This window comes from Geodermatophilus sp. URMC 61, assembly GCF_052931555.1.
Genome location: NZ_JBRFHZ010000002.1, coordinates 2,115,195 through 2,228,526, shown reverse-complemented (window position 1 = coordinate 2,228,526; position 113,332 = coordinate 2,115,195). Strand labels below are relative to the sequence as shown.

The following is a 113,332-nucleotide window of genomic DNA, read 5'->3' as shown; positions in this document are numbered from 1 at the left end:
TCCTCGGGACCAACGGCCCCGGCTCGATGATCGGCTTCGACTTCGCCCGCACCTGGAACCCCGCCGAGCGGCAGGGCAGCGCCAGCGGCGTGGTCAACGTCGGCGGGTTCGTCGCCTCGCTGCTCACCGTCCTGGCCGTGGGCGCGGTGCTCGACCTGCTCACCCCGGGCGGCTCGACCGACTACTCGCTCGACGCCTTCCGTGCCGCGTTCGCCGTCCAGTACGTGTTCTGGGCCATCGGCCTCGTCGGCGTGGTCCGGCACCGGCGGCAGCTGCGCGCGCGGCTGGCCCGCGACGGCGTCGTCCTGGCGCCGCTGGTCGTCGCCGTCGGCGCCCGGCTGCGGGGGCGCTCGGCCTACCGCTGAGAGAGACCCCGGCCCCGTGCAGGGTCCTGCCACGGTGGGCCGAGGGAGCCCTCTCTCACGCGCCGTGGCGGACCCGGCACGCAGGCGGCGGACACCACCGGCGCGCCCCGCCACGCCGGGCGCGCCGTCGACACCCGGTCCCCGCGTTCTGGCACGGTCCGGCCCTCGGCAGGATCGGGGACGCAGGGAGGCGCGGTGTTCCGACGCAACGAGGTCCTGGTCTCCCGGTCCGGTGCGCTGCCGTCTCCCAGGCCCGGTCCCGGACCCACGGAGGAGCTCGACGCCCTGGTCGAGCCACGGCCGGTGTTCCGCGCCGCCCTGCGCGGCTACGACCGGCTGCAGGTCGACACCTACGTCGCCTGGGCGGGGACCGAGCTGCTTGCCGTGCGGCGGGCCAACGACGACCTGCTGACGCGCTACGGCGCCTGCTCGGCGGAGCTGGAGATCTCCCGCCGGCTGCTGGCCTGCTCCCCGGCCGGCCGGGAGCAGGTGCGGACCTCCGAGCGGGTCGGGGAGATCCTGCGGTTGGCCGCGGACGAGGCCGCCCGGCTGACCGAGGCCGGCGCGGTGGACGCCGACCGGATACGCGCGGTGGCGCGGGCCGAGGCCGACGCGCTGCTGCGGCGGGCCCGCGAGGTCAGGGACGACGCCGTGGCCGACTGCGAGCGCATGCGGGCCGAGGCCGAGGACGCCCGGGCGGCGGCGGAGGAGCAGCTGGCGAGGGCGCACGCCGAGGTCCGCCGGCTGACCGCACGGCTCGACGCGGTGCTGCAGGCCCTGGTCGGGGAGGAGCGACCCGACCGCGCGCCGCTGGCCGGGTGAGCCGCTAGCGTCGGGCCCGGCCGCAGGACCCCACCGGGAGGTGCGCGTGGACGTCGTCGTCGGGCTCGACTCGGGGACGACGGCGACGAAGGCGGTGACCGCCGGTGTCGACGCCCGCGTCCGCGACCTGGCGAGCGTCGGCTACCCGTTGCTGGTGCCGGGCCCCGGTCGCGCCGAGCTGCACTCCGGCCGGCTGACGCAGGCCGCGATCGAGGCGCTCACGGCCATCGCCGGGCGCGCCCGGCAGCGCGGCGACCGGGTCGTCGGGATCACGCTGTCGGCCGCCATGCACGGACTGGTGCCGATGGACGACGACGGCGCGCCGCTGGGGCCGGTGGTCACCTGGGCCGACGCCCGGGCCGCCGGGTGGGCGCGGGCGTTGCACGCCGACGGGCGCGCGCCCGCGCTGCACGCCCGGACGGGCACGCCGGTGCACGCGATGTCGCCGCTGGTGAAGCTGTCGTGGGAGCGGGCGCAGGACGGCGGCCGGGTGGGCGCGACACCACGCTGGGGCGGGGTCAAGGAGCTCGTCGTCGCGGCGCTGTGCGGCGGCCCGCAGGTGGTCGACCGCTCGTGCGCCTCGACGACCGGGATGTACGACATCCGCGCCGGCCGATGGGACGACGAGGCCCTGGACATCGCCGGCGTGCGGGTCGACCAGCTCGGCGAGGTGCTGCCCACGACCGCCGTGCTGCCGGCCCTGCGCGCCGACGTGGCCGCCGCGACCGGCCTGCCGGCGGACACCCCGGTCGTCGTGGGGGCCTCGGACGGGGTGCTGGCCAACCTCGGCGTCGGCGCGGTGCGCCCCGAGGTCGCCGCGGTCTCGTTGGGCACCAGCGGCGCGATGCGGGTCGTCGTCCCCACGCCTCGGGTGGACCCCGGCCGCCGGTTGTTCTGCTACGCGCTCACCGACGAGCACTGGGTGGTCGGGGGAGCGGTGAACAACGGCGGGTCGGTGGTGCGCTGGGCCTCCCTCGCGCTGGCCGTCGAGCCGGGTGAGCCCGAGCCGCAGGGTGAGGCCGCCGACGAGCTCGACGCCCGGCTGCTCGAGGAGGCCGCGTCGGTGCCGCCGGGCAGCGCCGGGCTGCTGTGCCTGCCCTACCTGCTCGGGGAGCGGGCCCCGTGGTGGCGCTCGGGCCTGCGGGGGGCCTACCTCGGGCTGCGCCGGGAGCACCGCCGGCCGCACCTGGTCCGGGCCGCGGTGGAGGGGGTGTGCCAGCAGCTCGCGCTGGTGCGCGACGCCTTCTCCGCGACCGACGTCCCGGTGCGGGAGGTGCGCGCCACCGGGGGTGCGGTGGCCTCGTCGCTGTGGGTGCGCACGCTCGCCGCCGCCCTCGACCTGCCGGTGCGGGTGGCCGACTCGCCGGAGGGCACCGGCCTGGGCGCCTGCCTGCTCGGGCTGCACGCGCTCGGCGCGCTGCCCGACCTCGACGCCGCGACCGCGCTGGTGACCGTGCACGACCCGGTCGAGCCGGACCCGGCCGAGGTCACCGTCTACCGCGAGCTGCGGCCGCTGGTGGAGCGCTCCACCGACGCGCTCACCGACGTCCTCACCGCGCTGGACGACACCCCGCCGGGCCCCGGCTGACCCGCCGCCCGTCCACGAGGAGGGAGCCTCCTGGTGGACCGGGCGCGGTCTCCGCGGTCCTCTCCCCCTGCCCCGCAACACCCCGGCGCAGCGCCGGGGGAACCGGGCGGGATGGTCGTCGCCGACGCCCGCGGCGGCGGACCCACCGTGACCGGACCGGGGGTGGCATCGTGGCGGGATGGGTCGCACTCTCCGCCTCGCCGGTGCCGGACTGTCCGCCCTGGCCGCTGTCGCCGCCCGCGACCTGCTGCAGCGCGAGCACACGCTGCTGCGCAACTTCCCGGTGATCGGTCACGCGCGCTACCTGCTGGAGTCGATCGGCCCGGAACTGCGCCAGTACCTCGTGGCCGGCAACAACGAGGAGCGCCCCTTCACGCGCGACCAGCGGCGCTGGGTCTACGCATCGGCGAAGCGGGACAACAACTACTTCGGCTTCGGCACCGACAACGACCTGGAGTTCACCGCCGGCTACCCGGTCATCAACCACCGCACGTTCGGCCGGGCCGTGCCGCCCACCTCCGTCCACACGGGCCACGACGTGACGCTGCCCAGCGCCAAGGTGCTCGGCGGTCCGCGCGGCCGGGCGCGGGCGTTCCGGCCGGCCTCGGTCGTCAACGTCTCGGCGATGAGCTTCGGATCCCTGTCCGGCGCCGCGATCGAGGCACTCAACCGCGGGGCGGCGCTGGCCGGCTGCCTGCAGAACACCGGCGAGGGCGGCCTCTCGGTGCATCACCGGCACGGTGGTGAGCTGGTCTTCCAGATCGGCACGGCCTACTTCGGCTGCCGGGACGAGCAGGGCCGTTTCGACCTGCAGCGGCTCAAGGACCTCGTCGCCTCCGCGCCGGTGCGGGCGCTGGAGGTCAAGCTCAGCCAGGGCGCCAAACCCAGCCTGGGCGGCGTCCTCCCCGGCGCCAAGGTGTCGGCCGAGATCGCGGCGGCACGCGGCGTACCGGAGGGCGTGGACTGCATCAGCCCGTCCCGGCACGCGGAGTTCTCGGACACCGACAGCATGCTCGACTGGGTGGAGCTGCTCGCCGCCGAGACCGGGCTCCCCGTCGGCATCAAGTCCGCCGTCGGCGACATGGCCTTCTGGCACGAGCTCACCGACCTGATGGCGACCACCGGCCGCGGCGTGGACTTCGTGACGGTGGACGGCGGCGAGGGCGGCACCGGCGCGGCGCCGCTGATCTTCACCGACTCGGTGTCCCTGCCGTTCCAGCTCGGCTTCGCGCGGGTCCACTCGGTCTTCGCCCGCGCGGGGCTGCACGAGCAGGTGACCTTCGTCGGCGCGGGCAAGCTCGGCCTGCCCGACAACGCGATCGTGGCGTTCGCGCTCGGCTGCGACATGGTCAACGTCGGCCGTGAGGCGATGCTCGCGATCGGCTGCATCCAGGCGCAGAAGTGCCACACCGACACCTGTCCGACCGGTGTCGCGACGCAGAACCCCTGGCTGGCGCACGGCCTGGACCCGCGGCTGAAGTCGGTCCGGGCGGCCAACTACATCGGGACGCTGCGCCGCGACCTGCTCAAGGTCGCCGAGGCCTGCGGCGTCGAGCACCCCGGGCTCATCGACGCCTCGTCCGTCGAGGTGCTCACCGGTCGCACGGCGTCCACGCCGCTGGGGGAGGTCTACGGCTACGAGCCCGGGTGGGGACTGCCCTCGGCCGCCGACCGCGCCGAGATCGCCCGGATCATGACGGCCGAGGCCCCGCAGGGCGGGTCGGCCGTCCCCTCGGAGGACGCCGTCCGCTGAGCGGGAGCCGGGCCGGGGCCCCGGACGGGGCCGGGCGTCAGGCGCCGGTGCCGCGGAGCAGCTCCTCGAAGGACGGGACGTCGGCGAACGGGTCGGCCGGGCGCCGCTGGGCAGGGCGACCGGCGACCAGGTCGGCCAGCTCGCCGGCCGCACGGTCGATCCGGCGGGCCAGCTCGGCGTCCACCCCGCCGGCACCGGCCCAGTCCTCCGACGCGGCGAAGACGCCGGTGGGTGCGGGGACGGCGCGCAGGTAGGCGAACAGCGGGCGCATCGCGTGCTCGATGACCAGCGAGTGCCGGGCGGTGCCCGCGGTGGCGCCGAGCAGCACCGGCGTCCCGGTGAGGGAGTCCTTGTCCAGGACGTCGAAGAACGTCTTGAACAGCCCGCTGTAGGAGGCCGAGAAGACCGGCGTCACCGCGATGAGCCCGTCGGCCCCGACGACCGTGTCGATCGCCGCGCGCAGCGACTCGTTGGCGAACCCGGTGACCAGGTCGTCCGCGAGGTCGCGGGCGTGCGTGCGCAGCTCGACGACCTCCACGGTCGCGTCGTCGCCCCGCTCGCGCAGGGCAGCGACGGTCGCGGCGGTGAGCCGGTCGGCCAGCAACCGGGTCGACGACGGGGTCGACAGTCCGGCGCTGACGACGGCCAGGGTGCGGGTGGTCATGCCGAGACCTCCTCCGGGGTGGTCTGGCGCGCGGCGACCAGCGAGGCGTGGGTGGGGGCGTCGGGCACGTGCGCGGGCTTGAGCGCGGCGAACTCGCGGCGCAGCACCGGCACGACCTCCTCGCCGAGCACGTCCAGCTGCTCGAGCACGGTCTTCAGCGGCAGGCCGGCGTGGTCGATGAGGAACAGCTGCCGCTGGTAGTCCCCGACGTACTCACGGAAGCCCAGGGTCCGCTCGATGACCTGCTGCGGGGAGCCGACGGTCAGCGGCGTCTCGCGGGAGAAGTCCTCCAGCGACGGGCCGTGGCCGTAGACCGGCGCGTTGTCGAAGTACGGCCGGAACTCGGCGATCGCGTCCTGGCTGTTCTTCCGCATGAACACCTGCCCGCCCAGGCCGACGATCGCCTGGTCGGCGGCGCCGTGGCCGTGGTGCTCGAAGCGGCGGCGGTAGAACTCCACCATCCGGGCGGTGTGCTCGGCCGGCCAGAAGATGTGGTTGGAGAAGAAGCCGTCGCCGTAGTAGGCGGCCTGCTCGGCGATCTGCGGGGAGCGGATCGAGCCGTGCCACACGAACGGCGCCACCCCGTCCAGCGGCCGCGGGGTCGAGGTGAAGCCCTGCAGCGGCGTGCGGAACTGCCCGGACCAGTCGACGACGTCGGTGTCCCACAGCCGGCGCAGCAGCGCGTAGTTCTCCACCGCGAGCGGCAGGCCGTTGCGGATGTCCTGCCCGAACCACGGGTAGACCGGGCCGGTGTTGCCGCGGCCCATCATCAGGTCGACCCGGCCGCCGGCCAGGTGCTGCAGCATCGCGTAGTCCTCGGCGATCTTCACCGGGTCGTTGGTCGTGATCAGCGTGGTCGCCGTGGACAGCTGCAGCCGCGACGTCTGCGCGGCGATGTAGGCCAGCGTGGTGGTCGGCGAGGAGGAGAAGAACGGCGGGTTGTGGTGCTCGCCCAGGGCGAAGACGTCGAGCCCGACCTCTTCGGCCTTCTTCGCGATGGTGACGATCGCCTGGATCCGCTCGGCCTCGGTGGGCGTGCGGCCGGTGGTGGGATCGGTCGTGATGTCGCTGACCGAGAAGACGCCGAACTGCATGTCGGTCTCCATTGGTTGAGAGTGCAACTACCGGCCGGTGCAACGCATCCGGTCGGTCGGTATTCCCCTCGCCCGCCTCCCTCGGAGGGAGGCGGGCACCGGACTGCGACGTGACTCACGTTCCCGATGTGATCGACGCGATTGTCACGGGACGGTAACGGCCCCTACGGTGGCTCACGTCCGGTCGGTCGTCTCGTCCCCGTTCGGGGAGCCTGGTCGGACGCCGCCGAGTCGTGTCCGCCGCCAGCGGACGCGAGCCGGGGACCCACCGCAGTACTGGGGTGAATCCCGCCCGCGAGCACGAGACGCGGGCCGGTAGGGCTGCTTCCCGCCCGAACCCGTCAGCTAACTCGGTAGGCGGCTCACGGAAGAACGGAGCTCGTCGCATGCCCCGCCCACGGGCCCTCGCGGCTCGCCGGCTCACCCGGCCGCGCGCACCTCGCGCCTCCTCCCCGGCCTGCTGACCCGGCACTCGACCGCGCCCGCCGGCACTCCGCGATCCGCCGACGCCCCCGTAGACCGCGCCGCCCCGGGCTGTCCTCTGCACGGAGGACCGAGCCCGCGCGCCCTCTCGCCACGGAGCCCCCCACCTGATGGACACCAAGCAGTTCCCGGCCGTCCCGGCCACCGACGCCCCCACCGACCGGACCACCCGCCGTCGCCTGCGGCTGCCCGCCCGCGGCCGCCGTCCGGCGATCCTGCTGGCCACCGCCGCCGCCGGCGCGGTCGTCGTCAGCACCGTCATCGGGGCCCAGCCGGCCGCCGAGGCCGAGACCGAGACGGTCCCGGCCTCGATGAGCGTGGCCGAGCAGCTCGGCATCACCGAGGAGTCGGCCCAGCAGCCGCTCGCCGCCCCGGCCGCCACCGAGCTGGCCCCGCTGCAGGACCTCGCCGCCTCCCGCAGCGAGCGCCAGGCCGCCGAGGTACAGGCCGCGCAGGCGCAGGCCGCCGCGGAGCAGGCCGAGCTGGACCGCCAGGCCGCCGAGAAGGCCGCCGCCGAGCAGGCCGCCCGCGAGGCCGCCGAGAAGGCCGCGGCCGAGGCCGCCGCCCGTGAGGCCGCGGAGCGCGAGGCCGCCGAGAAGGCCGCCGCATCGGCTGCGGCCCCCGCCGCGTCGTCCGCCGCGCCGCGGGGCTCCTTCAAGGACTACGCGATGAGCAAGGTCGGCAGCGCCCAGCAGTTCAGCTGCCTGGAGAACCTGTGGGGCAAGGAGAGCGGCTGGAACCCCGACGCGCAGAACCCCAGCAGCACCGCCTACGGCATCCCGCAGTTCCTGAACTCGACCTGGGCCAGCACCGGCATCGCCAAGACGTCGGACGGCTACCGCCAGATCGACGCCGGCCTCATCTACATCGACAGCCGCTACGGCAGCCCGTGCGGCGCCTGGGCGCACTCGCAGTCCACCGGCTGGTACTGAGAGAGGACCCCGTCCTCCCCACCCCTCGCAGGCTCAGGGCGGGACCCGGGACGGGGCCGACGGCCTGCCGGGGCGCGCCGCGCCCGTCCGACGCTACGACCGAGGGGCCGTCCGCACGGGCGGTCCCTCGGTCGTTCTCAGTGGTGGTGCCCGCTCCGTCGGGGGAACCGGCGCCCGGCCGGAGGGCCGGTGACCACCGGTTCACCGCTGCGCGCCCGCTCGACGCGCGCGCGGTCGGCCTTCCCGGCGTCGCGCAGCGGCCCTCTCCATGGCCTGCCGCCTGAGACGGCGTAGACCCGCCGGGCCGGTTGGTCGCAGGAGGGACAGACGGCGGCGTCAGCGACGTCCTGCATGTCCCGTCGCAGGTCGAACGGGCCGCACTGCGGACAGCGGAACTCGTAGAGGGGCACGGGGGCGTCTCCTGCCGGTGCTGAGGGTCCGGGGCGGGGCCGCCGCCCCGGACCGGGATCGGTCAGTCCGCGACCAGCTCGCGACCTCCGCCGGCACCCTCCGGCAGGAGACTCCGGTCGAAGATCGACAACGGGATGCTGAGCGAGACCGCGCTGTTGGGGATGTCCACCACGCCGCCGATCCGGCCGTCGATGGGCGCCGCCCCGAGGAACAGGTACGCCTGCTCGAAGGTCCAGTCCATCGCCGGCATCAGGTAGTTGATGGCGTTGAGGCAGGCTCGGCGGTAGGCGACCGTGGCGTTCATGTAGTAGTTCCGGCCGTCCTCCACGCTGATGCCCTCGAAGGTCAGGTACTCCGAGTAGTTCGGGCCGACCCGGCCGGGCTTGAAGAACGGCATGTCTGTCTTGTACCGCTCCATCCCGCCCTTGATGACGTCGAAGTGCAGGTCGATGAAGCCGGGCATCTCGATGGCGCCGCAGAAGGTGATCTCCCCGTCGCCCTGCGCAAAGTGGAGGTCTCCGATGGAGAACAGCCCACCGGGTACGAAGACCGGCATGTAGACCCGACTCCCGACGCCCAGGTCCTTGATGTCCACGTTCCCCCCGTGCTCCCGGGGCGGGATCGTGCGGCAGGCCTCGGCGGCGGCCCGTTCGAGGTCCGAGCCGCTCAGCCGGCCGAGGAGCGCGTCCTTCGGCTGCGGCGGGAGGGCCAGCGCCGGCACCTGAGGCGCGCCGGGTGTCTCGCCGCCGTGTGCGGGGATGTCCCCGGTCACCCGGTCGGGATTCAGGTCGATGAGGGCCTGCTCGCGGCGGTTCCACTCGGCGAGCAGCTCGGCGGAGGGAGCGCAGCCGAACAACCCGGGGTGGGAGTTGCCGATGAAGCGCACACCCGGGACGTGCCGGCTGGTGGTCCAGATGCCGTCGAGGTCCCAGATCGCCTTGGACGCTCCCGGGGAGTAGTCGGTGAGGAAGCCGCCCCCGTTCTCCTTGGCGAAGATACCGGTGTAGCCCCATGGCTGGACGTCGAACGGCCCGATGTCGACGATGTCGACCACCAGCATGTCTCCCGGCTCCAGCCCCTCGATCGCGAAGGGGCCGCTGAGGACGTGACAGGGGTCGAGGTTCATGGTGCGGATGTCTTCGGCGTCGTCGCTGTTGCGGACCTGGTCGTCCGTCCAGTCCTTGCACTCGATCCGGTAGGTGGCGCCCAAGCGGACCGTGTTGGCCGGCGGGATGTCCGGGTGCCAGCGGTTGTGTCCGGGTACCGCCTGCTGTGCCATCGGCACGCTCAGGTCGCGGTTGATCTCGAAGATGACCTCGGGCACGGGAACTCCTCGGGTGCGGTGCGGAAAGGGGAGCGCGGCGACGGGCGCGCCCGTGCGCCGGTTGGTGCGGGGATGGTCGGGCCGACTTCCGGAGGACCACCCCGGTGCCGGGGCACCACGAGGCGCCCCGGCACCGCGGTCCGTCAGTAGGTGGAATGGGGAACGCCCATCCCGGGGTCGATCCGGGTCGGCCCCGACGCCGAGGGAGTGACGTCGAAGTCGAAGATCGCCGTCGGGATGTAGACGGTGGAGCAGGAGTTGGGGATGTCGACCACCCCGGACAGCCGGCCCTCGATCGGCGCGGCCCCGAGGATCATGTAGGCCTGCTCGGGCGTGTAGCCGAACGTGGTCAGGTAGTCGATGGCGTGCAGGCAGGCGCGCTGATACGACAGGTGCGAGTCCAGGTAGCGCTGCTCGTCGTCCAGGGTCACCGAGGTGCCGGAGAAGGCCAGCCACCGCTCGTACCGCGGGTCGACGTTGCCCGGCATGAAGATGGCGTTCTCGCCTACGCCGTAGGTCGCCATGCCGCCCTTGATGAGGTCGACGTGGAGGTCGATAAAGCCGCCCATCTCGATGGCGCCGCAGAAGGTGATCTCCCCGTCGCCCTGGGAGAAGTGCAGGTCACCCATCGACAGCTTCGCGTCCGGCACGAAGACCGGGTAGAAGACCCGGGTCCCTCTCGTGAAGTTCTTGATGTCCTGGTTGCCGCCGTTCTCGCGCGGTGGCGCGGTGCGGGCGGCCTCCGCGGCGACCCGGTCGAACTCCTCGCCCTCCAGTCGGCCGAGGATCGCCTCGTCCGGCAGCGGGGGGAGTGCCAGCGGCGGCACCCGGTCGGGATCGGTGGCGATCAGCGCGCGCTCCCGCCGATTCCACCGGGTCAGCAGGTCCGCCGAGGGCGCCGTCCCCATCAGGCCAGGGTGGGTGATGCCGGTGAAGGACACTCCGGGGATGTGCCGGGACGTCGCCCGCTGCCCGGAGAAGTCCCAGATGACCTTGTACGCGTCGGGGAACTGGTCGGTGAGGAAACCGCCGCCGTTCTGCCTGGCGAAGATGCCGGTGTAGCCCCAGCCCTGGCCGGCCAGTGGGCCGGAGTCCTCCTGGGGGATGGGACCGAGGTCGAGGATGTCGACGATCAGGAGGTCCCCCGGCTCAGCTCCCTCGACCGCGATGGGCCCGCTGAGCCGGTGCACCGTCGGCAGCGGTGCGTCGCGGACGTCGTCGGCCGAGTCGTCGTTGTGGATGGCCCCGTCGAACCACTCACGGCAGTGCACCCGGAAGGTCTGCCCAGGGCGGACGCTGACCTCGGCCGGGATGTCGGGGTGCCACCTGTTGTGGCCCGTGTACTTCTGCTCGGTGAACGGTTTCGTGGAGTCGAGCGGGAACACGACGTCCGGCATGGCTGACCTCCAGGTCTGAGTGGTCCGAGCGGCGACGGCGGAGTCGAAGGGCGCCGGCATCACCGCCTGCGGTCTGTCGGGACGTCGGTCGTTCCTCGCGCGGTCTGCTCCTCGGTCGCGGCGACGTTGCCGTACACCCGCGTGGACGGCGTCGCGGCCCCGGCAGCGGCGACCTGTTGGGGGGACTCGCCCTCCCGCAGTTCCGGTGCGGGAGCCGTCGCCGGTGTCGCTCGCGGTTGCCGCAGCGGACCGTAGAGGCCCAGCGACAGCACGCAGAGGGCGGCGAGCACGATTGCCGCCGTCCTCGTGTTGGGTGCCCACACGCCGACGAGCAGCATGAACGCGGGAACGGCGCAGGTGATGACGCCGGCGATGACGGCGACGGCCCCGGTGAACCGGGTCAGCTCCTCTCGCTTCAGCCCCAGCACCAGGAAGAACAGCCCCCACAGCACCGCCCAGTACAGCCAGATGACCCCGAAGGCGGGGTCGCCGAAGCGGCCGAAGTTGAGGCTGGCGTACACGATGGCGCACGCCGCGACGAACGCGGAGAACCACCCGAGCCCGGTGCCGTCCAGGCCGCCCAGGAGGTTGAACCCCACGTACAGGTACGTGAAGCCGAAGAGGTAGAGGCCGGAGGCGGCGAGGATCGTGTCGGCGTCCCCGCCGGACGTAAAGATCAGGTACGTCGGCGTGATGACCTGCAGCCCGCCGACGAAGAAGTTCAGCGGTGCGGCCGCTCGGGCGTCGACCCGCCCCAGCAGCATCAGACCGTTGACGACCAGGACCGCTCCGACGTACAGCAACCCGACGCTGCCCATGTCGCTCCCCTCCTCGTGGAGTCGCTCAGGCGTCCTCTCGGTGTCTGGGGTGGCCCGTCCGGAACGGCTGTCGTCAGGGACGTGGCAGTCGTCGCAGGGCCGGGTTCCGCGCCACTGCCGCCGCTCCCGGCCCGCCGGGCCGGGGTGGCGGAGCGGACACGACGTCCGGTTCGTCGCGCGTCCGTTCGGTGCGGTCGATGACCTCCCGCCGGGCCGGGGACCCGAGCGAGAGCCGGGGTACGGTGAAGACCCGTGTCGCCTGCAGGTCGCATGCCGGGCACGGCACCGCCGCGTCGGCCGTGCCCATGGCGCGGGTGACCTCGGTGAGGCCGTGTTCGGTGCAGCGGTAGACGTAGACGGCCACCTCGGCACCTCCAGGCCGCTCCTGACCCGAGCACTCCCGGGGGAGCCCGGGAGGACGGGCACGCTTCACCGGGTGCATCCGGGGGTCAAGCCCCTGCCGAGCCCCCGCCCACATCCCCCACCCGGCACGCGCACTCCCCGGCGCGCCGTGACCCCGTGGGGAGACGGGCAGGCGCCCCGTGTCGGGGAGGCCGGGCGGCCGTGGGTGGCCTGCTCGGAGCCCGGGAGGCGACGGAGGCTCGCGTTGCGTGATGAGCGAGGTCGCCAAGCGATCGACGCTGGCCTCATCCGCATCGAAAACCGATACGGCAGCCCGTGCAGCGCCGGCTCGCACTCGCAGTGAACCGGCTGCTACTCAGCCGGCCCGCCGACCGGCAGGGTGGCTGAGTAGCACGCACAGGCGGCCGCCCCACTCCAGGAAGCAGCTCTCGGTCGTCAGGTCAGGCCCAGCTGGCGGAGGCGCTCGGTGGTGCCCTCCAGACCCCACATCTCGACGATGCGGCCCCCGTGGAGGTGGAAGAGGTAGACCTCGTCGATGGCGTCGAAGCGGCGACCGGTCGGCGGGTGGCCGAGCCATGCGCCGGTGTGGGTCCCCGAGCAGCGGACCGTCCGGCGACCTGGTGGTCCTCCGCGACGAGGGTGAACACCTCCGTCTGTACGTCGGGAAACGAGGCGCGGAACGGCGCGACCCACTCCCGGGCGGACGCCGCGAGGGCGGGGGAGAAGACCTCGTCGGCCACGTCGAGGTCGCCGGTGTTGACCATCTCCGCCACGAAGCGGCGGACGACGTCCTTGTCGGCTCGTGACACGGTGCGCTCCTCGGGTGCGGGTCAGGCAGTGCGGGGGGAGTACATGATCACGGCGACCCCGCCGAGGCAGATCAGCGCCCCGAGGACGTCGAAGCGGTCCGGCCGGTAGCCGTCCAGCGCCATGCCCCAGGCCAGGCTCCCGGCGACGAAGACGCCGCCGTAGGCGGCCAGGATCCGGCCGAAGTGGGCGTCCGGCTGCAGCGTGGCGACGAAGCCGTATGCGCCCAGGGCCACCACCCCGAGGCCGATCCAGAGCCAGCCGCGGTGCTCGCGCACACCCTGCCAGACCAGCCAGGCGCCGCCGATCTCGAGCACGGCAGCGGCGAGGAACAGGGCGATCGACCGGGCGACGAGCACGGGCGGATGCTCCCAGGCGGGGCGGTGCCGGGTGCGGGGGCGTGGTGGAGTCGGGGGCGTGGTGGACTCGGGGGCGTGGTGGACTCGGGGGCGTGACCGTCCACGCCGTCCCGTCCGCCTTCGTCCGCGCGCACACCCAGGTGCGGCGGCCCTCCTCGGTGCCGGAGGTCCGGCTGCACGTCGCCGACGACGTCGTCGCGCTGTGGGAGGCGATGGAGGCCGCGGACGGCGGGGCGGGGGAGACCCCACCGTTCTGGGCCGCCGCCTGGCCCGGTGGACAGGCGCTGGCCCGCTTCGTGCTCGACACCCCGTCGGTGGTGGCCGGGCGGGCCGTCCTGGACCTCGGCTCCGGCAGCGGGCTGGTGGCGCTGGCCGCGCGTCTGGCGGGCGCCCGGTCGGTGCTGGCCAGCGACGTCGACCCGTTCAGCCGGACGGCGGTCGGCGTCAACGCCGGCCTCAACGGCGTCGACGGGATCAGCGTCACCGGCGACGTCCTCGGCCGGGACCCGGTCGGCATCGACGTCGTCCTGGCCGGTGACGTCTGCTACGACCGGGAGATGACCGAGCGGGTGCTGCCCTTCCTCGACCGGGCCCGCGCGTGCGGCTGCGCGGTCTACGTCGGCGACCCCGGCCGGCCCTACCTGCCGCACGACCGGCTGGAGGCGGTCGCGGTCCACGACATCCCGGAGACCGAGGGGCCGGGGCTGCGGCGGACGACGGTCTGGCGGCTGCCCTGAGCGGCACGGTGCACGTCGGGACGTCGGGCTGGAGCTACGACCACTGGGACGGCGTGCTCTACCCGCCGGGCACGCCGCCGCGGGACCGGCTGGCGCACTACGTGCGGCGCTTCGGCACCGTCGAGCTCAACGCGAGCTTCTACCGGTGGCCGCGGACGGCGACCTTCGCCTCCTGGCGCCGCCGGCTGCCCCCCGGCTTCCAGCTCTCGGTCAAGGCCCCGCGCGGGCTGACCCACGCCAAACGGCTGTACGCCCCCGAGACGTGGGTCGGCCGGCTCACCGCGTGCTGGCACGAGTTGGGGGACAGGCGCGCCGTCCTGCTGGTGCAGCTGCCGCCCACCCAGGCCCGGGACGACGCCCGGCTCGACTTCTTCCTCGGCCTGCTGCCGGACTGGATGCGGGTCGCGGTGGAGTTCCGCCACCCCAGCTGGCACGACGAGGGGGTGTACGCCCTGCTCGAACGGCACGGCGCGGCCTACTGCGTGATGAGCGGCGCCGGCCTGCCGTGCGTTCTGCGGGCGACCGCGCCGTTCGTCTACGTGCGTCTGCACGGCCCGGACGACGCCCACCTCTACGCCGGCTCCTACCCCGACACCGACCTGCGCTGGTGGGCCGACCGGATCGGTGAGTGGACGCGCGACGGCCGTGACGTCTACGCCTACTTCAACAACGACGGGTACGGGCACGCGGTCCGGAACGCGGAGACCCTGCGGGCGCTCATCCCGTCCTGAGTCGTGCGAGGTGCGGAGCAACCGTCGCCCGGGCGACTGCGGGGACGTCTCCTCGTGGCTCCACGGCTGTGACCATGCCGCATGGGTGCCGTCGCGCCGACCTCGTGCAGCCACTGCTCGGAGTCGCTGGGGGAGCGCGGAGAAGCCGCCCGGCGTCGAGGCGGACCACCGTCAGGTGCGATCCCCCAGCTCCGAGGACATGGGTCCTCTCCCTGGGGTGGCGCTGCGTCTCCACCGGAACGCGATCCAGGTCGGCTCTGCCAGCGGTGCACGTGACCTCGCACCGCCTGGCCGGGATCAGATGTCGAGGTCCTCGACGTGGGGGCTGCCGCCCTCCCCGGTGAGGGTGTCGTAGAAGTCGGCCGGCATCTTGTGGCGCAACTCCTCGAGAGTGTCGGCGACGTCGAGGGTCTCCTCGGTCGCGCCCCACCACCAACCGCGGGAGGCCTCGCGCCGGAGTGTCTCCCTGAGTCCCTGCGTGAAGTCGCGCCAGTTCTCGGCCGGGTTCCCGCCGGGCTCGCGGTCCCAACGGTGCCAGTCCCAGTGCCAGCCGCCGCGCCAGGTCTCCGGGTCGGACCACGCCGCCCAGTCGGGCATCCGGCTCGTGTGCAGGGCGAACCTCCCCTTCGGTGTCCGGTAGACGCGGAAGCGCTCGATGCGCCGCTCGGTCGTGGGGTGTCGCCACTCGCCGAGCAGGACTCCCGAGAACCGCTGCTCGCGGCGGTCGTGACCGCTGCCCACCCGTACCGTCACCTGCTCGTAGCCGCCCTGGCGGGCCTCCTCGGCGTCGACGAACCGGCGCAGGGCGCGGGACACGGCCGCGGACAGGTTCCCGCCGGCCAGGGCCTGGGCCCGCTCGTACAGCGCGAGGTCGTCGTCGGACACGTAGATCGTCTTGTTGGGCACCAGGTCTCCATCGCTCGACCGCCACGAGGCCGGTATACGTATACGGCTATTGGATCCGCGTCGGACGTGGAGGTCAAGAGGTGGGGCTGGACAGGCACGACCGGCCGGCGGGCGCCGCGGGGTGCCGCGCGAGGACGCAGCCGCCCGCAGACCCCTCATTCGGTGGGTCTGCACCCGCACGTCGCGTCGTCGATCCCGTGGCCGGACAGTCGCCCTCGTGCGCCGCCGGCCCGCGCGGCCAGCAGCCCGTAGCCGAGCACGTTGGGCACCAGCGCGACGGTGTAGATGCCGGCCTGGACGGCGGGGCTGGCGACGTCGAGCCCGAACGGTGCGAGGGCGTAGTGGCCGAGGAACCCGCCGGTGTACGGCTCACCGCCGGCCCACTCGCGCAGGGCGAGCTCCAGGTCGGTGAGCGGGCAGGGTGCGCCGGCCAGGTTGACCGCGAGGATCGCCGCGGCCACCGGCGCGTGGACGATCAGCAGTCGTGGGTGGCGCAGCGCGACCAGCGCGCCGGTCACCATGAGGACGACGGCGAGCGCGTGCACCACCGCGACCAGGTGCGCCCACAGCACGCACCCAGCCTGGCACGCCGGGAGCGCGCCGGGGACCTCCCGGCGGGAGGATGGGGTCATGAGCGAGAGCGACGCGGGCGGCCGCGAGAGCGGGTCGGGCAACCGGGTGAGCCGGTCGGTCGAGGAGTTCGTCGGCCAACTGCGCAGCTTCACCGACCGGGCCCGCGGCGTGGTGCCCTTCTCGCTGCCGCGGCTGCCCTCGCCGCCCGGCGCGCTGTCGGCCGCCCAGCTGCGCGCCATCGACCGGGCGGTGCGCAGCCAGCGGCAGCAGATCGCGGCGATGACGGCCCAGCTGCAGGCCTTCGACGAGCAGCTGGCCGTCTTCGAGCGGATCCTCGACCCGCTGGTGGAGTGGAGCGCGACCTGGGCGCGGCTGGAGGAGTCGGTGGCCGACCTGGTCCGCCGGCCCGGCGACCCGGCCGACCCCGACGACGGGACGGCGGGGACGACGCCGCGCGCCTGAGCTACCGCAGGTCGCGCCGCAGCGGGTGGTCGGGCGGCACCTCCACCAGCACGATCCGCACGCCCTCGGGGTCGGCGACCCACGCCTCGACCAGGCCCCACGGCTCGGTCCGCGGGTCGCGCAGCACCGTCGTCCCGGCGGCCCGCAGCCGCTCGACCTCCGCGGCGACGTCGCGCACCTGCACCCACAGCGCCAGGCCGCGCGGTGGCTCGTCGCCGGACCCGGAGACCTCGAGCAGACCGTTGCCGAGGAAGAACACCACCCCGGGCTGGTCGGGCGGGCCGAACTCGCGGTACACCGCCAGGCCCAGGACGTCGCGGTAGAAGGCCTGCGACCGCGTCGGGTCGACCGGCCGGAGGAGGACCCGGCTGCTCAGCACGTCCACCGGGGCATCATCGCGGCAGGGCACGACCGAGACGAGGAGGACGCCGTGGCGCAGCGCTTCGAGTACCGGGTGGTGGAGATCCGGGAGGGGCTCCTCGGCGGGAAGATGTCGGGTGACAAGCTGGAGAAGGTGCTCAACCAGCACGCTCGCGAGGGCTGGCAGCTCAAGGCGATCACCTCGGTCGAGGTCAAGGGCCGGATCGGCCCGGGCGGCGTCGAGGGTGTGCTGGTGACGCTGGAACGCCCGACGACCTGACCCCAGGAGCTCCCGTGCCCGACGCCGTCGCGGCCCGCGCCCGGCTGCGGGCCGACTGCACCCGCTGCGCCGGGCTGTGCTGCGTCGCCCCGGCGTTCGCAGCCTCGGCCGACTTCGCGATCGACAAGCCGGCCGGGCACGCCTGCCCGAACCTGCGCGACGACGACCGCTGCGCCATCCACGCGCAGCTGCGCGAGCGCGGCTTCCCCGGCTGCACGGTCTTCGACTGCTTCGGCGCCGGGCAGCAGACGGTGCAGGTGACCTTCGCCGGCGCTCCGCACTGGCGCGACTCCCCGGCGCAGGCGGCGTCGGTGTTCGCGGCCTTCGGCGTCCAGCGGCTGCTGCACGAGCTGCTGTGGTACCTGACCGAGGCGCTCGCCCTCGACGCCGCGGCGCCGCTGCACCGGGACCTGGCCGCCGTGCACGAGCGCACCGCCCGCCTCACCACTGCCGGGCCCGACGAGCTCGCCGCCGTCGACGCCGATGCCATCCAGGCGGAGGCCGGCGCGCTGCTGCTGTCGGTCAGCGAGCTGGCGCGGGCCGGCGTCCGGCCGCGGGCAGGGGGCCGGCGCCGGGCCGACCGGCGCAACGCCGACCTCGCCGGTGCCGACCTGCGGCGCGTGGACCTGCGCGGCGTCAGCCTGCGCGGAGCCCTCCTGATCGGGGCCGACCTGCGCGGCGCCGACCTGCACCTGACCGACCTGCTCGGCACCGACCTGCGCGGCGCGGACGTGCGCGGCACCGACCTCTCCGGCGCGCTGTTCCTCACCCGGCGCCAGGTGGCCGGCGCCCGCGGCGACGCCACGACCCTGCTGCCGGCCGGCCTCGAGCACCCGGCGCCCTGGGGCGCGGCGTGAGCGAGCTCGCGAGCTCACCGATGGGCACAGCAGCGCCGCGAACGCGGCCGACGAGCGCCGGCGAGGAGGACTCGTGAGCGAGCTCGCGAGCTCACCGATGGGCACAGCAGCGCCGCGAACGCGGCCGACGAGCGCCGGCGAGGAGGACTCGTGAGCGACGACGCCCGCCGTTGGGTCGAGCGGCACCGCGGCGGGGCGGCGCCGGCCGACCTCCTCGCCTTCGCCGACCGGCTGCCCGGGGTCGAGGTGGAGGAGATGAGCGGCCGCTGGCGGGGCGCCGAGCTGCCCACGGGCTCACCGCTCGACGGCCTCCTCACCGCGCACCGCTGGTGGGGCAAGGAGGTGCGCGACGCCGACACGGTGCACCCGCTGCTCTTCCCCGACCGGGCGGGCCGGCCGGCGCCGATCGAGCCCGCGCCCGCACCGCTCGCCCTGCTGCGCCGCGCACCCGGCCTGGCCCGCAGCGCCCCGGCCCGGCTGGCGTTCACCGCCGTCCGGCCGCTGCTGACCACCCGCCGTCCCGCCGCCCGGCTGCGCACGGTGGTGCACCGCGGGGTGCCCACCGCGGCGCTGGTCTACGACCGGCTGCCGGTGGTCGACGTCTTCCGCCGGGTCTCGCCGGACCTGCTGCTCGGGCTCATGGACATGCGCGGCCTGCACGACCCGTTCGCCTTCCTGCTCGAACGGCCCTAGAGGTCGTCGTCCTCCGGCCGGACGCGGCGGCGCAGGAAGCCGGTGACCGAGCCGACCCGGTCGGTGGCCTGCCGCAGCCCGTGCACCAGCGGCAGCAGGTCGTCGGCGACGGTGCGCAGGGTGTTGGGCACGGTCTCGATGGCCGGGTCGTCGAGCACCCGGCCGACCCGCTCGAGCCCGGGGCGCAGCGCCCGCACCGGCTCCTCGAGCTCCTCGACCAGGCCCTCGAGCCGTTCGGCGGTCCGCTGCGCGGACGCGATGGTCTCGGTGGCCACGCGCGTGGCGGAGATGAGTTCGCGGACGGCGGCGTTGAGGTCCGCGATCGTCCGCGGCAGCTGCGCGAGCGCCTCGGTCTGCTTCTGCAGGACGTCGACCAGCTCGGACAGCCCCGGGATGCGCGGGAGGCCGAGACCGCGGAAGGGATCCACGTCCCCACCGTCGGGGACCCGGGCCGCCCCCGCAAACCGTCAGAGCGCCTTGAGGATGTCCTCCACCCGCTCGCGGGCGTCGCCGAAGAGCATCCGGGTGTTCTCCCGGAAGAAGAGCGGGTTCTGCACGCCGGCGTAGCCGGTGCTCATCGACCGCTTGAAGACGACGACGTGCTCGGCCTCCCACACCTGCAGCACCGGCATGCCGGCGATCGGGCTGCCCGGGTCCTCGAGCGCGGCAGGGTTGACCGTGTCGTTCGCGCCGATGACCAGGACGACGTCCGTCTTGGCGAGGTCGTCGTTGATCTCGTCCATCTCCAGGACGATGTCGTAGGGCACCTTGGCCTCGGCGAGCAGCACGTTCATGTGCCCGGGCAGCCGGCCGGCGACCGGGTGGATGCCGAAGCGCACCTGCACGCCCTTCTCGGTGAGCGTGCGGGTGAGCTCGGCGACCGGGTACTGCGCGTGGGCCACCGCCATGCCGTAGCCGGGCGTGATGACCACCGACTCGGCGTCGCGCAGGAGCTCGGCCACCTCCTCGGCGGTGGTCTCGGTGTGCTCGCCGTCCGCGGTGCCGGAGGCGGTGCTGCCCTCGTTGCCGAAGCCGCCGGCGATGACCGACAGGAAGGAGCGGTTCATCGCCTTGCACATGATGTAGCTGAGGTAGGCACCCGAGGAGCCGACCAGCGCGCCGGTGATGATGAGCAGGTCGTTGTCGAGCAGGAAGCCCGAGGCCGCGGCCGCCCAGCCCGAGTAGCTGTTGAGCATCGAGACGACGACCGGCATGTCGCCGCCGCCGATCGAGGCGACCAGGTGCCAGCCCAGCGCCAGCGCGAGCACCGTGACCGCGGCCAGCACCCCGAGGGACGGTGAGACGACGAAGACGACGGTCAGCACGGCGAAGGCGACCAGCGCGCCGAGGTTGAGCCCGTTGCGGCCCGGCAGCATGAGCGGGTTGCTCTTGATCCGCGCCGAGAGCTTGAGGAAGGCCACGATCGAGCCGGTGAGGGTGACCGCGCCGATGAAGACGCCGATCACCACCTCCGCGGAGTGGATGCCGAGCAGGTCGGCCGGCACCTCGGTCTGCTCCCCGGCGTTCGCCTCGACGGAGAGGTAGCCGTTCCACCCGACCAGGACGGCCGCCAGGCCGACGAAGCTGTGCAGCAGCGCGATCAGCTCGGGCATGCCGGTCATCTCGACCCGGCGGGCCCGCCACAGGCCGATCGCCGCGCCACCGGCCATGGCGGCGACGATCAGCCCGACCGCGGCGGCCTCGATGTTGCGGGCGGCCAGCCCGATGGTGGCAGCCAGGGCGATGGCCATGCCGGCGATGCCGAAGGCGTTGCCCGACTTGGCGGTCTCGTGCCGGGACAGGCCGGCGAGGCTGAGGACGAACAGCAGTCCGGCGACGACGTAGGCGCCGGCAGCGGCCGAAGTGAGAGTCATCGTCAGCTCCTCGTGAACATGCCGAGCATGCGGCGGGTCACGGCGAAGCCGCCGAAGACGTTGATGCTGGCCACGAGCACGGCGACCGTGGCCAGCACGGTGACCAGGACGCTGGTGTGGCCGAGCTGCAGCAGGGCGCCGACCACGATGATCCCGGAGATGGCGTTGGTGACGCTCATCAGCGGCGTGTGCAGCGCGTGGTGCACGTTGCCGATGACGTAGAACCCCACGACGACCGCCAGCGCGAACACCGTCAGGTTGCCGATCAGCTGGCTCGGCGAGAACGCCGCGGCCAGGAACAGCAGCAGTGCCGCGACGCCGACGACGGCCGCGGTCCGGGCGGGGGAGCGCGGCGCTCTCGGGGCGGGTGGGGGCGGGGCCGGGCGAGGGGCCGGTGTCTGGGCCGGCGCCGCGGACACCTGCACCGGTGGTGGGGGCCAGAGCAGCTCGCCGTCCCGCACCACCGTCATCGACCGCTGGACGACGTCGTCGAGGTCGACCACCAGCCGCCCGTCCTTGCCGGGGGTCAACAGCTTGACCAGGTTGACCAGGTTCGTGCCGAACAGCTGCGAGGCCTGGCCGGGCAGCCGGCCGGGCAGGTCGGTGTAGCCGATGATCGTGACGCCGTTCGGGGTGACGACGACCTCGTCGGGCACGGACCCGGCCACGTTCCCGCCCTGCGCGGCGGCCATGTCCACGATGACGCTGCCCGGCCGCATGCTGGCGACCATCTCCTCGGTGATCAGCCGGGGCGCGGGGCGGCCGGGGATCAGCGCGGTGGTGATGACGATGTCGACCTCGCGGACCTGCTCGGCGTACATCTGCGCGGCCCGCCGGTCGTAGTCCTCGCTGGTCACGGTCGCGTAGCCGGTGCCGCCGCCCTGCTGCTCCGTGTCGTCGGAGGGCGAGGCCGGCACCCCGACGTACTCCCCGCCCATCGAGGCGATCTGCTCGGCCACCTCGGGGCGCACGTCGGTGGCCCGCACGACCGCGCCCAGGCTGCTGGCCGCGCCGATCGCGGCCAGCCCGGCGACGCCCGCGCCGACGACGAGCACCGTCGCGGGAGGCACCTTGCCGGCCGCGGTGACCTGGCCGGTGAAGGAGCGGCCGAAGGCGTGCGCGGCCTCGATCACCGCCCGGTAGCCGGCGATGTTGGCCATCGAGCTGAGCACGTCCAGCGACTGCGCGCGGCTGATCCGCGGAACGGCGTCCATCGCCAGTGCGGTGATCGGCCGGGCCGCCAGGTCGCTGAGCAGGTCGGGGTCGAGCGCGGGTGCCAGGGTGCTGACCAGCACCGCACCCTTGCGCAGCCGCCGGACCTCCTCGGGCGTCGGCTTGGCCACGTGCAGGACGACGTCGGCGCTCCAGGCATCGTGCGCCGTCCCCACCCGGGCGCCGGCCTCGCGGTAGCCGTCGTCGGGGAAGCTGGCCGCCGACCCCGCTCCGGTCTCGACGACGACGTCGTAGCCCAGCACGGTCAGCTGGCGCACGGTGGTCGGCGTCGCCGCCACGCGTGTCTCGCCGGGGCGGGTCTCCCGAGGGACTCCGATGAGCACGTCCGGTTCCTCCTGCACGGGTCGGGTAGCCGCCCATCCTCGGCGACGGGGCCGGGAACGGTGCGGTCCGGTACAGCGGTGGCACCCGCCGGCGGACGGGCAGTCCGGGACGGCGTGCACTGGTGGCGCAGCCGGGGAGATCATGCCGAACCCCCGGGCTCCTCCGTGAGTGGGCTGCGTCACCCTCCGCAGCGAGGGTCCCGCCCGGTCCGCGCGTCCGGGTCCGGAGCTCCCCCACCCGGGTGAGGACCTCCGTCCCTGGGTGGCACCGCACCCCCCGGTGACGTACTCCTCTCCAGGACGGACGAGCGGCACGGACGCCGATCGCCGTGGCTCCGCAGGGGAGGGCGTGTGTCAGCGACGGCCGTGACCGCCGAACCGCTGGTGCCACCGGAGATCGTCTCGTCGGTCTTCCACGGGGCCGCCGTGAGCGACACGCTCGTGCTCCTCGTCGCCGAGGTGGTCGGCGGGACGCCCCGCACCACCTGGGGCAACGAGGGTGCCACGCAGCTGCTGGGCTACGGGCTGGACGACCTGCGGTCGTTGCCGGTCTCCGCGCTGCTGCCGACGCTGCGTGGGAGCGAGGTCCGGCTGCTACTGCGCCGGGAGCGCAGCGTGCGGATGACCCTGCCGGTGCGCACCGCCAGCGGCGACCGGGTCGAGGCGGAGGTGCTGTGCACGCCGACGCCCGGCGGCCGGACGTGGACGCTGCGGCTGGTCCCCGTCGACGACGACTCCCGGCGGGCCCTGCGGGCCACCGCCGACGCCCACGAGCAGCGCTTCGCCACGCTGACCGAGCGCTCCCCGGTGCCCACGCTGCTGTCCGAGCAGGGCATGCGCCTGGCACACGTCAACGACGCGTTCTGCAGCCTGGTCGGGCTGCCGGCCGAGCAGCTGCTGGGCACCGGGTGGATGGCCACGGTGCACCCCGACGACCTCGACGCCGTCGTCGAGCAGGTCATCGCCGTCCTCGGCGGGGGGAACGGGGAGACCACGGCGCGGCTGCTCCGGACCGACGGCACCGAGCGGACGACGGTCCTCCGCTTGTCGCACCTGTTCACCCCCAGGGTCGGCGCGGGCTTCGTCGGGACCATCGAGGACATCACCGAGCGGCTGGCCCTCGAGGCCCGCCTGGCGCACCAGGCCCACCACGACCCGCTCACCGGACTGCCCGACCGCATCCTGCTCGCCGAGCACGTGGCCGAGCGGTTCCGGCCGGGCGGCAGGGGGCTGGCCTGCCTGTTCCTCGACCTGGACGACTTCACGGTCGTCAACGACTCCCTCGGCCACGCCGCCGGTGACGAGCTGCTCGTGGAGGTCGCCGCCCGGCTGCGCGCCACGGTGCGCCCTGGCGACCTGGTCGCCCGCTCCGGCGGTGACGAGTTCGTCGTGGTCTGCGAGGACCTCGACGCGGACGACGCGGTGAGGCTGGCCGAGCGGATCGGTGCCGCGCTCGCGCAGCCGGTGCACCTCGGCGGGGTCGACGTCCGCCCGCACGCCAGCGTCGGCGTGTCCGTGCAGACCGCCGAGCACGGCGCGGGCGAGGACTTGATCCGCGACTGCGACACCGCGGTGTACCAGGCCAAGGCCGGCGGCAAGGGCCGCATCACGGTGCTCGACCAGCGGGCCCGGGCCGAGGCCCGGGACAGGCTGCGGCTGGTGGCCGAGCTGCGCGGGGCGATCGAGCGGCGGGAGATCACGCTGCTCTACCAGCCGATCGTCCGCGCCACCGACGGCGCCCCGGTCGCCGTGCAGTCGCTGGCCCGCTGGCACCACCCGGTGCGCGGCCCGGTCAGCCCGGCGGTGTTCGTCGCGCTGGCCGAGGAGAGCGGGCTGATCGGCGGGCTGGGCCTGCTGGTGCTCGACGAGACCTGCCGCCAGCTGGCCGAGTGGGACCGCGTGCTGGGCCCCGCCGCCCCGCAGCGGGCCGACGTCAACGTGCCGGCACTGCAGCTCGACGAGCACCTGCACGGCCACGTGGTCGCCGCGCTGGAGCGGCACGGGCTGCGCCCCTCGCGACTGTCGATCGAGCTTCCCGAGTCGGCGCTGGTGCAGGACCCGACGTCGGCGCGCGAGGTGCTCGTGCAGCTGCGCGACCTCGGCGTCTCGCTGGCCATCGACGGCTTCGGCACCGGCTGGTCCTCGCTGGCCCACCTCCGCAGCCTGCCGGTCGACGTCCTGAAGGTGGACCGCTCGTTCGTCGCCGAGCTGGCCGACGGGCACCCCGAGATCGCCTCGGCGGTCATCGCGCTGGCCCGCAGCCTGGACCTGGAGACCGTCGCGGAGGGCGTGGCGTCCGAGGAGCAGGTCGCGCAGCTGGCCGACCTCGGCGCCGGCTTCCTGCAGGGTCCCGGCCTCGCCCGGCCGATGAGCGGTTCCCGCACCGCCGCCTGGTTCGCCGCGCACGCCCGATGACCGTCACCGTCCTGCCGGGGGCGCCCGCGCCCGCGACCCTGGCCGCCGCGCCGACCTTCGACCTCGAGGCCGTGCTGGCCGGCATCGACACGATGGCCACGCAGAAGCCGGTCGCGGCCCACGTGGTGTCGATCGCCGACTCAGAGGACACCGACGCCCGCGGGCTGGCCCGGGTCCTCGCCTCCGACGTCGCGCTGGCCGGCCGGGTCCTGAAGCTGGCCAACTCCGCCTACTTCGGCATGCGGGGCCGGGTCACCTCGCTGCCGTTCGCCGTGACCGTCGTCGGCTTCCGCACCGTGCGCACCGTGGCCACCGTCGCGCTGACCGACCTGGACGACGAGTCGCGGCTGCCCGAGGACTTCTGGCGGAGGAACACCACCGTCGCGCTGGCCGCCGCCGCGCTGGCTCCGCGGTTCGGCGAGCGCCCGCAGGACGCGCTCTGCCTGGGGCTGCTCGCGCCCCTGGGTGTCGCGCTGCTGCACCACGACGACGCCGAGGGCTACGCCGAGCTGGTGGCCGCCGAGCCGACCGCCGTCGGGCGCCGGGCGGCCGAGGTGCGCCGCTACGGCATCCACGCCTTCCGGCTCACCGCGGTGGCGCTCGAGCAGTGGGGCTTCCCGCCGAGCATGGTCACCCCGCTGGGGGCGGTGGGCGACGTCGGCAACCGGGACGGCGCGCTGCTGCGGGCGGCGCTGGAGGTCGGTGCCCGGCTGACCGTCGGGGACCACGTGTCCGTGCCGGTCGAGGAGCTCACCGGCGGACGGCTGGGCGAGGACGCCGTCGTCCCCGTGCTGGACCGGGTGCGCGCCGAGGCCGACGAGCTGCGCCTGGCGATGCTCGGGGGGTGACGGCTCACTCGACCCGCCCCTCGTGCAGCAGCGGGCGCAGGTGCTGGTGCACCCAGGAGGCGAGGGTCGTCGGTGTCGTGGTGAGCACGGTGCGCGGGTCCTCGGGGACGAAGTCGTCGCGGACCCCGCTCGACATGCCGACGAAGCCCTCGACCTGCGCGTCGGTCATGCCGGCCGACCGCAGCTGCGCGCGCAGGTCCTCGTCGCTGACGCGGACCGCCGTCACCCGCCGGCCGGTGGAGGCACTGACGACCTCGGCCACCTGCAGCGGGGTGAGGTCCTCGGGGCCGTGGACGGCCTGCACCTGGCGACCGGACCAGGCCGTGGACAGCAGGCGGGCGGCCGCGACGTCGCCGACGTCCCGGGGGTCGACCCACGGCAGCGGCCGGTCGAGCGGCATCGTCGTGGTCAGCGTCCCCTGCCGCAGCTCCGCCAGGTTCCCCAGCAGGTTGGTGGCGAAGTACCCGCACCGCAGGTGCAGGACGGTGGCACCCGTGGCGTCCAGCTGCGTCTCCACCCGGGCGAGCCCGTCGATCATCCCCACGCCGGTCCGCTTCTCGGCCCCCACGCTGCTCTGGAAGACCGTGCGGGGGATCCGGTTCTCCGTGACCGCCCGCGCGGCCACGGCGCCCAGACGGGCGGAGGCGGCGACCGGGTCGTCCTCGCCCGTCGGCGGGTCGACCCAGTAGAGGGCGTCGGCTCCCCTCGTCGCCCGGACGACCGCGTCGCCGTCCCGCTGGTCGGCGACCACCAGCTCGCACCGGTCCCGCACGTCGGGGTCCAGCCGGCCGGGGTGGCGGAGCAGCAGGACCGGCGTTCCGCCTGCCTGGAGCAGCAGCCGCACCACGCGGGACCCGACGTTGCCGGTGGGGGTGGTGACGACGATCCGCACGGCAGCTCTCCTCGGGTCGGGACCCGATCCCACCACCGGCCACCGACGGGCCGTGGGCCGAGCGGTCGCCGCCGCGGACGACCGCGGCCGGCGCCCCCACGCGGGGACGCCGGCCGCGGTGCCGGCTGCCTGGTGCCGGCTGCCTGGTGCCGGTTAGGCGGTGTAGGGCGCGCCCAGCGGGTCGACGGTCTCGTGCCCGGTCACGTCCGCGGCGAGACGGGACAGCGCCCAGTCGCCGTCGCCGAGCACGTGGTCGATGGCGGTGAGCCGGCTGGTGTGGTGGCCGACCGTGTACTCGGCGGTCACGCCGATCCCGCCGTGCAGCTGGATCGCCTCCTTGCCGATGTGCCGGCCGGCGCGGCTGGTCTGCAGCCGGGCGCGGTCGGCGGCGGTGACGACGTCCCCGCCGGCGTCGGCCACCATCGACGCCCACAGCGCGGTGCTGCGGGCCAGCTCGAGCGAGACGTACATGTCCGCGGCGCGGAAGGTCAGCGCCTGGAACCGGTTGAGCGTCACGCCGAACTGCTTGCGGGTCTTGAGGTACTCGGCGGTGGTGCGCAGCGCCGTGTCCATCGAGCCGATGGCCTCGTGGGCGTAGGCGATGCGCGCCTCGGCGAGCACCCGCTCGATCTGCGCGGTGCGGTCCGCAGCGTCCTCGCCGAGCAGCTCGGCCGGGGTGCCGTCGAAGCGCACGTTGGCCGCGCGGCCCCCGTCGTGGGTGCGGTAGCCGGTGCGGGTCAGGCCGGAGGCGTCGCCGCGCACGAGGAACAGCGCCGTCCCGCCGTCGACGACCGCGGAGACCATGAGGACGTCGGCGCGGGCCCCGTTCAGGACCGGCTCCTTGACGCCGGTGAGGGTCCACGAGTCGCCGTCCCGCGTGGCGGTGACGGCCGCGGCCGACGGGCTCCAGCGGGTGCCGGGCTCGGCGTGCGCGGCGGCGGCCAGCGTCGTCCCGTCGGCGATGCCGGCCAGGATCTCGGCCTTCTGTGCGTCGGTGCCCGCGGCGGCGACCAGCCCGCCGGCGAGGACGACCGCCTCGACGTACGGCTCGGGCGCGAGCACCCGGCCGATCTCCTCGGCGACGATCGCCACCTCGATCGGCCCGGCGCCCATGCCGCCGTGCTCCTCGGCGAAGGGCAGCCCCAGCAGGCCCATCTCGGCCAGCCGCGACCAGGTCTTCTCGTCGAAGCCCGGGTCGGTGGCGGTCACCCGGCGGCGCTGCTCGCTGTCGCCGTAGGCGCGCTCCAGCAGACCGCGTACGGCCTCCCGGAGGTCGTTCTGCTCACTGTCGAAGGTGAAGTCCACGGTTGCCTCAGAGCCCCAGGATCGTGCCGGCGATGATGGTGCGCTGCACCTCGTTGGAGCCTCCGTAGATGGAGACCTTGCGGTAGTTGAGGTACTCCGGCGTGGCCACGCGGGCCCAGTCCGGGACCTCGGAGCCGCCGTCGGCGAACGAGGACAGCGACAGCGGACCGGCGATGTCGACGATCAGCTCGGTGATGTCCTGCTGCAGCTCCGACCCGCGCAGCTTGAGCACCGACGAGGCCGGGTGCGGCTTGCCGTCGGCGGAGTGTGCGACGACGCGCAGCGCGGTCAGCTCGAGGGCGAGCAGCTCGTTCTCCAGCTCGGCGATGCGGTCGGCCGTGCGCGGGTCCTCGGTCAGCGGGCGGCCGCCGACGGTGACCTGCTGCGCGCAGGACTTCGCCTGGGCCAGCAGGCGCTTGGAGGAGCCGATGCGGGCGATGCCGACGCGCTCGTTGCCCAGCAGGAACTTGGCGTAGTCCCAGCCGCGGTTCTCCTCGCCGATGAGGTTCTCGGCGGGGACGCGGACGTCCTCGAAGAAGACCTCGTTGACCTCGTGGCCGCCGTCGATCAGCTGGATCGGCCGCAGCGTGACGCCGGGGGTGTCCATCGGGAAGACCAGCAGCGAGATGCCGCGCTGCTTCTTCTCCGCGGTCGGGTCGGTGCGCACCAGGCAGAAGATCCAGTCGGCGTGCTGGCCGAGCGTCGTCCAGGTCTTCTGGCCGTTGACGACCCAGTCGTCGCCGTCGCGGACGGCGGTGGTGCGCAGGCTGGCCAGGTCGGAGCCGGCGTCGGGCTCGGAGAAGCCCTGGCACCACCAGATGTCGATGTTCGCCGTCGCCGGCAGGAAGCGCTTCTTCTGCTCCTGGCTGCCGAAGGCCGCGATGACCGGGCCGATCATGCTGGCGTTGAAGGGCAGCGGCTCGGGGACGCAGGCCAGCTGCATCTCCTCGCGCCAGATGTGCAGCTGCAGCGGCGTCCAGCCCCTGCCGCCCCACTCCACCGGCCAGTGCGGCACGGCCAGGCCGGCGGCGTTGAGCGTCCGCATGGCCTCGACGTACTGCTCCTTGGACAGGTCCCGGCGGGCCGCGACGGTGTCACGGATCTCCTGGGGCACCTGGGTGGTGAAGAACGTCCGCATCTCCTCCCGGAAGGCCTCCAGCTCCGGGGACAGTTGCAACCGCATCGGGCCTCTCTCCTGACGGCGACCATGCCGTCTCGCAGGGTGGGAGACCGACTTTCCCACACTTCCTACCGGCGGGTAGCACCGGTGGGTACGGCGTGGCGGCCGCGTGCCAGCAGTGCCGACCACCGTCCCGTCCGGGGCGACGTGCGGCCGCGGGTCAGGCCCCCGCCAACGAGGCCCAGAAGGCGCAGTGGGACTCGGCAGCGACGTCCACCGGTCCGATCCCGCCGGCGGAGGCGAGGTCGAGGCCCTGCACGTCCCCGCTGTCGCGGTAGCGGTGCCACCCGGGGGTACCGCGCCCGTTGGGGTCGCCGGTCGCGGCGAAGGTGGTCCAGTAGCGGACCATCGTCGCCGACAGCTCCTGCTGTTCCGGGGTCAGCGGCGCGCCGAACAGGCCCGGGAACAGGTACGGCAGCTCGGTGCCGTGCTGGGCGTCCCCCGGATAGCCCGGGAACGGGAAGTCGATCAGCGGGGACGCCGTCCGGTCGCGGAACTGGTAGGCGTACACCGGCGTCGACCCCGGGACCGCCGACAGGGCCTCGTGGGCGTCGACGTGCGCACAGATGGACAGCATGGTCGGGGTGCCCGCGTCGCTGTCCACCGCCGCCAGTGCCCGCAGCGGCGAGGGGTACGCGTCGGCCGGGTAGCGGGCGAGGACCTCGCCGGCCCGATCGCCGTAGCGCGCCGTCAGCTCCGCCGCGTACTCCTCCGCCGTGAGTGACGAGGACGGCGGGGCGCCGGTCGAGACCAGGGGCAGGAGCGGGGTGAACAGCGTGTTCTCGTCGCGGGTGTTCCCGTGCACGACCGGCACCCGCGCGCGCTCGCCCGCGGCGAAGGCGTCCGCCGGCTGGACCGGCAGGGCCGAACCGCCGACGACGAAGGCGTCGCCCGGCCAGGCGCGCAGCAGCTCCTCCACACCCACCTGCCGCAGGCAGGCCGCCACGTCGGTCCCCCCGGCGCAGCCGACCGCAGCCGCGACCTGGTCGCCCGTGGCCTCGGCGGTGGCAAGGTCGTCGTAGCGCGCGGTGCAGCTGAAGCTCTGCGCGATCGCGCGGTCGAACAGCCCGCGCGCCGTCGGTGAGGCCAGCTGCACGCAGACGGAGGAGCCGCCGGCGGACTCGCCGAACACCGTCACGGTGCGCGGATCGCCCCCGAAGGCGGCGATGTTGCGCTCCACCCAGCGCAGCGCGGCCTGCTGGTCGAGCAGCGCGGCGCTGCCCGAGGCTAGGTCGCCGTTCTGGGCGGACAGGTCCCGCTGCGCCAGGAAGCCCAGCGGCCCGAGCCGGTAGTTGATCGTGACAACCACCACGTCGCCGTCGACGGCGAGCCGGCGTGCGTCGAACGGCCAGCCGGCGCCGCCGACGAAGCCGCCGCCGTGGATCCACACCATGACGGGCAGGTCCCCGCTCCGGCCCTCCAGGCCGGCCGGTGTCGTGACGTTCAGGGACAGGCAGTCCTCGTCCGTCGACGCGAACGGGTTGAACTCGTCCTGCAGCTGGGGGCAGGGGCTGCCCGGCGCGGTGGCACCGCGGACGCCGTCCCACGGCTCGACCGGCGCCGGCGGCCGGAACCGGAGGTCGCCGACCGGCGGGGCGGCGAACGGGATGCCCTGGAAAAGGCGGTGGTCCTCCGCCAGCGCGCCCCGCACGGCGCCGTCCTCGGTGTGCACGACGAGCGGGGGCTCACCGTCCGGGGCGGCTCCGGGGGCGGCGAGGGCCGGCCCGCCGCCGGCCACGAGGGCGGCACCGAGACCGAGGGAGAGGAGTGCCCGGCCGAGCGGCCGGGGGAGGGAGGGTCGCACGGGACCTCCAGGGACTGGTCGGCCCGCCGCGCAGCCGTGAGCCGTGTCACGGCGGTCTGACGCAGGGTAGGGGGGCGACGGCCGGTGCAGGGCGGGGAGACGCGTGCCGGCCCACCCGGAGCCGGGTCCCACGCGTGTCGGTCACGTCGTGCGGGCACGCTCGTGGGCGTGTTCGACGTGGACTGGATGGGTCAGCTCAGCCGGGAGGTGCTGCGGGAGCGGCTGCCCGCGCTGATCGCCGAGACCTGCGCGTGGACCGTCGGGATGTCCGACCGGCCGCACCACGAGCGGCGCCGGGGCCGGCTGGGCGAGACCGGAGGGACCATCGGCGACCGCATCGCCCGGGGGCAGGCGGTGTCCGGCGAGGAGGACGGCCGGCTCGACCTCGGCGACGCCCGGCCGGGCAGCTTCCGCGACGTGCTCAACGCGGTGGACGCCACCGGGGTCCTCTATGCCGACCGGTTCGACCGCGAGGTGCTCGAGCCGTTCGTGCTGGCCACCTGCGTGCTGGCCGCCGAGCGGGCGCGGGCCACCCGGCGGGCGGAGTGGGCCGAGCTGCTCGACGACCTCGGGGAGGACGGCCGCGACCTGGTGGGCGTGGTGCGGGCGGGGGAGTGGGAGGCGTCGCTGCGCACCGAGGCCGAGCACCTGGTGCTGGCCGCGCTGGCCGACGTCCCGCTGCTGGAGGTGGAGGCCGAGGGGCTGCCGTTGTCGCTGGTGCGGGCGGCCGAGGCGCTGACGCGGGAGGCCGCCGCCCCGCCGCCGTCCGCGTCACCCGGGGAGGACTCGGCCGCCTCGGGGGCGGTCTTCCTGGCCCGGGCCGCGCTCGCGGACCTCGACGAGCCGGTGCCGCCGTCGCAGGCCGATCGGGTGCTCACCGCGCTGCTGGCCGAGGGCATCGAGCCCGAGGAGCTGCCCGCCGTCCTGCCGCACCTGCCGCTGGCGCCGGGCACCGCGGAGGCAGTGCTGACCCTGCTCGACGCCGGCCGCTGACCGCCCCCCAGGTCCGCGCGGGCGTCGCTGGACACCGCCCTCGCGCCGGGGTGCCCCCGTCCGTCACGATGGGCGCCGGCGGTGGTCCAGGGCGGGAGCCCGGTGGACGGAGGACGTGATGACAGGACAGCAGCCGGTCGAGCCGGACGCGATCATCGACAGGGACGGAGCCGCGGTCCCGGGCCCGCGAGGTCACGGCGTGGTGCCGCAGCCGCTCCCCGCACTGATACCGGCACTCGCGCGCGTGGCGTTCGCCGGGCCGCTGCTCACCGCGTCGGCGGTCGCGCTCACCGCGGCCGCCGCCGCCAAGGCGGTCGAGGTGGCCGGCCGGATGGCCCGGCAGCACGTGGGTGCCGATGCGGTGCGGCAGGTACTCCCCGGCGGGCTCGAGGTCACCTGGACCAGGGTCGAGATCCGTTGGCCGCTCTGAGCGTCGCCGCATCCCTCGGCCCGGCGCGACGGAGCTGACCCGGCCGGAGGCATAGGAGGCAATGCCTACGTCCTGGGCCCGTGGAACGTATGCATAGCCTCCTATGCCTCAGGCGTGGGGCCGCGGATCAGAGGTCGAGCGGGAGACCCGTGTAGTTCTCGGCGAGCTCCCGCGCCGCGGTCTCCGACGAGCAGACCCGGCGCAGCTGGGACAGCTGCAGCTGGGCGTCGAAGTCGTCGCCGGAGCGGTGCAGCATCGACGTCATCCACCAGGAGAAGTGCGTGCACCGCCAGACGCGCGCCAGCGCCCGGTCGGAATAGGAGTCGACCAGGTCGGTCTCCTTCTCCTGCAGCAGCCGCACCAGGGCCTGGGCCAGCAGGGTGACGTCGGCGACGGCGAGGTTGAGACCCTTCGCGCCGGTCGGCGGGACGATGTGCCCGGCGTCCCCGGCGAGGAAGAGCCGGCCGCGGCGCATCGGGGCGCTGACGAACGAGCGCATCGGCAGGATCGACTTCTCCGTCACCGGCCCGCGGTTGACCGACCAGCCCCCGAGCGCCATGCGGGTGTCCAGCGCGTCCCAGATCCGCTCGTCCGACCAGTCCTCGATCCGCTCCGACGGGTCGACCTGCAGGTAGAGCCGGGACACCCTCGGTGAGCGCATCGAGTACAGCGCGAAGCCCTCGGGGTGCCAGGCGTAGATCAGCTCGTCGGTCGCCGGCGCGGCGTCGGCCAGGATGCCCAGCCACGCGTAGGGGTAGGTGCGCTCCCACAGCCGCCCGCCGGCCTCCTGCACGACCGGCCGCGAGACGCCGTGGAAGCCGTCGGTGCCGGCGATGACGTCGCACTCGAGCACCTGGGCGACGCCGTCCGCGTCGGTGAACCGGATCCGCGGGCTGTCGCCGTCGACGTCCTCGGGGTGGACGTCGGAGACCTCGAACAGCAGCGGCGGGCCGCCGTCCAGCTGCGCGGCGATGAGGTCCTTGGTGACCTCGGTCTGCCCGTAGACCCACACGGTGCGCCCGCACAGCTCCCGGAAGTCCAGCGTGTGCCGGGTGCCCGGATACTGCAGGTGGATGCCGGAGTGCTCCAGCCCCTCCCGGTGCAGCCGGTCGCCGACGCCGGCCGCGGTCAGCGTGTCGACGGTGTGCTGCTCGAGGATGCCGGCGCGGATCCGCGCCTCCACGTAGTCCCGCGACCGGTTCTCCAGGACGACGGAGTCGATGCCCTGCAGGGCGAGCAGCCGCGACAGGAGCAGGCCGGCCGGGCCGGCCCCGATGATCCCCACCTGAGTGCGCACGGGCCGAGTGTGACCGCGGCAACGCCGGCGTGGGAACCACCGGCTCCCGCTCAGTGGAAGGACTGCGCCCGCGCCAGCTCCCGCCCGATGCCCCGCGCGGCCACCTGGAGGACGGGCACCAGCCGCAGCAGGTCGCGCCGGTGGCTGGGGACGACGATGCCCAGCGCGGCGACGACCGCCGGGCCGGAGGGCCGGTCCACGTACACCGGGACGGCGACCGACAGCGTGCCCAGCGACATCTCCTCGGCGGTCCGGGCGTACCCGCGGCGACGCACCTCGGCGATCTCCCGGCGCAGCCGCCCGGGGTCCACGATGGTGTGCCGGGTCTCGCGGGTCGGCGCGCGCAGCACCGCCTCGGCGACGTCGTCCGGTGCGGCGGCCAGCAGCACCTTGCCCACCCCGGTGGCGTGCAGCGGCAACCGGCTGCCGACCTGGCTGACCACCGGCACGGACTCACGCCCGGAGACCCGCTCGACGTAGAGGGCGCTGTGGCCCTCGCGGACGGCGAGGTGGACGGTGTCGCGGGTCGCGGTGTGCACGTCGAGCAGGAACGGCGCGGCGACCTGGCGCAGCTCCAGCTGCACCGGCGCGAGCAGCCCGAGGTCCCACAGCCGGCGGCCGATCTCGTAGCGGCCGTCGGGCCGGCGGGCCAGCGCGCCCCAGGCGGTGAGCTCACCGAGCAGCCGGTGGGTGGTCGACAACGGCGTCCCGGAGCGCTCGGCGATCTCCGAGAGCGTGAGCCGCGGTGCCGAGCTGTCGAAGGCGCCGAGCACGTCGAGGGCGCGCGCGGTCACCGACCGCCCCGCCGTCGTCCGGCCGCCGGCCACGGCTCTCCCTTCCGCTGGCCGGAAGGCCAGGCTTGGGCAGGGTAGCCCCGCGGCCCTACGGTCCAGGACATGACCGGGACCACATCCGGCAGCCGGCTCGACCTGCCGCGCTACGCGCGCACGGACGCCGCGCTGCGGACGCCGCTGAGCTACCCCGACTACCGGAGCACCGCGTTGCGGGCGCCGCTGCGCACACCGGTCGACCTGCCGCACCGCCTCACCGAGGTCACCGGGCCGCTGCTGGGCGAGGACCGGGTCCGGCCGGAGGACGCCGACCTGACCAGGCGACTCGGCGGCGAGGCCGTGGGTCAGCGGATCATCGTCCACGGCCGGGTGCTGGACGGCGGTGGCCGCCCGGTGCCGAACACGCTCGTGGAGGTCTGGCAGGCGAACGCCGCGGGGCGCTACCGGCACGTGGTCGACAACTGGCCGGCGCCGCTGGACCCGCACTTCGACGGGCTGGGCCGGGTCATGACCGACGACCAGGGCCGCTACGAGTTCCTGACGATCCGGCCGGGCGCCTACCCGTGGCGCAACCACGACAACGCCTGGCGGCCGGCGCACATCCACTTCTCGCTGTTCGGCCGGGCGTTCACCCAGCGTCTGGTCACCCAGATGTACTTCCCGGACGACCCTCTCTTCTTCCAGGACCCGATCTTCAACTCCATCCCCGAGGCGGCCCGGCCGCTGGCGATCAGCCGGTTCGACTACGAGCGCACCGTCGACCACTGGGCGCTGGCGTTCGAGTGGGACATCGTGCTGCGCGGCGCGGACCAGACGCCGTTCGAGACCGACGACGACGGGGACATCGCGTGATGACGGTCGAGGGAGCATCGCAGCGAGGAACGAGCGAGGAGCGGACCGGGTCCGGAACCGCGCGGGGAGGCATCGCGTGATGAGCCGGCTGCAGACCACCCCCAGCGCGACCGTCGGCCCGTACCTCGCGATCGGCCTGACCTGGGAGGGCGGTGAGTTCGCCGTCCCGCCGGAGACCCCGGGCGCGATCTGGCTGCGCGGCACGGTGTTCGACGGCAACGGCGACCCGGTGGCCGACGCGATGGTCGAGACCTGGCAGGCCGACCCCGACGGCCGGTTCGACCACCCCGACGACCCGCGCGGCGCCTCCCGGTACCCCGGCTTCACCGGGTTCGGCCGCGCGCAGACGGTCCCCGACGGCGACTACGCCATCTGCACGCTCAAGCCCGGCCGGGTCCCCGACGGGCAGGGCGGCCTGCAGGCCCCGCACGTCGACGTCTCGCTGTTCGCCCGCGGGCTGCTCGACCGGGTGGTCACCCGCATCTACTTCGCCGACGAGGCCGCGGCCAACGCCGAGGACGCCGTCCTGCAGGGCCTGCCGGAGGACCGCCGGCAGACGCTGCTCGCGACCCCGACCGACGACGGCTATCGCCTGGACCTGTACCTGCAGGGCGAGCGGGAGACGGTGTTCTTCGCCGTATGACGCTGCTCTCCGGGACCTTCGCCCGCGGCGGGGCCGCGGCCGCCGTCTCCGACGACGCCTGGTTCCGGGCGTTGCTCGCCGTCGAGGCCGCCCTGGCCCGGGCCGCGGCCCGCACCGGGCTGGTGCCCACCACCGCGGCCGACGCGGTCACCGCCGCCTGCGCGCACCCCGAGCGGCTCGATCTGGCGACCGTGGTCGCCCGGGCGGCGGACGCCGGCAACCCGGTGCCGCCGCTGGTGCGGGTGCTGCAGGACGCGGTCGGTGCGCGCGACGCGGTCGCCGTCCACGTCGGGGCCACCAGCCAGGACGTCCTGGACACCGCGCTGCTGCTCATGGCGCGGAACGCGGTCGCCGCCGTCGACGCCGACCTGACCGCCGCCGCGGAGACCGTCGCCGGGCTGGCCCGCACTCACCGGGACGACGTCCTGGCCGGCCGCACGCTCCTGCAGCAGGCGCTGCCCACCACCTTCGGGCTCAAGGCCGCCGGCTGGCTGGCCGGGCTGGACGGCGCCCGGCTGCGGCTGGCCGAGGTGGTCGCCGAGCTGCCGGTGCAGTACGGCGGCGCCGTGGGCACGCTGGCCGCCAGCGGCGGGGCCGGCGTCGCGCTGCGGGCGGCGCTGGCCGAGGAGCTGCAGCTGACGAGCACCGCCGTCCCGTGGTTCACCTGCCGGCTGCCCGTGGCCGACCTGGCCGGGGCGCTGGGCGCCGCCGCGGGCGTGGTCGCCACGGTGGCCGTCGACGTCGTGCTGCTCGCCCAGACCGAGGTGGCCGAGGTGGCCGAGGTGGCCGAGGGGCGGGGCGGGTCGTCGGCGATGCCGCACAAGCGCAACCCGGTCGCCGCCGTCTCCGCCCGGGCCTGCGCCCGCCGCGCACCGGGACTGGTGGCCACGCTGCTCGCGGCGATGGAGCAGGAGCACGAGCGGGCCGCCGGCGCCTGGCACAGCGAGTGGCCGGCGCTGACCGAGCTGCTCACCACCGTCGGGTCGGCGGCGTCCTGGCTGGCCGAGAGCCTGCGCGGGCTGCGGCCGGACCCGGCCCGCATGGCGGCCACCGCGTCGGCGGCCGCCGAGGGCCCGCTGGCCGGCGCACTCGCCGAGGCGCTGGCGCCGACCCTCGGCAGGGGCGCGGCGCACGACGCCGCGGCCGCCGCCGTCCGCGAGGCTCGCGACAGCGGCCGGCCGCTGGCCGAGGTGGTCGCCGCCCGGACCGACGTCGACGTGCGTGCGGTGCTCGCCGCCGGTACACCCGACGTCGGGGAGGCCGGTGCCCAGGTGGACGCCGCGCTCGCCGAGCACGCCCGTCTGACCGAAGGGGTCCAGTGAGCAGCATCGAGGTCGCGTACACCGAGGATGGGCCGGCCGACGCGCCGGTCGTCGTCCTCTCCAACTCGCTCGGGGCCACCCGCGGCATGTGGGACCCGCAGGTCCCGGCGCTGGCCGAGCGGTACCGGGTGGTCACCTACGACACCCGCGGCCACGGCGACTCGCCGGCTCCGGCGGGGCCCTACACGCTCGACGACCTGGTGGACGACGTCGTCGCGCTGCTCGACGGGCTGGGTGTGCGGCGGGCGCACGTCGCGGGGCTGTCGCTGGGCGGGATGACGGCGATGCGGCTGGCCGCCCGCGAGCCCGACCGGGTCGGGCGGCTGGCCGTCCTGTGCTCCTCGGCCAAGACCGAGCCGCAGGGCTTCCTCGACCGGGCGGCCGCCGCCCGCGCCGACGGGACGCAGAGCATCGCGCCGGCCGTGGTGGCCCGCTGGCTGACGCCCGGGTACGCCGCCGCGCACCCCGAGCTGGTGGCCCGGCTGGAGGCCATGGTCGCCGCGGCGGACGACGAGGGCTACGCGGCGTGCGCCGAGGTCGTCGCCGCCATCGACCTGCGCGAGGACCTCGGCCGGATCACGGCGCCCACCCTCGTGGTGGCCGGCGCCGAGGACCCCGCGCTGCCGCCGGACCACCAGGAGGCGATCGCCGAGGGCATCGCCGGTGCCGAGCTGGTCACGGTCAGCCCGGCGGCGCACCTGGCCAACCTGGAGGCGACCCTGGAGGTCACGGGCGCGCTACTCGGCCACCTGGACGCCGCGGGCGGGCACGCGTGACCGACGACCAGGCGCGCCGGGACGCCGGCATGCGGACCCGGCGCGAGGTGCTCGGCGACGCCTGGGTCGACCGCGCCGTCGCGAACACCACGCCGTTCACGGCCGACTTCCAGGACTTCATCACCCGGGTCGCCTGGGGCGACGTGTGGCAGCGTCCCGGCCTGGCCCGCCGCGACCGCAGCCTGATGACGTTGTCGATCACGATCGCGCTGCGGCACTGGGACGAGTTCGCGCTGCACGTGCGCGCGGCGAAGAACAACGGCCTGTCCGAGGAGGAGATCGCCGAGGTCATCCAGCACGCCGCCGTCTACGCCGGGGTGCCCGCGGCCAACCACGCGTTCAAGGTCGCGGCCGGGGTCCTCGACGAGCTGCGCGGCCAGGACTGAGCCCGCCCGGCCGTCGCCGAGCACGGACCCGCCGCGAGCCCGCCCCGGGCGCGAGATCTGCACACTGGCGGCCTTCGAGCCCTCGAAGGCCGCCAGTGTGCAGATCTCGCGGGGACGAGTGGTGGGGGCAGGGGGTCCTTTTCAGGCAGGCCGGCCGCGCCCCTCCCGCAGCAGCCGGACCAGCGCGTTGGTGGAGGAGTCGGAGTCGTACTCCGGGGCCGCCTCGCTCTGCAGCTTCGGCGCCAGCTGGTTGGCCATGACCTTGCCCAGCTCCACGCCCCACTGGTCGAACGAGTTGATGCCCCACACGACGCCCTGGGTGAAGACCCGGTGCTCGTAGGCGGCGACCAGCTGCCCGAGCACCGACGGCGTCAGCTTGGGCGCCACGATCGCGTTGGACGGGTGGTTGCCCGGCATCACCTTGTGCGGGACGACGTCCGGCGCCGTCCCCTCGGCGGCGACCTCCTCGGCCGTGCGGCCGAAGGCCAGCGCGCGCGGCTGGGCGAGGAAGTTGGCCAGGAACAGGTCGTGCATCGCGTCCAGGTCGTGGTTGGGCTGGGCGAACCCGATGAAGTCGGCCGGGACGAGCAGCGTGCCCTGGTGCAGCAGCTGGTAGAAGGCGTGCTGGCCGTTGGTGCCCGGCTCGCCCCACACGATCTCCCCGGTGGCGACGTCGACCGGTGAGCCGTCGAGGGTGACCGACTTGCCGTTGGACTCCATGCACAGCTGCTGCAGGTAGGCAGGGAAGCGCGCCAGGTACTGCGAGTACGGGAGCACCGCCTGGCTCTGCGCACCGAAGAAGTCGACGTACCAGACCGAGATCAGCCCGAGCAGAGCCGGCAGGTTCTCCTCGTACGGTGCGGTGCGGAAGTGCTCGTCGACCGTGTGGAAGCCGTCGAGCAGCTCCCGGTACTGCTCCGGCCCGATCGCCACCATGAGCGAGAGCCCGATCGCCGACGTGAACGAGTAGCGGCCGCCGACCCAGTCCCAGAACCCGAACATGTTCTGGGTGTCGATGCCGAACTCGGCGACCTTCTCGGCGTTGGTGGAGACGGCGACGAAGTGCTGGGCGACGGCCTTCTCGTCGCCGCCGAGCCCCTCGACCAGCCAGCGGCGGGCCTCCTTGGCGTTGGTCAGCGTCTCCTGGGTGGTGAAGGTCTTGGACGCGACGATGAACAGGGTGCTCGCCGGGTCGAGGTCGCGAGTGGCCTCGGCGAGGTCCGTCGGGTCGATGTTGGAGACGAAGCGGAAGGCCAGCGACCGGTCGGAGTAGTCGCGCAGCGCCAGGTAGGCCATGGCCGGGCCGAGGTCCGAGCCGCCGATGCCGATGTTCACCACGGCCCGGATCCGCTCGCCGGTGTGCCCGGTCCACGCCCCGCTGCGCACCCGGTCGGCGAAGTCGGCCATCCGACCGAGGACCTCGTGCACCTCGGCGTTGACGTCGTGCCCGTCCACGACGAGGCCGCTGGTGCGCGGGTCGCGCAGCGCCACGTGCAGGACGGCGCGGTCCTCGGTGGTGTTGATGTGCTCCCCGCGGAACATCGCCTCGGTGCGCTCGCGCAGGCCCACCCGCTCGGCCAGCGCGGCCAGCAGCCGCACCGTCTCGCGGGTCAGCCGGTTCTTGGAGTAGTCGAGGTACAGGTCGCCGGCGGTGACGACCAGCTCGGTGCCCCGCTGCGGGTCCTCGGCGAACAGGTCGCGCAGGTGCCGGTCGCCCACCGCGCGGTGGTGCTCGGCCAGCGCCTGCCACTCCGCACTGTTCGGCATGCCCATGGACTCCTCCTGCTCCCGGCCGACGGATCGGCTGCTGACACACCTACCCTGCCGGGAGGCGGCCTCCGGGGCGACCCCGGGACGTGCCGCACCGGCGACGAGAGGGAGTGGCATGGCACTGCTGGACGACGGCGCGTGGCAGGGGAAGGTCTGGACCGGCGCCTGGACCGACGGGTCGGGCGGCACGTACGACGTGGTCGAGCCCGCGACCGGGGACGTCGTCGGCGCGGTCGGCCGGGCCACCCCCGAGGACGTCACCGCCGCGGCGGACCGGGCGGTCGAGGCCCAGCGGGCGTGGGCGGCGCTGCCGTTCGAGGACCGGGCACGGGTGCTGCGCCGCGCCGGTGAGGTGCTCGAGGCCCACGCCGACGAGATCAAGGGGTGGCTGGCGCGGGAGACCGGCGCGATCCAGCCCTTCGGCGACTTCCAGGTGCACACCACCGCCGCCGAGTGCTACGAGGCCTCGGCGCTGCCCAGCCACCCGTACGGCGAGCTGCTGCGCACCGGGTCGCCCCGGCTGTCCTTCGCCCGCCGGGTACCGGCCGGCGTGGTCGGCGTCATCGCGCCGTTCAACGTGCCGACCATCCTCGCCATCCGGGCGATCGCCCCGGCGCTGGCGCTCGGCAACGCCGTCGTCCTCAAGCCCGACCCGCGCACCGCCGTCTCCGGCGGCGTGCTCTTCGCCCGCGTCTTCGAGGAGGCCGGCCTGCCGGCCGGCGTGCTGCAGGTGCTGCCCGGCGGCGCGGACGTCGGCGAGGCGCTGGTGACCGCCCCGCCCGTGCGGGTGATCGCCTTCACCGGCTCCACCAGGGCCGGCCGCGCGGTCGGCGCGCTGGCCGGTCAGCACCTCAAGCGCGCGCACCTGGAGCTCGGCGGCAACTCCGCGCTCATCGTGCTGCCCGACGTCGACGTGACCGCGGCGGCCTCGGTGGGTGCGTGGGGCACCTTCGCCCACCAGGGCCAGATCTGCATGGCCACCAGCCGGCACCTGGTCCACGAGTCGATCGCCGAGGAGTACACCGCCGTCCTCACCGAGAAGGTCGAGAAGCTGCCGGTCGGCGACCCGTTCCGCGAGGAGGTGGCGCTGGGCCCGCTGATCGACGCCGGCCAGCGCGACCGGGTGCACGGCCTGGTCACGAGCAGTGTCGAGGGCGGGGCGACGCTGCGCACCGGCGGCACCTTCGAGGGGCTGCTGTACCGGCCCACCGTGCTCGGCGACGTCCCCGTCGAGGCGCCGGCCTACCGGGAGGAGATCTTCGGGCCGGTCGCCCCGGTGACCCCGTTCGCCAGCCTCGACCAGGTGGTGGAGCTGGCCCGCGGCACCGAGTACGGGCTCTCGCTGGGCATCCTCACCCGCGACGTCTACGCCGGCCTGCAGCTGGCCGAGCGGATCCCGTCGGGCCTGGTGCACATCAACGACCAGACCGTCAACGACGAGGCCGTGGCCCCCTTCGGCGGCGTCGGGTCGTCGGGCACCGGCTCTCGGCACGGCGGCCCGCAGGCCAACATCGAGGCGTTCACCGAGACCCAGTGGGTCACCCTGCGCGGTGACCTGCCCGCCTACCCGTTCTGATGCCCCGTCGGGCGACGCCCTGGAGGCGGTCCCAGGGGCAGGGCGCGTGTCATCGCCCCCACCCGCCACGCCTGGACCTGAGGGGGGCGGTTTCGCGTCCCGGCTCCTCGGCGCAGCTGCGCCCGACGGGGTGATCACCCGGTGGAGCCTGCGGACGTGGCTGCGCAGCTCGCGCGGAGCTCGGAAACGGGTCCACGTGCCTGCCCTCGGGCTCGGATCGGCGTGTCGCCCGGACCACGCCGATCCGAGCCCGAGGGCGATCGCGCCGAGGGCGGGATGGAACTCGACGACGGCCTGGACGCCTGCCCCTCACGGAGGGCGTGCGATGAGCTCAGGGACCCGGCGGGCCCTCGGGTGAGGAGAGGGACTTCCGGCCCCGGGCGAGGAAGAAGAGGTCGGGGATGACGAGCGTGTCGGGCTCGGTGAGGTGGGCCCGAGCCGATGCGTCCAGCTCCTCGAGCTCGCGTTCGGTCGCCAGGCCCAGGCCCAGGACCGGCGCGCGCAGGGAGCGGACCAGGTCGGCGAGGACGGTCCGCCGGGAGTGCCCCGGCGGGCACACGGGAGCCCGGACCTCCACCGTGACGTCGGTCAGCCCTGCCTGGCGGTACAGCTCGGCCAGCCGGCGGCCGAGGTGCGGATCGGCGCCTCGACGGGCCAACGCGCGCCTGAGCAGCTCGGAGAGTCGGTCGACGGCCGGGTGCGGCGGGTGGCAGACCGGGTGTTCGGCGTCGGGCTCCATACCGACCACCCAGCCGCCCGGCCGGGTGAGCCGCACCAGCTCGGTCAGCACGTCCGCGGGCTGCGGCAGACCGATCAGCAGGGTTCGGGCGTGGACCACGTCGAACGTGTCGGACGGCAGGCCGCTGTGCCGGGCGTCCGCACAGATCAGCTCCACGTTGTCCCAACCCCGCTCGGCGGCGAAGCGTGCGGCCAGCTCGAGCAGGGCCGGATCGGAGTCCAGCCCGACCACCCGCCCGGCGGGGCCGACGAACTCGACCAGCAGCTCGAGGATGCCGCGGGGACCGCAGCCGACGTCGATCGCCCGCTGTCCCGGTCCCAGTGCCGTCCGCTCGATCGAGTACCGGCTCTCCGGTGCCAGTTCCTCGGCCTGCCTCTGCAGCCGCGCGGTCTCCCCACAGCTCCGGCCGACGGCGAACGCGGTGTCGACGGCGGCGTGCGGCTGCCCGGACCCACCGCCTGACCAGGCCGTACCCGGTCCGGTGCCCACGAGCTCGGACATGGTGGCCTCCGGTGCGTGTCGGTGCGGGGCCGACGGGACGCCCGCACGCCTGGGAGTTCGGCACGCTCAGAGTGGACCGATCGCGTCACGCCGGCGTGACCGGCATCCCACGGCCTCGCCGCCCGGCCGACTGGGACGGAGTGGTCAGTGGCGGACCCCTGCAGTGCGGGTGGCGTCCGCCGGTGCCTCGGTCACCAGCTGCGGCCGGCCCGCGTACAGCCCGGCCGCGAGCTGGAGGACCTGCAGCACGGCGAGCAGGGCCAGGCCCGTCCGCCACCCACCGGTCGCGTCGTGCAGCAGGCCGACGGTCAGCGGGCCGGTCGCGGCCAGCAGGTACCCGACGCTCTGCGCGGCCGCCGACAGCCGGCCGGTCTGGGCGACATCCCGGGTGCGCACCAGCACCAGCGTCAGCGCCAGCGGGAACGCCGTCCCCGTGCCCAGGCCCCACAGCACCGCCCACACCGCCGGGGCGGCCGTGGGCGCGAGGAGCAGCCCGACGATCCCGGCCGCCGACAGCAGCGTCGCGCCGACGACCCACCCGACCTGGGACCGCGCCCGCGCCGCCAACGGCGGGACGACGAGCGCGCAGGGCGCACCGAACGCCGCCGCGACGGCGACCAGGGCACCGGCGCTCACCGCGGACGTGCCGGCGTCGTCCTCCAGGACGTCGGCCAGCCAGGTCAGCATCACGTAGAAGGCCAGCGACTGGAGGCCGAAGAAGACGGTCACCGCCAGCGCCACCCGGTCGCGGAGGACGGCGACCACCGGGGGCCGGGCCACCCGCCGGCCGGTCGCGGGCCCGCGGCGCCGGGCGAGCAGTGCCATCGCTGCGGCCGCGAGCAGCACCGGCGCGAGCCACAGGGTCAGCCCGGCGACCGCGCTGCCGGTCGCCGTGGTGAGGGGCTGGGCCAGGCCCGCCCCGAGGCTCGCGGAGAACCCCATCGAGGCGGTGGCCGCGCCCAGCACCGGTGCCGCGCGGTTCCCGTACGCGGCCCGGGCAGCCGCCGGGACCAGCACGTTGCCCACCGCGATGCCGGCCGACAGCAGCACGGTGCCGGCGAAGAGACCCCAGGTGCCGGCCGTGCGCAGGGCGATCCCGGCGGCGAGCACGGCCAGGCCGGCCAGGACGGCGCGGTGGACGCCGAGCCGCGCGGCCAGCGCGGGCGCGACGGGGGAGACCAGGCCGAAGCAGACCAGCGGGAGCGCGGGCAGCACCGACAGTCCGGCCTGCGGCACGGACTGCTCGGTGCCCAGCTCGCCCAGCACCGGCCCGACGGCGGAGAACGGCGCGCGCAGGCACAGGGCGGCCAGCACCAGGGCGGCAGCGGGCGCGAGCACCGCCCACCACCGCCGCGGGGAGCCGGTTCGGGTCGCCGGGTCGGCGGTCTGCACGCGCGTTCCTCCAGAGGGGTCGGGGACGGCCCATCGTCGCGCAGCGCCGGCCGGCCGCCCCCGGTGGTGGTCGGCCGCAGGTCAGGGCCCGGCAGCCGCGGGTGGTGGCGACTGGCGGGGGAAGGATGAGGGGATCCGTCCCTGCAGGCGGCCTCTGACGCGGCCCTCTGCACCGGGGCACGCCGCCCCGCCGGCGATCAGTGACCCGTCTCCCGGATCAGCTCCGGCGCTGGACCCGCCGCCCGCGGGAGCTCTCCGGTTCGCACGAGCTCGTCGGCGATGTCTCTGACCTTGGTGTTGGCGTTCACGGCCACCCTCGTCAGGACCTGGAACGCCTGGTCGGCGGTGAGCTCGTGGCGTTCCATGAGGATGCCCTTGGCTTGTTCGACGACCGCCCGGGACTCCACTCTGCGCTCGAGGTGGTCGGCCAGGTCGCGAGCTTCCTCGATGGCGTACATGTTCGCGGCGAAGACGGCGGCGTAGGCGGCGAAGCGGGTGGCCACCGACCGGCTGTCCTCGTCGAAGGCGTGGGGTTTGCGGGCGTAGACGTTCACCGCCCCGGCGATGCCCTCGCTGATCGGCAGCGGAACGGACAGCGAGCTGAGGACGCCGTGCTCGACGGCGTGCTCCATGTAGTCCCGCCACCGCCCCTCGGCCTGCGCGTCGGCGACCTCGACCTGCTCGCCCGTGCTGGCGGCGTGCAGACAGGGTCCGTAGCCGCGGCCGTACTGACTCTCGTCGCAGTCGAGGGCCAGCCGGCCGGTGAACACGGCCGTGCTGGACCTGTCGTTGATCAGCAGCGACACCGACGCCTCCGGATCGCCCGGCATGACCTCCTTGGCCAGGTCGGCCACTGACTGCAGCAGGGACCTCATGCAGTTCTCGCGAAGGGCGAGGCGGCCCAACCGCTCCAGGGCCTCGACCGGGTCGAGGGATCCCGATGGGTCGGTACTCGGCATTGGCGTCGACCTCCGGTCGTCCACCGGGAGAGGCGGAACGACCTCGGCTCCAGGACCCCGCAAGCCAGGTCCGGTGCTCGGGTACGCCGCCGGAGTGACGCACGAGGAGCGCGGGACCTGCCCGGCTCGGGTCAACGCTACCGCCCCCAGGGGACGGCGCGGCTCGATGGGAGGGCGGACGGCAAGCCGTCGCCTCACGTTCCTCAGTGGACCGCTCGGGGACGATCCCGCCGGCTCCCCCCGAGGGCGGCCTCAGGGACGCCTCGGCCGGCAGCAAGGTGTGGAAACGGGGCGGAGGTCCGCGCCACTCGCAGGAGCACCAACCCGGCCGCTCCCACCGTCACCGCGACGTCGTGCGTTCATGCCGGTCCACAGGACACCCGGCTGCGCCGGCGGAAACGCTGGTCAGCGGATGATGGAGACGATCCGGAGTGCGGCGTCGGCGAGCGCGTGGTCGCCGACGACCGTGACGCGACGCTTCGCTTCCTCGGGCTCGATGAGTCGAGTGCACAGGCGCCACAGCGTCTCTGCGTCGGAGAAGGTCACGAGGGTCGAGCCGTCGGCGTTCTCGACGGGACGCCATCGCCCGCCCTGTCGCTGCCAACCCCACTGACCGCCGCCGGCGCCGGTCACGGCCAGGACCATCGTCGTGCCCTCCGGCCGGTCGTGCCCGGCCAGGGTCTGCGGCATCGCCCGCAGGAACGTGTCGAGGACGAGGTGCACCACCGCCGGGTCGCCGTCGTCGGTGCGGCCGGTCGCGTCGCGGATCTGCTGCTGGTGGACCCAGTACTCGGTGAAGTCCCGCGCGCAGTCCAGCCACACGGGCGCGGGCTCGGGGCCTGCCCAGGTGACGGGTTCGGTGGTCGCGTCCAGATCGATGTCCTGCCACAGCGCGAGGACCTGCGGGGACGTGAGGTCGAGCAGGTCGACGAGCAGCCGCGGACTCACCCGGCGCGCCGCCTGCACCCACTCGTCGTTGAACCGGTGGATGAAGGCGGCCAACGGCTCGTCCTGCTGCGGGCCGACGGGACTGTGGCCGTCCCGCGTGCGCGCCAGCCTGCTGAGGTCATCGCCGAGCAGGTGCGCCACCACGTCCCGGACGACCCATGGCGCCGCAGCCGTGGGTCGCTCCCACTCGTCCGGGTCCAGGTCCTGCACGAGCCGCAGCAGTACGGCGCGGTCCTGCTCGAAGAGTTGCCGCGCGTCGACCCTCGGCCCGAACCTCGCCAGCCCGTCCAACGCTCCTCGCTCCCGCGCATGTCCGTCGCTACGTGGGTTCCGGTCGGACCGAAGGTGTCCAGCAGGGACACCGCCAGCGATCGCAGGACCTCGGCACGCCCGGAAGCTACCGCCCCGAGCTGCGGTCACCGGCTACGACGACGATGCCCGACTCAGGACCGTCGCCGTCCGCGCCCACCGGGTGCCGTCTCACAGCTGTCCCCGCAGGAAGGCGCTCGCCGGACCGGACACCCGCTCAGGTCGACGGGGTGTTGATGGCGCTGATGAACAGGGGCGAACGGGTCTGGGTGTCGGTGAGCAGCAGGAGGAAGGGCCGGTCGAAGGTGACGAGCGGCAGCGTCGCCGCCGGTCCGGCAGCGACGGCGACGGCCAGGCCGGTGGCCGCGGCGGCCTCGGTCCCGTCCTCGTCGACCTGCAGGAACGTCCTCTGCACCGCGTGGGAGATCTCCAGGTCCCCGCCGAGCGCCGGGTAGTCGCCCATGGGCGGGAGTCCCAGGTCCACCAGCGGGCCGAGCAGGGAGTGCGTCCGGCTGATCGCCGTGCGCGGCAGCCGGACGCCGACGGGCTCCGACTCGCCGGTCTGCACGGCGACCAGCGTCTCGGCGTCCACCGCACACGGGTCGGTGCCCTCCGGCGGCAGGACGGCGACGGCGGTCAGGGTGCCGTCGCGGTAGGGCAGTTCGACCGCCCGCCACCCGTCTGCCGTGCGCAGCTCGCCGGTCCCGCCGCCCATCATGTCGACGGTCACGTCACCGGCCGGGGTGGCGAACGGTGCGGGAGCCGTGGCGTCGAACGCATCCGCCCACCGGGCGCGCAGGTGGACGGCGTTCGTGAGCACGGCGACCGTGCTGGTCGGGAGCGGGTCGTCGAAGAGCTGCTCGATGACACCGCGGGTGTCCTCGGCGACGGTGGTGTTGATCCGCCGGGTCGCGCCGCCGGGGTCGGCGGCGAAGTCCAGCGTCCGCACGTCCGCCCCGAGGGCGGTGGCGATGTGGTCGAGGTACCGGGGGTCGGGCTGGAGTCCGAGGGCGGTCCAGAGCCGGTTGCTGGTCTGCAGCGAGTCGGGCGCGTCCTCGTCGTCGAGGTCTCCGTCGGAGCGGAGGCGGTCGAGTGTCGCGGTGTGGTCCCGGAGGGCTGCGACGACGGCCGGGGACCACTCCGGCAGGTGCAGCAGGCCCCGCAGTGCCTCGGCCGTCTGCCCCGTGGCGGCCGGGTGGAGCAGGCTCAGGGCCTGTGCCGCCGAGGTCGGGGACACGAGCACGTCCTCCCCTGGGGACCGCTCGCACAGCGTCTGCAGCAGGTCGATCCCGAAGGCGGTCTGTGCCGCGGCGACGTCGACCGCGGTCAGCGACGTCGTGTGCACGGGGACGGCGTTCCCGCGGTGCACCAGCGGGGTGGCGCCGTCGGCGCCGCACGCGGCGAGCACCGCGGCCGTCGCCGCCAGCGTGGCGGCGACGCGGGGGCGCCGTCCGGACCTCGGCATCGGTTGCTCCTCCCGGACTCCACTGCCCTCTCCACGCCTCGGAGGTACCGGGACACCCACGACGGACGGTCACGACCCGATCGAGGTGCCCGTGCGGTGTGGCAGGGTGCGGCCGTGCTGCCTGCCAGTGTCACCACCACCGACTACCACACCGGCGGGGAGCCGTTCCGGATCGTCCCGGGTCCTCCGGTGCCGATCCGGGGTGCGACGGTGGCCGAGCGCCGCGCGCGGGCGATCGAGGACCCCGACGTGCAGGCACTGCGGGCGGTGCTGTGCTCCGAGCCGCGCGGTCACGCGGACATGTACGGCGGGTTCATCGTGCCGCCGGACGACGCCGGCGCCCACCTGGGCGTGCTGTTCTGGCACAAGGACGGCTTCTCCACCGCCTGCGGCCACGGGACGATCGCGCTCGGCGTGTGGGCGGTGGACACCGGCCGGGTCGCGGCTCCGGAGACCGGCAGCACGGACGTGGTCATCGACGTCCCCTCCGGCCGGGTGACCGCACGAGTGCACCGGCAGGACGGCCGGGTGGTCGCGGTCGACTTCGTCAACGTGCCCAGCTGGGTCGTCGCCCGGGAGGTCCCGGTGACGACGTCCCGCGGCGAGGCGACCGTGACGATGGCGTACGGCGGGGCGATCTACGCGACGCTGCCCGCCGCGCAGCTCGGCCTGTCGGTCACCCCGGGGCACCTCGGCGAACTGATCGCGCTGGGCCGGGAGATCAAGTGGGCCCTCGACGAGTCCGAGCACGCCGCGCACCCGACCGACCCGCGCCTGTCCGGCGTCTACGGCACCATCTGGTTCGACGAGCTCGGCGACGCCGAGGGGCAGGTGCACCAGCGCAACGTGGCCGTCTTCGCCGACGGCGAGGTCGACCGCTCACCCTGCGGCTCGGGCACCTGCGCGCGGCTCGCCGTCCTCGCGGACGAGGGCCGGCTGCCGGCCGGCACCGTGCTGCAGCACGACTCGATCGTCGGCAGCACCTTCACCGGCACCGTGCTCGAGACCGTGGACGTCGACGGCCGTCGCGCGGTGCTCCCGCAGGTCACCGGGACGGCCTACCGCACCGGCGAGCACGTGTTCTCCATCGACCCGCACGACCCGCTGGTCCCCGGGTTCGTGCTGCGGTGAGGGGCATCCTCGCCAGCCCCGCTCAGCGGGGGGCGAGGGCGCCGCGGAAGCGGAGGGTCTGGCCCGGGCGGAGCTGGCCGCAGCGGTCGACGTCGGCGTCCTCGACGTAGCCGATGACCGGGTAGCCGCCGGTCACGGGGGCGTCGGCGAGGAAGAGCACCGGCTGCCCGGACGGTGGCACCTGCAGCGCGCCGCGCACCATGCCCTCGCTGGCGAGCTCGCCGGTGCGGGTGCGCTCCAGCGCGACCCCGGCCAGCCGCAGCCCGATCCGGTTGCTCTCGCCGGTCACCTCCCACGCGGTCCCGGTCAGGGCGCGCAGCGCCTCCTCGGCGAACCAGTCGGTGCGTGGGCCGGGCAGCACCCGCACGGTCACCTCGCCGCCGGGCGGGTCGGCCACCGGTGCGAGGTCCACCCCGGGCATCGGCCCGGAAGGCTCCCCGACCGGCAGCACGTCGCCGGGGGAGAGCACCGGGGGGCCGAGGCCGGCGAGCAGGTCGGTGGAGCGGCTGCCGAGCACCGGCTCGACGGCGACGCCGCCGCGGACGGCGACGTAGGTGCGCAGCCCCGACGAGGGCAGGTCGAGTCGCAGCTCCGCGCCCGCCCGCAGCGCCACCGGGCCGTTGTGCGCTCGCGAGCACCGGGCCCCGGTCGTGGCCACGACCAGGTCGGCCCCGGCCCGCAGCACCAGGCCGCCGAGGGTCGCCTCGAGCACCGCGGCGTCGGGGTCGTTGCCCACCAGCCGGTTGGCCAGCCGCGCGGCGGCCCGGTCGCAGGGGCCGGACCGGCCGACGCCGAGCGCGCCCTGCCCGGGCCGGCCGCCGTCCTGGACGGTGGTCAGCGGGCCGGTCGCGAGCACGGTCAGGGAGCGCGTCACCGGACCTCCGTGAAGCGCACCCGGACGCCGGGGCGCAGCAGGGCCGCCGGGTCGCGGTCGACGTCGAAGACGGCGACCTCGGTGTGGCCGATGAGCTGCCAGCCGCCCGGGGACTCCCGCGGGTAGACGCCGGTGAACTCCCCGGCCAGGGCCACCGAGCCGGGCGGCACCTTCGTCCGCGGGCTGTCCCGGCGCGGGACGTCCCACGGCTCGCCGTCGGGGGTCAGGTAGCCGAAGCCGGGGGCGAAACCGCAGAAGGCGACGGTCCACTCCGTGCCGCTGTGCCGGCGCACCACCTCGCCGGGGTCCACGCCGAGGTGCGCGGCCACGTCGTCCAGGTCGGCGCCGTCGTAGACGACCGGCAGCTCGACCAGCTCCCCGCCGTCCCGCCGGCCGTCGCGGGGCGTCGTCTGCCGCACCGCCTGCTCCACGGCCGCCAGGGTGGTCACCGCGGGGTCGGTCACCAGCAGCACGGTGCGCGCCGCGGGGACGACGTCCACCACCCCCCGGATCGGCTCGGCCCTGAGCGCGGCGTACAGGCCGAGGACCTCGTCGAGGCCGTCGAGCTCGACGAGCAGCGCGGTGGACCCGCTGGGCAGGACGCGCATCAGGCGGCGAACGGCGCCAGCGAGACCCCGGCCGCGGTGAGGGCCTCGCGCACCTGCCGGGCGATCGCCACCGCGCCGGGGGTGTCGCCGTGGACGCAGATCGACTCCGGCGCGAGCCGCAGCAGGCCGCCCTCCACGTCGGTGACCGGCTCGCCGGTGGCCATCGCGACGCAGCGGCGGGCGATCTCGTCGGGGTCGTGCAGCACCGCGCCGGGCAGCCGGCGGGAGACCAGCGTGCCCTCGGGGGTGTACTCGCGGTCGGCGAACGCCTCGGCCACCGTCGTCAGCCCGGCCTCGTCGGCCAGCCGCAGCCAGGCCGACCCGGGCAACCCGAGCACCGGCAGTTCACGGTCGTACGCGACCACCGCCCGCACCACCGCCGCCGCCTGCTCCTCGTGCGTGACGATCGTGTTGTAGAGCGCGCCGTGCGGCTTGACGTAGCGCACGCGGGAGCCGGCGACCTTGGCGAACGCCTCGAGCGCGCCGATCTGGTAGAGCACGTCGGCGGTCAGCTCGCCGGGCTCGACGTCGATGAAGCGGCGGCCGAAGCCGGCGAGGTCGCGGTAGCCCACCTGCGCGCCGATCGCGACGCCGGTCTCCGCGGCCCGCGCGCAGACCCGCTGCATGATCGACGGGTCGCTCGCGTGGAAGCCGCAGGCCACGTTGGCGCTGGTGACGACGTCCAGCAGCGCCTCGTCGTCCCCCAGCCGCCACTGGCCGAAGCCCTCTCCGAGGTCGGAGTTGAGGTCCATCCCGACAGCCTCCCTCACGAGGACCGCGCGCGATCAGCGACCGGATCGAGGGCCCGAGGGTGCCATGAGGAGGACCGTGCCGAGCAGGGGTGAGCGCGTGCCCGCGGTGATGCGGGTCGGTGGGATCGCCGGGACCCGTCCCGGCGACGCGGACACCGGCCAGGGCCGGACCTCGGCAGGCGGACGAGAGGGACCGGCGGACTGGTCCTCGACGCCGTCCGGTGGACACGATGGGCGCCTGGCCGCTCGCGACCGACCGAGGAGGACCCCGTGACCGCCACGCTGCCCGCCGCCGATCCCGCGGTCGCCCGTGAGCACTACCGCGCCGGTCTGGCCGTCCCGTCGTCGGGCTGGGCGCCCGGCTACACCCAGGCCAACCTCGTCGTCGTCCCGCAGGACTGGGCCTACGACGTGCTGCTGTTCGGTCAGCGCAACCCGAAGCCGGTGCCGCTGCTCGACGTGACCGACGCGGGGTCGTACCGCACGGCGCTGGCGCCGGACGCCGACCTGCGCACCGACCTGCCGCGCTACCGGGTGTGGCGGGACGGCGAGCTGGTCGACGAGCCCACCGACGTCGTGGACCTGTGGCGCGACGACCTCGTCGCCTTCCTCATCGGGTGCAGCTTCAGCTTCGAGACCGCGCTGCTGGACGCCGGTGTGCCGGTGCGCAACATCGAGCAGGGCCGCAACGTGTCGATGTACCGCACCAACCGGGCCTGCCGCCCCGCCGGCCGGCTGTCCGGGCCGCTGGTGGTGACGATGCGGCCGGTGCCCGGCGAGCTGGTGGCCGCCGCGGTGCAGGTGACCGCCCGGATGCCGCAGGTCCACGGGGCGCCGGTGCACGTCGGACCGCCGGAGACCCTGGGCATCACCGACCTGGGCACGCCCGACTTCGGCGACCCGGTCGAGTCCACCGACGGCGACGTCCCGGTGTTCTGGGCCTGCGGGGTCACACCGCAGGCGGCGCTCATGGCCTCCCGGCCGCCGTTCGCGATCACCCACGCGCCGGGGTACATGTTCGTCACCGACGTGCCGGACGCCGTCTACCGCCAGTAGAAGGACCCCGTCCTCCCCACCCCTCGCAGGCTCGGGGCGGGACCCGGGACGGGGCCGAGGGACCCCCGCAGGGTGGCGTCAGTCGGTTCCGGACTCCATCGCGGCGCGGTCGAGCAGCTGCTCGTCGGCGACCGTGCCGCGGGAGGCGATCGCCTCGGCGCCGCCGGCAGGCATCGCGCCGATCAGCCCGGTCGAGGCCGCCTGCGCGGCGCCGATCAGCTGCGGGTGCCCGCTGCCGACCATGCCGAGGGCCGCGTACTGCTCGAGCTTGGCCCGGGAGTCGGCGATGTCGAGGTTGCGCATGGTCAGCTGGCCGATCCGGTCCGACGGGCCGAAGGCGGAGTCCTCGGTGCGCTCCATCGACAGCTTGTCCGGGTGGTAGCTGAACGCCGGGCCGGTGGTGTCGACGATCGAGTAGTCCTCGCCGCGCCGCAGCCGCAGCGTGACCTCGCCGGTGACCGCCGTCCCGACCCAGCGCTGCAGCGCCTCCCGCAGCATCAGCGCCTGGGGGTCCAGCCAGCGGCCCTCGTACATGAGCCGGCCGAGGCGCCGGCCCTCGCTGTGGTACGTGGCCAGGGTGTCCTCGTTGTGGATGGCGTTGACCAGCCGCTCGTAGGCCGCGTGCAGCAGCGCCATGCCGGGGGCCTCGTAGATGCCCCGGCTCTTGGCCTCGATGACCCGGTTCTCGATCTGGTCGGACATGCCCAGGCCGTGCCGGCCGCCGATCGCGTTGGCCGCCAGCACCAGGTCGACGGCGGTGTCGAAGGTCTTGCCGTTGATCGTCACCGGCCGGCCCTGCTCGAAGCCGATGGTCACGTCCTCGGGCTCGATGTCGACCGCCGGGTCCCAGAACCGCACGCCCATGATCGGCTCGACGATCTCGAGGCCGGTGTCGAGGTGCTCGAGGGACTTGGCCTCGTGGGTGGCGCCCCAGATGTTGGCGTCGGTGGAGTAGGCCTTCTCCGCGCTGTCCCGGTAGGGCAGGCCGTGCGCGGTCAGCCACGCCGACATCTCCTTGCGGCCGCCGAGCTCGGTGACGAAGGCGGCGTCCAGCCACGGCTTGTAGATCCGCAGCGAGGGGTTGGCCAGCAGGCCGTACCGGTAGAACCGCTCGATGTCGTTGCCCTTGAAGGTCGAGCCGTCGCCCCAGATCTGGACGTCGTCCTCCAGCATGGCCCGCACCAGCAGGGTGCCGGTGACCGCGCGGCCCAGCGGGGTGGTGTTGAAGTAGCTGCGCCCGCCGGAGCGGATGTGGAACGCCCCGCAGGTCAGGGCCGCCAGGCCCTCCTCGACCAGCGCCGCGCGGCCGTCGACCAGCCGGGCGACCTCTGCGCCGTAGGCCTTGGCGCGGCCGGGCACCGAGCTGATGTCGGGCTCGTCGTACTGGCCGATGTCCGCGGTGTAGGTGCAGGGCACCGCCCCCTTGTCGCGCATCCACGCGACCGCCACGGAGGTGTCGAGACCACCGGAGAAGGCGATCCCGACGCGTTCGCCGACGGGCAGGGAGGTGAGCACCTTGGACATGCGAGAAAGTATGCACGATCGTGCATGGCCATGCGTCGGCGGGTCTCCGGCGTCCGTCCGCACGGAAGGGGCGTCACGGACGTCCTCGGCGCACCCGGGTCCGGCGGAAGCGGGACGGCGACTGACAGGTCGCGGGCCGTCCCCCGGGGCGCCGAGGCGGACCCGGTACCCCGGGGCGGCCCCGAGGAGGTTGGCCACGTCGAGGGTCGTGGTCACGCTCGCGATGTCGAGCAGTTCTGCCCGGTCATAGCCGACGGCCACCGAGGGCCCGTCCACCCACCGCGCTCGGCCTCGTCTCCGCGGTGGTCGGCGCGGACCGCCATGACCCGGTCACCACCGTCTGGGTCGCCGCGGTCTGCTACCTGGGCGCCGCCGCGCTCGGGCTCCCGTGGGTGGCCCGGGCGGCGATCCCGGCAGGGGTGGCCGGCATCGTGCTGGCTCTCATGTGAGCCCGGGTTGCGCTCACGTCCGGACGACGTCGTAGCGGACGCAGACGAACTCGCCGTTGACCGCCTCCTCGGTGCGGGCCAGCTCCAGCCGGCGCGGGAGCAGCGGCGCCCCGCCGCCGAGGGTGACCGGCGCGATCGAGACGACCACCTCGTCGAGCAGCCCCCGGTCGGCGAACTGGCCGGCGAGGTCGCCGCCGCCGACGACCCACACGTCGCGGCCCCCGGCGGCCGCGATCATCTCCCCGTGCACCTCGGCGACGTCGGCCGCGGTGAAGCGGATGTCCGCGCCCGGGTACGCGGTGAGCTGCCGGTGCGTGAACACCCACGCCGGCACGCTGTAGGCCCACGCGTCCGGGTCGTGCTCCCGCACCCACTCGTAGGTCGTGGCGCCCATGGCCAGCGCGCCGACCCGCTTCTCGAACTCCGCGTACCCCATCGGGCCGTGCTCGTCGGCGTGCCGGGAGAGCAGCCAGTCCAGCGAGTGCCGCTCGTCGGCGATGAAGCCGTCGAGGCTGGTCGCGGTGTAGTAGACGGTGCGCGTCATCGGTCCCTCCTGGTCAGCCACTCGATGGGGTCCCCGTGGTCGACGGCCAGGCCGGCGTCCCGGAGCAGGTGGCGCACCAGCAGCCGCCGGTGCGCCGAGAACGTGAGGACGTGGGCGACGACGCTGCCGAGGACGAAGGTCTCCGGCGGCTCGCACAGCGCGTCGACCAGCCGGTCGCCCCAGGCGCCGCGCCGGGCGACGTCCCGGACGGCGGCCAGCCAGCGGGGCGCCACGGCGTCGTGCCGGGCCAGCAGGGCGGCCGGGTCGTCGGCGCCGCGGGTGGGGTGGTCGGCGCCCTCGATCGAGGCCAGCCACACCTCCTTGGTCCACACCAGCGTGTCCAGGATCGCGGCGACCGACTCCTCGGCGCCGCTCCAGGGCAGGACCGACCAGCCGGGCAGGCGGGCACGCCGGTAGGCGTCGTTCGGCAGCTGCTTCGCCACCTCGAGCAGGGCGCGGGTGTCCTCGACGTCGTGGTGCACCAGCAGCGCGGTCACCTCGTCCGGAGCGCCGCGCCGGCCCTCGTCGGCGACCCACAGCGAGGTCGGCGGGTGGAAGTGGATGCCGTTGGGCGCGGGTAGCCAGTGCTCGTCGCGGGTGTGCGGGCGGCCGTCGTCCGGTGTGCCGGGCGAGCGGCCGTAGGCGCGGGCGAAGGCGCGGGCGAAGCCCTCGACGGACTCGTACCCGGCGGCGAAGGCGGCCTCGGTGACGCTGGACCCCTCGCGCAGCTGCCACGCCGCCCGCTCCAGCAGCACCCGGCGGCGCAGGGCCACCGGCGGCTCCCCGGCGCCCCGGCTGACCTGCCGGGCGAAGTACCAGGGACTGGCGAAGGCGTCGCCGGCCATGTCGGGCAGCGTGCGGTTGTCCTCGTCGAGGACCGCGTCGAGCAGTTCGCGGAGGCGGTCCCGCCCGGACAGGGGGTCGTCGTCGGCCACGTCGACGAGTCTGGCCGGGGTCGGCGGCGCGGCGCCCGACCGTTCTTGCCCTCCTGCGCCACCGCCGGGCCCGGTGTTCCGATCCGTCGTCCGACCGACGTTGCAGAGGCCCTGACCTGCGGGTACGGCGGTGGCCATGCCGAGAACCGACCGCATCGCCGAGCCGTGGGGGACCCGGACTCCGTACGGGCCCGGGGAGACCTGGCCGACCCGCGTCGACCAGTACCTCGCCGACGGGCTGACCGAGGACGACGTCGAGCGCTGGGTGCAGTCCGCGTCGATCCTGCACAGCAACGGCGACGCCCTCGACATCGCGGTCAGGGACGACCGCATCGTCGGCGTGCGCGGCCGCGCGGTCGACCGGGTCAACCGCGGCCGTCTGGACCCCAAGGACCTCTTCGGCTGGCAGGCCAACGCCTCGCCCGACCGCCTGACCACGCCGCTGATCCGGCGGGGCGGCGAACTGGTCGAGACCGACTGGGACACCGCGATGGACGCCGTCGTGACCCGCTGCCGGGAGCTGCTGGAGGAGCAGGGGCCCAGCGCGATCGGCTTCTACAACTCCGGTCAGCTCTTCATCGAGGACTACTACACCCTCGGCCTGATCGCCCACGGCGGGATCCGCACCGCCCACGTCGACGGCAACACCCGGCTGTGCACCGCCACCGCCGCCGCCGCGCTCAAGGAGTCCTTCGCCAGCGACGGGCAACCGGGCTCGTACGCCGACATCGACTCCGCCGACGTCATCTGCCTCTACGGGCACAACATGGCCGAGACGCAGGTGGTGACCTGGAGCCGCGTCCTGGACCGGCTGGCCGGCCCGAACCCGCCCCAGGTCGTCTGCGTCGACCCGCGGATGACGCCGGTGGCCCGGGCGGCGACCGTGCACCTGGCGCCGAGGCCGGGCACCAACGTCGCGCTCATGAACGGCCTGCTGCACGAGGTCATCGGCAACGGCTGGATCGACCGGGAGTACCTCGACGCCCATGTTGTCGGCTTCGAGGACCTGGCCGAGAAGGTCGCCGAGTACCCGCCGGACGTGGTGGCCGGGCTCTGCGACGTGCCGGCGGAGCGGATCCGCGAGGCCGCTCGGGTGATCGGCCAGGCGGAGCGGCTGCTCTCCACGGTGCTGCAGGGCTTCTACCAGTCCCACCAGGCCACGGCCGCCGCCGTCCAGGTCAACAACGTGCACCTGCTGCGCGGCATGCTCGGCCGGCCCGGCTGCGGCATCCTGCAGATGAACGGCCAGCCCACGGCGGAGAACACCCGGGAGGCCGGTGCCGACGGCGACCTGCCGGGCTTCCGCAACTGGTCCAACGAGAGCCACGTCGCCGACCTCGCCCGGATCTGGAACGTCGAGCCGGAGGACATCCCGCACTACTCGCCGCCGACACACGTCATGCAGCAGCTGCGCTACCTCGAGGAGGGCTCGCTGCGGATGTTCTGGGTCATCGCCACCAACCCGGCGGTGTCCCTGCCCGAGCTCGCCCGGATCCGCTCGATCCTCTCGCAGGAGCGGCTCTTCCTGGTCGTGCAGGACCTCTTCCTCACCGAGACCGCGCAGCTTGCCGACGTCGTCCTGCCCGCGGCCACCTGGGGGGAGAAGACCGGGACCTTCACCAACGCCGACCGCACCGTGCACCTGTCGGAGAAGGCGGTCGACCCGCCGGGCGAGGCGCGGCCGGACCTGGACGTCCTCATCGACTTCGCGCACCGGCTGGGGCTGGAGGACAAGGACGGCGCGCCGCTGGTGAAGTGGTCGGACCCGGAGGGCGCGTTCGAGGCGTGGAAGGAGTGCTCCCGCGGCCGCCCCTGCGACTACACCGGCATCACCTACGACAAGCTGCGCGGGGGCAGCGGCATCCAGTGGCCGTGCACCGAGGAGGCGCCCGACGGCACCGAGCGGCTCTACGCCGACGGGCGCTTCTACAGCGACCCGGAGTACTGCGAGAGCTACGGCCGGGACATCCTCACCGGCGCACCGTTCGAGGAGGACGAGTACCGGGCCCTCAACCCGTTCGAGAGAGCCCTGCTCAAGGCCGCCGACTACGTCCCGCCGCACGAGATGCCGTCCGCGGACTTCCCGTTCTCCCTGATCACCGGCCGCACGCTCTACCAGTTCCACACCCGCACGAAGACCGGCCGCGCGCCGCAGCTGCAGGCCGCGGCCCGCGACGTCTGGGTCGAGATGTCCGCCGGCGACGCCGGACGGCTGGGCGCCCGCGAGGGCGACCTGCTGGAGGTGTCGACGCCACGCGGGTCGGTGCGGGCCAGGCTGCGGGTCAGCGGCATCCGCGACGGCGTGCTGTTCCTGCCGTTCCACTACGGCTACTGGGACGACGGACGGCGCCACCGTCGCGCCGCCAACGAACTCACGCTCACCGACTGGGACGCGGTGTCCAAGCAGCCGATCTTCAAGACCGCGGCGGCCTCCGTGCGGAGGGTCCGCTGGTCCCGGCGGGGGAGCTCGCCGGCGCCCACCACCACCGGCTCGGCGCCGGTCGGGACCGCCGTCCCGCCGACCTGCGGCGGCCCGGCGGCCCTGACGACCGAGGACATGGCGGCCGAGGACATGGCGGCCGAGGACATGGCGGCCGAGACGCTGCCGGACGGAGGGGGACGACGGTGAGGCTCGGCCTGGCACTCGAGGAACTGCACCGCTCGGAGAACCACCTGGCCCGCCAGCTGCTCGCCGTCGCCGAACGGCACAAGGCCGACCACGAGATCTTCCACGTCGGTCACGACCTGGCCACCTGGTCCCAGGACCACGTGCGGCGGCTGGCTGCCTTCGGCGACCGCTACGGCGTGCACCTCGACCCCGAGCCCGCAGGCGAGCCGAGGCTCCTGGCGAGGCTCAGCGAGGCCGTGAGCGACCGGCTGGGCCGCCGCCCGGCCCCGGCCCTGCTGCTGTTGCGCGACCTGCGCAGCCTGTTCGTCCACGCGTCCGGGGTCCACGCCGACTGGGAGATGGTCGCGCAGGTCGCGCAGGGCATCCGGGACACCGACCTGCTCGCCCTCGCCCAGCGCTGCCACCCGCAGACACTGCGCCAGGCCAAGTGGGCGAACAGCCGGATCAAGGAGTCCGCGACCCAGATCCTGGTGAGCTGAGGGTCGACCGGGGACCGGCCAGCCGGCCGGCGGGGGAGTCGCGGTGCCCTGGACCGGGCCTGCAGCGGGACCCGGGGCCGCCCGGTCGTGGGTCCCGCCGCCCGACCGCAGACTGGCGGCATGTCGACGCCGGTGGTGACGGTCCTGGGTACGGGCACGATGGGTGCGGGGATGGTGCGGTCGCTGCGCCGGGCCGGCCTCGCGGTCCGCACGTGGAACCGCGACCCCGCGAAGGCCCGCGCGCTCGCCGACACCGGGGCGGAGGCGTTCGACTCGCCCGCCGAGGCGGCGGACGGCGCGTTCGTCGTCCTGACCATGCTGCTGGACGCCGACGCCGTCCTGGAGGTGATCCGGCAGGCGTCCCCGGCGGCCGGCACCGTGTGGCTGCAGACCTCGACCGTGGGGCTCGAGGGCGCCGACCGGACGGTTACCGCGGCCCGGGAAGGGGGCCTGGTGCTGGTCGACTGTCCCGTCCTCGGCACGAAGGAGCCCGCCGAGAAGGGGGCGCTGGTCCTGCTCGCCTCGGGCCCGGAGGAGGTCCGCCCGCGGCTGGCCCCGGTGCTCGACGCGCTCGGGTCGAAGACCCTCTGGCTGGGCGAGGCGGGCGCCGGCAGCCGGCTGAAGATGGTCGCCAACGCCTGGCTGTTCACGGTCACCGCCGGGGTGGCCCAGTCGGTGGCGCTGGCCAGGGGACTCGGGCTGGACCCGCGCGACTTCCTCGCCGCGGTGCAGGGGGGCCCGCTGGACACCCCGTACGCACACCTCAAGGCCGGCCTGATGCTGGACGGGGAGTACCCGGTCAGCTTCGCCCTCACCGGGGCGGCCAAGGACGCGCGGCTCATCCGGGCCGCCCTGCGGACCGCCGAGGTCGACGACCGGCTGACCGCCGCCGTCCTGGAGACGATGGAGGCCGCGACGGACCGGCTGCCGGACCCGGGAGCGGTGGACATGGCGGCGGTCGTCGTCGGCCTCACCCCTGCGCGCCGCTGACCGGCCCACCAGGGGCGGGGACGGACCGCCACGCCGGGAGCCCCGGTTTGCCGTGGTGGGACGGTCGGTCCATCGGGGGCACGACCATGGGGCTGTCCATGGCCCTGCACGAGACCAGCGTTTGGGACCCCCGGATCGGCCAGGTGGCCGACCACGACCTCGCCGAGTAGCCCGTCAACGCCGACGTCGGGGACGTGCAGGTGCACTGGATCGACGAGCACCACCCGTACGTCAACGCGATGTGCACCAAGGGCATGGGGGAGATCGGCATCGTCGGCACCGCCGCGGCCGTCGTCAACGCCGTCCACCGCGCCACCGGCGTCCGGGTGCGGCGCCTGCCGGTGACCCTCGACGAGCTGCTGGCCGGGTCGGACCGAGCGGACCCCGCTGCCCGCCGCCACTCGCAGGCTCGCGGCGGGCCCCTGCACAGGGGCTGCACGGCCTCGTCGGCCAAGAGCGCGGTCACCGGCCCGTCCGACGGCCACCCCTGCCAGGGGGGCGACGTCGACGGTCATGGCCGCCACCACCGGCCGGCCGGGCGCACGCGCCCGGGTCAGCGCGGGGCCAGCCCGCCACCCAGCGCGCGGCTGTCCGGGTCCAGGCCGAGCTCGCGCAGCAGGTCGGCCAGGGCGCGGGTGTGCTTCGGGTCACACCGGGGTCGCGGAGCCGCTAGCTTCCTCGTCCTCAGCAGACCACGGGTCCATGAGGGGGACGCCGATGACCGATCGCCGCTCGATCTGCTTCTACACGCCCTCCACCGACCCCTCGGGGATGGGCGCGCACATGGTGGACCTGATCGCCGAGTACGCCGCGACGGCCGACGTGTCGCTGATGATGAGACCGACGGAGGGTGGCCGGCGGCTGCTCGACCGCGCCGCCGAGCTCGGCGCCCGCACGGTGGAGCTGCCGTCTCCCCGCGAGCCCGGCTTCGCCGCCGTGGTGACGGGCTTCCTCGACGCCCATCCCGCCGACGTCTTCCACTGCCACGTCGGCACCGGCTGCGAGGACTGGGACGGCGCGCGCCTGGCCCGACGCGCCGGGTGCCGGGCGGTCGTGCAGACCCAGCACCTGCCCTACCTGGTGTCCCACCCGCGCAAGCGGCGGGCCTTCCACCACGCGATCGAGGAGGTCGACCGGCTGATCGCCGTCTCGGACGGAGTGCGCCGCACCTACTCCCGGATCGGCGTCCCGCACCACCGGCTCACCACCGTGGCCAACGGCGTCGCCCCGCAGCCCGACCGGATCGGCCGGGACGCCGCCCGCGCCGCCCTGGGCCTGGACCCGCGGCAGCCCGTCGTCCTCACCGTGGGCCGGCTGACCCACATGAAGGGCCAGTGGCACCTGGTCGACGCCGTCCCCGGCCTGCTGGAACGGTTCCCGGACCTCGCCGTCGTGCTGGTCGGGCACGGGCCGCTGCGCGAGGCGCTGGAGAAGCGGGCGGCCGGGCTCGGCGTGGGCGGCGCCGTCCGGTTCCCCGGTCACCGGTGCGACGCCCGCCGGCTGCTCGCCGCCGCCGACGTGTTCGTCCTCCCCTCGCGGCACGAGGGGATGCCGCTGGTGGCGCTGGAGGCCATGGAGGCGGGGCTGCCGGTGGTGGGCACGCGCGTGATCGGCACCGAGGAGGTCGTCGAGGACGGCGTCACCGGCGCGCTGGTGCGGCCGGGGGACCCCGCCGCCCTGGGGGCGGCCCTGGGACGGTTGCTCGCCGACCCCTCACTCCGGCGCCGACAGGGCGTCGCCGGCCGGCGCCGGTACCTGGCGTGCTTCACCCGGGAGCGGATGGCCCGGGACACCGCAGCGGTCTACGAGTCAGTCCTGCGCGGGGCCTCGCGGTGAGCCGCCTGCGGGTCGCCGTCGTGGGCACGGGCTTCATCGCCGGTCGGCACCTGGCGGCGCTCGCCGGCTTCGACGACGTCGAGGTGGTCGCGGTCGCCGACGTCGTCCCCACGCGGGCCGGGGAGGTCGCGGCGCGCTACGGCGCTCGGTCCCACCCGGACGGGACCGCGCTGCTGGAGACCGAGGAGCTGGACGCCGTCTGGCTGTGCGTGCCGCCGTTCGCGCACGGGCCTCTGGAGGCGGCGGCGCTCGCCCGTGGGCTGCCGTTCTTCGTCGAGAAGCCGTTGGGGCCGGACCTGGCCACCGCCGAGGCGATCGCGGTCGACGTCGAGGCGGCCGGACTGACCACGGCCGTCGGCTACCACTGGCGGCACGTGGATCTCGTGCACCGGGCGCAGGAGCTGCTGCGGGACCGGTCGGTGCACCTGGTGACCGGTGCGTGGCTGGACCGCACGCCCGGTGCGCCGTGGTGGTCGCGCCGGGCGGCCTCGGGTGGGCAGGTCGTCGAGCAGACCACCCACCTGTTCGACCTCGCCCGGCTGCTGGCGGGCGAGGTCGACACCGTCACCGCGGTCGAGCGGCCAGCACCCGAGGGCGACGTCCCGGCCGCCGCCACGACGCTGCTGACGTTCGCCTCCGGTGCCGTGGGGACCATCTCGTCGGCGCGGGTCCTCGGCCGCCGCCACCACGTCGGGCTGCAGCTGGTCACCGAGGGCCTCGCCGTGGAGGTGACCGAGCGCGGCCTGTCCGACCACGAGCTGCGTGTCGCCGACGCCGACGGCGAGGAGACCAGCGGCTCCGAGGAGGACCCGATCGCCGTCGAGGACCGCGAGTTCCTCGACGTGCTGCTCGGGGAGGCCCCGGGAGTGCGGGTCCCCTACGCCGAGGGGCTGCGCTCGCACGCCCTGGCCTGCGCCGCCGACCGGGCGGCGCGCGAGGGCCGGCCCGCCCGGCTCGGGGACTGACGAGGGTTGCCGCCCGGCCGGCACGGGCAGGACGCCGACATGACGACGAGGATCGGCCTGGTCGGGGCCGGGTTCATCGCCGGGAAGCACCTGGACGCGCTCACCTCCATCGAGGACGTGACCGTCGCCGGGATCGCCGACCCGCGCGCCGACCGGGCCGAGCTGCTCGCCGCCCGTGCGGGGGCGGCGGCCTACGCGCACTGGTCGGACCTGCTCGACGTGGAGCGGCTCGACGCGCTGTACCTCTGCGTCCCGCCGCACGCGCACGGCGAGATCGAGACGGCGGCCGTCGAGCGCCGGCTGCCGCTGTTCGTCGAGAAGCCGCTGGCGACCGACCTCGCCACCGCGGAGGCGCTGGCCGACCGCATCGACGCCGCCGGCCTGCTCACCGCCGTCGGCTACCACTGGCGCTACCTCGACACCCTGGAGACGGCGCGCGAGCTGCTCGCCGGGGCGCCAGCCCGCATGGTCCTCGGCGCGTGGCTGGACAAGGCGCCGCGGGTGGAGTGGTGGGCGCGGCAGGACGGCTCGGGCGGGCAGACCGTCGAGCAGGCCACCCACCTCTTCGACGTCGCCCGGGTGCTGGTGGGCGAGGTCGAGAACGGCTGGGCCACCGGCTCGCGCTCGGCGGAGGGGCCCGGCGACATCCTCGACGTCTGCACCGCCGCACTGCGCTTCCAGAGCGGCGCGGTCGGGTCCTTCTCCAACAGCTGCCTGCTGCCCCGCGCACACCGGATCGGTGTCGAGCTGGTCGCCCCGGGCCTGGGCCTGTGGCTGACCGAGCACCGGCTCGTGGTCACCGACGACGACGGCGAGCGGGTGATCGACCGCGACGTCGACCCGTTCGAGGCCGAGGACCGCGCCTTCGTCGCCGCCGTCCGGGGCGAGGGGCACGACGTCCGGACGCCGTACCGCGAGGCGCTGCGCACCCACCGGCTGGCGGTCGCCGTGGCCACCGCGGCCGCCGACGGCGGGACGGTGCAGCTGTGAGCGGCTCTGTGATCGACCGGCTCCGCCGGGCGGGAGCGAACGGGGGAGCGCTGTGAGCCGTGCGATCCGCAGCATCGGCGTCGTCGAGCCGGGGCGGCCGGCGATCCTGGACCTCGAGGAGCCCGACCCGGGTCCGGGCCAGGCGTGGGTGCGCACCGAGTGGAGCGGGATCAGCGCCGGCACCGAGGTGGCGCTGGTCCGCGGCACCGACCCGCACCACCTGCTGCACTGGGACCCCGACCTGCGCTCGTTCGACGACGCCGGCCCGCCCGCCACCTACCCGGTGACCGGGCTGGGCTACATGGAGGTCGGCCGGGTCACCGAGAGCCGCACCCCCGACCTGGCCGAGGGGCAGCTGGTCGCCATGGCCTACGGGCACCGCACCGGTTTCTGCGCCGACCCGACGGTCAAGCCGGTCGTCCCGGTGCCCGACGACCTCGACCCGCTGCTGGGCGTCTACCTGGCCCAGATGGGCCCGATCTGCGTCAACGGGCTGCTGCACGCCGCCGCCGACGTCGCCGGACCGGGCGGGCGCATCGACGCCGGGGTGCGCGACCGGCACGTGCTGGTCACCGGTGGCGGGGTCATCGGGCTGCTCAGCGCGATGCTCGCCGTGCAGCACGGAGCCGCGGAGGTCGTCGTCGCCGAGCCCTCCGCCGAGCGGCGCGCGGTCGCCGAGGCGCTCGGCCTGGCCACCCTCCCGGACGGCGCCTCCGCCGAGCCCGGCCACCCGGCCTGGCGCGCGGTCAAGGAGCTCTGGCACCACGGGCCGGGGGACGCCGGCGCCGACGTCGTCCTGCAGTGCCGCGGGCACGACGCCGCGCTGGCCACCGGCCTCAAGGCGCTGCGCCCGCAGGGCACCGTCGTCGACCTCGGCTTCTACCAGGCCGGCGCCGAGGCGGTGCGCCTCGGCGAGGAGTTCCACCACAACGGCCTCGCGGTGGTCTGTGCCCAGATCGGCCGGGTGCCGCGGGGCATGGCCGACGCCTGGCCGCGGACGGCACTGGCGGAGGTCACCCTCGACCTGCTGCGTGAGCGCGGGGACGACGTCCGCCGGCACCTGGTCACCGACGTCCTGCCGTTCGAGGAGGGGCCGCGGCTGCTGGCCGACCTCGCCGGCCGGCGGCTGGCCGCGCCGCCGCTGCAGGCCGTGCTGCGGTTCGGCCCGGAGGGACAGCCACGGGAGCATCGCAGCGAGGAACGAGCGAGGAGCGGACCGGGGCGCGGAGCCGGGCTGGGGAGCATGTGAGCCGTGCGGGTCCTGCTCGTCGGCAACCACTGGACCGAGGGACCCGGCGGCGCGGAGACGGTGCTGGTCCTCACCGCGGACCTGCTGCGGGCAGCGGGGCACGAGGTGGTGCCCTTCGCCGTCGCCGAGGAGCTGACCCTGCCCACCCCGGTGCGCTCGTCCCTGCCGGACGCGGCGGGGGCCGGCGCGCGCACCCGGTTCGGCGAGGCGTGGGCGGGGGTGTGGTCGCCCGCTGCGTACCGGGCGCTGACGCGGGTGGTCGACGAGGTGCGGCCGGACGTCGCGCACGTGCACCACGTCTTCGAGCGGCTGACGCTCTCGGTGCTCGACGCGCTGCACCGCCGCGGCGTGCCGACGGTGATGACGCTGCACGACTACAAGCCGGTCTGCCCGAACTTCCGGCTGTTCACCGAGGGCGCGCCCTGCACCCGCTGCCTGTCCGGCGGCTACTGGCAGGTGGTGCGGCACCGCTGCCTGGAGGGCTCGCGGTGGCGGTCGGTCGCGGCGGCGGTGGACTCCTACGCCGCGCGCGCCCGCGGCGTCTACGACCGGGTCGACCGGTTCGTGGCGCCGAGCGCGTTCCTCCGCGACCGGGTGGTCGACGGCGGGCTGCCGGCTGACCGGGTCGAGGTGCTGCCCAACCCGGTGGTCGCGGCTCCCTCGCCCCGCCCCATCCCCGGGGACCCGGCTGCGGTGCTGTACGCCTCCCGGCTGGTGGCGGAGAAGGGGGTGCACACCCTGCTGGACGCCGCCGCGCGGCTGCCGGCCCGTGTGCGGGTGCGGCTGGCCGGGTCCGGGCGGCTGGAGCGGGCGGTGCGGGCGCGGATCACGGCCGAGGAGCTGCCGGTCGACGTCCTGGGCCCGCTGCCGCCCGACCGGGTCGCGGCGGAGCTGAGGGCCGCGGCGGTCGCCGTCCTGCCGGCGCTGTGGTGGGAGAACTGCCCGATGGCCGTGCTCGAGGCCGCGGCCCAGGGTGTGCCGGTGGTGGCCTCGGCGGTGGGCGGCGTCCCCGAGCTCGTGGACGACGGCGCGACCGGGCTCCTGGTGCCGCCAGGGGACGCCGCGGCGCTGTCCGGCGCGCTCACCCGGCTGCTGGCGGAGCCCGCCGAGGCGGACCGTCTCGGTCGTGCCGGATGGGCCCGGGTGCGCTCCCGACACGACCCCGCGGCGCACGTGACGGCGCTGCAGGAGGTGTACCGGCGTGTCGCGCGGTGAGTCGGCGCGGACGCCCTTGTGTCGAAACCGGGGGTAGCGGATCCTGCCGTCATCGCCGCGGACGCCGGGTGGACCGGGCTGCCACGGCGGCTCGGGAGTGGTCGTCATGAAGTGGGCGGCTGTCGTCGTGCTCGGCTTCGTGCTGGAGGTCGGGGCGGTCATCTGGCTGGCGCGGAGCAACACCGCTCGGTGGGAGCGCGACCACCGGGCCGCCCGGGCGGCCATCAGAGCGCGCGAGGAAGCGGGGCTGCGTGTGCGTGCGGCGGCGCTGATGGCGCAGCGCGTGCGGCACCCGCACCTGACGCAGCTGCCGCACGTGCACCTGCCGCCGCGGGTCGTCGACCGGTTGGCGAACGCGCGCGGGACCCTGCACCGCCCGATCCTGCACCTCCCGCTCCTGCACCTCCCGCTCCTGCACCTGACCCGGCGCCGTCCGGAGGTGCAGGAGGAGCGGGTGCCCGGCCAGGAGGAGCGGGTTCCCGAGCAAGAGGCGCGGGTGCCCGCGCAGGAGCAGCGGGTGCCCGCTCAGGAGGCGCAGGAGGCGCCGGTGCCCGCGCCGGACGACGCCGGCACGCCGTCCGAGGAGCAGCCCACGTCGTAGCGCCCGCCGCTCGACCGCGGTGTGCGCACACGTCGACGGCTCCGCGGTGCGCCGCGGGTCGAACCCCTGGACGGTCGGGCACGGCGCAGGGGTCCGCGACGACCTGCCCGCCGGCACCCACCGCAGCCTGCCGCCAGCTGGCACGGTCCGGCCGAGGAGGACCCCGCGCCCGTCCTCGTCGAGTTCCTCCGCGCGCACCCCGACCGGCGCTCACCTGCGCGGACCCCGCCGGACGGCTACCGTCCCGGGACCTGCGCCGACGAGGAGGTGGGCGGTGACGCCCGAGGACGACCGCACCGAGCCCCCGCTCACCGGGGGCGAGGTCCGGCTGCTGACCGGGTTCCTCGAGTACCAGCGGCAGACCCTCGCCTGGAAGTGCGCGGGCCTGACGCCCCGGCAGTTGGCGACCCGCGCCGTCCCCACCTCGGAGCTCACGCTGCTCGGCATGGTCCGCCACCTCGCGGCGGTGGAGACCGGCTGGCTCGTCGGCTTCGGTGGGCTGCCGGGCGACATCTGGCCGGACGTGGTCCGCGACCGCGACGAGCAGTTCCGGGTCGACCCGGACGCCGTCACCCGGCAGGACGTCGACGCGGCCTGGGCGACCTGGCACGCCGCCGCCGACGCGGTCCGGAAGGTGGTCGACCAGCTCCCGCTCGACACCGCGGACCGGCCGTGGGGCCGGCACGACGAGTACTCGCTGCGCTGGATCCTGCTGCACCTGGTCGAGGAGTACGCGCGGCACAACGGCCACGCCGACCTGCTGCGCGAGGCCATCGACGGCGTCACCGGCGAGTAGCCGGGGCGGGTGCCCGCTACGCCGGGAAGGGCAGGAAGGGCAGCGCCTCGACCCGGGGGTGGTCCCGCGGCCCCCGGGCCGCCCGCTCCGCGCACCGGGCGGCCCGGCGCGCCGCCTCCTGCCGGTCGGCCGCGCGCCGGGCGTGCAGCGCCCGGGCCTCCGCGGCGCCCGGCGCCGCGAACCCGTCGGCCGTGAGGCGGCAGGAACCGAGTCGCACCCAGCGCGTTCCGCCGTCGACGTCCCGGACGCCGACGAGGAGCCCGGTGTTGTGCCGGCGCACCGCGTAGGCGACGCCCCGGACGGCGAGCTCGGTGTCGGCGGCCGACTCGGCCGCGGACCCGTAGAGCCAGGTCACGTGCCGGACCTGCCGGCGGTACCGGTCGTCGCGCTCCCGCCAGGCGGTGTCGGGAAGGGGCGAGAGCTGCACGGCCACGGCGCAGCTGACCTCGGCCACGACGACGTGCAGGCCACCGCTCCCGGACGGTCCGCGCACCTCCTCGAGCCGCGGCCGTAACCCCTGCGCGGCCAGCCACGCCCCCACGGCCCGCCGGTGGCGGAGGTGCTCGTAGGCCGGCGCCGCGCCGGACCCCGTGAGGGCGCAGCGCACGTCGCCGGAGTGGCGGAAGTGCGGCCGGGCGCCGTCCCGGGCCTCCAGGACCAGCCGGCCGCCACAGCCGCCGGCCGCCCGGGAGCACCAGAAGCCGCTGCCGCGGTGCAGGCCGAGGAGACGGGCGGCCGTCCCGTCCTCGGGCAGCGCGACGGCAGCGGTGCCCGCCGGCCCGTCGGTCACCGCCCACCGCAGCTCGCTCGACACCTGCACCTCCTCGGCTCGGCAGGAGGCACCGTACGGCGGGGGGCCGACAGGACGGTGGTCACGACCGGTCGGCGGAACCGCTCCCGCCCGGGCCGTGGTGCTCCGCGAGCCACTCGTCGAACGACTGGCGGCCGCGCCGGCCCCCGGTGGGCAGCTGCGCCCCGTCGCGCATCGCGCGTCCGGCCCGACCCGGCCAGACGACCGGCACCACGACGCCGCGGTCGCCCCGCGCGCGCAGGAGCACGCGGACCAGGTCCACGAACTCCTCCTCGCGCGGTCCCCCGATGTCGGGTGCCCGACCGCACGGCCCGCCCTCCACGGCGTCGGCCAGCGCCCGGGCGACCTCGACGGCGGCCACCGGTGCGGTGCGCAGCCGGGGCACGAGGACGAACGGGCCGACGCGGCCGCGGCGGGCCACCGTGGCGACGAACTCGTGGAACGGCGTGGCCCGCAGCACGGTGGACGGGACCGGGCCGGCCGTGACCGCCTCCTCCTGGCGGAGCTTGGCGGCGTAGTAGGGGTAGGGGATCCGGTCGATCCCGACGATCGACAGCAGCACGTGGTGGTGCACGCCGGCCGCGGCCCCGGCGTCGAGCAGCCGGCGGGTGCCGCGCACCAGCACGGCCTCGGCAGGGCCCCGTCGGACCGTCTCGACGTTGAGGCAGTCCGCCACGGTGTCGACGCCGGCCACCGCCTCGTCGACACCGGTGCCCGTGGCCACGTCCCCGCGCCGGCCGACGGCGCCGGCGGTGCCCGCCGTGCCGCCGCTCCTGCTGAGGACCCGGACCTCGTGGCCGCGGCGAACCAGCTCCGCGGCCAGGGGCCGGCCGACGGTGCCGGTCCCGCCGACGACGAGGGTGCGCATGGCGTCCTCCCCGGTGCGTGCTCGCCGCGAGGGTGCCGGGCAGGGGTCCGCACCACCAGGGCCCGGCGTCACCGGCCGCCGAGCACCGACCGGAACAGCTCCAGCACGCGGTCGGCGTGCGCGTCGAAGGTGTGCTGCTCGCGCACCGCCAACGCCGCCGCCGCGCCCCGCCGGAACGCCAGCTCCGTGGCCAGGACGTCGGCCACGTCGTCGGCCGACCGGTAGAACAGGCCGGTCCCGTCACGGCGCAGCACCCGCTCCACCGACACCAGCGACCCCGGGTTGGCCTGCTGCAGCAGCGGCAGCCCGGCGGCGAGGTAGACCGGTAGCCGCGCGGGGGAGTTGAGGTCGTCCCACGTGGCCCGCCGCAGGTCGCCGTCGTTGGCGCTGTCGAAGCGGTGCAGCCACCCGGCGTCGTACCGGGACAGCCCGCGCACCCAGTCCTCCGGCCCGACCGGCGGGTGCACGTGCACGAACCCCGGCGCGGCGGCGAGCGCGGCGTCGAGCCAGCCGGTCCACGAGCCCTTCGGACCCGGCGCCCGCACCTGCCCGTAGAGGTGGGTGTGCACGCCCCGCGCGGCCAGCGCGAGCACCCAGTCGAGGTTCAGCCCCGACGGCCGGCCGGCGACGACGGCGTGCGGCTGCCCGTCGGCGTCCGACAGCTTCGGGGTGGGCGGCGCGTCCAGCCAGTCGCGCTTCGGCAGGTCGCCGTCCAGCACGCCGAGTCGCGCCGGGTCCACCCGGTCGGACAGGGCCAGGGCGAACCAGTCGCGCTCCTCCTCCGTGGCGAACAGCGAGGCGTCGGCGCCGCACACCAGCTCCGCCAGCAGCGGCCACTCCCCGCGGACGACGCTGCGCTGCGGCGCCTCCTTGAACGTCCACACGAACGGCAGCTTGGGGAACGCCGACCGCACCGCGTGCGCGAACGGCACCGCCCGCCAGTTCAGCTGCGCCCACACGACGTCGGGCGCCAGCTCCCGCACGGCGTCGCGCCACCGGTCGCGGGGCAGGTCGAGCACGTGCCCGAACGGCAGCGGGCCCACGGTCGCGTCGCCGAGGCCGTCGGTCGTCCAGAGCCCGGAGAGCCGGGTGCCGCGCTCGGCCAGGGCCAGCACCCGCTCCGGGTTGAGCGCCAGCTCGCCGACCACGAGCACGGACAGCCCGCCGGTGGCCGGCGGGTACGCCCGCGTCCGGAACCCCGCGTAGCGGGCGACCTCGTCGACGTCGCCGCCGTCGGTGGAGGCGAAGCGCAGCGGCTCGCGGACCCGGTAGCGGCTGCGGAAGACGTTCAGCCCGCCGTCCCGCGACTCGCGCAGCGCCGCCGAGCGCTGGCCGGGGTGGCGGGTCCACGAGCAGGTGACCCGGCCGGTGTCCGCCGTCCGCCCGCGGGCCCGCAGCCGGTGCCACATCAGCCGGGCCAGGTCGTCGGACTCCAGGGTGGCCCGCTCGGTCCACCGGTCGCCGGTGACCCGGTGCGCGACCTGCACCAGCTGCTCGTAGAGGGTGTCCGACGGCTCGGCGAGGCCCGACCGCGCCAGGACGACGTCCGGCGCGGCCAGGCACCCCAGCAGCGCGGCCAGGTGGTCGGGGGACCACACGTCGTCGGCCGGCAGGTAGGCGACCAGCGGGGTGTCCAGCGCGTCGAGCCCGGCGTTCAACGTCGCGCCGAGCCCGCGGTTGTCCGCCCACCGGACCAGCCGCACCCGCGGGTCGTCGAGGGCGGCCACCACGTCGGCGACCTCCTCCGGGTCCGGTGAGCCGTCGTCGAGCACCAGTGCCGTCCACTCGGCGGACTCCTGTGCGCGCAGGCCCTCCAGGGCGCGGGGCAGGAAGGCGGCCTGGTCGTACACCGGCACGAGCACGCCGACCGCCGTCACGCGGCGGCCTCCAGCGCGGCCCCTCCCCGCACCCGGGTGTAGACGGCGGCCACCCGCGCGGCCAGCCGCGGCCAGGCGTACTCCGCGGCCCGGGCGCGCGCCCCCGCCGACAGCCGGGCGCGGAGGTCGGCGTCGGCGGCCAGCCGGTCCAGTGCCGCGGCCAGCGCGTCGACGTCCCCGGGCGGCACCAGCAGGCCGGTCGTCCCGTCGCGCACCACCTCGGGGATGCCGCCGACGTCGCTGGCCACCACGGGCAGCCCCGAGGCCATGGCCTCGGTCAGCACCGAGCCCATCTCCTCGTAGGCGGAGGGCAGCACCAGCACGTCGAGCGAGGCCAGCACCGCGGGGACGGCGGTGTGCGCGACGAACCCGGTGAGGTGCACCCGCGGCAGGCCGGCCGCCAGCCCGTGCACCTGCTCGCGGTCGGGGCCGTCGCCGACCACGACCAGGGATGCCGGTTCGCGCATCCGCCGGAACGCCTCGACCAGCCGGTCGACCCGCTTCTGCGGGGCCAGGCGGCCGACGTAGCCGATCCGCGGGCCCGGGTGGGTGGGGACGGCGATCGGCGGGAGGACACCGGGGCAGCCACCGGCGAACAGATCCGGGTCGAAGCCCGACGGGATGGTGTGCACCCGCGCGGCCGGCACGCCGTCGGCGGCCAGGGCGGCGGCGGTCCGGTCGGTGAGGACGACGACCGCGTCCGCCCGGCGCAGCGCCGACCGCTCGATCCACCCGCCCAGCGCCCGCAGCAGCCGGGTGCGCGGGCCCCGGCCGGTGAGCGTGTGCCCGACGCTGCAGTGCACGGTGACCACCAGCGGGCAGCGGTGCCGCCGCGCGGCGAGCCGGGCCAGCGGCAGGGTGGCGAGGTCCTCGCCCTGGTGCGCGTGCACGACGTCCACCGGCCGGGCCGGCCGCCGCAGGACGACGCGCAGCGCGTCCAGGGCCCACAGCTGGCGCAGCCGCGGCAGCGGCACCCCGGTGCGGTGGACGACCGCCGTGCGACCGAGCCGTGTGACGCCCCGCCGCCCGGCCAGCCGCGAGGTCACGACCGTCTGCGCGTGCCCCTGGGCGTCCAGGCACCGGGTCAGCGAGGCGGTGTGGTTCTGCATGCCGCCGATCGGGTCGTACCGCGCGGACCGCCCGTCGACCGCCATCGGCTCGAACACGCTGCACAACCGCAGCACGTGCGGGCTGGTGGAGTGGATCACCGGACCTCCCGCACGCATGAGACCCGCCCGTTCTGGACAGGACCCGCAGTACAGCAGACCCGGCGGACACCCGCCGGAGGAGAGGAGGGGCGGATGAGCGGTCCCCTCGTCGACCCGGCGGTGCGCCGGGTCGCCCTCGTGCGGCTGCGCGTGGGCCTGGGCGACCTGCTCTGCTCGCTGCCCGCGCTGCGCCGGCTGCGCGCCGCCCGGCCCGACCTGCGGGTCGGCCTCGTCACCTGGCCGGAGACCGCCGAGGTCGTGGCCCGCATGGGGGACGCCGTCGACGTGCTGCTGCCCTTCCCGGGGACGGACGACGTCCCCGACCGCCCGCCCGGACGCGCGCCGGACCCGGCGTCCTGGGCCGCCTTCACCGCGGCGGCGGCCGAGCGGCGCTTCGACCTGGCGCTGCAGGTGTACGGCGACCGGCCCGCCGCCAACCGGGTCACCGCGGCCCTGGGCGCCCGGCTCGTCGGCGGCTTCGCCCCGACCGGCTGGGACCCGCCGCCCGGCACGGAGCACCTGCACCTGCGCTACCCGGTGCACCTGCACGAGGCCGAGCGGCACACCCGGCTCTTCGAGCACCTCGGCCTGCCGGCGGCCGGCCGGCCCGAGATGGTTTTCCCGCTGACGCCCGCCGACGAGGCCGAGCACGCGGCGACGCTCGCCCGGGCCGGCCTGGTACCCGGCGGCTACGCCGTCCTGCACCCGGGCGCCTCGTCGCCCACCCGCATGTGGCCGGCCGAGCGGTACGCCGCGGTGGGCGACGCGCTGGCCGCCGACGGGCTGGCCGTCGTCGTCACCGGCGGGCCGGGGGAGCGGGCGGTCGGCGGGGCGGTCGTCGCCGCGATGCGGGCCCCGGCGGTCGACCTCACCGGCGCCACCAGCCTCGGCGGGCTGGCCGCGCTGCTGCGCGACGCCGCGGTGCTGGTCGGCAACGACACCGGCTCGGCGCACCTGGCCGCCGCGGTGGGTGCCCGCAGCGTCACCGTCTTCCTGCCCGGCGACCCGGTCCGCTGGGCGCACCCCGGGCCGCGGCACCGGGCGCTGGTCGCCGACGTGCCGTGCGCGCCCTGCCCGCACCTGGTCTGCCCCATCGACTTCCGCTGCGCCGACTCGGTGCGGCCCCGGGACGTGCTCGCCGCGGCCCGCGAACTCGTCGGCGTCTCCGCATGACGCGCGTCTCGCTGGTCTGCGACTCCGAGAACTGGGGCGGCGCCGAGGTCTACCTGACCCACCTGCTGCGCCGCGCCGGCGGGCCGGGCCGGACGGCGTCACTGGTCTGCGCCGAGCCGCTGGCCGCCCGCTTCGCCCCGCTGCTGCCGCCCGACCGGCTCACCGTCGTCCCGCTAGCCCGGCACACCGGCGCCGCCCCGGCGGTGCGGGCCGCGCTCGCCGCGCAGCGCCCGGACGCCGTGCTGGTCAACCTCGTCGACCCGGGGTCCAACGCGGCGGCGGTGGCGGCGGCGCTCGCGGTCGCGCCCACCGTCGGCGTCCTGCACCTGCCCGGCGACACCGGGGCGGGGGAGGAGCGCGCCCACCTGGCCGGCCTCTACGGCGCGATGGCCGCCGTCCTCACGCCGGCCGCCGACGCCCGCGACCAGCTGGTCACCGACCTGCGGGTGCCCGCACCCCGGGTGCACGTCGTCCCCAACGGCGTCGACGTGCCTCCCGACCCGGTGGGGCCGGCCGGACGGGCGGTGCCGCGGATCGGCGCCCTGGGCCGGCTGACCGCGCAGAAGGGCTTCGACGTGCTGCTCGACGCCGTCCGGCTGCTGACCGGCGACGGCGTGCCGGTCGAGGTCGTGGTCGGCGGCGAGGGGCGGGACGGCGACCGGCTGCGTGCCGCGGCGGCCGGCCTGCCGGTCACCTTCCGCGGCTTCGTCCACGACGTCCGCGGCTTCCTCGCCGGGCTGGACGTCTTCTGCCTCTCCTCGCGCCGCGAGGCGCTGCCCCTGGTGCTGCTGGAGGCCATGGCCGAGGGGCTGCCGTGCGTGGCCACCGACGTGGGGGACGTCGCGGTGGCGGTCGGCGCCGACGCCGTCGTCGTCCCGCCCGAGGACGCCGGGGCGCTCGCCGCGGCGCTGGCCGGCCTGCTCGCCGACCCGGCCGCGCGCGCGGAGCTGGGCCGGCGCGCGCGGGCCCGGGCGGTCGCCGACTTCGACGCGGACCTCATGGCCCGCCGGACGTTCGGCCACCTCGACCGCGCCCGGTCGACTCCAGGCGGTCCAGCCAGCCGACCACCAGGACGTGCGGGAGCGTGAGCGCGGCCAGCACCGGCAGGTCCGTGGCGACGAACGCCCGCCACCCGTCGGCGGCCGACCACAGCAGCGCGAGCACGACGAGGACCGCCGCCGTCGGCAGCGCCGCCTGCCCGGCGAAGCGCCGCAGCGGCCGGCCCAGCCGGCCGGCGACGAGGTCGGCGCGGTTCCCCGGGTCCGCGGCCACGACGCGGGCCACGTGCCGGACGGCGTGCCAGCAGCCGAACCAGACCCCGAACGCCGCCAGCGGCGGGACGACGAGCACCAGGGCGGTCAGGACGCCCAGCTCCGCGGCGTCCGGCCACCGGCGGGCGGCCAGCAGCGTCCCGGCGAGCACGGCGGTCGCGGGGAGGACGGCGCCGAGGACGACGACCGTCAGCTCCGGCGGGAGTCGACCGTCCGACCCGGGGACGACCGCCGCGACGACGGCGGCGGTCTCCTCGGCGCCGCGGGCCAGCGGCACGAGCAGCACCAGCGCCCCGACGACGACGGCCGCGGGCGCCCGGCGCCGCACCGGGCGGCCGGCGCGCAGGTCGGCGAAGGCGGTCTCCCCGCTGCCGAAGTGCCACACGGAGACGGCGACGAACGCCAGCAGGGCCGCCCCCGGGGCCGCGCGGAACGCCAGCCAGCCGGCCGCGGCGAGGACGGCGTAGCCGACGGCGAACCCGGCGAGCACCCGCGGCCGCCAGCCCAGCCGGAACCCCGGGACCAGGTGGTCCACCGCGCCGTGCGGCAGGCCGAGCAGCAGGCCGGCCACCAGCGCGACCGGCGCCGCGTCGGCCCAGCCGCCCGGGACGGTCAGCTCGACCAGGCACGCCGCTGCCGCCGTCCCGATCGAGACCACCCCGGCGGCGCGGACGGGGAGGGCGAGGGCCGGCGCGGGCGGCAGCCCGTCGAGGGCGGGCGCGCCCCGGCCACCGAGGGCCGGCGAGGCGGTCATCGTGCTCCTCGGGGGAGGGGACCGGCGGCCGGGATCCCGACCGCGCCGCCGGTACCCCCCGCGCGGCCCGACCCAACCCGGCGCCGTGGGGCGGCCGAGGGGTCCTCCCGGCGGGTGTGCGCGCCCCCGCTGCGGGGAACCGGAGCCCCATGAGCAAGAAGACCAACCAGCAGGAGCAGCAGGCCGCCGCCCGCCAGGCGAAGAAGGAGGGGCTCTCGCCCAGCGAGGCGGGCGTGACCACAGGCGCGAGCAAGCAGATGCGGCACGTCAGCAAGGGGGACGACCGGCACGAGCACTCGAGCGCGCAGGGCAAGAGCAAGACCTGATCCCCGGCCCCGCCGAGACCGAGCGCCCCGAGAGAGGACACCCATGGCCATCGCCACGATCAACCCCGCCACCGGCGAGACGCTGCAGACCTTCGAGCCGCTGTCCGACGACGCCGTCCAGGAGCGGATCGCCCGGGCGGCGGCCGCCTTCGAGAGCTACCGGCTGACGACGCCGCGGCAGCGGGCCGGGTGGTTGCGGGCCGCCGCCGACGTGCTGGACGCCGACGCCAAGAGCGTCGCCGAGCTCATGACCACCGAGATGGGCAAGACGCTGGCCTCGGCGAAGGCCGAGGTGGCCAAGTGCGCCAAGGCGCTGCGCTACTACGCCGAGCACGGCGAGGAGATGCTCCAGCCCCAGCCGGCCGACGCGCAGGCGGTCGGCGCGACCGAGGCCTACGTCGTCCACCAGCCGCTGGGCGTGGTCCTGGCGGTCATGCCGTGGAACTTCCCGCTGTGGCAGGCGATGCGCTTCGCCGCGCCGGCGCTGATGGCCGGCAACGTGGGCCTGCTCAAGCACGCCAGCAACGTGCCGCAGACCGCGCTGTACCTGGAGGAGCAGTTCCGCAAGGCCGGCTTCCCCGACGACGTCTTCCAGACGCTGCTGATCGGCTCCGGCGCGGTCGAGCGGGTGCTGCGCGACGACCGGGTGGTCGCCGCGACGCTGACCGGGTCCAACGCCGCGGGGCAGGCGGTGGCTACGGTGGCCGGGGACGCGCTGAAGAAGACCGTGCTGGAGCTCGGCGGGTCCGATCCCTTCATCGTGATGCCCTCGGCCGACCTGGACCGGGCCGCGGAGGTGGCGGTGACCGCGCGCTGTCAGAACAACGGGCAGAGCTGCATCGCCGCCAAGCGGTTCTTCGTGCACGCCGACGTCGCCGAGGAGTTCACCCGGCTGTTCGCCGAGAAGATGGCCGCGCTGACCGTCGGCGACCCGATGGACGAGGACACCCAGGTGGGCCCGCTGGCCACCGAGTCCGGCCGGGAGGACGTCGAGCGCTACGTGGCCGACGCCGTGGAGAAGGGCGCCACCGTCGTGGTCGGCGGCAAGCGGGTCGACCGGCCCGGCTGGTTCTACGAGCCGACCCTGGTGACCGACGTGACCCCGGAGATGGGGATCTGGTCGGAGGAGGTGTTCGGCCCGGTCGCCGCGCTGCACACCGTCGCCGACCTCGACGAGGCGATCCGGCTGGCCAACGAGCACGTCTACGGCCTGGGCTCGAACCTGTGGAGCGAGGACCAGGGCGAGCGGCTGCGGTTCATCCGCGACATCCAGTCCGGCATGGCGTTCGTGAACGGGATGACGACGAGCTACCCGGAGCTGCCCTTCGGTGGGGTCAAGCAGAGCGGCTACGGCCGGGAGCTGACCGAGGTGGGCATGTACGAGTTCTGCAACGCCAAGACCGTGTGGATCGGCCCGCCCAGCAGCCAGCAGGGCGAGGGCAACACCGCGGCCGCGGCGTCGGAGTGACCCGCGTCGTCCTGGCGACCGCCTACGGCGGTCCCGAGGTGCTCACCGTCGTCGACCAGCCGGTCGGGGACCCGGGCCCCGGGCAGGCGCGGGTCGAGGTCCGCGCCGCCGGGGTCAACCCGGCGGACTGGAAGAGCTACACCGGCGCGTTCGGCACCGACCCCGGCCAGCTGCCCCGGCGCCTCGGCTACGAGGTGTCCGGGGTGGTCACCGCGGTCGGGCCGGACGCCGCCGGCCCCGCGGGTCCGCTCTCGGTCGGGGACGAGGTCATCGCGTTCCGCGTCTCCGGCGGGTACGCCGCCGAGCTCGTCGTCCCCGCCTCGGCTCTGGTGCCCAAACCCGGGTCCCTCGGCTGGGAGCAGGCCGCCGGGCTGATGCTGACCGGCGCCACCGCCGTGCACGCGCTCACCGCCACCGGGGTGGGGGAGGGCGACACCGTGCTCGTGCACGGCGCGGCGGGCGGGGTGGGCCTGATGGCCGTCCAGCTGGCGGCGCTGCGCGGCGCCCGCGTGATCGGCACGGTCGGCAGTGACGGCGCCGACCTGGTGCGCCGGTTCGGCGCCGAGCCGGTGCGCTACGGCGACGGGCTGGCCGACCGGGTCCGGGAGCTCGCGCCGGACGGCGTGGACGCCGCCCTGGACCTCGTCGGCACCGACGAGGCCGTCGACGTCTCCCTCCAGCTGGTCGCCGACCGGCAGCGGATCGCCACCATCGCCGCCTTCGGCCGCGCCGGGAGCGAGGGCATCAAGGCCCTCGGCGCCGGGCCGGGTGCCGACCCCGGCACCGAGCTGCGGGACGCCGCCCGGCTGGACCTGGCGGAGGCCGCGGGCGCCGGCCGGCTGGAGGTCGTCGTCGCGGCGACCTTCCCGCTCGAGGAGGTCGCCGCGGCGCACCGGCAGGGGATGGCCGGCCACACCCACGGCAAGCTGGTGCTGCTGCCCTGAGCGCGCTGCCGCTCCTCGGTGCGCCGCCGCGAGTGCCGGTAGCCGTACGCGGCGTAGGAGGCCAGGCCGATGACCAGCCAGGGGCCTCCTCGCCGAACAGCGCGGGCGGGAGGTCCAGCAGGTTGCCGACGCAGCCCGACCAGCCCCCGGCCACGACCGCCGCGCCCACCTGCTCGGAGGCCACCCCTCGGTCGCGGCGTCCCCGAGGCGCTCGAGGGGCTCGGTGCGGAAGAGATGCACCCCTCGCTGCTGGGCGCCCCCGCCGTGCGCCTGCGAGCGGTGGGGGCAGGGGTCCTTTCTAGACCTCTTCGACGGGGAACGTGCGGCTCGGTGACACGAACTCCTCCTGCGCGGCGACCAGGAGGATCTCGCGCGAGCGCGCCTGTTCGGTGGCGGCCAGCAGGCCGTGCACGGAGGCGGCGGCGGCACCGAGGGCGGTGCCGGCGTCCCGGCTGGCCAGCCAGTGGGCGAGGAACAGCGCGGCGATGGCGTCGCCGGCGCCGTTGACCGAGACGTCGAGCCGCGGGGTGCGCACCCGGAAGTGCCGGCCGCCCTCGGAGGCGATCAGGTCGACGGCGTCCCCGGGGGTGTCGTCGGTGACCAGCGAGGTGGTCAGCACGACGCGCGGGCCCAGCGCCTGGACGGCGGCCACGGCGTCGGTGACCTCGTCGAGCGTCCTCGTCGTCGTCCCGGCCAGGTAGTCGAGCTCGTAGTGGTTGGGAGTGACCAGGTCGGCCGCGGGGACGGCGACCTCGCGCATGAACTCGGGGATGCCGGGACGGACGAACACGCCGCGGCCGACGTCGCCGATGACCGGGTCGCAGCAGTAGACCGCCGCCGGGTTGGCCCGGCGCACCCGCTGCACGCTGCCGACGACGGCGTGCCCGATGTCGGCCGAGCCGAGGTAGCCGGAGAGGACGGCGTCACAGCTGCCCAGCACCCCGCGCTCGGCGATGCCGTCGACGACCTCCTCGATCGCCGGGCCGTCGAAGACCCGGCCCTTCCACTCGCCGTAGCCGGTGTGGTTGGAGAACTGCACGGTGTGGACCGGCCACACCTCGATGCCCAGGCGCTGCAGCGGGAAGACGGCCGAGGAGTTGCCGACGTGGCCGTAGGCCACGTGGGACTGGATCGAGAGGACGGCGACCATGGGGGAACGGTCGCACAGTCCTCATCCGGCGCCGACGGCCACGGCCCGGACCGCACCGGGGACGCCGACGGCACCGATCCCGGGCTGCTGCAGGAGAGCTGACCGCGGCGGGCAGGATGGCGGCATGGCCCTGCCTCCTGTCACCTCTCCCGGGATCGTCGGCGTCGCCGGCCGCGTGGCCGAGCCGGTCGACGTCCGCAGCGCCGACCTGCGGCTGGGCGGGCGACCATTGCCGGTGGTGAGCCCCGCGCGCGTGTACGTCTGCGGGATCACCCCCTACGACGTGACCCACCTCGGGCACGCGGCGACGTTCGTGTGGGCCGACGTCCTCGGGTCGGTGCTGCGGCTGGCCGGTGCCGAGGTGGTCACCAGCCGGAACGTGACCGACATCGACGACGTGCTGACCCGGGCCGCCGACGCCCGCGGCCGGCACTACGACGAGTTCGCGCTGAGCCAGGAGTTCGCCTTCGAGCAGGACATGCGGGCCCTCGGGGTGCGGCCCCCGACCCACGCACCGCGGGCGCGGCACCACATCGCGCACGTGCAGCAGCTGGCCGCGGCCCTGCTGCGGGTCGGCCGGGCGTACGAGCGGGAGGGCCACGTGTTCTTCCGCGGCGCCGAGGCGGTCGCCGCGTCGGGGCTGTCCCGTGACCGGGCGCGCGAGCTGGCCGCCGAGTTCGGCGACGACCCGGACGACCCGCTGCGCGAGGACCCTCTCGACGTGCCGGTGTGGCGCCCCTCCGGCGAGCGGGACCCCGCCTGGCCCTCCCCGTGGGGCTGGGGGCGACCGGGCTGGCACGCGGAGTGCGCGGCGATGGCGACCGCGACCCTGGGCCACGGCCTGGACGTCCTGGTGGGCGGCGCCGACCTGGCGTTCCCGCACCACGCGCACCAGGCGGCGATGGCCGAGGCGGCGTCCGGGGTGGCGCCGTTCGCGCGCAGCCGGGTGCACGTGGGGGCGGTGTCCCAGGACGGCGCCAAGATGGCGAAGTCGACCGGCAACCTGACGCTCGTCGCGGACCTGCTGCGGGTGACCTCCGGGCCCGCACTGCGGCTGGTCGTGCTGGACCGGCCGTGGTCGCAGCCGTGGGAGTACCGGCCGGAGCTGCTGGAGACGGCGTCCGCGCGGCTGGACGCGCTGTTCACCGCCGCCGGGCGGTCCGGCTCGTCGCCGACGGCGAGCCGCGCGGTGGCCGACCGGCTGTTCGACGACCTGGACGTGTCCGGCGCCCTGGACGTCGCCATCACCGACGGTGGGGACGCCGCCCGTCAGCTGGTGCGGGTGCTCGCACTCGGTTGACGGGCGGTCACCTGCTCCTGCGAGGAGCTCGGAGATCGCGCGGAGGTGCGCTCACGTCGCGTGGTCTCGACCCGCTGCGCGAGGGATCCCTCGTGAGCGCGTCGGTGTGGGTCAGGCCGAGGCGAACAGCGCCTGCATCTTGTCCATGCACTGCTCCTGGCCCGTCTGGGACTGCCGACGCGCCTCTTCGCTGGTGTAGCAGGTCTCGGTGACCGTCACGCGGGTGCGGCCGCCGGGCAGTGGCTCCAGGTCCACCACGTGCGGCACCTCCGCGGGCACGCCGGGCGGGATCCCGGCGGCGGCGGGCTCCACGGGCTGCCCATCGGCGTCGGCGAACTCGCTGACGAAGTCGATCCGGGTCGGCTCGTCGATCGCGCGGTAGGTCCACCGGTTGTGCATCGTGGACCCGCCGTACTCGGGCGGCGCCTGCATGGTGACCAGCGTCGTGCCGCCCACCCTGAAGTCGACGTCCGCGCGGGGACAGGTGAAGCCGGTGGGACCCCACCACTGCCGGATCCGGTCGGGGTCGGACCAAGCCCGCCAGGCGACCTCCGGCGGCGCGTCGATCTCCCGCGTCACCACCACCCGGCCCGGACCGGCGGCGTCGTGCGCCATCCGCCTGCTCCTTCCGCTCGGTCAGGGACAGGACCCCGACGGACGCGGAGACTCATCGGACGCGCGTCGTGGCGCGGACGCGACCTGGGGCTCCCCGTACGAGCGGTCGACCGAGTTCGCGCGGACCTCCGGTGTCCCGTCCCGTCCACGGTCGCCATCAGGCCGATCGCGTCCGCCCGGCCAGTGTCGGGCGCGGACCACCGCCCCGGAGCCCGGGTCGGTGGGGTCAGAACGGCGGCGGGTCGTCGGCGGGGTCGTGCGGCGGTGGCTGTTTCGGGCCGGTCGGGTGGGCGGGCCAGGCCGGAGCGGGACGACGGCAACCCGGCGACCCGGCGACCCGGTGACCCGGTGACCCGGTGACCCGGTGACCCGGTGACCCGGCGAGTTGATCATGGGGTTGATGCAGCCGACATGCGCCGACACGCCCACCGGGGCCGCAACGACCCTATGATCAACGGGGCGCGGGCGCGGGGCGCGGGTCAGCGGAAAGACCGAGCCGGCGCACGCGGGTGAGCGAGGCGAGACCCGACCGGGTGAGGCCGGTCGAGGCGCCACCTCACCGCCGATCAACGACGAACGGCCGGTGGGCCGAGACCCACCCGGTCGACGCGGAGACGACGGGTCAGGCGGCGCGGACCGTGGTCGGAGCGGTGGTCGGCTGGGCGGTCGGCTTGGTGGGCACGGTCCAGCGCATCTCCATGTGCCGGTGGCCGGCGCTGTCCACGACGGGGACCCAACGCACCTGCGGACACGTGTTGGTACGCATGGAAGCCACCTCTCGTTCACCTGTTGTTCACCATTGTGACACCAGGCACTCCTTGTGCACAGCCGACAGGAGGGGGGTGACCCGGAAGAGGGACTAGAGCCAGCCGATGACCGAGGCGCCGATGCCGACGTGCAGGACCGCGCCCGGCACGACGCCGACGGCAGTGCCCAGCGTCGCGGGCAGCCACCGGATGCTCGAGAGGCCGGCGGCGTAGCTGACGAGGGCGAAGGGCACCGGGGTCAGCCGCGCGAGCACCACGGCGAGGAAGCCGCGGTCCTGGAACAGCCGGTCGGCGCGCTCCAGTCGCGGGCCGGCGAGCCGGGTGACGGCATCGCGGCCCAGGAGCCGGCCGAGGGCGAACCCGCCCATCCCGCCCAGCCAGCCGGCGAGCACGGCCACCGCCAGCCCGGCCGGGAACCCGGCCGCGGCGCCGAGCAGGACCGTCAGCGCGGTGCGGGGGATCGGCGTCATCAGCGCCCCGGACACCCCGAGGACGACAGCGGTCCAGCCGAGCGGCCCCGCATCGGCCACCCAGCCCTGCAACGTCGACACGTCGGGCCGCTCGACGGTCAGCGCCACCGCCGTCGCCACAGCGAGCAACAGCCCCAGGAGAGCGAGCCGCAGCCACGGTCGGCGGGTCGGCGGACTCTCCGGCTCCGGCTGAGGAGATCCGGGCCCGGGACGCACGTCACCCAGGCTACGGGCGCGGCCGGGGAACCCGGTTGCGGCCGCTGCGACGCTGACGGTGATGACCGACACCCTGCTCGTCGACTTCTTCTACGCCCAGCAGCTGGGCCACGCCGTCGAGGCGCTGCAGTACTGCGTCGGGCACGCGGCCGCCGTCCCCGGGCGTGAGGTGTCGGTCCTGCTCAACGCGGCCACCCCGATCGAGCTGGCCACCTGGTGTCCGACGGTGTCGGCGGTCTTCCCCGTCGACGGGCCGTTCCTCGAGGCCGACCCGGCCGCCGGGGAGCGGCTGGCCGCCGTACCGCGCGACTGGGACTGGGTGGTCGACGACGCCCGCCGCCACCAGTCCTTCCAGCTCGACCTCTTCCCGGGGATGCGCGACCACTACGCCGCCTCCGACGCGCACCTGCGCGCACGGCGGGGCCGCTCGGTCGTCGGCGCCGAGCGCGTCGGCTACCTCCCGCACCAGGCGGTGCGGCTGGACCTCCCGGCCGCCGCCCGCGCGGCCGCCACCCGCAGGGTCGGCGGCGACGCGCGCCCGCGGATCGCCGTCCTGCCCGCCGGGTCCAGCGAGCCGTACCTGTACCCCTCGGTCGCCTCCTGGCTGCTCGTCCTCGACGCGCTGACCGACGCCGTCCCCGGCCTGCGGCTCGTCCTGCTCGGCCGGCTGGCCCGCGACGAGCGCAGCTCCACGTCCTGGCGGCGGGCGGACGTCGATGCGCTGCTGGCGCACCCGTCGGGGCCGGTGGACTGCGTGGACGTACCCCTGGCCGAGCAGCTGGCCGTGGTCGAGGCGTGCGACGTCCTGCTCGCCCCGCACTCCGGCTTCGGCATGGCCGCGCTCGCCGTCGGCACTCCGTGGCTGGCGCTCTCGGGTGGACGCTGGTTCGAGTACTGGGCGAACGCCGGGGTGCCGTTCCGGTCGGTGGTGCCCGACACCGCCGAGTACCGGTCCTTCAGCCAGTTCGACCCGGCCGACGTCGTCCTCGACGGGGACGACGGACCGCGGACGCCGAGCATGACCCGGGCGCGCGTGCAGGAGGACCTCGACCGCCTCGTCACCGGCGCCCGCGAGCTGCTGGCCGGGGAGCTGACCCACGAGCGGGCGCTGGCCGAGTACTACCGCGACCTGCGCGCGGCCGTCGGCGGCGAGTCGATCTGGTCGATCGACGGCGTGCACGCCGCGTACGTCTGACGGCGGGCACCATGGCCGGGTGGCGCAGAGCCGGCTGGTCAGGGACGCGACGGTCGGGGACGCCGCGGCGTGCGCGGAGGTCTACACGCCCTACGTCCGCGACACCGCCGTCTCCTTCGAGCTGGAGCCGCCGACGGCCGCGGAGGTGGCCGACCGCATCGCGGCCGCGCTCGCCCGGCACGCCTGGGTGGTCCTCGAGGACGGCGGCCGGGTCGTCGGCTACGCCTACGGCGCGCCGTTCAACGCCCGCGCCGCCTACGACTGGTCGACCTCGGTGAGCGTCTACACCGAGCCCGGACGCCGCCGCAGCGGCGCCGGCCGCGCGCTCTACACCGCGCTGCTCGACCGGCTCACCGGCCGCGGCTTCCGCACCGCGCTGGCCGGCGTCGCGCTCCCGAACGACGCCAGCGTCGGCCTGCACACCGCGATGGGCTTCGAGCCGGTCGGCACCTACCGCCGGGTCGGCTGGAAGCTCGGCCGCTGGCACGACGTCACCTGGTTCCAGCGCCCGCTCGGCGACGGTCCGGCGGACGACGGCGCGCCGCCCGCTCCTCCGCGATGACCGTGGACACGAGCTCGCCGTCGGGAGATACTAGGACGTCCTACTAAATCGGCGTGGGTCGCGAGCCGACGTCCGACCCCTGGAGCGGCATGCCGTCCGACCTGCACGTCCCCACCCACCCGGTCCGCTTCGTGACCGCGGCGAGCCTGTTCGACGGCCATGACGCCGCCATCAACGTGATGCGCCGGCTGCTGCAGAGCCAGGGCGCCGAGGTCGTGCACCTCGGGCACGACCGCAGCGTCGACAGCGTCGTCCGCGCGGCGCTGGAGGAGGACGTGCAGGGGGTGGCGATCTCCTCCTACCAGGGCGGGCACGTCGAGTACTTCGGCTACCTCGTCGAACGGCTGGCCGAGGCCGGCGCCGGGCACGTCAGGGTCTACGGGGGCGGCGGGGGCGTGATCGTCCCCGAGGAGATCGCGCTGCTCCGCGAGCGCGGCGTGCGGATCTTCAGCCCCGAGGACGGCCAGCGCCTCGGCCTGCCCGGCATGATCAACGAGCTGGTCCGGGAGTGCGACGTCGACCTGGCCGAGCACGGCCCGGACGTCGAGGCGCTCCTCACCGGCGACCCCGCGGCGCTGGCCCGTGCGATCACCGTGCTCGAGGCCGGCCGCGACCCCGAGCTCGCGACCCGGGTGCGGCAGGCGGCCGACGGCCGGACGGTGCCGGTCCTGGGCATCACCGGCACCGGCGGCTCGGGCAAGTCCTCGCTCACCGACGAGCTGCTGCGCCGGCTGCGCACCGACCAGGAGGACAAGCTGCGCGTCGCCGTCCTGGCGATCGACCCCACCCGGCGCCGCGGCGGCGGCGCGCTGCTCGGCGACCGGATCCGGATGAACGCCCTGGAGACCGGCGAGGGCAGCCACACCTTCTTCCGCTCGCTGGCGACCCGCAGCGCCGGCGCCGAGACGCCTGCGCACCTGGACGACGTGCTCTGCGCGGTCAAGGCCGCCGGCTTCGACCTGGTGATCGTCGAGACGCCCGGCATCGGGCAGGGCGACGCCGGGATCGTGCCCTTCTCCGACGTCGCGCTGTACGTGATGACGCCGGAGTTCGGCGCCGCGTCGCAGCTGGAGAAGATCGACATGCTCGACTTCGCCGATGTCGTCGCGATCAACAAGTACGAGCGGCGCGGGGCCGAGGACGCCCGGCGGGACGTCGCCCGGCAGATGGTGCGCAACCGCGAGGCCTTCGGGCAGCCCTGGGAGGACATGCCGGTCTTCGGCACCAGCGCCGCCCGGTTCAACGACGACGGGGTCACCGCGCTCTACCAGCACCTGCTCGGCCTGCTCGTCGAGAAGGGCCTGCCCGCGGGCGCCGGCGTCCTGCCGCGGGTCGACGTCAAGGCGTCGTCCGGCCTGAGCAGCGTCGTCCCCGCGCAGCGCGCCCGGTACCTCGCCGAGATCAGCGAGGCCGTCCGCGGCTACCACGCGACCACCGAGGCGCAGGCGGCGGTCGTGCGCCGCCGGCAGCACCTGACCACCGCCGCCGAGGTGCTGGACGGGGACGCCGCCGACGCCGCCCGCGCCGCGGTCGAGGCCGCGGACCGCGAGCTGCTGCCCGAGGTGCGCGACCTGCTCGACGAGTGGCCGGCCCGGGTCGAGGCCTACTCCGGCGACGAGTACGTCTACACGGTCCGCGGCAGGGAGATCCGCACGCCGCTGACCAGGAAGACGCTGTCCGGCAACGGGGTGCGCCGGGTGGCGCTGCCGCGGACCGAGGACCACGCCGAGCTGCTGCGCTTCCTCCGCCGGGAGAACCTGCCCGGCGCCTACCCGTTCACGGCCGGCGTCTTCCCGTTCAAGCGGCAGGGCGAGGCGCCCGCGCGGATGTTCGCCGGAGAGGGCGACGCCTTCCGCACCAACCGCCGCTTCAAGCTGCTGTCCGCCGGCAGCGAGGCGACCCGGCTGTCGACGGCGTTCGACTCGGTCACCCTCTACGGCCGCGACCCCGACCCGCGCCCCGACGTGTACGGCAAGGTCGGCACCTCCGGGGTCTCCATCGCCACGCTCGACGACATGGAGGTCCTCTACTCCGGGTTCGACCTGTGCGACCCGACGACCTCGGTGTCGATGACCATCAACGGTCCGGCGCCGGCGATCCTGGCGATGTTCCTCAACACCGCGATCGACCAGCGACTGGACCGGTTCCGCGAGGAGGAGGGCCGCGAGCCCGACGAGGCCGAGGCCGAGGAGCTGCGCGCCTGGGTGCTGGCCAACGTCCGCGGCACGGTGCAGGCCGACATCCTCAAGGAGGACCAGGGCCAGAACACCTGCATCTTCTCCACCGAGTTCGCGCTGCGCTGCATGGCCGACATCCAGCAGTGGTTCATCGACCACCGGGTGCGCAACTTCTACTCGGTCTCGATCTCCGGCTACCACATCGCCGAGGCCGGGGCGAACCCGATCAGCCAGCTGGCCTTCACCCTCGCCAACGGCTTCACCTACGTCGAGGCCTACCTGGCGCGGGGCATGGCGATCGACGACTTCGCGCCCAACCTCTCCTTCTTCTTCTCCAACGGCATGGACGCCGAGTACTCGGTGATCGGCCGGGTCGCCCGCCGCATCTGGGCGGTGGCGATGAAGGAGCGCTACGGCGCCGGGCCGCGCTCGCAGCAGCTGAAGTACCACGTGCAGACCTCGGGCCGGTCGCTGCACGCGCAGGAGATGGACTTCAACGACATCCGGACGACGCTGCAGGCCCTCTGCGCCGTCTACGACAACGCCAACAGCCTGCACACCAACGCCTACGACGAGGCGGTGACGACGCCGTCCGAGCACTCCGTCCGCCGGGCGCTGGCCATCCAGATGATCATCGACAAGGAGTGGGGGCTGGCCGGCAACGAGAACCCGCTGCAGGGCTCGTTCGTCATCGACGAGCTCACCGACCTGGTCGAGGAGGCGGTGCTGGCCGAGTTCGACCGGATCGCCGAGCGCGGCGGCGTGCTGGGCGCGATGGAGACCGGCTACCAGCGCGGCAAGATCCAGGACGAGTCGATGCTCTACGAGCACCGCAAGCACGACGGCAGCCTGCCGATCGTCGGGGTCAACACCTTCCTCGACCCGCACCGTGACGAGACGCCGGCGAAGCCGCTGGAGCTCGCCCGCGCCACTGAGGCGGAGAAGCAGTCGCAGCTGCAGCGGCTGGCCGACTTCCACGCCCGGCACGCCGAGGAGGCCCCGGCCGCGCTGGCCGAGCTGCAGCGGGCGGCCACCGAGGGCGGCAACGTCTTCGCCGCGCTGATGGACGCCGTCCGGGTCTGCTCGCTCGGCCAGATCAGCGACGCGTTCTTCGAGGTGGGCGGCCAGTACCGGCGCAACGTGTGAGGTCCCTCCCCGACGACCTGGGGACGGCGGTCGATCTGCCGCGGCCGCCGCGCCGGGTCGTCTCGCTGGTGCCGTCGCTCACCGAGGCGCTGGCGGAGACGGTCCCCGAGCGGCTGGTGGGCGCCACCGACTGGTGCACCCACCCGGCGGGGCTCGACGTGCCGCGGGTCCGGGGGACCAAGAACCCCGACCGCGCGGCGATCGCGGCGCTCGAGCCGGACCTGGTGGTCTGCAACCGGGAGGAGAACCGCCGGCTGGACGTCGACCGGCTGCGGGCGGCCGGCGTCCCGGTGTGGGTGACCGTCATCGAGTCGGTTGACGAGGCGCTGACCTCGATGCGCCGGCTGTTCGCGCACGTGCTCGACGTCGGGGAGCCGGGCTGGTTGACGGCGGCGGCCGCGGAGTGGGCCCGGCCCGTGCCCGCGCCGACGTACCGGGTCGCCGTCCCGGTCTGGCGGGACCCGTGGATGGTGGTCGGCCCGCGCACCTTCACCGGCGACGTGCTGGCCCGGCTCGGGCTGGTCAACGTCTTCGGCGCGGGGGAGGACCGCTACCCGCACGTGTCGGTCGAGGACGTGCGGGCGGCGGGGCCGGACGTCGTCGTCCTGCCCGACGAGCCCTACGTCTTCACCGCGGACGACGGACCCGAGGCGTTCCCCGGGATCCGCACCGCGCTGGTGTCCGGCCGCGACCTCACCTGGTACGGCCCCTCCCTCGGGCCGGCCCGGCAGCGGCTGATCGACGGGATCCGCCCGGACCGATGAGCCCGGCGGCCGGCCGGGGTCTGCCCTCCATGGACCTCGAGCCGGTGCGGACCGTCCTGCAGCGCCAGGTGGACGAGGGCCGGCTGCCCGGCTTCGTCGCCGCGGTCCGGCACCGCGGCCGGACGGAGGTGCTGACGGGCGGCACGACCGCCGCCGGGAGGACCGACCCGGTGCGCCCGGACACGCTGTTCCGCCTCGCCTCGGTGACCAAGCCGGTCGCCGGCGCGCTCACCCTCGCCCTGGTGGAGGACGACGTGCTGGGGCTGGACGACCCGGTCGCCGAGTGGCTGCCGGAGCTCGCCGCCCCGCGGGTCCTGCGCGACCGGAGCGGCCCGTTGACCGACACCGTGCCCGCCGAGCGGCCGGTCACGGTGCGACACCTGCTCACCGGCACGCCGGGCTTCGGCGGGCTGTGGGACGGCAGCCCGCTGGACCGGGCGATCGAGGAGCGCGCCATCGGCCCCGGGCCCTGGCCGCCGCAGATGGACCCCGACGAGTACCTGCGCCGGCTCGCCGAGCTGCCGTTCGCCGCCCAGCCCGGGGAGTTGTGGCTGTACCACCTGGCCGCCGACGTGCTGGGGGTGCTGCTCGCCCGTGCCGCGGGCCGGCCGGTGTCGGCGCTGGTGGCCGACCTGGTGACCGGCCCGCTGGGGCTGACCGGCACGGCCTTCACCGCGGCCGACCCGGCGCGGCTGGCGACCGTCCACGAGGCCACTCCCGACGGCCTCGTCCCGGTCGACGCGCCCGACGCCTCCGTCCCGCCGGCGTTCGAGTCCCTGGCGGCCGGCCTGATCGCCACCGCGCCGGACGTCCTGGCGATCCTGGCCGCGCTGGCCGACGGTGGCGCCCCGCTGCTGTCGTCCGCCTCGGTCGCGGCGCTGACCGCCGACTCCCTGACCCCGGCTCAGCGCGCGGGCGCGGCCGACTTCCTCGGGCCCGGGAACTCCTGGGGCCTGCAGACCGGCGTGTGCGTCGAACCGGCCGAGCCGTGGACCACCCCGGGCCGGTTCGGCTGGGACGGCGGTACCGGCACGAGCGCCTGGGCCGACCCCGCCCGCGATGTGGTCGCCGTCCTGTTCACCGGCCGGCTCATGGTGGGTCCGGACGACGAGCCACGCGAGTTCTGGCGGACGCTGTACGCGAGCCTGTAGCACCTCTCTCGTATCCCGCCGACCTGGTCGCACGGACCGGATCGGGGTTGCCCTCCTGCCAGTCCCACCGCGCCGTGGGACTCCCGACGGCGTCGCATTCTGCGGACTCGGTCCGTCGACGCCCTCCAGGCCGCCGGATACGACGGGCCGCTGTCGAGCGAGCTCGAGGACCACACCCGTGGCCAGCGCGAGTCGGTGGCGCTCACCGTCGACACCCTGCGATGCGCACTCCCTGCGATGGGGACGACGCGACAGCCGGACCAGTCGTCGTCCATGCGTCGGCGCGAGGTGATCGACGCGAGCAGCGGGCCATCCGTGAAGCCGCCTCTAGAGTGCAGAGCGGGCTCGCGAAGCAGGGCGCGAACTGCTTCGCCCGAGCGTGGTCGCTGCGGCTCACTCGACAGTCGGCGCCGCCCGACGGCATCGTCGCGGTGGGTCAGCGCCATCCGCGTGCACACTCGGCGTTCCGGCCCGAGGTCGGCAGGAGGGAGCTGACGTGCCGGCTACCGAGTTCTACCTGCGGTCCTATCCGCTGCCCGACGACGTGCGGGCCCACGCCGCGGCCGCGGAGGACGACGGCTGGGACGGGCTGCTGCTGACCGACACGCAGAACCTCAGCATGGACGTCGTCGGGTCGCTCTACCTGGCTGCCTCGGGCACGTCGCGGCTGAGGCTCGGCACCGCCGTGACCAACCTCGTCACCCGCCATCCCGCGGTCGTGGCGTCCACGTTCGCCACCCTGCACCACGTCACCGGGGGGCGGGCACACCTGGGCGTGGGCCGGGGCGACACGGCGCTCGAGCTCATCGGGCTCCGGCCGCCGTCGGCGCACGAGTTCGAGCAGCAGGTCGGCCGGCTGCAGACCTACCTGCGGGGTGGCGCGGTCGACGTCGACGGCTTCGACAGCCGGATCACGTGGCTGCCGGTCGCCGGCGACGAGAAGGTGCCCGTGGACGTGTTCGGCTCCGGTCCGCACGTCATCGCGGCCGCGGCTCGGCGGGCCGACCGGGTCACCGTCACCGTGGGGGCGGAACCGGACCGGGTCCAGTGGGCGGTGCGGACGGCACGGGAGGCGCGCGCGGCCGCCGGGCTCGACCCGCAGGCCCTCGACATCGGGGCGTTCGTCGTGGTCGGCGTCGGGACCGACCACGACGCGCTCGACGAGCTCGTGCGCGGCAACGCGAGCATCTCCGCCCACTTCCAGCGCGGCTCGCGCTCATCCCTGTCCACGGCCGACGCCGCCGTCGTCGCCGACGTCAGCGCGCACTACGACGACTACCACCACGGGCTGGAGCACGCGACGCAGGCGGAGACGCTGTCCGGTGACTTCCTGCGGCGGTTCTGCGTCATCGGCGGTCCGGAGGAGTGCGTGGAGCGGCTGCGCCGGCTGATCGGGCTCGGCCTGTCCCACGTGACGGTCGTGGGCGGGTCCCGCGACATCGACTCAGCCGTGCGCGAGCGCTCGGACCGCCTGGTCGCCGAGGAGGTGCTGCCCGCGCTGCGGTCGCCGTAGCGCCGACCGGAGACCAGCTCGCCGGGGTGATCCGGGCATGCGCTCGATGACGGACACCACGCGACGAGGACTCCACGGGGCGTCGGCCGACGCAGACAACCGCGCCGGCCCCCGTCAGACTGCGGGACGTCGTGGAAGGGAGCGACCATGACGACTCAGCACGTTCGTGCGGCCGAGGGCGACACGTACGACCACCTGGGTGTCCGTCTCCGCATGCGCCTCACCGGCCGGGAGACCGCAGGCGTCCTCGCGGTGATCGAGCACGGCGGGCGGCGGGGAGCCGGTGCGCCGCTGCACCGGCACACCCGGGAGGCCGAGACCTTCATCGTCCTCGACGGCGAACTCGACGGTTGGTCGGATGGAGACCGCACGGTCGTGTCGGCGGGAGACACCCTGTACCTGCCTTCGGGCAGCGAGCACGCGTACCGGGTCCGCAGCGCCACCGCACGGTTCCTCCTGCTCATCACGCCGGCCGGTTTCGAGCAGTTCTTCGTCACCGATGGCGTCCCCAGCGATCCCGACGCCGAACTGCCGTCCGTACCCGGACCTCCGCCTCCCGAGGCGGTGGAGCGGCTCGCGCAGATGCTTACCGGCTACGGGGTGTCCATCACCGGTCCACCGCCCACTCCGTGACGGAGGCTCCGGTCGAGGCGACCGCCGAGCAGATCCGACTGGTCGAGCACCAGCAGCTCGACCGTACGGCGCAGCTGGACCCGGTCCCGCCGCGAGTACCGGAGCGCCCCCGGACAGGAGGTCCGACATGTCGATGCTCCAGTTCGACGAGGATGCTGCTCGCCACTTCCAGCGCGTGTACTCCACGCCGGAGGTCGTGCAGCAGCGCGCCGAGGTGCTCGCCCTGCTCGCTCCCCAGCCCGGAGAGCGCGTACTCGACGTCGGTTCGGGACCCGGCTTCCTCGTGGCGTCGTTGGCCGACGCTGTCGGGGCCAGCGGTGCCGTCCACGGACTCGACCAGAGCGCGCCGATGAACGCCGTCGCCCGAGAGCTGATCGGGACCCGGCCGTGGGCCAGCATCGACGACGGCGATGCCGTGGATCTGCCGTACCCGGACGGTGCGTTCGATGCTGCGGTGTCGGTGCAGGTCTACGAGTACGTCGCGGACATCTCGCGGGCCCTGTCGGAGCTGCGCCGCGTGCTGCGGCCGGGTGGACGTGCGCTCGTCCTCGACACCGACTGGGACTCGGTGGTGTGGCACGCCGCCGATCGCCAACGGCATCGCCGCATCATGGCCGCCTGGGAGGAGCACCTCGTTGATCCGCATCTGCCCTGCACCCTGTCGGGGCATCTCCGACGCGCCGGGTTCCGGGTGACCCGGCGGCACCTGATCCCGTTGTTCAATCCCCGTTTCGAGCAGAACACCATCAGCGCGCTCAACATGGAACTGATCGCGCGGTTCGTGGTCGGCCGACAGGGATTGACCGAAGCGGACGTCGAGGCCTGGATGGCCGACCTGCGGCAGCGCGGCGCGGAGGACGACTACCTGTACAGCGTGAACCGGTACTGCTTCCTCGCCGTCGCCGAGTAGCCGGCCCGGCCACCGCGGATCGGACGCGACGTGGATCATCGAGGGTGAGCCGGGTTGGGGATCTCTGGGGATGGCCACCACTCCGGCCATCGGCCTCGTGGTCGAAGGGCTCTTCGAGTCGACGCGACCCGTGGGAAGGGGCCGCTGCTCAGTCGCGCAGATGCTCCGCGACCACCGGTGCGAGCACGTCCGGCGGCACGACGTGGCCATGCCCCTCGACCACGTGGAGACGGCCCTCGGGCAGGAGGTGTGCCAGCCGCCGACTCACGTCCACCATGAACGGGGGGCTCTCGCCGCCCACCATGACCAGGCCGGGCCGAGTGACCCGGCCTGCGACGTCCTCCGGAACCGCGCCGCCTGTCTCGATGTCGCCCATCACCGCCGAGTCGTACGCGAGGGTGGGTGCCAGCGCGGTCAACTCCGCCCATCTGTGCGTTCCGCGCATTCCGTCGATCACCTCCTCCGGCATCCCGGTGAGGCGGCAGAACGTCTCCACCGCATCGGCCCGCCTCTCCTGTGCGAGCAGGCTGCGGATGGTCTGTCCGTAGCGGCGCGCCCCGTCCCGCGCGGACTCGTCGTCGGGCGAGTACGGCGGATCGTGCAGGACGAACTGGTCCACGGGCAGCCCTGCAGCGACGGCCTGCAGCACCAGGGCGGCACCCGAGGAGTGCCCGTAGAGGTGGGCCGGGCCGCCGATCCGGTCGATCAACGCGGCGATGTCCTCGATCTCTCGATCGATGGCATACGGAAGCGTGTCGCCGCTGTCGCCGCGACCTCGCCGGTCGTAGTTGACGGTCGTGAAGTACCTGCCCAGCGCCTGGGCCGTGGGACGCATCAGAGCGCGATCGCACGTGGCGCCACAGACAGCGATCAGCGGCCGGCCGTCGCCGAAGACCTCGTAGGCGATGGAGGTGCCGTCAGCGGAGGCGACGATCTCGTGCGTCATGCGGATCAGACCGGAGAGCGAGGAGGGAGTCATCGGACCCCGCACCCGCCTCGTGTCCCGTAGTGGCCCGCTCGCTGCTGACACGTGGCCGCGTGCCGGCCCGGGGCGCGCCCTCGTCGTCTCGGGGTGGCAACCATCACCAACCGGGCGTACCGCGGCGTGAGACAGTGGGGACAGGCCCGCAACGAGGGTTCCGGACGAGCAGCGCCGTACCCGGACAGCGACAAGACGGCGTCTCCAGGAGACTCCCGTGTACTGGCTCGTGCTCATCATCTCCGGCGTCCTCGAAGCCGTCTGGGCGACCGCGCTCGCCACGACCGAGGGCTTCACCCGCCTGGCACCGACCGTCGTCTTCCTCGTCGGGCTCGCCGCGAGCATGGCCGGCCTCGCCTACGCGATGCGCGGGCTCCCGCTCGGCACGGCATACGCCGTCTGGGTGGGCATCGGCGCCGCTCTGACCGCCGGCTACGCCATGTGGTCCGGACAGGAGCCGGTGTCGGTGCTGCGGGTCTTCCTGCTGCTGGGCATCGTCGGCTGTGTCATCGGCCTGAAGGTCACGCACTAGCAGTCGCACCCAGGTGCTCCTCGGCAGCCTCGCACGTGGGAGACGTCCCGGATGCCGCCCTTGGAGCACCCTCGGAGCGCGGCTCGGGGCAGCCTCTGCACGTCATCTGCCATGCAGCTGCCGGTCATCCGGGTCCGGCCGCGCGATGGAGATCGCGTTCTGGGTTCCACCGCTGCGGGATGCTCGAGGCGACCCCGGCCGACGTGGGACCAGGTGCCGCTTCCGCGCAGCCCGCCGGCCGAGACGGTGGTGACCGGCCGACGACGTCCCCCTGGGAGGCCACGTGGGAACGCCACTGGGATCCGTCGCCTGGATCCACGGTGCCCGGGACTGCCGGCAGAGCACCGACCCGCTCATCCAGGTGCACCCGCTCGACGAGGACACCTTCGTCCTCCGGGTGAGCAAGTGCTTCAGCTTCGAGGCCAACTTCCTGTACCTGCTCCTCGGCGAGGCGCGGGCAGTCCTGTTCGACACGGGACCCCGGCCGGATCCGGGTGCGGGGGACCGGGTGCTGCCGATCCGCCGTGTCGTCGACGAGATCGTCGCCCGGTGGCTGCGGTGCCACGGTCTCGACGCGATCGAGCTGGTCGTCGCCCACACGCACGGCCACGGCGACCACGTCTCCTGGGACCGGGAGTTCCAGGGCAGGCCCCGGACGACGGTGGTGCCACCGACGCTGCCCGGGGTGCAGCGGGCCTTCCGTCTCCCGGACTGGCCGGACGGCGAGGCCCGCCTGGCCCTGGGCGGGCGGACGCTGACGGTGCTCCCCATCCCGGGCCACGAGGACTCCCACGTCGCCGCCTACGACCCCCGGACGCGATCGCTCCTCACCGGCGACACGCTCTACCCCAGCTTGCTCACCGTGCGGAACTGGCCCGCCTACCGGCGCAGCGCCGCCCGGCTGGCGCGGTTCGCGGAGGAGCAGGAGGTCGCCCAGGTCCTCGGCAGTCACATCGAGATGACCCGCGAGCCGGGGGAGGCCTTCCCGCTGGGAACGACCCACCAGCCCGGTGAGCACCCGCTCCCACTGGGTGCGGAGCAGGTCGCCGAACTGCACGCCGCGTGTGAGGCCATGGGCGACGCCCCGCGCGTCGACGTCCACGACGACTTCGTCATCCAGCCACTCGGCTGAGGTGGCCCTGAGGCCGCCCTCGGGGACGTGGGTGGTGGCGCACGAGATGCGCGGGAGACCCTATGCGGGGCGGACCCGGACCAGGTTCATCGCGGTCATGGTCAGCACGACCGCGCCGTCCTGCCGCAGCAGCTCGACGTGCGTGCGCACCAGCCCGCGGTCGGGCTTCGACCGCGACACCCGGGCCTCGGCGACCGTCGTCCGCAGGGTGAGCTCGTCGCCCGGCCGCACCGGGGCCACCCACCGCAGCTCGTCGACCCCGGGGGAGCCGAGGCTGGAGACGGGGGAGAGGTACTCGTCGGCCAGCAGCCGCATCATCAGCGCACAGGTGTGCCAGCCGCTGGCGATCAGCCCGCCGAACGGGCCGGCCGCCGCGGCCTCGGCGTCGACGTGGAACGGCTGCGGGTCGAACCGGCGGCCGAAGTCGACGACGTCGTCCTCCTCGACCCGCAGCGGGCCGTGCTCGGCCGTCGTCCCGGGCACGTAGTCCTCGAACCAGCGCTCGCTCGACGACACCGGTCCGCTCCCGCGGGACGCTCCGCTCCTCGCTCGTTCCTCGCTGACGGGCTTCCGTCCCTGTCCGCTCACGGGTCGAACCGTAGGGCGTTACGGTGCGTCCCGTGCTGCCGCCCTCCGGCCCCCTCGCGGGCACCCGCGTCGTCGAGCTGGCCGGTCTCGGCCCCGCCCCCTACGCCTGCCTGCTGCTGGCCGAGCTGGGCGCCGACGTCGTCAGGGTCGACCGGCCCGGCGGCGGCACGCAGCTGGTGCCGCCGGAGCGGGACGCGCTGGGCCGCAGCCGGCCGTCGGTGGCCGTCGACCTCAAGAGCCCGGCCGGCCGCGACGTCGCCCTCCGGCTGGCGGAGCGCGCCGACGTGCTGGTCGAGGGGCTGCGCCCGGGCGTCACCGAGCGGCTCGGCGTCGGCCCCGACGACGTCCTCGCCCGCAACCCGCGGCTGGTCTACGCGCGGATGACCGGCTGGGGCCAGGACGGCCCGCTCGCCGACCGCGCCGGGCACGACATCAACTACCTGGGGCTCACCGGCGCCCTGCACGCCATCGGGCCGGCGGAGGCGCCGGTCCCGCCGCTCAACATCGGTGCCGACTTCGGCGGCGGCGCGCTGTTCCTCGTCGTCGGGGTGCTCGCCGCCCTGCTCGAGCGGCAGACGAGCGGGCGCGGCCAGGTGGTCGACGCGGCCATGGTGGACGGCGCTAGCTCGCTGGTCACCATGGTCTACGGCCTGCTCGCCGCCGGTGCCTGGCAGGACCGCCGCGCGGCCAACCTCCTCGACGGGGCCGCGCCCTTCTACGGCACCTACGCCTGCGCCGACGGCCGGCACGTGGCGGTCGGCGCCATCGAGCCGCAGTTCCACGCCCAGCTGCTCGCCGGCCTGGGCATCGACCCCCGCGTGCACGGCGGGCAGCTCGACGTCGCCGGCTGGCCGGAGCAGCGCGCGCGGATCGCCGCCGCCTTCGCCACCCGCTCCCGCGACGAGTGGGCCGAGGCCTTCGCCGGCACCGACGCCTGCGTGACGCCGGTGCTCGGGCTGACCGAGGCGCCGCAGCACCCGCACCTGACCGCCCGCGGCACCTTCGCCGACCGCGGCGGGCACCCCGAACCGGCGCCGGCGCCGCGCTTCTCGCGCACGCCGGGCGCGGTGCGCGGGGCACCCCGTGCGCCCGGCCAGGACACCCGCACGGCGCTGGCCGCGTGGGGCTTCGGCGAGGACGAGGTGGCCGGCCTGCTGGAGGCCGGTGCGGTGGTGCAGGCGGAGCGAGGGGAGTAGCAGTGGGCGACGGGGTGCGGGTCGAGCGGCGCGAGGGCGTCCAGGTCGTCACGATCGACCGGCCGGAGGCGCGCAACGCCCTGGACCGGGCCGTCGCCGAGGCGGTGGCCGCCGCGGTCGACGAGCTGGACGCCGACGACGAGCTGCGGGTCGGCGTCCTCACCGGCGCCGGCGGCACCTTCTCCGCCGGCATGGACCTCAAGGCCTTCCTGCGCGGTGAGACGCCTGCGATCGAGGGCCGCGGGCTGTGCGGCATCACGCAGACCCCGCCGCGCAAGCCCCTGGTGGCCGCGGTCGAGGGCTGGGCGCTGGCCGGCGGTTTCGAGCTGGTGCTCGCCTGCGACCTGGTGGTGGCCGCCGAGACCGCGCGCTTCGGGGTGCCCGAGGTCAAGCGCTCGCTGGTCGCCGCCGGCGGCGGCGCGCTGCTGCTGCCGGCACGGGTGCCGCGCAACGTGGCGATGGAGATGCTGCTGACCGGCGACCCGATCGACGCCCGGCGGGCCGCGGAGGTCGGCCTGGTCAACCGGGTCACCCCCGAGGGCGGAGCGCTGGAGGGCGCCCTCGCACTGGCCGCGACGATCGCCGCGAACGGCCCGCTGGCCCTGGCCGCGACCAAGGCGGTCGTCCTCGGCAGCGTCGACTGGACCACCGCGGAGGGCTGGCAGCGGCAGAACGAGCTCGTCGCGCCGGTCTTCACGAGCGAGGACGCCCGGGAGGGGGCGGCGGCCTTCGCCGAGAAACGCCGCCCGGTCTGGCGCGGCCGCTGAGGACACGCCGCCGTCCGGGCGGACGGGGAACTACCGTTTCGGTGCACGCGCCGCCGGCGGACGACCGGGGGCGCGGCCGAGCGACGGGTGGGGGACGGTGCCGACGACGCAGCGGGACCTCGTGGTGGTCGGCGCCTCCGCCGGCGGGGTGGAGGCGCTGCGCGACCTGCTGGGCCGCCTGCCGGCCGACCTGCCGGCCGCCGTCCTCGTCGTGCTGCACATGCCGCCGGGAGCGCGCAGCGCGCTGCCGGCCATCCTCGACCGGGTCTGTGCGCTGCCGGTGCGCCCGGCCGAGCACGGCGACCCGTTGGAGCACGGCACGGTCACCGTCTGCGTCCCCGACGTCCACCTGATGGTCGACGGCGACCGCATCGCGCTGTCCCGCGGACCGCGGGAGAACGGCCACCGCCCGGCGGTCGACGTCCTCTTCCGCTCGGCGGCCCGCGCGGCCGGCCCCCGGGTCGTCGGCGTCGTCCTCTCCGGGACCCTGGACGACGGCACCGCGGGGATGATCGCCGTCCGCGCCCGCGGCGGGGTCGGCGTGGTGCAGGACCCGGACGACGCGATGTACGCCAGCATGCCGCGGCACGCGCGCGAGGTCGGCGGCGCCGAGCACGTCGTCCCGGTCGCCGCGATGCCGGAGCTGCTGGCCCGGCTGCTCGAGGAGGAGGTCGACGTGGCCGAGGTGCCACCGCCGTCCGAGCTGATGGAGACGGAGGCCGCGATGGCCGAGCTCGACGGCGGCACCTACGACGCCGCGGACCGGCCCGGCGTGGCGTCCGGCTTCGGGTGCCCCACCTGCCACGGTGCGCTGTTCACGATCACCGAGGGGCCGATGGAGCGCTACCGCTGCCGGGTGGGCCACGCGTGGTCCCCCGAGGCCCTCGCCGAGGAGCAGTCGCAGGCCCTGGAGGGCGCCCTGTGGATGGCGTTGCGCGGCCTGGAGGAGCGCGCGGCGCTGAGCCTGCAGATGGGCCGGCGGGCCGAGGAGCGCGGGCACCGGCACAGCGCCCGGCGGTTCCGCGTCCGCTACGACGAGGCCCGGGACGCCGCTGCGCTGCTGCGCGAGCTGCTGCACCGCGGCGAGCTGGGCGGCTCGGCGCTGCCGGACGCGGTCGAGGAGGGCTGAGCCGGTGGGGGAGCAGGACCGGCAGGAGGACGACGCGGTGCTCGAGGACACCGACGAGGAGACGACCGAGACGGCGACCGCCCCGGACCCCGACCTCGAGGCGCTGCTGGTCTACCTGCGCGAGCGCCGTGGCTTCGACTTCACCGGCTACAAGCGGCCCAGCCTGAGCCGGCGGATCCGGCGGCGGATGAGCGAGGTCGAGGTGGCCTCCTTCGGGGAGTACCAGGACTTCCTCGAGGTCCACCCCGAAGAGTTCACGCCGCTGTTCAACACGATCCTGATCAACGTCACCAGCTTCTTCCGCGACCCCGCGGCCTGGGACCACCTGCGAGAGGATCTGCTGCCGGGCCTGCTCGCCGACGCCGGGCCGGTCGTCCGGGTGTGGAGTGCCGGCTGCGCGTCGGGTCAGGAGGCCTACAGCCTGGCCATCCTGCTGGCCGACGCCCTCGGCGCCGACGAGTTCCGCGAGCGGGTCAAGATCTACGCGACCGACGTCGACGAGGAGGCGCTCTCGTACGCCCGGCAGGCCTCCTACACCGAGCGGGAGCTGGCCGGGCTGACCCCCGAGCAGGTGGGGGAGTACTTCACGCCCGAGAACGGCCGGTTCGCCTTCCGCAAGGACCTCCGCCGCTCGGTCATCTTCGGCCGCAACGACCTGGTCCAGGACGCGCCGATCTCGCACATCGGCCTGCTGCTGTGCCGCAACACCCTCATGTACTTCACCGCCGAGACCCAGGTGCGCATCCTCGGCCGGCTGCACTACGCGCTCGACCCGAACGGGCTGCTCTTCCTCGGCAAGGCCGAGATGCTGCTCTCGCACAACCAGCTCTTCGCCCCCGTCGACCTCACCCGCCGGTTCTTCCGCAAACGCGACGGTGCACCCGCCCGGGACCGGCGCACCGTCGTCCCGGCGGTGCGCACGGTCCCCGCCGAGGGCGACCAGGACCTCGACCGGCTGCGTCGTGAGGCGCTGCTGTCCGGGCCCGCCGCGCAGCTGGCGCTGGACGACGAGGGCCGGCTGGCGATGGTCAACCACCAGGCGGAGCGGCTGTTCGGCGTCGAGCAGCGCGACGTCGGCCGGCCGTTCCAGGACCTCGAGGTCTCCTACCGACCGGTGGAGCTGCGTGGAGCCATCGCCGAGGCCGCGCAGACCCGCCGCCCGCTGTGGCTGCGCGGGGTCGAGCGGCACCGGATCGGCCACGAGACGCAGCTGTTCGACGTCCAGGTCGTGCCGCTGTTCCGGGAGGACGGCGAGCTGCTGGGCACGACGGTCGTCTTCGAGGACGTCACCCGCTACCGCCGGCTGCAGCGGGAGCTGGAGTTCGCCAACCGGCAGCTGGAGACCGCCTACGAGGAGCTGCAGTCGGCCAACGAGGAGCTGGAGACCACCAACGAGGAGCTGCAGTCCACGGTCGAGGAACTGGAGACCACCAACGAGGAGCTGCAGTCGACCAACGAGGAACTGGAGACGATGAACGAGGAGCTCCAGTCGATGAACGACGAGCTCCACTCCGCCAACGAGGAGCTCCGCGTCACCACCGACGAGGTCGGTGCGGTGAACCGCTTCATGAGCGGCGTGCTCAGCAGCTTCCGCGCCGGGGTGGCGGTGGTGGACGCCGACCTGCGGGTGCTGGTGTGGAACGCCGCCGCCGAGGACCTGTGGGGCCTGCGCCAGGACGAGGTGCAGGGCCGGCACGTGCTCGACCTCGACATGGGCCTGCCGGTGACCCGCCTGCACCCCCTCCTGCGGCGGCACGTCGCCGGCGACGCCGTCGCCGCGGACGGCGGGCACGCCACCGTCGAGCTCGACGCGGTCAACCGGCGCGGCCGGCCGGTGCGGGTCCGGGTCACCGTGACCGCCTTCTCCGAGGCGCCCGGGCAGCCGACCGGCGCCGTCGTCCTCATGGACCCGATCGGCCCCTGAGGCCGTGGGTCGTCACTGGCGAGCGGCGTCGATCACCTCGGCGGCGTGGCCGTCGACGACCAGCTGGGCGAGGTCGCGCAGCTTGACGTTCAGCCGGTTGCTCAGCGCGACCAGCCGGGCGAAGGCCTCGTCGGCGTCGATCCCCAGCCGCGCCATGAGCACGCCCTTGGCCTGGTCGATGGTCGCCCGCGAGGTCAGCGCCTTCTCCAGGTTCGCCGCCAGGGTCCGCAGCGACTCGCGCTCGGCCACGCTCTGCAGTACGCCGCTCACCGCGGCGGTGACCAACTCGGCGATGCGCCGGCTCTCCCCCGCGAAGGTGCCGGGCTCGGCGGCGTAGACGTTGACCACGCCGACCGACTCCCCGCCCTCGCGCAGCGGCAGGGCCAGGACGCTGCGCACGGGACTGCTCGCGAGGAGCGGACGCAGTCGCGGCCACCGCTCGTCTGCGGGGAGGTCGTCGACGGTCAGCACGGCCCCGGTTGCGTGGGCGTCCCAGCACGGGCCCTGTCCCGCCTGCAGCTGCAGGCCGTCGAGCTCCTGGGCCACGAGCGAGTCGCTGCCGAGCTGCTGGGGGTCCAGCGGTGAGCCGACGGTGATGCTCACCGCGGTGGCCGCGGGGACGGCGCTCTGCACCAGGACCGCCATGCGGGACAGCAGCCGCTGCCGGTCGTCGTCCGCCATGGGCAGCCTGGAGAGCTCGGCCAGGGCGGTGGCCAGCCCGAGGGCGTCGGCGGACCCGGGCCCCGACCGGGCGGACCTGCTCGGCTCCTCGGTGACGGGGAGGAGCACCCACTGCAGCCGGGTCTCGGAGGTCTGCCCGGCCGCGGCATCGGGGAAGCCGAACAGCTCGGCCCGGGCGGCGCCGTGCTGACGCGCGCGCAGCGTGACCCGCAGCCGCTGCCGGTCGGCCGCTCCGGTCGCCAGGATCCGGATCGCGGAGCGGAAGGGCGGCACGTCCTCGGGCTGCAGGTAGACGCTCAGCGGCTTGCCGGCCAGCCGGGGCAGCGGCACCTGCAGGAGCACGGCCAGCTCCTGGTTCGCGTCGACCAGCTTCCCGGCGCCGTCGGTGTGCGCGAGCGCGACCGGCACCAGGCCGGACAGGTGGTTGCGCCAGCGCCGTTCGGCCTCGTACCGGTTCAGCAGCGCCTCGATCTGCTCCTGCTGGACCCGTACCTCCTCCTCGGCGACCCTCAGCTCCTCGTGGGCCACCTCGAGCTCGGCGAGCGTGTCCAGCGCGGCGGACGGCCGCATCGGCCGCACGGCACCGGGGGGTGGTGTCAGCTCGGGCGAGTCGCTCGGCACGGGACCCTCCTCAGACTTGCGGCTCGGGCTCGTCCTGGCCGCTCCCGGCGGTGCGGTGGGCGTCCCCGGCGGCCGCGGCACGGTTCGCCATCGCCTCTCGGCGGTGTTCGGCGGCCCGGCGGCGGTGCTCGTCGGCGTCGCCGACGCCCCGCTCCGCGGCCCGTTCGTGGGCCTCGGCGGCGGCCTCGTGGCTCTGCGCCGCCCGCTCGTGGCCCGTCGCGGCCCGCTGCAGCGCGACCCGGGCGTGATCGACGGCCTCGGCGGCCCGCTGCTGCGCCTGCCGCACGTCGCCGGGGCCGGAACCGGAGGACCCGGTCATCGCGCGACGTCGCGCGGCGAGCTCGCGAGCGCGCCGCGCGGCCTCCGCGGCTCGTGCCGCGGCCTGGAGTCGAGGACTGTCGTCGTCCACCCCTCGATGGTCCTCCCCCCGCGCAAGGTGTCACCCGGTCGTCGCGGCGTGTCCGGCGGCTGCGAGCTGCGCAGCCGACCGGTGTGGCACCCTGGCGTGTCGGTGCCGGACGCGATCAGCCAGGATGGTGCGGGCACAGGGGGAAGGAGGGCCACCGTGGGCAAACACCGGGCACGTGACGCGGACCCCACCGACTTCGACGCAGCCACCAGCGCGCTCGTCGACGTCACGGGGGACTACGAGGTCGACGTCGCGCACACCCGGATCGGGATCCGCGCCCGGCACGCCATGGTGACCACCGTGCGCGGGTCGTTCACCGACTTCGCGGGGACGGCGCACCTCGACGTCGCCAACCCGCCGGCGAGCTCGGTGTCGCTGCGCATCCGGACGGCGAGCATCGACACCGGCCAGGCCGACCGCGACGCGCACCTGCGCTCTGCGGACTTCCTCGACGTCGACACGTACCCGGAGATCGTCTTCGTCTCCACCGACGTGGAGCAGGTCGACGAGGAGACCTACACGGTCACCGGCGACCTCACCATCCGGGAGACCACCCGGCCCGTGTCGGTGGACTTCTCGCTGACCGGCTCGGCGAAGGACCCGTTCGGCAACACCCGGGTCGGCTTCGAGGGCGCGCTGGCCATCAAGCGCAGCGACTGGGGCCTGACCTGGAACACCCCGCTGGACACCGGCGGCGTGCTGGTCAGCGACCGCATCCAGATCGAGTTCGACGTCTCCGCCGTCCGCGTCTCCTGAGGGAGGACCCCGTCCTCCCCCCTCGCAGGCCCGGGGCGGGACCCTGGACGGGGCCGCGGCGAGCCTCTGGACGGGGCCGGTCAGGGCGCCGGCATCATCGAGCCCTCGGCCAGGTAGCGGGTGTGCCAGCTCAGCGCCTCGGCCAGCAGGTGCGGGGTGTGCCGGCCGGGCGACTCCCGCAGCGCCCGCTCGTAGTAGTCGCGCAGCAGCGGGCGGTAGTCCGGGTGCGCGCAGCGCTCGATGACCAGCTCCGCCCGCCGCCGCGGCGGCAGGCCGCGCAGGTCGGCCAGCCCCTGCTCGGTGACGATGACGGCGACGTCGTGCTCGGTGTGGTCGACGTGGCTGACCATCGGCACGATCGTCGAGATCGCGCCGCCCTTGGCCGTCGACGGGCTGAGGAAGAAGGAGATGTAGGCGTTGCGGGCGAAGTCGCCCGAGCCGCCGATGCCGTTCTGGATGCGGCTGCCCATGACGTGGGTGGAGTTGACGTTGCCGTAGACGTCGGCCTCGATCAGCCCGTTCATCGCCAGCACGCCGAGCCGCCGGATGATCTCCGGGTGGTTGCTGATCTCCTGGGGCCGGAGCAGGATCCGTCCCCGCAGGCCCTCCGCCCCGGCGTCGAAGCGCGCCGCCCCCTCCGGGCTGAGCGAGAACGCCGTCGCCGACGCCGAGACCATGCTGCCGGAGCACAGCAGGTCGAGCATCCCGTCCTGGATGACCTCGGTGTAGGCGGTCAGCCCCTCGAACGACGAGTCCCCGAGGCCCGCGAGGACGGCGTTGGCCACGTTGCCCACACCGGATTGCAGGGGGAGCAGCGAGCGGGGCACCCGGCCCCGGGCGACCTCGTGCTCGAGGAACTCGACGATGTGCCCGGCGATGGCCCGGGAGTCGGCGTCCGGCGCCTTGAACGGGGTGTTGCGGTCGGGGGCGGCGGTCTCGACGACGGCGACGACCTTGTCCTCGGGGCAGCGCAGGTACGGCACACCGATCCGGTCGTCCGGGCGGGTGAGCTGGATCGGCCTGCGGTCCGGCGGGAGGGCGGTGCCGTAGTAGACGTCGTGCATCCCGTCGAGCGCGGGGCTCTGCCAGGAGTTGACCTCGAGGATCACCCGGTCGGCCTGGTCCAGCCAGGTCTTGTTGTTGCCCACCGACGAGGAGGGCACCAGGTCGCCGTCGGGGGTGATGCCGCTGATCTCCACGACGGCGACGTCCAGCGGGCCGAGGAACCCCATCCACGCCATCTGCGCGACGTGTGACAGGTGGACGTCGATGTACTCCATGAGCCCGCGGTTGATCTTGTCGCGGCTGACCGGGTCGGACTGGTAGGGCAGCCGCAGCTCGATGCCGTCGGCGGCGGCGAGCGCCCCGTCGAGCTCGGGGGCGGTGGAGGCGCCGGTCCAGACGTTGACCCGGAACGGCTCGCCTGCGGCGTGCGCGTCGGAGATCCGCTGGGCGAGGGCCTGGGGGACGGCCTTCGGGTAGCCGGCGCCGGTGAAGCCGCTCATGCCGACGGTGTCGCCGTGCCGGATGTGCCCGGCGGCGACGTCGGCGGGGACGACCTTGCGCGCCAGACCGGGGTGGTGGATCCGACCTGAGCTCGGCATGCCCGTCACGCTACGCGGACGGCGCCGCTCCGGAAGGCCAGACCGCCAGCAGCGTGCGGACGGCGGTGACGAGCGCCAGCGGCTGGTCGAGCATCGGGTGGTGGCCGGCCTCGGGCAGGTCCACGACGGGCAGCCCACCGGGCACCAGGGCCACCATCTCGGCGGCCATCTCCGGGGTCACCAGCCCCCGCTCGCAGCGGAAGAGCGCGGCCGGCGCGGCCAGCCGGGGCAGCAGCTGGCGCACCAGCGGCCGGCTGCCGAAGAACGTGGGGTCGAACTTCCACGTCCACCCGCCCTCGACCGCCCGCAGCGAGCCGCGCGCCACGTGGTCGCGGACGTGGGGCAGGTAGACCTCCTGCGGCGGCAGGGTGCGGAAGCGGGCCACCGCCACCTCGAGGTCGGTGTGCACCCGTTGCCCCAGCGGCTGCTCGCGCACGCTCTGCTCCTCGGGCGGCTGCCGGTCCAGCGGCGAGTCGACGACGGCGACTCCGGCGACGTCGTCCCCGTGCTCGACGCCGACGGTCAGCGCCACCCAGCCACCCATGCTGTGGCCGAGCACCACCGGGCGGGGGAGGTCCTCGGCGGCCGCGACGGCGAGCACCTCGCGGGCCCACTGCTGCATGCCGTAGCCCTGGCGCCGGCCGCTGTCGCCGTGACCGCTCAGGTCGAGGGCGACCACCCGGTGTGTGCCGAGCAGCGGGGCGACGTGGTCCCACCAGCCGGAGTGCGCCGCGCCGCCGTGCACCAGGACCAGCCCGGGCCGGCGCGGCTCGCCCCACGCGCGGTAGTGGATCCGGGTGCCGTCGACGACGACGTCCCGGTGCTCCGGGGCGCCGGCCAGCGCGCGGGCGAACCAGGCGGGGACGGCTTCACCGGTCTCCGGGGATCCGGGGCGGGACATCGCGGCAGCTCCTCGGGGTCCGGGGGCCCCGGACGCCGGGAGCCGCGACGGAGGCTACGCAGCGCTGCCCGGCGTCCCGCCGGGGCCCCGGCGGCTCCCCCAGGTCCCGCCGGCCCCGTCCCGGGACGCGCCCCGAGTTCGCGAAGGGTGGGGAGGACGGGGTCCTTTCCCTTCACCAGTCGACGCCGGCCCGCTCCGTGCCGGTGCGCACCAGCACCCGGCCCTCGACGCGGTAGGTGTGCATCACCGTGAGCCGCGGTGTGTAGACGTGCACGCTCACCGCTGCATCGACGCCGGAGTTGGCCACCCGGTGCACGTGGTGCGGACCGAAGTGGCGCACCCGACCCGCGGACAGCTCGGTGGCACCCTCCCGGGCGCCCACCGTCTCGGACAGCGTGCCGCGGACGACGGCGAGGGCGCCGGCGGAGCCGCCGTGGTCGTGCAGGTCGGTGCCCTGGCCGGGCAGCCAGGACAGCAGCCAGACCTGGGCGCGGGCCAGGTCCTCGTGCAGGGCCGGGTCCAGGACGTCGGCGGCGGCGTCGCGGGGGAGCGGTGCGCTCCACCGGCTCTCGGCGCGGTACTCGACGAGCGGCAGCCAGCGGTCGGCCGCGACGGCCAGCGCCGCGGCGAGTGCGGCCGAGCCGGTGCGGGAGTCGGCCGGGCGGGCCGGGCGCAGCCGGGCAGGGTGGAGCAGCGATCGGGACACGACGGGTCTCCTCGGGGAGGTCGGGGTCCGGTCGCGCCGGTCGGCGGCCGGGAGGGGAGGCACGCCGTCAGCGACAGGCGGCGGACCAGACCCGGCCGAGGTCGACGTGCGCGCGCCGGACCAGCCGCGGCAGGGCGGCGGGGACGGTCGGGGCGGCGCGCACGGACCAATCCCTATCACGTCGATCGGGTTTGACGGGAATCGAGACGGCGTGTCAGGCTCCCCGCGGGTCACGAGCGCCAGCGACGAGCCCCGGCTCGCTGGCCGGCAACCCTCCTCCGCGATGGGGTGCCCCGGGTGACGACCTGGCGGGTGCCGGCCGGCACCGGCAAGCGCGGGCCCTCGCACGCCGGGCCCCGGATGCGAGGAGCGGTGGGTGCCGCGGTCAGCCGTCGAGCAGCACCGTGCGCAGCTCGTGCGCGCCGTCGGGCCGGGTGGCCTCGTAGAACCACCGCGCACCGCCTCCTGGCAGCGCCACCACGTCGGCGTAGCGCAGCCCGTGCGGCGGGTGCGGGCTCTGCAGCAGCGGGCCGCCCGCCGCCGCGGTGAACCGGCCGTCGCCGCCGGCCTCCGCGAGCCCGGTGCGCTCCTCCCAGTTCTCGCCGGCCGTGGCGCGCCCGTCGTAGAGAGCCCAGGTCCGGTCACCGTCCAGGACCACGGTCGCGAACCGGACCCCGCGGGCGTCCCAGGTGCCCGGGGTGCCGGCCAGGGCGGTGCCCTGCCAGGTCCAGTGGACGCCGTCGGGGCTGGTGGCGTGCTCGGTGGTCATCCGGTCGGTGGCGTCCGGGTCGTCGAGCGGGTGCACCGAGGCCCACAGGTGCCACTGCCGCCCGTCGTGCCGGACGACCGGGTCCTTGACCGCCGCGCGGTCGCTCCCCGGCAGGACGGTGCGCGCCTCGGCCGTCGCCAGACCCCCGACGTCGTCGGCCTCGAGCAGGTCTACCCGCCAGTGCTTCGTCCCCGGTGTCGCGCAGCTGACGTAGAGCCGCCAGCGCCCCTCAGGCGTGTGCACGAGGGCGGGGCGCTCGAGCGACTCGGCGCCGAAGCGGTCCTTGCCGACCGCGACCACCGGGGTGAACCGCACGCCGTCGTCCGACCGCGACACCACGTTGGCGAACCCGCGGCCCTCGCCCACTGGCCGGCGCAGCCGGGCGGCCAGCCACCACGTCCCGTCGACCAGCTGCGCCGAGGGCCCGCCGGCCCAAGAGCCCGGCCGCGGGTCCTCCGGCTCCAGCACCACCGCGGCGTCGGCCCAGAACCGGTCGGGGGCCGGCGGGCGCACCGGGGACGTCGGGGTGGGGTGGCTGGGCACGCGGCGGCTCCGGGGTCGACCGAGGGGGACGCCGCCCAGTGTGCATCCGACCGCGACCCGACCAGGAGGACCTCCCCGTGACCGGACGCCTGCCGCAGTTCGTTATCGCCGGCGCCCCCAAGGCCGGGACGACGGCGCTGCACGCCGCCCTGGCCACCCACCCCGGCCTGTACCTCTCGCCGGTCAAGGAGCCGAAGTACTACCTGACCGACGGCCGGCCGCCGCCGCGGTCGCGGCAGCGCGGCCCCGGCGACGCGCACAGCGCCCGGGAGTGGATCTGGCGGCGGGCGGACTACCTCGCGCTGTTCGCCGCCGCGCCGGCGGAGGCCGTCCGCGGCGAGAGCACGCCCTTCTACCTGTACGACCGCGCGGCCCAGGCCCGGCTGGCCGCCGACGTCCCGGGCGTCAGGGTGGTCGTCGTCGTCCGGGACCCGGTCGACCGGGCCTGGTCGAACTGGGTGCACCTGCGCGCCGACGGGCTCGAGCCCGAGGCGGACTTCCTCACCGCCGTCCGGCGGGAGGAGCGGCGGGTCGCCGACGGCTGGGCGCCGTTCTGGCACTACCGGGGGCTGGGCCGCTACGGCGAGCAGCTGCGCGACCTGTACCGGCACGTGTCCCGGGAGCAGGTCCTGCTGCTGCGCTACCGGCAGGTGGTCGACAGCCCGCGGGAGACCCTCGACCGGGTCAGCGCCTTCCTGGGCGTGGCACCCGGCGTCGCGCACGCCGTCCCTCCGGAGAACGTCAAGCCGTACGTTGCCGACACCGCCGGGTACCGCGCGCTGTCCCGGGCCGTCCGCGCCGGTGCGGCGCTGGGCGCGTACGCGCCGCCGCAGGTGTGGCGGCAGGTCAGCCGCCCGCTGATCGCCGCGCTGCACGCCGGGCGGGCCCCGCGGCCGTCGATGCCGGTGGAGGTCCGCCGGGAGGTGCTCGAGCCGCTGCTGCCTGACATCGCGCTGCTGGAGGAGCTGACCGGCGAGTCCTTCGCCGACTGGAAGGGGGACACCGGCCGCGGCGACTTCCGCTCGCGCGCCGCCCGCAGCACACCGTCGTGACCGGCGCCCTGGACGCGACTGCTGCAACCATGGTTGCATCACCTTGTGACCGTGACCGGCGAGTGGGTGCTGCTGTCCTACCGGCTCCCGCGCGAGCCCTCGGGCCCGCGGACGACGCTGTGGCGGCGGCTGCGCCGGCTCGGCGTGGCCCAGCTCGCCGACGGGCTGGTGGCACTGCCGGCCGACGCCCGCACCCGTGAGTCGCTGGAGTGGCTGGCCGACGACGTCCTCGCGGCCGGCGGCACGGCCGGGCTGTGGGTGGCGCGCCCGGCCGGCGCCGCGCAGGAGCGCGAGCTCGCCACCGGGATGGCCGCCGCGCGGGCCGCGGAGTACCGGGCGCTGGCCGAGGAGTGCGTCACCGCGGCCGCCGCGGAGCCGGCCGAGCGGTCCCGGGCGCTGCGCCGGCTGCGCAGCGAGTTCCGCGCGATCGGCCGGCGCGACTTCTTCCCCCCGCCGGAGCGGGAGAACGCCGACCGGGCCCTGCGCGCGCTGGGCGAGGCCGCCGTGACCGCGCAGGTGACGCGGTGAGGTGGGCGACCCGGGCAGGCGTGCACATCGACCGCGCCGCCTGCGCCTGGCTGATCCGCCGGTTCGTCGACCCGGCGGCGGAGTTCGTCTTCGTCGCCGACCCGGCCGACGTGCCCGCCGACGCCACCCCGTTCGATATGCGGGGGGTGGCGCTCGGTCACGCCGGGAGCGACTGCACCTTCGAGACGATCCTGCGCCGCTACGAGCTCACCGACCCGGTGCTCTGGCGGATCGCCGAGGCGGTGCACGAGGCCGATCTCGACGACGGGCGCTTCGACGCCCCGGAGGCCGCCGGGCTCGACGTCCTGCTGCGGGGGCTGTCGATGACCGGCACCGACGAGCAGACCCTCGCCGTCGCGGGTCCGCTCTTCGACGGGCTGTACGAGTACCACCGCCGTCGCCTGCTGCTCGGCCGCGAGCCGGCCTGACCCCTGCGAGGATCCCGTGGACGCCGACAGCCCCGCCCGGCCGCAGCAGCAGACGATCGTGCCGTTCCGCACCGCGGTGCGGGCGTGGTTCCTCATCTCGCTGCAGACCTTCGGGGGTCCGGCCGGGCAGATCGCGGTCATGCAGCGCACGCTCGTCGACGAGCACCGCTGGATCGGCCAGCGCCGGTTCCTGCACGCCATGAACTACTGCATGCTGCTGCCCGGTCCCGAGGCCCAGCAGCTGGCCACCTACGTCGGCTGGCTGCTGCACGGGACCCGCGGCGGGCTGGTGGCCGGCGGGCTGTTCGTGCTGCCCGGCGTCGTCGCGCTGCTGGTGCTCTCCGCGGTCTACGTCGCCTTCGGCGACACCACCGCCGTCCTCGCGGTGTTCGCCGGGCTCGCCCCGGCCGTGCTGGCCATCGTCGCCCAGGCCGTGCAGCGGGTCGCGAAGCGGGCGCTCGACAACCGGGCGCTGGCCGCGATCGCGGTCGCCGCGTTCCTCGCCCTGGCGCTGTTCGGCATTCCGTTCCCGGTGGTCGTGGCGCTGGCCGGCGTCACCGGCTGGGCGCTGGGCCGCTGGCGCCCGGCCGCGCTGCCGCACAAGGCGGCCGCCACCACGGGGGACGACGGCCCGCCGCCGGTCATCAGCGACGACGCGCTGCACGCCGAGCCGCCGTCCACCCGCCGCACGCTGCGGGTGCTGCTGGCCGGCCTGGTGGTGTGGGGCGTGCCGGTGGCCGCGGTCGCGCTGCTGACCGGCCCGGGCAGCGTCCTCACCCAGCAGGGGGTGTTCTTCTCCGGTGCCGCGGTCGTCACCTTCGGCGGCGCCTACGCCGTGCTCGCCTACGTCGCCCAGCAGGCGGTCGAGGTCCACGGCTGGCTCGGGCCGCGCGAGATGGTGCGCGGGCTGGCGCTGGCCGAGACGACGCCCGGGCCGCTGATCATGGTGGTGCAGTTCGTCGCCTTCCTCGGCGCGTACCGCGACCCGGGCGCGCTCGACCCGTGGGCGGCCGCCGTCCTGGCCTCACTGCTGGTCACCTGGGTGACCTTCGTGCCCAGCTTCCTGTTCGTGCTGCTCGGTGCGCCGTACATGGAGCGGCTGCGCGGCAACCGGTCGCTGTCGTCGGCGCTGACCGGGATCACCGCGGCGGTGGTCGGGGTCATCGCGAACCTCGGCGTCTACCTCGCCGTCCACACGCTGTTCTCCGGGACCGTCGCCGTCGACCGCGGGCCGCTGCACCTGGAGCTGCCCGACCCGGCGACCCTGCGGCCGGTGCCGCTGGCGATCGCGGTCCTGGCCGCGGTGCTGCTGTTCCGGCTGCGCTGGTCGGTGCTGCGGACCCTCGGCGTGTGCGCGCTGCTGGGCCTCGTCGCGGGGCTCGCCGGGCTGCCGGTCGGTTAGCGGCGGGCCGGCAGCCGGCCCTCCTCGTGGTCGAGCTCGCGCTCGAGCCGGCGCAGCCCCTCGTCGGGCAGCCGGCCCACGTCCCGCCAGTGCAGCAGCTCCTCCCGCTGGGCGGAGAGCACCGCGCGACGCACCCGCAGGGCCGCCTCGTACTGCGGGGACATCGGCACCTCGCCGCCCTCGACGCCCTGCAGCATGTCCAGCCGGCGCCGGTAGCGGTCCAGCCGGCCCTGCAGCTGGGACCGGATCGCCTCGATGGCGCCGTCGTCGACGTGGTCGTGCTGCTCGGCGGCCAGCTCGTCCAGCCGCCGCAGCCCGGCCTCCACCGAGGCCGCCCGCGCCTCGTTGCGCAGCCGGGCCTGGTCGGCCTCGTCCGCGCGCAGGCCCAGCGCGCGGACCAGCGGCGCGAAGGTGAGCCCCTGCCCGACGAGGGTGACCAGCACGGCCAGGAACGCGCAGAACAGCAGCAGGTCGCGGTCGGGGAACGGCGCCCCGGTGTCGGTGGTCAGCGGCAGGGTGAAGATCGCCGCCAGGCTGATCACCCCGCGGGTGCCAGCCCAGCTGAGGACGGCGATCTCGCGCCCGCTGAGCCGCTGCGGCGCCGTCCGCGGGTCGCCGTCGTCGCCGGCGACGTCCTCGCCGCCCAGCCGGGTGTGCAGCGACTGCGGCAGGTGCTCGGTGAGCCACAGCCACAGCGGCCGCAGCAGCAGCACGACGCCGACGGTGATGGCCGCCGCGGTGACGACCGTGCCGGTGTCGTACGCGCCCAGCCCGCTGATCACCGCGGGCAGCTGCTGGCCGATGAGCAGGAAGACGACGCCCTCGAGGAGGAAGTCGACCAGCCGCCAGACCGCCTCGGTCTGCAACCGGCTGGCGCCCGACGCCCAGCTCGGGTTGTTGTGCCCGATGACCAGCCCGGCGACGACGACAGCCAGCACCCCGGAGACGTGCACCGACTCGGCCAGCAGGTAGGCCACGAACGGCGTGGCGAGGGAGATCGCGTTCGACGAGAGCGGATCCCGCCGGATCCGGCGCAGCGGCCGCACGGCGTGGGCGACGAACACCCCGACGGCGACACCGCCGGCCGCGACGACGACGAACCGGCCGAGCGCCGCCGGCGTGGAGAAGCCGTCGCCCACCGCGGCGGTCACCGCGACGGAGAGGAGGGTCAGCGCGGTCGCGTCGTTGAGCAGCCCCTCGCCCTGGATGAGCGTGACCATCCGCGGCGGCAGGCCCACCCGGCGTCCGACGGCGAGGGCCGCGACCGGGTCCGGAGGAGCCACCGCGGCGCCGAGCGCGATGCCGGCGGCCAGCGTCGCCCCGCCGACGAACAGCGCGAACCCGACCCCGATCGTCAGGGCGGTGGCCGCCACGAGGAGGACCGAGAGGCTGACCACGGTGCGCAGGTTCTGGCGGATCGCCGTCAGCGAGCTGTCCAGCGCGGCGCTGTAGAGCAGCGGCGGCAGCACCAGCGTGAGCACCAGCTCGGGGTCGAGGACGACGTTCGGCCCGGGCAGGTAGGCGTAGGCGATGCCGGTCAGCGTCAGCAGCGCGGCCGCCGGCAGGCCGGTGCGGTCGGCCACCCAGCGCACCGCCACGATGACCGCGACCGCGCTCAGGACCAGCAGCAACAGGGTCTCCACGTGCACCTCGACATCCTTCCCCGGCGGCCGCGGCGGGGCAGTGCGTGCCCCGATGAGTTCCGTCCCCCCGCACCGTCCGAGCAGCAGGGACACCCCGAGGAGAGGACGGCGACGATGCCCACCGCCCCGCTGGACACCGCCTTCACCGCGACCCTGGTCCGCAGCTCCGCGCCCGGCGGGTGGACCTATGTGCAGATGCCGGGCTCCGCGGAGTTCTTCGGGACGCGGGGCCTGGTGAAGGTCCGCGGCACCATCGACGGCCATCCGTTCCGCAGCTCGTTCATGGCCCTCGGTGACGGCACGCACAAGCTGCCGGTGGCCGCCGACGTCCGCCGGGCCATCGGCAAG

111 protein-coding genes and 3 riboswitches (2 of these 114 only partly in view) are annotated in these 113,332 nt (G+C 75.1%); of the genes, 60 read left to right on the top strand and 51 right to left on the bottom strand.

The features are described 5' to 3' along the window. The 4 genes from ACU610_RS10270 to ACU610_RS10255 form a co-directional block, all read left to right on the top strand. On the top strand, window positions 1–365 hold the 3' portion of the coding sequence (locus ACU610_RS10270; RefSeq protein WP_446767607.1) for an MFS transporter. 967 nt of this gene lie to the left of the window's left edge; 365 of the gene's 1,332 nt are visible here — the last part of the coding sequence; its start codon lies beyond the left edge, outside the window; the stop codon is at window positions 363–365. Window positions 366–560: 195 nt separating this feature from the next. Beyond that, window positions 561–1,187, top strand: a complete 627-nt coding sequence (locus tag ACU610_RS10265; protein WP_446767606.1) for a DivIVA domain-containing protein — start codon at window positions 561–563, stop codon at window positions 1,185–1,187. Window positions 1,188–1,233: 46 nt separating this feature from the next. Continuing rightward, the gene (locus ACU610_RS10260; RefSeq protein ID WP_446767605.1) at window positions 1,234–2,775 is read left to right on the top strand and encodes a gluconokinase; all 1,542 of its coding nucleotides are present in this window, start codon (window positions 1,234–1,236) and stop codon (window positions 2,773–2,775) included. Window positions 2,776–2,953: 178 nt separating this feature from the next. Then, window positions 2,954–4,528 carry an FMN-binding glutamate synthase family protein gene (locus tag ACU610_RS10255; protein ID WP_446767604.1) on the top strand — a complete coding sequence of 525 codons (1,575 nt, stop codon included), beginning with the start codon at window positions 2,954–2,956 and terminating at the stop codon, window positions 4,526–4,528. A 37-nt stretch (window positions 4,529–4,565) separates the two neighbouring features. On the opposite strand, the gene ACU610_RS10250 is transcribed toward ACU610_RS10255, so the two are convergent. Beyond that, complete coding sequence (locus tag ACU610_RS10250) at window positions 4,566–5,192, bottom strand: FMN reductase (RefSeq protein ID WP_446767603.1); 627 nt, start codon at window positions 5,190–5,192, stop codon at window positions 4,566–4,568. Further along, window positions 5,189–6,298 (bottom strand): LLM class flavin-dependent oxidoreductase, encoded by a 1,110-nt coding sequence (locus tag ACU610_RS10245; protein WP_446767602.1) that lies wholly within the window; start codon window positions 6,296–6,298, stop codon window positions 5,189–5,191. The genes ACU610_RS10250 and ACU610_RS10245 overlap by 4 nt, the downstream gene beginning before the upstream one ends. Before the next feature lie 202 nt (window positions 6,299–6,500). Continuing rightward, a riboswitch (cyclic di-AMP (ydaO/yuaA leader) is annotated at window positions 6,501–6,661 on the top strand. A 218-nt stretch (window positions 6,662–6,879) separates the two neighbouring features. Here ACU610_RS10245 and ACU610_RS10240 point away from each other — a divergent pair. Then, window positions 6,880–7,701 (top strand): aggregation-promoting factor C-terminal-like domain-containing protein, encoded by an 822-nt coding sequence (locus ACU610_RS10240; RefSeq protein ID WP_446767601.1) that lies wholly within the window; start codon window positions 6,880–6,882, stop codon window positions 7,699–7,701. 137 nt (window positions 7,702–7,838) lie between these two features. Here ACU610_RS10240 and ACU610_RS10235 read toward each other — a convergent pair whose 3' ends face one another. The 7 genes from ACU610_RS10235 to ACU610_RS10205 all read right to left on the bottom strand — a co-directional run bounded on the left by ACU610_RS10235 (window position 7,839) and on the right by ACU610_RS10205 (window position 13,180). Next, entirely contained in the window at window positions 7,839–8,111 is a 273-nt protein-coding gene (locus ACU610_RS10235; protein ID WP_446767600.1) for an FmdB family zinc ribbon protein, read from the bottom strand. Between the two features lie 62 nt (window positions 8,112–8,173). Next, on the bottom strand, window positions 8,174–9,436 hold the full coding sequence (gene fmdA, locus ACU610_RS10230; RefSeq protein ID WP_446767599.1) for a formamidase: 1,263 nt from the start codon (window positions 9,434–9,436) through the stop codon (window positions 8,174–8,176). A gap of 143 nt (window positions 9,437–9,579) precedes the next feature. Next, window positions 9,580–10,833 (bottom strand): formamidase, encoded by a 1,254-nt coding sequence (fmdA, locus tag ACU610_RS10225; RefSeq protein WP_446767598.1) that lies wholly within the window; start codon window positions 10,831–10,833, stop codon window positions 9,580–9,582. 59 nt (window positions 10,834–10,892) lie between these two features. Then, window positions 10,893–11,651 (bottom strand): AmiS/UreI family transporter, encoded by a 759-nt coding sequence (locus tag ACU610_RS10220; protein ID WP_446767597.1) that lies wholly within the window; start codon window positions 11,649–11,651, stop codon window positions 10,893–10,895. Window positions 11,652–11,724: 73 nt separating this feature from the next. Beyond that, a complete protein-coding gene (locus tag ACU610_RS10215; RefSeq protein WP_446767596.1) occupies window positions 11,725–12,015 on the bottom strand; it encodes a zinc ribbon domain-containing protein in 291 nt (96 codons plus the stop codon). A 434-nt stretch (window positions 12,016–12,449) separates the two neighbouring features. Then, a complete protein-coding gene (locus ACU610_RS10210) occupies window positions 12,450–12,707 on the bottom strand; it encodes an ester cyclase (protein WP_446767595.1) in 258 nt (85 codons plus the stop codon). A 137-nt stretch (window positions 12,708–12,844) separates the two neighbouring features. Next, a complete protein-coding gene (locus tag ACU610_RS10205) occupies window positions 12,845–13,180 on the bottom strand; it encodes a YnfA family protein (RefSeq protein WP_446767594.1) in 336 nt (111 codons plus the stop codon). Between the two features lie 92 nt (window positions 13,181–13,272). Between ACU610_RS10205 and ACU610_RS10200 the strand changes: the two genes are divergently transcribed. Continuing rightward, on the top strand, window positions 13,273–13,917 hold the full coding sequence (locus ACU610_RS10200) for a class I SAM-dependent methyltransferase (protein WP_446767593.1): 645 nt from the start codon (window positions 13,273–13,275) through the stop codon (window positions 13,915–13,917). An 8-nt stretch (window positions 13,918–13,925) separates the two neighbouring features. Then, complete coding sequence (locus tag ACU610_RS10195) at window positions 13,926–14,648, top strand: DUF72 domain-containing protein (protein WP_446767592.1); 723 nt, start codon at window positions 13,926–13,928, stop codon at window positions 14,646–14,648. A gap of 297 nt (window positions 14,649–14,945) precedes the next feature. Here the strand turns inward: ACU610_RS10195 and ACU610_RS10190 are convergent, their stop codons facing one another. Next, window positions 14,946–15,554 (bottom strand): EXLDI protein, encoded by a 609-nt coding sequence (locus ACU610_RS10190; RefSeq protein ID WP_446767591.1) that lies wholly within the window; start codon window positions 15,552–15,554, stop codon window positions 14,946–14,948. Window positions 15,555–15,709: 155 nt separating this feature from the next. Next, window positions 15,710–16,126, bottom strand: coding sequence for a DUF2784 domain-containing protein (locus ACU610_RS10185; protein WP_446767590.1), 417 nt, complete (start codon window positions 16,124–16,126; stop codon window positions 15,710–15,712). Window positions 16,127–16,184: 58 nt separating this feature from the next. On the opposite strand from ACU610_RS10185, the gene ACU610_RS10180 reads away from it, so the two are divergent. Next, the gene (locus ACU610_RS10180; RefSeq protein ID WP_446767589.1) at window positions 16,185–16,589 is read left to right on the top strand and encodes a hypothetical protein; all 405 of its coding nucleotides are present in this window, start codon (window positions 16,185–16,187) and stop codon (window positions 16,587–16,589) included. Window position 16,590: 1 nt separating this feature from the next. Here the strand turns inward: ACU610_RS10180 and ACU610_RS10175 are convergent, their stop codons facing one another. Then, on the bottom strand, window positions 16,591–16,974 hold the full coding sequence (locus tag ACU610_RS10175) for a VOC family protein (RefSeq protein ID WP_446767588.1): 384 nt from the start codon (window positions 16,972–16,974) through the stop codon (window positions 16,591–16,593). A gap of 45 nt (window positions 16,975–17,019) precedes the next feature. Between ACU610_RS10175 and ACU610_RS10170 the strand changes: the two genes are divergently transcribed. The 3 genes from ACU610_RS10170 to ACU610_RS10160 all read left to right on the top strand — a co-directional run bounded on the left by ACU610_RS10170 (window position 17,020) and on the right by ACU610_RS10160 (window position 18,779). Further along, entirely contained in the window at window positions 17,020–17,229 is a 210-nt protein-coding gene (locus ACU610_RS10170) for a DUF4177 domain-containing protein (RefSeq protein WP_446767587.1), read from the top strand. A 14-nt stretch (window positions 17,230–17,243) separates the two neighbouring features. Continuing rightward, a complete protein-coding gene (locus tag ACU610_RS10165; RefSeq protein ID WP_446767586.1) occupies window positions 17,244–18,086 on the top strand; it encodes a pentapeptide repeat-containing protein in 843 nt (280 codons plus the stop codon). Window positions 18,087–18,236: 150 nt separating this feature from the next. Beyond that, window positions 18,237–18,779 (top strand): DUF4334 domain-containing protein, encoded by a 543-nt coding sequence (locus tag ACU610_RS10160; protein ID WP_446767585.1) that lies wholly within the window; start codon window positions 18,237–18,239, stop codon window positions 18,777–18,779. Here ACU610_RS10160 and ACU610_RS10155 read toward each other — a convergent pair. From ACU610_RS10155 to ACU610_RS10145, 3 genes are read right to left on the bottom strand one after another with little or no spacing between them, the layout of a single operon-like run. Next, window positions 18,776–19,207: a hypothetical protein gene (locus ACU610_RS10155; protein ID WP_446767584.1), complete on the bottom strand. Its 432-nt coding sequence runs from the start codon at window positions 19,205–19,207 to the stop codon at window positions 18,776–18,778. The two genes, ACU610_RS10160 and ACU610_RS10155, sit on opposite strands and share 4 nt — an antisense overlap. A 39-nt stretch (window positions 19,208–19,246) precedes the next feature. Next, on the bottom strand, window positions 19,247–20,653 hold the full coding sequence (gene pntB / locus ACU610_RS10150; protein WP_446767583.1) for a Re/Si-specific NAD(P)(+) transhydrogenase subunit beta: 1,407 nt from the start codon (window positions 20,651–20,653) through the stop codon (window positions 19,247–19,249). 2 nt (window positions 20,654–20,655) lie between these two features. Beyond that, window positions 20,656–22,209 carry a Re/Si-specific NAD(P)(+) transhydrogenase subunit alpha gene (locus tag ACU610_RS10145; protein ID WP_446767582.1) on the bottom strand — a complete coding sequence of 518 codons (1,554 nt, stop codon included), beginning with the start codon at window positions 22,207–22,209 and terminating at the stop codon, window positions 20,656–20,658. A 351-nt stretch (window positions 22,210–22,560) separates the two neighbouring features. Here ACU610_RS10145 and ACU610_RS10140 point away from each other — a divergent pair, with 351 nt between their 5' ends. Beyond that, the gene (locus ACU610_RS10140) at window positions 22,561–24,624 is read left to right on the top strand and encodes a putative bifunctional diguanylate cyclase/phosphodiesterase (protein WP_446767581.1); all 2,064 of its coding nucleotides are present in this window, start codon (window positions 22,561–22,563) and stop codon (window positions 24,622–24,624) included. Beyond that, entirely contained in the window at window positions 24,621–25,472 is an 852-nt protein-coding gene (locus ACU610_RS10135; RefSeq protein WP_446767580.1) for an HDOD domain-containing protein, read from the top strand. The genes ACU610_RS10140 and ACU610_RS10135 overlap by 4 nt, the downstream gene beginning before the upstream one ends. Before the next feature lie 4 nt (window positions 25,473–25,476). On the opposite strand, the gene ACU610_RS10130 is transcribed toward ACU610_RS10135, so the two are convergent. From ACU610_RS10130 to ACU610_RS10115, 4 genes are all read right to left on the bottom strand, one after another. After that, window positions 25,477–26,364: an NmrA family NAD(P)-binding protein gene (locus ACU610_RS10130; protein ID WP_446767579.1), complete on the bottom strand. Its 888-nt coding sequence runs from the start codon at window positions 26,362–26,364 to the stop codon at window positions 25,477–25,479. A gap of 153 nt (window positions 26,365–26,517) precedes the next feature. Then, a complete protein-coding gene (locus ACU610_RS10125; protein ID WP_446767578.1) occupies window positions 26,518–27,669 on the bottom strand; it encodes an acyl-CoA dehydrogenase family protein in 1,152 nt (383 codons plus the stop codon). A 7-nt stretch (window positions 27,670–27,676) separates the two neighbouring features. Next, window positions 27,677–28,852, bottom strand: a complete 1,176-nt coding sequence (locus tag ACU610_RS10120) for an acyl-CoA dehydrogenase family protein (RefSeq protein ID WP_446767577.1) — start codon at window positions 28,850–28,852, stop codon at window positions 27,677–27,679. A gap of 157 nt (window positions 28,853–29,009) precedes the next feature. Then, entirely contained in the window at window positions 29,010–30,653 is a 1,644-nt protein-coding gene (locus ACU610_RS10115; protein WP_446767576.1) for a carboxylesterase/lipase family protein, read from the bottom strand. 168 nt (window positions 30,654–30,821) lie between these two features. Between ACU610_RS10115 and ACU610_RS10110 the strand changes: the two genes are divergently transcribed. After that, window positions 30,822–31,646, top strand: coding sequence for a hypothetical protein (locus ACU610_RS10110; RefSeq protein WP_446767575.1), 825 nt, complete (start codon window positions 30,822–30,824; stop codon window positions 31,644–31,646). Window positions 31,647–31,764: 118 nt separating this feature from the next. Continuing rightward, a complete protein-coding gene (locus tag ACU610_RS10105) occupies window positions 31,765–32,076 on the top strand; it encodes a hypothetical protein (protein WP_446767574.1) in 312 nt (103 codons plus the stop codon). 127 nt (window positions 32,077–32,203) lie between these two features. On the opposite strand, the gene ACU610_RS10100 is transcribed toward ACU610_RS10105, so the two are convergent. Beyond that, window positions 32,204–33,373, bottom strand: a complete 1,170-nt coding sequence (locus tag ACU610_RS10100; RefSeq protein ID WP_446767573.1) for a 4-hydroxybenzoate 3-monooxygenase — start codon at window positions 33,371–33,373, stop codon at window positions 32,204–32,206. A gap of 50 nt (window positions 33,374–33,423) precedes the next feature. Beyond that, window positions 33,424–34,200: an IclR family transcriptional regulator gene (locus tag ACU610_RS10095; protein WP_446767572.1), complete on the bottom strand. Its 777-nt coding sequence runs from the start codon at window positions 34,198–34,200 to the stop codon at window positions 33,424–33,426. 69 nt (window positions 34,201–34,269) lie between these two features. On the opposite strand from ACU610_RS10095, the gene pcaH reads away from it, so the two are divergent. The 5 genes from pcaH to pcaC all read left to right on the top strand — a co-directional run bounded on the left by pcaH (window position 34,270) and on the right by pcaC (window position 38,143). Beyond that, entirely contained in the window at window positions 34,270–35,016 is a 747-nt protein-coding gene (gene pcaH, locus ACU610_RS10090) for a protocatechuate 3,4-dioxygenase subunit beta (protein ID WP_446767571.1), read from the top strand. Between the two features lie 79 nt (window positions 35,017–35,095). Then, entirely contained in the window at window positions 35,096–35,659 is a 564-nt protein-coding gene (gene pcaG, locus ACU610_RS10085) for a protocatechuate 3,4-dioxygenase subunit alpha (protein WP_446767570.1), read from the top strand. After that, window positions 35,656–36,981 carry a 3-carboxy-cis,cis-muconate cycloisomerase gene (pcaB, locus tag ACU610_RS10080; RefSeq protein WP_446767569.1) on the top strand — a complete coding sequence of 442 codons (1,326 nt, stop codon included), beginning with the start codon at window positions 35,656–35,658 and terminating at the stop codon, window positions 36,979–36,981. The genes pcaG and pcaB overlap by 4 nt, the downstream gene beginning before the upstream one ends. Then, the gene (gene pcaD, locus ACU610_RS10075) at window positions 36,978–37,757 is read left to right on the top strand and encodes a 3-oxoadipate enol-lactonase (protein ID WP_446767568.1); all 780 of its coding nucleotides are present in this window, start codon (window positions 36,978–36,980) and stop codon (window positions 37,755–37,757) included. The genes pcaB and pcaD overlap by 4 nt, the downstream gene beginning before the upstream one ends. After that, entirely contained in the window at window positions 37,754–38,143 is a 390-nt protein-coding gene (gene pcaC, locus ACU610_RS10070; RefSeq protein WP_446767567.1) for a 4-carboxymuconolactone decarboxylase, read from the top strand. The genes pcaD and pcaC overlap by 4 nt, the downstream gene beginning before the upstream one ends. Window positions 38,144–38,284: 141 nt before the next feature. On the opposite strand, the gene pgi is transcribed toward pcaC, so the two are convergent. Then, window positions 38,285–39,910, bottom strand: a complete 1,626-nt coding sequence (gene pgi, locus ACU610_RS10065; protein WP_446767566.1) for a glucose-6-phosphate isomerase — start codon at window positions 39,908–39,910, stop codon at window positions 38,285–38,287. Between the two features lie 118 nt (window positions 39,911–40,028). Between pgi and ACU610_RS10060 the strand changes: the two genes are divergently transcribed. Then, on the top strand, window positions 40,029–41,489 hold the full coding sequence (locus tag ACU610_RS10060) for a benzaldehyde dehydrogenase (RefSeq protein ID WP_446767565.1): 1,461 nt from the start codon (window positions 40,029–40,031) through the stop codon (window positions 41,487–41,489). Between the two features lie 331 nt (window positions 41,490–41,820). On the opposite strand, the gene ACU610_RS10055 is transcribed toward ACU610_RS10060, so the two are convergent. From ACU610_RS10055 to ACU610_RS10035, 5 genes are all read right to left on the bottom strand, one after another. Beyond that, window positions 41,821–42,729: a methyltransferase domain-containing protein gene (locus ACU610_RS10055; protein WP_446767564.1), complete on the bottom strand. Its 909-nt coding sequence runs from the start codon at window positions 42,727–42,729 to the stop codon at window positions 41,821–41,823. A 144-nt stretch (window positions 42,730–42,873) separates the two neighbouring features. Then, window positions 42,874–44,121, bottom strand: a complete 1,248-nt coding sequence (locus ACU610_RS10050; protein WP_446767563.1) for an MFS transporter — start codon at window positions 44,119–44,121, stop codon at window positions 42,874–42,876. A gap of 197 nt (window positions 44,122–44,318) precedes the next feature. After that, window positions 44,319–44,996, bottom strand: coding sequence for an ANTAR domain-containing protein (locus ACU610_RS10045; protein WP_446767562.1), 678 nt, complete (start codon window positions 44,994–44,996; stop codon window positions 44,319–44,321). 489 nt (window positions 44,997–45,485) lie between these two features. Then, a complete protein-coding gene (locus tag ACU610_RS10040; RefSeq protein WP_446767561.1) occupies window positions 45,486–46,319 on the bottom strand; it encodes a maleylpyruvate isomerase family mycothiol-dependent enzyme in 834 nt (277 codons plus the stop codon). A gap of 235 nt (window positions 46,320–46,554) precedes the next feature. Then, window positions 46,555–47,802: a serpin family protein gene (locus tag ACU610_RS10035; protein ID WP_446767560.1), complete on the bottom strand. Its 1,248-nt coding sequence runs from the start codon at window positions 47,800–47,802 to the stop codon at window positions 46,555–46,557. A gap of 114 nt (window positions 47,803–47,916) precedes the next feature. Between ACU610_RS10035 and ACU610_RS10030 the strand changes: the two genes are divergently transcribed. Then, a complete protein-coding gene (locus ACU610_RS10030) occupies window positions 47,917–48,933 on the top strand; it encodes a proline racemase family protein (protein WP_446767559.1) in 1,017 nt (338 codons plus the stop codon). Between the two features lie 22 nt (window positions 48,934–48,955). On the opposite strand, the gene ACU610_RS10025 is transcribed toward ACU610_RS10030, so the two are convergent. From ACU610_RS10025 to ACU610_RS10015, 3 genes are read right to left on the bottom strand one after another with little or no spacing between them, the layout of a single operon-like run. Next, window positions 48,956–49,807, bottom strand: coding sequence for a 5-oxoprolinase subunit C family protein (locus ACU610_RS10025; RefSeq protein ID WP_446767558.1), 852 nt, complete (start codon window positions 49,805–49,807; stop codon window positions 48,956–48,958). After that, on the bottom strand, window positions 49,804–50,415 hold the full coding sequence (locus ACU610_RS10020) for a 5-oxoprolinase subunit B family protein (protein ID WP_446767557.1): 612 nt from the start codon (window positions 50,413–50,415) through the stop codon (window positions 49,804–49,806). The genes ACU610_RS10025 and ACU610_RS10020 overlap by 4 nt, the downstream gene beginning before the upstream one ends. Further along, window positions 50,415–51,167, bottom strand: a complete 753-nt coding sequence (locus tag ACU610_RS10015) for a LamB/YcsF family protein (RefSeq protein ID WP_446767556.1) — start codon at window positions 51,165–51,167, stop codon at window positions 50,415–50,417. The genes ACU610_RS10020 and ACU610_RS10015 overlap by 1 nt, the downstream gene beginning before the upstream one ends. 270 nt (window positions 51,168–51,437) lie before the next feature. On the opposite strand from ACU610_RS10015, the gene ACU610_RS10010 reads away from it, so the two are divergent. After that, window positions 51,438–52,223, top strand: coding sequence for a putative hydro-lyase (locus ACU610_RS10010; RefSeq protein WP_446767555.1), 786 nt, complete (start codon window positions 51,438–51,440; stop codon window positions 52,221–52,223). A gap of 78 nt (window positions 52,224–52,301) precedes the next feature. Here the strand turns inward: ACU610_RS10010 and argG are convergent, their stop codons facing one another. Beyond that, window positions 52,302–53,747 (bottom strand): argininosuccinate synthase, encoded by a 1,446-nt coding sequence (gene argG / locus ACU610_RS10005; protein WP_446767554.1) that lies wholly within the window; start codon window positions 53,745–53,747, stop codon window positions 52,302–52,304. Window positions 53,748–54,049: 302 nt separating this feature from the next. On the opposite strand from argG, the gene ACU610_RS10000 reads away from it, so the two are divergent. Next, window positions 54,050–54,196 (top strand): hypothetical protein, encoded by a 147-nt coding sequence (locus ACU610_RS10000; protein WP_446767553.1) that lies wholly within the window; start codon window positions 54,050–54,052, stop codon window positions 54,194–54,196. A gap of 13 nt (window positions 54,197–54,209) precedes the next feature. Here ACU610_RS10000 and ACU610_RS09995 read toward each other — a convergent pair whose 3' ends face one another. Then, a complete protein-coding gene (locus ACU610_RS09995) occupies window positions 54,210–54,740 on the bottom strand; it encodes a dihydrofolate reductase family protein (protein WP_446767552.1) in 531 nt (176 codons plus the stop codon). Beyond that, entirely contained in the window at window positions 54,737–55,675 is a 939-nt protein-coding gene (locus ACU610_RS09990) for a helix-turn-helix domain-containing protein (RefSeq protein ID WP_446767551.1), read from the bottom strand. Before ACU610_RS09990 ends, ACU610_RS09995 begins: the two co-directional genes overlap by 4 nt. A gap of 136 nt (window positions 55,676–55,811) precedes the next feature. On the opposite strand from ACU610_RS09990, the gene ACU610_RS09985 reads away from it, so the two are divergent. From ACU610_RS09985 to ACU610_RS09940, 10 genes are all read left to right on the top strand, one after another. Then, window positions 55,812–58,304 carry a molybdopterin oxidoreductase family protein gene (locus ACU610_RS09985; protein ID WP_446767550.1) on the top strand — a complete coding sequence of 831 codons (2,493 nt, stop codon included), beginning with the start codon at window positions 55,812–55,814 and terminating at the stop codon, window positions 58,302–58,304. After that, window positions 58,301–58,783: a hypothetical protein gene (locus ACU610_RS09980; protein WP_446767549.1), complete on the top strand. Its 483-nt coding sequence runs from the start codon at window positions 58,301–58,303 to the stop codon at window positions 58,781–58,783. Before ACU610_RS09985 ends, ACU610_RS09980 begins: the two co-directional genes overlap by 4 nt. 120 nt (window positions 58,784–58,903) lie before the next feature. Next, the gene (locus ACU610_RS09975; protein WP_446767548.1) at window positions 58,904–59,773 is read left to right on the top strand and encodes an NAD(P)-dependent oxidoreductase; all 870 of its coding nucleotides are present in this window, start codon (window positions 58,904–58,906) and stop codon (window positions 59,771–59,773) included. Window positions 59,774–60,490: 717 nt separating this feature from the next. Further along, a complete protein-coding gene (locus tag ACU610_RS09970; protein ID WP_446767547.1) occupies window positions 60,491–61,609 on the top strand; it encodes a glycosyltransferase family 4 protein in 1,119 nt (372 codons plus the stop codon). Continuing rightward, a complete protein-coding gene (locus ACU610_RS09965; protein ID WP_446767546.1) occupies window positions 61,606–62,574 on the top strand; it encodes a Gfo/Idh/MocA family oxidoreductase in 969 nt (322 codons plus the stop codon). Before ACU610_RS09970 ends, ACU610_RS09965 begins: the two co-directional genes overlap by 4 nt. A 39-nt stretch (window positions 62,575–62,613) precedes the next feature. Next, entirely contained in the window at window positions 62,614–63,564 is a 951-nt protein-coding gene (locus ACU610_RS09960; protein WP_446767545.1) for a Gfo/Idh/MocA family protein, read from the top strand. 52 nt (window positions 63,565–63,616) lie between these two features. Beyond that, on the top strand, window positions 63,617–64,813 hold the full coding sequence (locus tag ACU610_RS09955) for a zinc-binding dehydrogenase (protein ID WP_446767544.1): 1,197 nt from the start codon (window positions 63,617–63,619) through the stop codon (window positions 64,811–64,813). A gap of 3 nt (window positions 64,814–64,816) precedes the next feature. Next, on the top strand, window positions 64,817–66,028 hold the full coding sequence (locus ACU610_RS09950; RefSeq protein WP_446767543.1) for a glycosyltransferase: 1,212 nt from the start codon (window positions 64,817–64,819) through the stop codon (window positions 66,026–66,028). Between the two features lie 106 nt (window positions 66,029–66,134). Continuing rightward, window positions 66,135–66,629 carry a hypothetical protein gene (locus tag ACU610_RS09945; RefSeq protein WP_446767542.1) on the top strand — a complete coding sequence of 165 codons (495 nt, stop codon included), beginning with the start codon at window positions 66,135–66,137 and terminating at the stop codon, window positions 66,627–66,629. 274 nt (window positions 66,630–66,903) lie between these two features. Next, window positions 66,904–67,425: a DinB family protein gene (locus ACU610_RS09940; protein WP_446767541.1), complete on the top strand. Its 522-nt coding sequence runs from the start codon at window positions 66,904–66,906 to the stop codon at window positions 67,423–67,425. Window positions 67,426–67,441: 16 nt separating this feature from the next. On the opposite strand, the gene ACU610_RS09935 is transcribed toward ACU610_RS09940, so the two are convergent. The 4 genes from ACU610_RS09935 to ACU610_RS09920 all read right to left on the bottom strand — a co-directional run bounded on the left by ACU610_RS09935 (window position 67,442) and on the right by ACU610_RS09920 (window position 72,189). Beyond that, window positions 67,442–68,239: a competence protein CoiA family protein gene (locus ACU610_RS09935; protein WP_446767540.1), complete on the bottom strand. Its 798-nt coding sequence runs from the start codon at window positions 68,237–68,239 to the stop codon at window positions 67,442–67,444. A 58-nt stretch (window positions 68,240–68,297) separates the two neighbouring features. Then, window positions 68,298–69,104 carry an SDR family oxidoreductase gene (locus ACU610_RS09930; RefSeq protein ID WP_446767539.1) on the bottom strand — a complete coding sequence of 269 codons (807 nt, stop codon included), beginning with the start codon at window positions 69,102–69,104 and terminating at the stop codon, window positions 68,298–68,300. 68 nt (window positions 69,105–69,172) lie between these two features. After that, window positions 69,173–70,981 (bottom strand): glycosyltransferase, encoded by a 1,809-nt coding sequence (locus ACU610_RS09925; RefSeq protein ID WP_446767538.1) that lies wholly within the window; start codon window positions 70,979–70,981, stop codon window positions 69,173–69,175. Continuing rightward, entirely contained in the window at window positions 70,978–72,189 is a 1,212-nt protein-coding gene (locus tag ACU610_RS09920) for a glycosyltransferase (protein WP_446767537.1), read from the bottom strand. The genes ACU610_RS09925 and ACU610_RS09920 overlap by 4 nt, the downstream gene beginning before the upstream one ends. A 93-nt stretch (window positions 72,190–72,282) precedes the next feature. Here ACU610_RS09920 and ACU610_RS09915 point away from each other — a divergent pair, with 93 nt between their 5' ends. Both ACU610_RS09915 and ACU610_RS09910 read left to right on the top strand, forming a co-directional pair. After that, on the top strand, window positions 72,283–73,362 hold the full coding sequence (locus ACU610_RS09915; protein WP_446767536.1) for a glycosyltransferase family 9 protein: 1,080 nt from the start codon (window positions 72,283–72,285) through the stop codon (window positions 73,360–73,362). Beyond that, window positions 73,359–74,450, top strand: coding sequence for a glycosyltransferase (locus ACU610_RS09910; protein ID WP_446767535.1), 1,092 nt, complete (start codon window positions 73,359–73,361; stop codon window positions 74,448–74,450). Before ACU610_RS09915 ends, ACU610_RS09910 begins: the two co-directional genes overlap by 4 nt. On the opposite strand, the gene ACU610_RS09905 is transcribed toward ACU610_RS09910, so the two are convergent. Continuing rightward, the gene (locus ACU610_RS09905) at window positions 74,359–75,387 is read right to left on the bottom strand and encodes a Brp/Blh family beta-carotene 15,15'-dioxygenase (RefSeq protein ID WP_446767534.1); all 1,029 of its coding nucleotides are present in this window, start codon (window positions 75,385–75,387) and stop codon (window positions 74,359–74,361) included. The genes ACU610_RS09910 and ACU610_RS09905 overlap by 92 nt on opposite strands. 149 nt (window positions 75,388–75,536) lie before the next feature. Here ACU610_RS09905 and ACU610_RS09900 point away from each other — a divergent pair, with 149 nt between their 5' ends. Genes ACU610_RS09900 through ACU610_RS09890 form a run of 3 tightly spaced genes read left to right on the top strand, consistent with a single transcriptional unit; the run spans window position 75,537 to window position 78,125 of the window. Further along, on the top strand, window positions 75,537–75,713 hold the full coding sequence (locus ACU610_RS09900; protein WP_446767533.1) for a hypothetical protein: 177 nt from the start codon (window positions 75,537–75,539) through the stop codon (window positions 75,711–75,713). 43 nt (window positions 75,714–75,756) lie between these two features. Further along, window positions 75,757–77,181: an NADP-dependent succinic semialdehyde dehydrogenase gene (locus ACU610_RS09895; RefSeq protein WP_446767532.1), complete on the top strand. Its 1,425-nt coding sequence runs from the start codon at window positions 75,757–75,759 to the stop codon at window positions 77,179–77,181. Next, a complete protein-coding gene (locus tag ACU610_RS09890) occupies window positions 77,178–78,125 on the top strand; it encodes a quinone oxidoreductase family protein (RefSeq protein ID WP_446767531.1) in 948 nt (315 codons plus the stop codon). Before ACU610_RS09895 ends, ACU610_RS09890 begins: the two co-directional genes overlap by 4 nt. A 298-nt stretch (window positions 78,126–78,423) precedes the next feature. Here ACU610_RS09890 and pdxY read toward each other — a convergent pair whose 3' ends face one another. Next, window positions 78,424–79,275: a pyridoxal kinase PdxY gene (gene pdxY / locus ACU610_RS09885; RefSeq protein ID WP_446767530.1), complete on the bottom strand. Its 852-nt coding sequence runs from the start codon at window positions 79,273–79,275 to the stop codon at window positions 78,424–78,426. 124 nt (window positions 79,276–79,399) lie between these two features. On the opposite strand from pdxY, the gene ACU610_RS09880 reads away from it, so the two are divergent. Then, window positions 79,400–80,575 (top strand): cysteine--tRNA ligase, encoded by a 1,176-nt coding sequence (locus tag ACU610_RS09880; RefSeq protein ID WP_446767529.1) that lies wholly within the window; start codon window positions 79,400–79,402, stop codon window positions 80,573–80,575. Window positions 80,576–80,686: 111 nt separating this feature from the next. Here ACU610_RS09880 and ACU610_RS09875 read toward each other — a convergent pair whose 3' ends face one another. From ACU610_RS09875 to ACU610_RS09865, 3 genes are all read right to left on the bottom strand, one after another. Beyond that, entirely contained in the window at window positions 80,687–81,190 is a 504-nt protein-coding gene (locus ACU610_RS09875; protein ID WP_446767528.1) for an SRPBCC family protein, read from the bottom strand. A gap of 622 nt (window positions 81,191–81,812) precedes the next feature. Further along, window positions 81,813–81,956: a hypothetical protein gene (locus ACU610_RS09870; RefSeq protein WP_446767527.1), complete on the bottom strand. Its 144-nt coding sequence runs from the start codon at window positions 81,954–81,956 to the stop codon at window positions 81,813–81,815. Window positions 81,957–82,049: 93 nt separating this feature from the next. Continuing rightward, complete coding sequence (locus ACU610_RS09865) at window positions 82,050–82,547, bottom strand: TVP38/TMEM64 family protein (RefSeq protein WP_446770715.1); 498 nt, start codon at window positions 82,545–82,547, stop codon at window positions 82,050–82,052. Between the two features lie 157 nt (window positions 82,548–82,704). Between ACU610_RS09865 and ACU610_RS09860 the strand changes: the two genes are divergently transcribed. From ACU610_RS09860 to ACU610_RS09825, 8 genes are all read left to right on the top strand, one after another. Next, window positions 82,705–83,838: a hypothetical protein gene (locus tag ACU610_RS09860; RefSeq protein WP_446767526.1), complete on the top strand. Its 1,134-nt coding sequence runs from the start codon at window positions 82,705–82,707 to the stop codon at window positions 83,836–83,838. A gap of 19 nt (window positions 83,839–83,857) precedes the next feature. Continuing rightward, entirely contained in the window at window positions 83,858–84,400 is a 543-nt protein-coding gene (locus tag ACU610_RS09855) for an N-acetyltransferase family protein (protein ID WP_446767525.1), read from the top strand. An 89-nt stretch (window positions 84,401–84,489) separates the two neighbouring features. Then, window positions 84,490–87,723, top strand: a complete 3,234-nt coding sequence (gene icmF / locus ACU610_RS09850) for a fused isobutyryl-CoA mutase/GTPase IcmF (RefSeq protein ID WP_446767524.1) — start codon at window positions 84,490–84,492, stop codon at window positions 87,721–87,723. Then, window positions 87,720–88,487 carry a helical backbone metal receptor gene (locus tag ACU610_RS09845; protein WP_446767523.1) on the top strand — a complete coding sequence of 256 codons (768 nt, stop codon included), beginning with the start codon at window positions 87,720–87,722 and terminating at the stop codon, window positions 88,485–88,487. Before icmF ends, ACU610_RS09845 begins: the two co-directional genes overlap by 4 nt. 29 nt (window positions 88,488–88,516) lie before the next feature. Continuing rightward, on the top strand, window positions 88,517–89,638 hold the full coding sequence (locus tag ACU610_RS09840) for a serine hydrolase domain-containing protein (RefSeq protein ID WP_446767522.1): 1,122 nt from the start codon (window positions 88,517–88,519) through the stop codon (window positions 89,636–89,638). A 496-nt stretch (window positions 89,639–90,134) separates the two neighbouring features. Then, window positions 90,135–91,151: an LLM class flavin-dependent oxidoreductase gene (locus ACU610_RS09835; RefSeq protein ID WP_446767521.1), complete on the top strand. Its 1,017-nt coding sequence runs from the start codon at window positions 90,135–90,137 to the stop codon at window positions 91,149–91,151. A 147-nt stretch (window positions 91,152–91,298) separates the two neighbouring features. Continuing rightward, the gene (locus tag ACU610_RS09830; protein ID WP_446767520.1) at window positions 91,299–91,784 is read left to right on the top strand and encodes a cupin domain-containing protein; all 486 of its coding nucleotides are present in this window, start codon (window positions 91,299–91,301) and stop codon (window positions 91,782–91,784) included. 127 nt (window positions 91,785–91,911) lie between these two features. Continuing rightward, entirely contained in the window at window positions 91,912–92,694 is a 783-nt protein-coding gene (locus ACU610_RS09825; RefSeq protein ID WP_446767519.1) for a methyltransferase domain-containing protein, read from the top strand. A 148-nt stretch (window positions 92,695–92,842) separates the two neighbouring features. Here the strand turns inward: ACU610_RS09825 and ACU610_RS09820 are convergent, their stop codons facing one another. Next, a complete protein-coding gene (locus tag ACU610_RS09820) occupies window positions 92,843–93,640 on the bottom strand; it encodes an alpha/beta fold hydrolase (protein ID WP_446767518.1) in 798 nt (265 codons plus the stop codon). A 173-nt stretch (window positions 93,641–93,813) separates the two neighbouring features. After that, window positions 93,814–93,878, top strand: a riboswitch (guanidine-III (ykkC-III) riboswitch). A 12-nt stretch (window positions 93,879–93,890) separates the two neighbouring features. Between ACU610_RS09820 and ACU610_RS09815 the strand changes: the two genes are divergently transcribed. Further along, window positions 93,891–94,205, top strand: a complete 315-nt coding sequence (locus tag ACU610_RS09815; RefSeq protein ID WP_446767517.1) for a DMT family transporter — start codon at window positions 93,891–93,893, stop codon at window positions 94,203–94,205. A 283-nt stretch (window positions 94,206–94,488) separates the two neighbouring features. Further along, window positions 94,489–95,337, top strand: a complete 849-nt coding sequence (locus ACU610_RS09810) for an MBL fold metallo-hydrolase (RefSeq protein WP_446767516.1) — start codon at window positions 94,489–94,491, stop codon at window positions 95,335–95,337. Window positions 95,338–95,397: 60 nt separating this feature from the next. Here the strand turns inward: ACU610_RS09810 and ACU610_RS09805 are convergent, their stop codons facing one another. Then, a complete protein-coding gene (locus ACU610_RS09805) occupies window positions 95,398–95,853 on the bottom strand; it encodes a MaoC family dehydratase (RefSeq protein ID WP_446767515.1) in 456 nt (151 codons plus the stop codon). 104 nt (window positions 95,854–95,957) lie between these two features. On the opposite strand from ACU610_RS09805, the gene ACU610_RS09800 reads away from it, so the two are divergent. From ACU610_RS09800 to ACU610_RS09785, 4 genes are all read left to right on the top strand, one after another. Continuing rightward, window positions 95,958–97,121 carry a CaiB/BaiF CoA transferase family protein gene (locus ACU610_RS09800; protein WP_446767514.1) on the top strand — a complete coding sequence of 388 codons (1,164 nt, stop codon included), beginning with the start codon at window positions 95,958–95,960 and terminating at the stop codon, window positions 97,119–97,121. Window positions 97,122–97,123: 2 nt separating this feature from the next. Continuing rightward, on the top strand, window positions 97,124–97,888 hold the full coding sequence (locus tag ACU610_RS09795) for a crotonase/enoyl-CoA hydratase family protein (RefSeq protein ID WP_446767513.1): 765 nt from the start codon (window positions 97,124–97,126) through the stop codon (window positions 97,886–97,888). Between the two features lie 97 nt (window positions 97,889–97,985). Next, complete coding sequence (locus ACU610_RS09790; protein WP_446767512.1) at window positions 97,986–99,017, top strand: chemotaxis protein CheB; 1,032 nt, start codon at window positions 97,986–97,988, stop codon at window positions 99,015–99,017. A gap of 4 nt (window positions 99,018–99,021) precedes the next feature. Then, the gene (locus tag ACU610_RS09785) at window positions 99,022–100,941 is read left to right on the top strand and encodes a CheR family methyltransferase (RefSeq protein WP_446767511.1); all 1,920 of its coding nucleotides are present in this window, start codon (window positions 99,022–99,024) and stop codon (window positions 100,939–100,941) included. A gap of 12 nt (window positions 100,942–100,953) precedes the next feature. On the opposite strand, the gene ACU610_RS09780 is transcribed toward ACU610_RS09785, so the two are convergent. Next, window positions 100,954–102,243 carry an ANTAR domain-containing protein gene (locus tag ACU610_RS09780; RefSeq protein WP_446767510.1) on the bottom strand — a complete coding sequence of 430 codons (1,290 nt, stop codon included), beginning with the start codon at window positions 102,241–102,243 and terminating at the stop codon, window positions 100,954–100,956. Window positions 102,244–102,253: 10 nt separating this feature from the next. Further along, window positions 102,254–102,652, bottom strand: coding sequence for a hypothetical protein (locus tag ACU610_RS09775; protein ID WP_446767509.1), 399 nt, complete (start codon window positions 102,650–102,652; stop codon window positions 102,254–102,256). A 156-nt stretch (window positions 102,653–102,808) separates the two neighbouring features. Here ACU610_RS09775 and ACU610_RS09770 point away from each other — a divergent pair, with 156 nt between their 5' ends. After that, entirely contained in the window at window positions 102,809–103,408 is a 600-nt protein-coding gene (locus tag ACU610_RS09770; RefSeq protein ID WP_446767508.1) for a YceI family protein, read from the top strand. Between the two features lie 80 nt (window positions 103,409–103,488). On the opposite strand, the gene ACU610_RS09765 is transcribed toward ACU610_RS09770, so the two are convergent. The 4 genes from ACU610_RS09765 to ACU610_RS09750 all read right to left on the bottom strand — a co-directional run bounded on the left by ACU610_RS09765 (window position 103,489) and on the right by ACU610_RS09750 (window position 107,931). Next, window positions 103,489–105,012: an acetyl-CoA hydrolase/transferase family protein gene (locus ACU610_RS09765; protein ID WP_446767507.1), complete on the bottom strand. Its 1,524-nt coding sequence runs from the start codon at window positions 105,010–105,012 to the stop codon at window positions 103,489–103,491. A gap of 10 nt (window positions 105,013–105,022) precedes the next feature. Further along, a complete protein-coding gene (locus ACU610_RS09760) occupies window positions 105,023–105,913 on the bottom strand; it encodes an alpha/beta fold hydrolase (protein ID WP_446767506.1) in 891 nt (296 codons plus the stop codon). A 172-nt stretch (window positions 105,914–106,085) separates the two neighbouring features. After that, entirely contained in the window at window positions 106,086–106,619 is a 534-nt protein-coding gene (locus tag ACU610_RS09755) for a cysteine dioxygenase (RefSeq protein ID WP_446767505.1), read from the bottom strand. 228 nt (window positions 106,620–106,847) lie between these two features. Then, window positions 106,848–106,960: riboswitch (SAM riboswitch) on the top strand. Between the two features lie 44 nt (window positions 106,961–107,004). Further along, window positions 107,005–107,931, bottom strand: coding sequence for a hypothetical protein (locus ACU610_RS09750; RefSeq protein WP_446767504.1), 927 nt, complete (start codon window positions 107,929–107,931; stop codon window positions 107,005–107,007). Between the two features lie 77 nt (window positions 107,932–108,008). Here ACU610_RS09750 and ACU610_RS09745 point away from each other — a divergent pair, with 77 nt between their 5' ends. Genes ACU610_RS09745 through chrA form a run of 4 tightly spaced genes read left to right on the top strand, consistent with a single transcriptional unit; the run spans window position 108,009 to window position 111,341 of the window. Continuing rightward, entirely contained in the window at window positions 108,009–108,983 is a 975-nt protein-coding gene (locus tag ACU610_RS09745) for a sulfotransferase (protein ID WP_446767503.1), read from the top strand. Window positions 108,984–109,034: 51 nt separating this feature from the next. Beyond that, entirely contained in the window at window positions 109,035–109,511 is a 477-nt protein-coding gene (locus ACU610_RS09740) for a Chromate resistance protein ChrB (protein ID WP_446767502.1), read from the top strand. After that, a complete protein-coding gene (locus ACU610_RS09735; protein WP_446767501.1) occupies window positions 109,508–109,939 on the top strand; it encodes a chromate resistance protein ChrB domain-containing protein in 432 nt (143 codons plus the stop codon). Before ACU610_RS09740 ends, ACU610_RS09735 begins: the two co-directional genes overlap by 4 nt. A gap of 16 nt (window positions 109,940–109,955) precedes the next feature. Further along, entirely contained in the window at window positions 109,956–111,341 is a 1,386-nt protein-coding gene (gene chrA / locus ACU610_RS09730; protein ID WP_446767500.1) for a chromate efflux transporter, read from the top strand. Here chrA and ACU610_RS09725 read toward each other — a convergent pair. Then, window positions 111,338–112,990 carry a Na+/H+ antiporter gene (locus ACU610_RS09725; protein WP_446767499.1) on the bottom strand — a complete coding sequence of 551 codons (1,653 nt, stop codon included), beginning with the start codon at window positions 112,988–112,990 and terminating at the stop codon, window positions 111,338–111,340. The two genes, chrA and ACU610_RS09725, sit on opposite strands and share 4 nt — an antisense overlap. Window positions 112,991–113,098: 108 nt before the next feature. Between ACU610_RS09725 and ACU610_RS09720 the strand changes: the two genes are divergently transcribed. Next, window positions 113,099–113,332 carry the 5' portion of a DUF1905 domain-containing protein gene (locus ACU610_RS09720; RefSeq protein WP_446767498.1) on the top strand. It continues 48 nt past the right edge of the window, so only the first 234 of its 282 coding nucleotides appear in the window; the start codon lies at window positions 113,099–113,101; its stop codon lies beyond the right edge, outside the window.

What these genes read in the sequence shown, in the direction of transcription:
- ACU610_RS10255 (WP_446767604.1), top strand. Translation starts at nt 2,954, where the DNA reads ATGGGTCGCACTCTCCGCCTCGCCGGTGCCGGACTGTCCGCCCTGGCC.
- ACU610_RS10250 (WP_446767603.1), bottom strand. Translation starts at nt 5,192, where the DNA reads ATGACCACCCGCACCCTGGCCGTCGTCAGCGCCGGACTGTCGACCCCG.
- ACU610_RS10245 (WP_446767602.1), bottom strand. Translation starts at nt 6,298, where the DNA reads ATGGAGACCGACATGCAGTTCGGCGTCTTCTCGGTCAGCGACATCACG.
- ACU610_RS10240 (WP_446767601.1), top strand. Translation starts at nt 6,880, where the DNA reads ATGGACACCAAGCAGTTCCCGGCCGTCCCGGCCACCGACGCCCCCACC.
- fmdA (WP_446767598.1), bottom strand. Translation starts at nt 10,833, where the DNA reads ATGCCGGACGTCGTGTTCCCGCTCGACTCCACGAAACCGTTCACCGAG.
- ACU610_RS10220 (WP_446767597.1), bottom strand. Translation starts at nt 11,651, where the DNA reads ATGGGCAGCGTCGGGTTGCTGTACGTCGGAGCGGTCCTGGTCGTCAAC.
- ACU610_RS10180 (WP_446767589.1), top strand. Translation starts at nt 16,185, where the DNA reads ATGAGCGAGAGCGACGCGGGCGGCCGCGAGAGCGGGTCGGGCAACCGG.
- pntB (WP_446767583.1), bottom strand. Translation starts at nt 20,653, where the DNA reads ATGACTCTCACTTCGGCCGCTGCCGGCGCCTACGTCGTCGCCGGACTG.
- ACU610_RS10135 (WP_446767580.1), top strand. Translation starts at nt 24,621, where the DNA reads ATGACCGTCACCGTCCTGCCGGGGGCGCCCGCGCCCGCGACCCTGGCC.
- ACU610_RS10120 (WP_446767577.1), bottom strand. Translation starts at nt 28,852, where the DNA reads ATGCGGTTGCAACTGTCCCCGGAGCTGGAGGCCTTCCGGGAGGAGATG.
- ACU610_RS10105 (WP_446767574.1), top strand. Translation starts at nt 31,765, where the DNA reads ATGACAGGACAGCAGCCGGTCGAGCCGGACGCGATCATCGACAGGGAC.
- pcaH (WP_446767571.1), top strand. Translation starts at nt 34,270, where the DNA reads ATGACCGGGACCACATCCGGCAGCCGGCTCGACCTGCCGCGCTACGCG.
- pcaG (WP_446767570.1), top strand. Translation starts at nt 35,096, where the DNA reads ATGAGCCGGCTGCAGACCACCCCCAGCGCGACCGTCGGCCCGTACCTC.
- pcaB (WP_446767569.1), top strand. Translation starts at nt 35,656, where the DNA reads ATGACGCTGCTCTCCGGGACCTTCGCCCGCGGCGGGGCCGCGGCCGCC.
- pgi (WP_446767566.1), bottom strand. Translation starts at nt 39,910, where the DNA reads ATGCCGAACAGTGCGGAGTGGCAGGCGCTGGCCGAGCACCACCGCGCG.
- ACU610_RS10060 (WP_446767565.1), top strand. Translation starts at nt 40,029, where the DNA reads ATGGCACTGCTGGACGACGGCGCGTGGCAGGGGAAGGTCTGGACCGGC.
- ACU610_RS10055 (WP_446767564.1), bottom strand. Translation starts at nt 42,729, where the DNA reads ATGTCCGAGCTCGTGGGCACCGGACCGGGTACGGCCTGGTCAGGCGGT.
- ACU610_RS10045 (WP_446767562.1), bottom strand. Translation starts at nt 44,996, where the DNA reads ATGAGGTCCCTGCTGCAGTCAGTGGCCGACCTGGCCAAGGAGGTCATG.
- ACU610_RS10035 (WP_446767560.1), bottom strand. Translation starts at nt 47,802, where the DNA reads ATGCCGAGGTCCGGACGGCGCCCCCGCGTCGCCGCCACGCTGGCGGCG.
- ACU610_RS10020 (WP_446767557.1), bottom strand. Translation starts at nt 50,415, where the DNA reads ATGCGCGTCCTGCCCAGCGGGTCCACCGCGCTGCTCGTCGAGCTCGAC.
- ACU610_RS10015 (WP_446767556.1), bottom strand. Translation starts at nt 51,167, where the DNA reads ATGGACCTCAACTCCGACCTCGGAGAGGGCTTCGGCCAGTGGCGGCTG.
- argG (WP_446767554.1), bottom strand. Translation starts at nt 53,747, where the DNA reads ATGTCCAAGGTGCTCACCTCCCTGCCCGTCGGCGAACGCGTCGGGATC.
- ACU610_RS09995 (WP_446767552.1), bottom strand. Translation starts at nt 54,740, where the DNA reads ATGACGCGCACCGTCTACTACACCGCGACCAGCCTCGACGGCTTCATC.
- ACU610_RS09985 (WP_446767550.1), top strand. Translation starts at nt 55,812, where the DNA reads ATGCCGAGAACCGACCGCATCGCCGAGCCGTGGGGGACCCGGACTCCG.
- ACU610_RS09975 (WP_446767548.1), top strand. Translation starts at nt 58,904, where the DNA reads ATGTCGACGCCGGTGGTGACGGTCCTGGGTACGGGCACGATGGGTGCG.
- ACU610_RS09970 (WP_446767547.1), top strand. Translation starts at nt 60,491, where the DNA reads ATGACCGATCGCCGCTCGATCTGCTTCTACACGCCCTCCACCGACCCC.
- ACU610_RS09960 (WP_446767545.1), top strand. Translation starts at nt 62,614, where the DNA reads ATGACGACGAGGATCGGCCTGGTCGGGGCCGGGTTCATCGCCGGGAAG.
- ACU610_RS09945 (WP_446767542.1), top strand. Translation starts at nt 66,135, where the DNA reads ATGAAGTGGGCGGCTGTCGTCGTGCTCGGCTTCGTGCTGGAGGTCGGG.
- ACU610_RS09930 (WP_446767539.1), bottom strand. Translation starts at nt 69,104, where the DNA reads ATGCGCACCCTCGTCGTCGGCGGGACCGGCACCGTCGGCCGGCCCCTG.
- ACU610_RS09915 (WP_446767536.1), top strand. Translation starts at nt 72,283, where the DNA reads ATGAGCGGTCCCCTCGTCGACCCGGCGGTGCGCCGGGTCGCCCTCGTG.
- ACU610_RS09910 (WP_446767535.1), top strand. Translation starts at nt 73,359, where the DNA reads ATGACGCGCGTCTCGCTGGTCTGCGACTCCGAGAACTGGGGCGGCGCC.
- ACU610_RS09905 (WP_446767534.1), bottom strand. Translation starts at nt 75,387, where the DNA reads ATGACCGCCTCGCCGGCCCTCGGTGGCCGGGGCGCGCCCGCCCTCGAC.
- ACU610_RS09900 (WP_446767533.1), top strand. Translation starts at nt 75,537, where the DNA reads ATGAGCAAGAAGACCAACCAGCAGGAGCAGCAGGCCGCCGCCCGCCAG.
- ACU610_RS09895 (WP_446767532.1), top strand. Translation starts at nt 75,757, where the DNA reads ATGGCCATCGCCACGATCAACCCCGCCACCGGCGAGACGCTGCAGACC.
- pdxY (WP_446767530.1), bottom strand. Translation starts at nt 79,275, where the DNA reads ATGGTCGCCGTCCTCTCGATCCAGTCCCACGTGGCCTACGGCCACGTC.
- ACU610_RS09880 (WP_446767529.1), top strand. Translation starts at nt 79,400, where the DNA reads ATGGCCCTGCCTCCTGTCACCTCTCCCGGGATCGTCGGCGTCGCCGGC.
- ACU610_RS09875 (WP_446767528.1), bottom strand. Translation starts at nt 81,190, where the DNA reads ATGGCGCACGACGCCGCCGGTCCGGGCCGGGTGGTGGTGACGCGGGAG.
- ACU610_RS09870 (WP_446767527.1), bottom strand. Translation starts at nt 81,956, where the DNA reads ATGCGTACCAACACGTGTCCGCAGGTGCGTTGGGTCCCCGTCGTGGAC.
- ACU610_RS09860 (WP_446767526.1), top strand. Translation starts at nt 82,705, where the DNA reads ATGACCGACACCCTGCTCGTCGACTTCTTCTACGCCCAGCAGCTGGGC.
- icmF (WP_446767524.1), top strand. Translation starts at nt 84,490, where the DNA reads ATGCCGTCCGACCTGCACGTCCCCACCCACCCGGTCCGCTTCGTGACC.
- ACU610_RS09840 (WP_446767522.1), top strand. Translation starts at nt 88,517, where the DNA reads ATGGACCTCGAGCCGGTGCGGACCGTCCTGCAGCGCCAGGTGGACGAG.
- ACU610_RS09830 (WP_446767520.1), top strand. Translation starts at nt 91,299, where the DNA reads ATGACGACTCAGCACGTTCGTGCGGCCGAGGGCGACACGTACGACCAC.
- ACU610_RS09825 (WP_446767519.1), top strand. Translation starts at nt 91,912, where the DNA reads ATGTCGATGCTCCAGTTCGACGAGGATGCTGCTCGCCACTTCCAGCGC.
- ACU610_RS09820 (WP_446767518.1), bottom strand. Translation starts at nt 93,640, where the DNA reads ATGACGCACGAGATCGTCGCCTCCGCTGACGGCACCTCCATCGCCTAC.
- ACU610_RS09765 (WP_446767507.1), bottom strand. Translation starts at nt 105,012, where the DNA reads ATGCCGAGCTCAGGTCGGATCCACCACCCCGGTCTGGCGCGCAAGGTC.
- ACU610_RS09760 (WP_446767506.1), bottom strand. Translation starts at nt 105,913, where the DNA reads ATGTCCCGCCCCGGATCCCCGGAGACCGGTGAAGCCGTCCCCGCCTGG.